We start from the raw sequence: 113,406 nt of genomic DNA, 5'->3' as shown, positions 1-113,406 counted from the left end.
ACTGGGCGGTGCGCCCTATCCGGTGCGGGTGGCGGGCCGGATCGTTACCTGGCCGAATGTGCCGGTGCCCCCTTTGACGACCGTGATTGCAACCGTTTCGGCCCGCGTGCTGACCGGGGCAGAGCCGGGCGAACACGTGAACACCGTAACCATCCGCAACCCGGCGACGAACGGCCTTCTGGCCGCGCCCGCGACCGCCACGGTGCGCATCCTGCCCGAGCCGGTCTTTGATTGCGGCGACGTGATCGGCAAGGTCTTCGACGACAGGAACCGCGACGGCTACCAGAACGCTCCGGGGCCGAGGCCGATCACCAATGACGACTATATCGCGGCGGGCAAGTACGGCGGCAAGTATGGGGTGGCGCCGGCTGCCGCGGAAACCTACGGCGAGCCGGGCATTCCCGGCGCGCGGCTGGCGGGCGTCGATGGCACGATCATCACCACCGACGAGTATGGCCGCTTCCATGTGCCCTGCGCGATGTTGCCCGTCGACCGTGGGTCGAACTTCATCCTGAAGCTCGACACCCGTTCGTTGCCCGCGGGCTACCGGCTGACGACGGAGAACCCGCGCGTTGTCCGGCTCACGCGCGGCAAGATGACCGAGATGAACTTCGGGGTGGCGATCACCAGGGTGGTGCGGCTCGATCTCAACGACCGTGCCTTCGTCGCCGATGCCGCCGGCAAGGCGGCGCTGTCGCCCGCGCTGGTCAAGGGCATCGCGACACTGCTGCCGCGGATCGCCGGTGAGGCCGCAAACCTCAGGCTCGTCTACCACCTGCCGAAATACGCGGAGACAGAAGATGCGGAACGGGCGCGCGGGCTGATGCGGCTGGTCGAATCGCACATCCGCGAGACGTGGCGTGACGTGGGACGTGTGAAGCTGACGATCGAGAAGACGATCGTCAGGACTGGTGATTAAGGGGTATGAAGATGACCAACCGCATACTGCGCGCCAATCGAATGAACCGCGCGCTCGCCTTCGGCTCCACCGCCCTCGTCTTGGCGCTGATCGCACAGCAGGGCTTTGCGCAGACCATCCGTTGCGACGAAGTTCTTGTGCCGCAGCCCGAGAATTGTCGGCGCGCCAACGCCGATATCGTCGTGGACATGCCGCTCGGCGAGAATGCGGAAGCGATCGACACGGCGCCGGGGGCCGGCTTCGGCGATCTGGGGTTCTCGATCTCGATCGACGGCGACACCGTGGCGGGCGCGCCCGCACCGGCCGAGCCGCAGCGCGAAGCCGATCTTGCTGCGGCTGCCGCCGAGGTGGACGTGCGCTATGACGGGCTCGACCTCAGGCGGACGCTGAACGTCTCCACCAGTGACCTGCGCGCCGCTTATCGGGCGGGCGAGCAGGTCACGTTCAGGTCTTCGGCGAACTATCCGGCCTTCATCGCGCGGGCCGAACTCAGGATCATCGACCGCGCCGCGCGCGGGCGTCCGGTGATCGCGGTTCTGCCCGCCAAGGCCAATGGCGAGCTTGCCTGGACGATGCCGGAGGAGGGCTCTGGGGATCTCGCTTACGTGCTCCGCGTCTATGACAGCGCGGGGCGCTATGACGAGACCGCACCGCTCGAACTCACCCGCACCGACCGGGCCTTTGACACCCATGACACGACCGGTCAGGTGATCGCGGCGGGCGAGGGCGAGGATCGCTCGCGCATCCGCAACATCCCGCTTCGCGGCGGGCGCATCGTCGCTGCGGGAACCGGCGCCGTGCCAGGGGGCACCGTCCGCGTGATGGGCGAGGATGTCCCCGCCGACGGGTCCGGCGCCTTCGTGGTCAGCCGCATCGTTCCGGCGGGCGATCATGTCGTCGAGGTGGACCTTAACGGCCGCCGCATCCTGCGCGACGTCACCGTGCCCGACAGCGAATGGTTCTATGTTGGCATCGCCGACATCACCGCGGGGCACAGGTTGCGCGACGATCTGGCCAGTGCCGACCCGGACTATGAGAAGAATTACCTCGAAGGCCGTCTGGCGGGCTACGCCAAGGGCAAGACCCAACGCGGCTACACGATCACCGGCTCGGTCGATACCGGCGAGGGCGACCTGAAGGACGTGTTTCGCCGCCTTAACGACAAGGATCCGCGCAAGGTTCTTCAGCGTCTGGATGAGAACGACTACTACCCGACATATGGCGACGATTCCTCTGCCTTCGACGACGCGCCGACCTCGGGCCGTGTCTACCTCAAGATCGAACGTGAAGGCTCGAGCCTGACCTGGGGTGATTTCAAGGCGGATGTGACCGGCGCCGAGCTTTTGCGCAACACCCGCGCGCTCTACGGCGCGGAACTTCGCTACAACTCGCCCTCCGTGACCGAACATGGTGAAGTTCGTACCCGTGCCACGCTTTACGCGGCGCAGCCCGACACGCTGCCGCAGCGCGATATCCTGCGCGGCACCGGCGGCTCGGTCTATTTTCTCAGTCGTCAGGACATCAACGGCGGGTCCGAGACCGTCACCGTGGACGTTGTCGATCCCATCACCGGCCGCGTCGTCAGCCGCACCACGCTGACCGAGGGCGTCGACTACGACATCGACTACATCCAGGGCGTGATCGTCCTCAGCAAGCCACTCCAGTCCTCGGCTTCCGGCGGCGGGATCATCGGCTCCGGCACCGGATCGCTCGACGTTAACCTTGTGGTCAGCTACGAATATACGCCCACACTCGGCAATCTCGATGGTATGGCCTATGGCGGACGTGCCGAGGGCTGGGTCACTGAGCGGCTGCGTCTGGGCGTCACCGCCATGAGCGAGACGACCGGCACCGCCGATCAGAAGTTGGCCGGCGCCGACCTGCGCTACGAGATCGGCGAACGGAGCTACGTCGAAGCCGAGATCGCGCATAGCGATGGCCCCGGCTTTGGCCGGTCGCTGTCCTCCGATGGCGGCCTGACCATCACGCCCTCCGGCGTCGTCGGCGCGACGGGCGCGACCGCTTTCCGCTTCGACAGCCGTTTCGAACTGACCGATCTTGGCCTGAAGCGCCAAGGCTTCGTCGGCGTCTATGCTGAGCGAAAGGGCGCGGGTTTCTCGACCCTGACCGAAGACATCACCAACGACCAGAACCTTGTCGGCATGAATTCCGAGATCGGCCTGACCGAGCGCCTGACCTTCGGCCTCGACGCCGAGGACTTCCGCGAGGACGGCGGCGACAAGCGGACCAAAGGCGAGGTGCGCCTGGCCTACCGGATCGACGAAAGGTGGAAAGTCACCGGCGCCATCGCCCATCTCGACAAGGTGACGCTCAGCGATCCAACCGAGACCGGCAAGCGCACCGACGCGGCGGTGCGGCTCGATTACCGCTACAGCGACGATCTGGCGCTCTATGGGCTCGGACAGGTGACGCTGGCCGAATCAGGCGGGCTCGGCGATAATCACCGCCTCGGCTTCGGCTTCGATGCCCAACTGTCCGAAAAGCTGTCCGCCCAGGGCGAGATCTCCGGCGGCAGCAAGGGCCGTGGCACATTGGTCCGGCTCAGCTACACGCCGACGGCGGACAACGAGGTCTATGTCGGCTATACCCTTGATCCGACGCGGACCGGCGCGGGGTATTCGCTCGTCGGGCGCGATGACGGCGTCATCGTCGTTGGCGGCCGCTATCGCTACTCCGAAGCCGTCTCCACCTATGGCGAAAACAACTGGGATCTGTTCGGCGAGCGGCGTTCGCTGACCCGGACCTATGGTGTGACCTACACGCCGAATGCGCGCTGGACGCTTTCCGGCTCCATCGAGTCCGGTCAGGTCCGCGACAGCATTAATGGCGATTTCGACCGCGATGCCGTTTCTTTCGGGCTGGCCTATACCACAGAGGGAACGTCAGGCCGCGCGCGGCTCGAATACCGGATTGAGAACGGGATCGGGACGGCGCAGGATCGCAAGACCTGGGCAGCGACCGGCGGCTACGAATACAAAATCAACCCGGATTGGCGGTTCCTCGCCAATCTCGATGCGCTGATCTCCAAGGCCGATAGCGGCAGCTTTCTCGACGGTGAGTACGTCGAGGCGAGCCTCGGCTACGCCTACCGTCCGGTGCTCAACGACCGGCTGAACCTCTTAGCGCGATACACCTATCTGCGCGACCTGCCGGGAGCGGATCAGGTTTCGGTCAACGGGACGGTGAATGGAGACGTGCAGGTCAGTCACATCTTTTCGATCGACGGCAATTTCGATCTGTCGCCGAAGCTGACGCTCGGCGGTAAGTACGGTTTTCGTCAAAGTCGCGTAGCACCGCGCGGCACCAGCGTGTTCAACAATCAGACCGCGCATCTGGGCATCGTTCGCCTCGACTGGCACGTGGTGCACAAGTGGGATGTGATGGGCGAGGCTCGGATGCTTTACACCGAACAGTCGGATATCACTGAAACAGGCGCGCTTCTGGCCCTCTACCGCCATGTCGGCAACAACGCCAAGGTCGGCGTCGGCTATGAATGTGGCCGTGTCTCAGACAACCCCGCGGCTATCGACTATGTTGGCAAGGGCGTTTTCCTGAACCTGATCGCGAAATTCTGAAGATTGACCGGCATGATCAGCGGGCCGGGACGCTTTACCGCGAACGAGATCGCCACCAGACCTACTAAATAAGGCGATTATATACTTGACAAAGCAATCGCCGATTCTTAGATAAGGTTCAAGGAGTTAAAGCCATGAACCTGACTGACCCCATCTTTACCGACAAGGACGCCGCCAGAGAGTATCTGGAAGCCTCTCGCTGGGCTGACGGGGTTTACTGCCCGCATTGTGGTGGCACGGACAAGTGCAAGAAGCTGGAAGGCAAATCGCACCGCCCCGGCCTCTACCAATGTGGAGATTGCCGTCAGCAGTTCACCGTTACTGTTGGCACCGTGTTTGAGCGTTCTAAGGTGCCGCTCAACAAGTGGCTTCTTGCCACGTTCCTTATGGCTTCGTCCAAGAAGGGCATTTCTGCCCATCAGCTTCACCGCACCATCGGCGTTACCTATAAAACCGCTTGGTTCATGTTCCATCGCATTCGTGAAGCCATGCGCGACGATACGACTGGCGGTTTCGGCAACGGTGGTGGCGTGGTCGAAGTTGACGAGACGTTTATTGGTCGCGAACCGGGCAAGCCGGTCAAGCGCGGCGCCGGTCACAAGATGAAAGTGCTTACCCTCGTGGACCGCACGACCGGCAAGGCGAAATCCATAGTCGTGGATGACCTCAAGATCAAGACGCTACTGCCGATCCTCAAGGAGAACATCGCCGCAGAAGCCACAGTCTATACCGATGAAGCGATGCAGTACGACTACCTCAATCGCCACTTCGCGACTCATGACAAAGTGAACCATGGCGCTGATGAGTACGTTCGCGGTGACGTGTCCACGAACACCGTGGAAGGTTATTTCTCCATCTTCAAACGCGGCATGAAAGGCGTCTATCAGCATTGCGGTAAACAGCACCTGCACCGCTACGCCGCTGAGTTTGCATTCCGTTATTCCAACCGTATCGCGAACAACGTTGACGACAATATGCGCGCCAACGCCATCCTCAAAGGAGCTGAGGGCAAGCGCCTGACCTATCGGCGGACTGACTCAGTCGTCGCCTGAGTTCCGCGACTTAGTCGCCCGCTTGCTGGACGACTGGTCATCTTCCGATTGACTCTCAGATGGGCCGGAGTCCTCCTTGTGAGGCTTCGGTTTCATCTTAAGAAGGTTCTTTACTGTGGCTTCGAACGACGACAATTCTGACATTCACCTAGCTCCGGTTGACAATCTGGCGCTTCTGCGTGGCAGAGCAATCAGCGCCTACGCCAGAGTTGATTGGCACCTATTCATGCTTCTCCAAGCGCTAACCGATGTCCCTCACTTAGTCGCTGCCGAGATATACTACAACATCGTCAACACAAGGTCACGAGTAGCCATCTTCACCAATATTCTGTCGACCACTTTCATTGAACTAAAGCCATTTTGGTCTGGCGTGCTTTCTGAGTATGGAAAACTCACTACAACGCGCAATAGCATTATTCATTGGGTAAGTAGGGGGTCTGATGATCGGCTGATGCCGCCAAATTTCCTTTCCCACAAAGAGACCACGCCCTCAATAGGTCCAGACGATCTCATATCGTTCTGCGCAAAGGCAGACCAAATATCAGAGGCAACGTGGATGTTTACTCGAATAATGCTGCCCGACGAAGGCGATGATATCATTTCCGAGATTTGCGAAACATGGCTTGGAATATTTCAGCTACCGTTTGTCTATCCTTTTCCTGATAGTCATCCACTGCACCCGAGCCATAGAGGGCGTTCAAACCCGCTAAGATCATCGGCTCGGTGACTTCAATCTCCGTACCGGCCTGTCGCTTCTCATCTATCATGACGATCTCGCTTTGTTAAGTATATAATCGCCCTAAATAAGACTATGAAAACAACAGCATCATCATGAAAAATCTCAACGGGACGACTCATGCGAACAAGGCTGTTGCGACGCTGCGTTTTTCCGACCGCCATCAAGTTCGGTATGAAGAAAAGTGAGCACTTCTCATTTCTGTTGAGACGCTTTGGTTACCACGTTCGTTTCGCTCTGATCGCGTCCGAAATGGACTACTTTGTCGCATATTTGGCATCCGCAGCGAACGTTAAGTTTCCGTCCCCTTACAGGAGCTTTCAGTCGAGAAGTGCCCGCACCGGTCATTTGTGTCGCCTGAGCAACCGACCGCGTCGTCCCGCAAAGTGTTAGTTCACATGCCCAAACATTTCGCGCCCGCAGCGAATGACTGGACTGGCGACGCTGCGCTGCGGCAACGCCATGTTCGTCGAATGTCTCCTGAGGGCCGATCTCTCGCGACTGCGTGTTTGGCTTTCCCAAAGAACTCCAGCTGGCTCCTCAGTTGGTGCAGACGGCCTTCTCAAGGCGAGCCCAAATGCCCGAAAACTCACAGCCGGATCGGACGAGGCTCAGTGGACACAAGGGTACCACTCGCCCAAAGGTAGAAAATTCACGCCTATGCCCTGATATCAACAGGCAGAGCGCCGAGCGCTTTTTCGGACAAGCCGAACTTCCCTGAAAGCGCTGCTTTGGCGCCATTGCCCTGTACGTGACAGATCGAACCGAACCCACCCTTTTTCGCACTCATCAGGTCGCCAAGAACCTCCTGAGAGCCAAGCGCGTCGATCTGAAGGTTGCGCGCATACCAGACCCGTCGCAGGGGCAGCAACTGCAGCGCGCAGTTTGCAACCCAACAGCCAAATCCGATCGAGATCACGGCGCAGGGTCGTCCTGCCTTGTTCATGGCGCTGTTCAGAACCTGGATCGCCGCCGCTTGAAGGAGGTTCACTTCCAGAATACGGATGGCCTTATCGGGCGACCAGTGCTGCTGGTCGATCCCAACGTATTGCACGACGAGGCCATTGAGTCCGAGATGACCTCGCCACGCAGGAAGCTCCTCGACCAGTGCCGCGAGCGAGCTCCCAGCGCCGGCGACAACGAAGCCGACCCCGTTTGCCACATGATCATGGACGGCTGCACTCAATGTCGAGGTAAAACACTTGCCGTCGGGGTCGATCAGCAACAGCTCGCCATTCCGGCCCGCGTCCTCGGCGGGCACATCCGGCCCTGCACCCTCTGCCGCTGCGACAGAACCCATGCTATCGATGGCATCGAGCGTTGCCGCGAAATTGGGTGCGTTGTATAGCGCGGTCTTGACGTCCTCCGGATGCGCATCGAAGGCCGCCTGCAACTCGATACTTGCTTTCGCGAGCCCGATGGAAATCTCCCTTCCCTGCCGAGACAGACCTGAGGAATAGTCCTTGTCGGTTTCCACCACGTGAATATACTCCTTGGGAAGTCGGTTACTGTTTCTAAAACGTTACGCCTTTTTCGCTCGAACTCCACGATCCTTTTGGTGCCTCTGTGTCGGGGAAGGTCTTCAGATGGATATTCCTGGTTATCTGTTCATTCAGCAGGCGATGCGGGCGTCAAGGCAGCGCGGATCTCCCATCGTAGTCGAACAGTTCGAGGTCGGAGAATTGATAGCCGGCGACAACCGCCGCGAGAGCATCTACAAGATCACCAATACAAAAACCAAGGAAACGGCTCGCGTCGCGAACTCCCCCGACCTTCTAACCGAGGGGGTGGCGCTCGCCATGTTCAACGACCTCGGGATTGAGCCGCATCCGATGGTTCTCGAGCCCGCGCGCTCGATCAGGGTTGACGAATTTCTCGCGCATGCAAGGGCCAATGGCGTAAACTCTGAGTACGAGCCCGGCAGGACACGTTACCGTCTGACCAAGGGGCGTTTCCTCGCGAAGCGCACCGCATATGTTGCCGCGCCGGGATCCGCGCAGGATGCCGAGTTCGACGCACGGGCGTCATTCATTCTGAGGAGCGCATGCGATGACCTCGACATCCCCTACCCGGAGGTACTCGATCCGGCTGACCGGAAGAGCTACACCGATCTCGATGCCTTGATTGTCGCTCTGGGCAATCCCAATAGGAAGATCGTCGAGGATGTGGATTCGCTGACCGGCGATATCCGGTGGGCCGATACCTTAGAGGATTCTGACTCCGAAGGCGGGGCCAACGAGCCGGTCGTCGTCCGCGCCGCGAACTGGGTGGGTAGGGCCGTGAAGCCCTCCGAGGCCGTGCGCGTGCTCAATGACTTTCGCGCTCAGCAGGATCTGGATGTGGCGCCGAACCCGCGACGCCGGATTGTATTTGGGATGCAGAGGCAGCCTCGGCCGGTCGTCGACGGTATAGCTGCCGCGCTACGGAGGATGCCTGAACGCGACGGTGCTTCAGATATGGACGAGGCAGACACCGTTCAAATCGAGTCGATCTGGGACACGATCGCAGAGTTCGACACAGAGCGTGGCGACGGCGAAAGCCAATCCGCAGAAGAGTTTCGCAAGGCCTATGATGCCGAGCATCCTGACGGCGAAGACGATAATCGCGACTCTCGTGACCACGACAACAACGAGCCGACTTCCGACAAGAGCCACGAACACACCACGGGCGACGGGCCGGGGCACTAGGCGCGCCACCCGAACAGAAAGGCCGCCGACCTCCACCCCGAGGCCGCGCTGCACTCGGGGAGGGACGTATGAGAGTTTCCACGAACCTGGCGGCCATCTTCACCGCGAGCCTTACGTTTTCGACAACCGCCGGGTCAGAAGACCTCGACTTGGCGGGCATCTGGCGCGACGAGACTGCTCAGGTCGCCGACAAGAAGCTGCCCGTCCAAGTCGATCTGCCCGACGGGGATAGCAGCCCGCACGGCACTTATGTGTCACTGCCCTATATCGCGATCCTGCGTGCGAAAAGCGGTGCGCTGCACTTCTACACCGATGTCGGCGCGATGCAGGCTGAGGTGCAGCCGGTAGCAGGGACACCGGGCAGCTACAACCTCGCCGATCTGACTCCGGGGGCAAATGGTAAGGTGCTGGGTGTTCTCAAGGCTTCGACGGAGGGATGCGCTCCGCGGCCTGCGTGCTTTCAGCTCGAGCCGCCTCCGGGCGCCGATGCCGCGGCCTTTCCCTTGCCGAGCGGCGACCTGAAGTTCTACGTCCCGATCGACCCCTACGATCCGTCAAAGGACCCCAAACAGGACCAGACCTACGGCAGCAACTTCGCGCCGGTCTCGGGCAATTTCGACTATGTGACCTTCTGCTACAACATCAACGGTCTCGATCCATACAACATTCAGAAGAACACCGGTTGCCGGAATGTTTTGTTCCAAGTGCCCGACACGAATTCCTATTCATACCAGAAGGTCGGATATGCGAGCGGCGGCAATGCCGACATCCCATTCGGCTGGACCTACAAATCCGACGACCAGACGATCGGTTCCAGCAAGGCACGCACAATCGACACCGGCCGCGACATGGCAAATTCAGACTCGCTCGACATAGGCGTAAATGCGAGCGTCAGCCTCTTCGGCTTCAATGCGAAGACCAGTGTTAACGTCGGCACTTCGCACAAGATACAGGAGCTCTCGGAGACGAAATCTGTCGTCGCGGAAATGACGGAGGTCAAGTCAAAGTTCGCGCTGGTCCTGAACCGTTATTACACGACGCTCAGTCCGGATTTCGTGACTACGATCCGCAATCTCAAGGGCAAACCGGCGGCGGACAAGGCCTATGAGGTCGTGATCTCGGAATGGGGAACGCACTACCCTAATGCGGTGACCTTCGGGGCGCGCGGTTCGCGAAAACTGACCTTGAACGAAGAGGCGATCAACTCCCTCCGCGACAGCCAGACGAACATCTCGGCCGGGCTTTCGGTAGACTATGAAGGCAGCGGTGGCGGAGTCGATGTCAAATCCGCCCAGGAGGCTATGTCGAGCATCAAGAAGATTGTCACCACCGAGAACCGTGATTTCAGGTGCTACGGCGGCGGCGACTGTTCGGAGGACGGCGTGCCCTCGGGCGCGGATATCGTGCCGATCTTCCTCGATCTCCGGCCACTCTCAGACCTTCTCGCTCCGCCTTTCTTCTCGGACGAGGAGATCCTTGGCCAGATCCGGATCAACCTAGCACGAGCGATCCTGAAAGCGGCCTATGTCGAGCGGAACGATTTGAACGCGCCCACGCTGAGTGCGGTGCAGGCAGTCAACCCCACCGGAACGCCCCTAGGGGCGCCACAGCTTCTCTGCGGCGACTTGGCAGTCACCACCCGCCCCACCGGCAATCCGTCGCCTCTAATGTCCACCTACTGCTGCGTTCCACAGGCTGTCGCCGAGCCGGTGGTGGCGGCAATGTCGCTGAAGGGTACGACCGATCCGTTGACGCGCCCGGCGGGACTTTTCCGTCGCCCGATCAGCATCGACCCCGCCCAGCCGGTGAACTTGCCGACAGCGGCAGATCCGGCCCCCTTCATTTCGAGCGTGACGGTCGATTACCTGTTTTTGCATCAGCGCGACGACACCGATACGACCGGAGTCTACACACCCGATCTGAATAGCTACTGCCAAACGACCTACGGCGACGGATGGTCGGGGACTGTGACCGGGCAGATTGCGAGTTGCATCAGCGGCTCCGCGACCAATCAAATCAACGTTCAGCAGGTCTGCGCCGCCCAACATGGTGGTTCCTCATATGCGGCCTGGAGCGATGTCGAGGGCGCCTGGCTCTGCGGCTTTGGAAGCCAGCTCCCGGTAGATGTCACGACCTGGTGCAAGGCGCAATTTGGTCCGACATCGGTCGGCAGCGGGCAGGTGTGGCCGGACCTCGACGTGCCTCGATACATCTGGAGTTGCACGCCTGGGGGGCAGGTCGACGCAGGGCGAATCTGCACCGACATGGCCGGACGCTCATACAAGCCCACATTCGTGAATGAGGCGGACAGCAACGGTAACCTCATTTGCCAAGGGGTCTTCGCTGAGGTTCGGACTGCCGTTCCAGTCGATGGAACGGTGCTGACCTATCCCGACCTGAAGCCCTATGATGCGACCAGCGCGGCCGTCGGCAGTCCGCCGGCCAATGTGATCGTGCCGCTCAACTGGACGGGTGACTCGGCTGTAGCGTGCGGTGGCGTGAGCCTCGATCTTGTCATTGCGTTGCAGAAGGTGGGCGCGGATGCGCTTCTGACGTCTCCGTGAGAACAGTGTGCATTCTGCGAAAAGCGTGGTGTCGAGCGCCTGCAGCGTTAGGGGCTTTGTTTCGCTAATCCTTGCATCCAGGCGCGCACGATTCAATTGGGTCTCGCCGTCCGCAAAGCGGACCTAGAACGGTCGCGCGATGCTGCGCAGGACATGAACATCTGCATTGGGGCCGCGGCCGAGATACCGTAGAAGGTCGGCTATGGGCCGATCTTGTCGCTACGAGAGGCCCTGCTCCATCCGGATGCCGCGCTGCATCCGAGGTCCGCAGAGAGCCTATCTTGACCGATGCTGCGCCGGGTCTGAACGGTCGCGATGTGCGTGAAGCGGACAACCGAGTTTCGGAGCCTGGCCACCAACGACTGCGACGGAACCCGGTTCAGGCAACCCTCAGCGCGGCCACATCGTTCACCCAGTTCTCCAAAATCTCTGGATCATTTTGGAGATATTCGGCAGCTGATCCGGCGAAATCCTCGAACGTCGCCTGGTTCAGATCTCTTAGGCCGCATATGACAGGGATATCTTGCAGCAAAGCCTCGGCGATCAGCGCGCGGAAGCCACGTCCCGCGGCCTCGTGTTTTCCGAACTTGTTGACGATGAGCAGATCGGCCCCACGGGCAAACTCCCGTTCCACTGCCGCGACCGCCGTTTCCAGCGCACTGGCGTCCAGCCTGCATCCGCGTGCGCCGGGACCGAGTTTCTGGTTGATCCGGATCACGGGACCGTCGGGCAGAATCCGGACATCCATGTCGCAACGGCGACCGGTTGTTCCGTGGTGCGATTGCTGAAGGGTTCCGACGACCCGCCAACCTGCCGCCGTCAAACATCGGCAGAGGTCGGAAAACGTCTGTTCGGTACCTCCCGTGGCGGCGCAGGTGACGACGCCCAATGCCATTGACCAGCTCCCCACTCAAAATTGCCGCCACCGAAGGAACCGGCGGCGGCAACGACTGCGCTCAAACGATCGGGCGCGGTTTCAACGACATTTCCAGATAGTTGTTCTTGTAGGCGCTTTCGCCGACCTTCCGCAGCACGCCGCGGCCCAGCTTGTAGCGGTAGTTGCCCGACACCGGATCGGGCACCGCATGGCAGACCGAATTCGCCATCGAGCCGGGATAGTTGAAGGCCGCCTTGGCCACGCCCGGCCGCATCTCGTCCGAGACGATGGCAACGGCGACGAACTGACCGGTGGTGGTCTTGATATGGCCATGCTCCATCAGCTTGGTGAAGCTGAGGTCGCCATCCTTGACCCCGATCGGTTCGCCCTGCTGGACATAGACGGTGTCGTTGAAGCCTTCGACCAGGTCGCCCGACTCGATCCCCTGCGGGGCCGCGTCGTCAGGGTGGATCACGATATGCGGCCAGGGCCAGCGTTTGGCCAGATAGGGCTTGCGCAGGTCGTCGAAGCCCGATTGCCAGGTCTCGTTCACGCGGCCGTTGGTGATCCAGATCTCGCCCTTTTCGGGGCGGGGCTTGATCGCGTCGTAGAAATCGATCCAGCTATCGGTGGCCCAGGGCGTCTTCAGCATGTTGGCCTTGCCGGTATGGGTGCCGAAGGCATAAAGCCATTTCTGGTCATAGGTGTCGCCCTCGACCTCACCCCACTCGTTCTCGGCGTCGTGCAGCCGCTTGGTGCCGACCATCTGGCCGTCGATCAGGCGCACCGGCGTCTGGATGCCGGTGGTTCCAAGCTCGCGCAGCTTCTCATGCGCCTTCTTGCCTTCCTTCTTCGCCTCTTGCGCCAGCACATGGTAGCTGAGGACGCCGCCGCGGGAAAAGCGCGACGCCTCCTCGAAGATGTCATTGGATTCCTGCCAGTCGAAACCCGAAAAACCCATCTTGTTGGCGAACTGCCCCACTGCCCACCAGTCGGGCTTCGCCTCTCCCGGTGCGTCGTTGAACTTGGCGTAGAGCCGAAGCCGCCGTTCGGCGTTACAGCGGGCGAAATCGACCTCGCCCCAGCCCGCCGCCGGCAGGACGATATCGGCATATTGGGTGTTCAGCGGATCGACCGGGTAGATGTCGCTGTCGACCAGCATCATGCCGCCGCTGTCGACGCGGGCCTTGAAGACTTCGATCAGGTGATCGCGGTCGACGGACCGGGGCTGGTTCGGATTGCGCACCGTCAGATCGGCGACGCGGCTGGCAAGCTCCTGGCTGGCCAACATCGCGGCGAACCAGGTGCAGCCGATCGTCCAGAAGAACCGCACCTTGCCATCCATCACCCAGCGGTCGACGTTCAGCGCCTTCTTGCGGCGGCCGGGATGCTTTTCAGGTGAAAGGAAGCCCTTGCCGCCGCCCGGCTTCATGCCGCCGCGCTGGTGGCCGCCACCCCGGCTGATGACCTGTCCGGGCCGGTTGCCGGCGCCGCAGATCAGACCCAGGGAGGCCAGAGACGCCGTGTTCATGTAGTTGTTGGACCAGTAATTGCCCTTTTCCAGCATGAACGAGGTCTTGGTCCGCGATCCATCCTCACGCGGCTTCGCGATCATCTCGGCCGCCCGCTGGATGTCGGCGGGGTCGAGCCCGGTGATCTTCGCCGCCTCTTCCAGCACCGCCACGGGTTCCTCGGCGATGAATTTCTGGAAATCCTCCCAGTCCGATTGCCAGCGGCCCCATGTCGTGCGCCATTGCCAGCGGGTGTTGCGGGTGCCACGGCCGAAGCCGCTTTCGATCTCCCACTTGTTGTTCACCCATTTGTCGATGAATTCCTGATCCTGCCAACCATTGTCGATGATGATCTTGGCGAGCGCCAGATGCAGGACGGTATCGGTGCCGGGGATGATCGGCAGCCACAGGCCGCCGTTTCGCAGCCCGTATTCCACGCCCATCGTCTTGTGCGGCGTGACGAAGATCATCTTCTTGTCGGGATTTTCGCCATACATCATCCATTCCGTGAAGAGCACGGTCTTGGTCTCGTACGGATCGACGCCCGACAGGAAGGCGACATCGCAGGATCCCCAATCATCGTAGGAGGCGGCGAAAGAGTTGATGCCGGCATCGTCGAGCCCCGCCGCATCCTCGGCGTTTTGGGGCTTGTCATGGGGCGCGTAGACCGGCGTGCCGATTGCACGGTCCACAAGCTTGCGGATCGCGTAGGTATTCTCGAAATACTCGTAGCTGTAGGTCTTCATGCCCCAGGCATGTTCCCCGTAATTCTTGAGCACGTATTTCGACACTTCGGCCATGACGTCGGTGGCCAGATCCCAGCTGACCGGCGTCAGGACGCCGCCGATGCGGATCGTGGGGTATTTCAGACGGTCGCGGGTCGGCGTGTCGGGGTTGTATATCTTCTGCGCCAGCGTGCCGCCGCGTACCGAGTGGTTGCCGTCGCGATTGACGACCTCTGCATCGGGATCGGCAATGATAACGAAGTGATGCTGGCGCCCCTCGTGCATGCCGATATTGTGCTGCGACTCAGCGATCCATGGCACGCCGCCACTGGGAAAGTCGACGCCGAAGACGTTCTGGTCGGCCTGGGTGCCGCCCTCGGTCCCGACGGGCCAACGGTAGACCTTGTAGGAACAGGCGACGATGCAGTAGCTGCACGCGGTCGTCAGCACCTCGGCATCGGGCGGCGGCAGCGGAACGGAATCGCGGTTCTGGATTGTGGTGGTCATCTCTGTTCTCCTTGCCTCACGCGCCGGAAGGGTTCTGGCTGTAGCCGTAGAACAGCCCCATGACACCGGTGGCCACGATGTCGTCGCCTTCGATTTCCAGCACGATCTGCGGCAGGCTGGCCGATGAATGGCCGGACACGATCATCCCGTGGCGCGACAGATCGAAGGTCGACAGGTGCAGGGGGCATGGCCCCAGAACCGAGTGCTGCGGTTTGAACTCGCTCTCGCCCATATAGCCGCCCAAGTGCGGACAGATGGTGTTGAAGGCGACGATGTTGCGCCCCTCTCCCACGCCGCCGCCGGCCTCTTCGTTCAGCATCATGACGAGGTTCTCGATATCGTCGGTCGGATAGGTAAAGGAAAGCGCCGTGCCCGGTTCCAGGTCGGACACCTTGCCGATCACCTTGCGCGCATAGGAGGATGAGACGAGCTCCTGCGCCTCGGCGCCGCTGCCATAGGTCGCCAGCACCGTGACCGAGGCGCCGCCGAGGATCAGGAAGTTCCTGCGGCTTATCGACTGACAGGCGCGCTTTTGGCCCACGCCCTTGGCTGTGATTGCCTTGTTCATTTCGGAAACTCCGCCCAGGTTGCGGTTTCGGGAAGCTCGGGTTCTTCCAGGATCAGCGGCTCGTCCATCGACAGCGCTTCGAGGAAGGCGACGAGGTCCGCCTGTTCCTCGGTGCTCAGGCCAAGAGGTTGCAGACCGGCGGTCTGCCCATCGCCGCCGCCGCCATCGTAGAACGCGACCACATCGGCCAGCGTTGCGAGGCTGCCGTTGTGCATGTATGGGTCTGTCCAGCGCAATTCGCGCAACGACGGCGTGCGGAACTTGTGCTTGTCGTCCGGGCGCTTGGTCTGGTGATAAAGGCCCAGATCATCATCGCCGGTGCGGTAATCCTCTTCCGATCCGCCCTTCTGGTACAATTCCCAACGCAGCGTGATCTGATAAAGCGGGTCTTCGCTGAATTCGGCCGCCGCCGGAACACCGGTATTGTAGAACTTCTGATCCGAAGCCAGCGCGCCGTTGTGGCACGAAATGCAGCCAGCCTTGCCGTTGAAAATATCCATGCCGCGTTTGGCATTCTCGGTCATCGCGGCACCGTCGCCCGCAAGGAAGCGATCGAACGGAACCTTGCCGGGATCGGTGACGATCGTGCGTTCATAGGCGGCGATCGCGTCCCATGCCTGTGCGGAATGCGGCCATTCGGTGCCGAACACCTCTTTGAACGCGACGACATAGTCGGGAACGAAGCGCAGCCGCATTTCCATCATCGAGCCGTCGCCATTGCCGGCCACGGCACCGCCCGCGGCGCCCTTGGCCTGCGCTTCCAGAGAGGTCTTGGAGCCTTCCCAGAACAGCTTGTTGTAATAGGCCGAATTGAGGATCGTCTGGCTGTTGCGCCAATGCTGCGTGCCGGGATAGCCAAAGCTGATCGGCCCGCCGGTGCCCCAGCCCAGATCGGGCAGGTGGCAGGCCGAACACGGCATCGCGCCGTTGCCCGACAGCCGCCCGTCCCAAAAGAGCTTCTCGCCCAGGGCGATCTTTTCCGGCGTCATCGGATTGTCGACGGGGTCCGGCACCGGCCCCAGCGTCGCCAGCGGCGGCGCGTCCTGGGCCGTGGCCGCGGTACCGATCAGCGCCGCAAGCGCAGCCGAGCCGATGAGTTGCGTTGTTTTCCGTGTCATACCGGGCACCTCCTCAGTTCTCGCCGACGACGCGCATGGCGTAGTCGGGCAGTTCGGGAACGGTGACATCGGGCGCATCACCCGTCAGGCTTTCGAGAAAGGCCACGAGGTCGGCCTCTTCCTCGGCGCTGAGGCCGAGCGGCGCGACCTGCTCATTCCCGGCATTGTAGAAGGCGACCACCTCTGGCAGCGTCGCGAAGACACCTGAGTGCATGTAGGGCGCGGTCTGGCCTACATCCCAAAGCCCCGGCGTCGCGAACTTGCCGCGGTCGTCGTCGTCCTTGGTCACGGCGTAATGCCCGGCATCCTCGCGCAGGTTCATGTAATTGGGCGTGCCGAGCGTGGCGAAGAAGCGCAGCATCACGATCTGGCGTTCGGCATCCTCTTGCAGATCGGGATGGTCGGGTACGCCGGTCGCATGCGCGCCGCCATCCGACAGCGTCGGTCCGTTGTGACAGGAAATGCAGCCCGCCTTGCCCTCGAACAGTTCCATCCCGCGCGTCGCCGCCTCGGAGAGTGCCGCGGTATCGCCGTTCAGATAGGCATCGAAGGGCGCGCCCGTGGTGCGGATGGTCTTCAGGTATTCGCCGAGAGCACTGTAGATCTTGCCGCCATAGGGATCGCCGCCGAAGCCTTCCTCGAACAGGGCCGCATATTCCGGCACCTGCTTCAGCCGCTCCTGCGCGAGACGGCTATCCATGTTCATGGTGTGGCTTTCGGTCAGCATGTCGCGGCTGACCGTGCTCATATCGGCGCCGTCGAGCCGGCCACCCCACATCAGGACATTGCTGTAGGAAGTGTTGAAAAGCGATTTCGCATTGCGGAAGTACACGCCGCCTGCATAGCCGTCCGACAGGGCCAGCCCGTCGCCCCAACCCTGTTCGGGATCGTGGCAGGTCGAACAGGAACTGCCGGTGTCGCCGGACAGGCGGTCATCGAAGAACAGCATGCCGCCCAGCTTTGCGCGGACCTCGTTGACTTCCTTCGGTTCGGGCAGCGGTGCAAAGCCGGGGTCTTGGCCAGAGGCCGGACCCGTGACGAGAACCAGCAACAAAGCCGCCGTTCCCGCCAGCCCATGTTGAATGACCGATTGGCTGTTTCGCATTGCAGTGCCCCTCCCTGCGGCATCGGGTCAAGACCTGCCGGCAAAGCCCGAATGCGGTGCAGATACCCGCACCCCCCCCGGAACCGGCAGATGCCGGAAGACTAACGCGCTGCCTTCCGTCAGATGTTGCCAATCGGGTTACAGTTTGCTGTTTCTTGTGACGAATTGTGACGGAGCGGGCTAGGCTACGCGCCGGCGGACCCAGCGGAACCGGCATCATCGAGCATCGCTCGCACCCGCTGCGCCAGCACCATCGGCTCGACGGGCTTGTCGAGGACTCCCGGACTTGGCCCGCGCAATTCCAGATTACTCCGGCGGTAGGCTGAACAGATCAGGATCGGGCAATCGGGACGCTGCGCCCTGATCTCGGCCGCCAGTTCATCACCGGGCAGTTCCGGCATCACGAGGTCGAGAATGACCAGATCGTATCGGCCGGGGTTTTCACGGAAACGATCTAGCCCGACAGTCGCGCGACTGAAGGCGTCCACCTGGTATCCGAGCCGCATCAGAAGCCGCCGGAACATCGAGGCGATCTCGGCCTCGTCATCTATGATCAGCAGCCGCTCGCGCCCGCGCGGCAACTTCACCGGCTCTGCCGCATCGGCCAGCGCCAGATGATCGGCGCCGGGCAACCACAACGTGAAACGCGCGCCATTGCCCGGCCTGCTGTCGGCAGTGATGAGTCCGCCGGTTTCCTGCACCAGCCGCTGCACAACCGTCAGCCCAAGCCCGGTCCCCTTGCCGATCGGCTTCGTCGTGAAAAACGGATCGAAAACACTGTCCAACGTCGCCGACGACATGCCTGGTCCGTCATCTTCCACGACCAGCCGAACCCAGCCTTCGCGGCGTGATGCAAGCCCGTCCGGCGTCTTTCTGGGCCGAGCGACGGATATGGTGATCCGACCGGACGCGCCGCCAATGGCTTCCGCGGCATTGCCGCAGAGGTTCATCAGGATCTGGTGCAGATGGGTGGGATCGGCCAGCACCGGCATCGGCTCTGCCGGGTCCGGGGTCTCAATCGCAACGGTCTGCGGAATCGCGGCCCGCAGCAGGCGGGCGACCTCGGCGATCACGGCGCAAATATCGGTCGGAACCGCTATCCCCGGCTCGCGGCGCGCGAATGTCAGAAGCTGCCCGACAAGACTTTGGGCGCGCCGCGCGGCGATGTCGATCTGCTCGACCTCGACCGCCAGGTCGCTGTCCTCGGCCGCGTCGAGCGATGCCAGATGCGCAGCCCCCACGATGGTCGTCAGGATGTTGTTGAAATCATGCGCGATGCCACCGGCCAGAAGCCCCACGGCCTCCATCTTCTGTGCCCGCGCCACCTGTTCCTGAGCGCGGCGCTTTTCGGTGATGTCCTCGCCGATGCCGATGAAGTTCCGCACCTCGCCGTCGGGTCCCATGAGCGGCAGGATCGTGGTTTCCGCCCAGTAGCTGCCGCCGGATTTGCGCTTGTTGCGGAAAACGCCATGCCAGGCGTCGCCGCGCATCAGCCGCGCGCGGATATCGTCATAGGTCGCTTTCGGTGTATCGCCGGACTGAAGCAGCTTCGGCGTTCGCCCGGCAAGCTCGCTTCGGTTCCAGCCGGTGATATCCTCGAATTTCTGATTGGCATATTGGATACGCCCGTCAGTATCGGTGATCAGGATCGTCGCGGGGCTCTGCTCGACGGTCTCGGCCAATAGCTTTTCGGATTGTTCCAGCCGCCGCCGATGAACCAGTTCATCCGACAGGCTATCCATCGCCACCCACATGTCGCGCAGCAAGAGCGCCATCAGAAATCCAAGCGACAGCGCCACGACGACCAGAGCGAACATCGACACGAACCCGAAATCGATCAGCGTCTGCCCTTTGGACACGGCCGATATCATCCGTTCGGTACTCTGCGCCCGGTTCTCGCGCCAGATCTGCTCCAAAGCCGTGAAAGCAAGAAGCGCGCCGCTGTCATCCACCCGCACCAGCGCGTCGGTGCGTTCGGCGGGCCAGCCCTCGCGTGCCGCCGTGGTGGCGATGGGCAGTTTCGCCTCGTATTCCGCGATCGTGGCAGCAATCGTCTGAAGCGCGTCACGCTCCTCTTCCGGCAGAGGCTCGGCGAGGTATTCGTCCAGCACCGCATCGAACTGGGCCAATTGGACCTCGACACGCTCGCGATAGACGTCTTCGCCGCGCAGGACATAATTCTTGAAGTTATGGATGATGCCGCCGTAGCCCAGATAGCCGCGGATCGAGCTGATCCAGACGCCTTTCTTCGCGGCATCATCGGCATATCCGGTCCAGCTTGCGGCGATTTCCTTGAACTGTGCCCGCGTCTGCACGCCAAGAAAAAGGCCGGTCACGACCGTTGAGATCAGCAAAACCGCCGCCGCGAGGCCGATCACTCTGCTGCGTTTCATGGGCTGCATCGTCACCTCCGGTCAAGTGAACCTGTTGCAGAGCCGACGTATTTGCGCAACATCGAGAAGGACCGAACGAAGGGTGAAGGTCAATGGCCGAGCGAATTCTGGTTGTCGATGACGACCGACAGCTGACATCATTTCTGGAAAGGTTCCTTCAAAAGCAGGGCTATCAGGTTTCGACCGCGGCCACGGCAACCCAGATGGGCCTCGCGATGGAGCATCAGGAGTTCGACCTGATCGTTCTGGATATCGGCCTGCCTGATGGTGACGGTTTCGAGGTCACCCGCGAAATCCGGAAATCGTCGGAACTACCCATCGTCGTCCTGACGGCGCGCGACGAGGTGTTTGACCGGGTCATCGGGCTGGAGCTGGGAGCCGACGATTACCTCACCAAACCATTCGAGCCGCGCGAATTGCTGGCTCGTATCAAGTCCGTCCTACGCCGAAGCCGCGCGCCCGAGCCAGCGGCGACGGCCGCTACGAACCTGCGATTTCGTGATTTTTCCGGTTTTCGCATGGACCTGGTGGCGCGCACCCTCTGTCGTAGCTCCGACGACACGCCGATCGGCGTGACCTCGACTGAATACGCCCTGCTGCTGGCGTTGACCGACCATCCTGGCAAAGTTCTGACCCGATCCGCGATACTCGATGCGCTTTACGGCAATTCGACCGCAGTGACCGACCGGGCGATCGACGCCCATATCGTCCGCCTCCGCCGCAAGCTCGACGAAGGTGATCACGAGAGGTCGTTGATCCGGACGGTACATGGCGTGGGCTATACGCTCGCTGCCGATGTCGTGACAGCAAGGTAACCCTTTCTCACTGCTGGGTTTGGAAACGGGAACGGCGCGCCGGGCGGACATTGGCGGCGGAAAGCGCCAAAGCAACATCATGCTGCTTTTGGCCTCTCCCGATCAAGGGATCAGAGCGGACGGGTCGCAAGCGTGAGCAGACAGACAGGGTTCACGATGTATCATGATGCGCCAGCACCGGACATTCACGCTGCTCAGGCAAATGGCGGCTAAGTCCGCATTCCCGCCGTCGGCTCCGTTCGCGGCGATCCTATGAGCGGATCAGGGCGCTGCCCGGTCCAGCACCTCCACCGCCAGGACGGTCGGCAGGTGGCGGGCGATCTCGTTCCAGGTCTCGCCCTCGTCGAGGCTCGCGAAGACCGAGCCGCTGTTCGTGCCGAAATAGACCCCAGCCGGGTCGCGCGCATCCCCGGCCATGGCCTGCCGCAGCACGGTGAAGAAGCACGCCTCCTGCGGCAGCCCCTCGCGATGCGCCTGCCAGCTTTGTCCGCCGTCGCGCGACCGCCAGACCGCCGCCGCGGCCCCCGGCGGATAGCGCCCCGCGCTGTCGCCGTTGAGCGGCAGCGTCCAGATCGTATCGGGATCGCGCGGATGCACACGGATTGGAAAGCCGAAGGTCGAAGGCAGCCCGTCCGTGATGTCATCCCAGCTGCGGCCGCCATCGGAGGAGCGCCAGACACCGTGGTGGTTCTGCTGGTAAAGCAGGTCCGCCGTGCCGGACGCGCGTACCATGTTGTGGACGCAATGCCCGATCTCGCCGTCCCGTGGCGCGGCGGGGTGGTCGTGGTGCCCGCACGCCTCGGCGTTCGAGAGGCGATTGCGCCGGTCCCAGCTCTTGCCGCCATCTTCCGTCGCGAAGACCCCGGCTGCCGAGATGCCGACCCAGAGCTTCCCGCGATCCCCGGGCGCGGAGACGATGCTGTGCAGCACGAGGCCGGCAGCGCCCGGGTTCCATGTCTCGGCCGACGGGTGATCGGTCAGGCCATCGACCTTCGCCCATGACTTCCCGGCATCGCGGCTCGCCAACAGGGTCGCGGGCTTGGTTCCTGCGTAGAGCGTGCCGTGCGACACGCCGAGCGACCAGATCTGAGAAAAGTCGGCGCCGAACGGCAGGGCTCCGTCCGTCCAGCCGATCATCTTCGCGAAGTCGGGGTCGTTTGCGGCCCAGTCGTCCATCTGGCCCCGCGTCAGCCGCGTGACTTCCCAGCGCTCGCCGCCGTCGTCGGACCTCCAGACACCCGCGCCGTGCCAGTCGCCGCCGCCACCGGCCCAGATCGTTCCGGTCTCGGCGTCACCGACCATGTGGTTGATCGGCCAGCCGTCGCAATGGGGACCCCTAACGGTCCAGCCGGACCGGTCGCCGACACCATTGATGATAAAAGCTCCCTTGTTCGTTCCGACGAGGATCTGGATAGGTCGAGAAGACATCGCGCTGGCCTCCGCCTGATGCTGCGCGAACCAGCTTACGACGTTTTGGGTCGAACGAATATCAGGAGCCTGCCCGATCGACAGGTGTGCGCGGGAAACGCCGCGGACCACCTTGCGGGACGATTCAGGCTCGGCCCTGCGTGGCCGCCGTGTGAGGTGTGCGGCTGAGTCCCTGCCAGTTGACCGCTACGGACTCGATCCGGACCAGCACGGCTGTCGGAAGGGTCGCCGTGACGCCCGCCTACCGCAAAGCATCCGGAATAGGGCAGACCGGGATCGGCTCCATCTTGTGGCGGTTCGCGGCATTCAAGCGCTCGTAGAGCGCGAGGACCTCGGCCTGCCTTGCGCCGAGCGCAGACCGGTCGCCGTCGAAGCCCATCGCCCATTCAAGCTCTGGGTAGCTGGCGCCGATCTGATCCTCGTCGGTGCGGTCGTCGCCCCACAGCCCGTCGGTGGGCGCCGCCGACAGGATCGCAGGGTTAACGCCGAGCGCGCGGCCGACCTCGTAGACTTCGGTCTTCGAGAGGTCCGCGATCGGGCTGAGATCGACGCCGCCGTCGCCGTACTTGGTGAAAAAGCCGATGCCGAAATCCTCGACCTTGTTGCCGGTCCCCAGAACGAGCCGGCCATGTAGCCCCGCGAGGTAGTAGAGCACCGTCATGCGCAGCCGCGCGCGAGTGTTCACCAGCGCCATCTCGCGCGCGCCCGCGTCCGGACCGTCCGGCAAGGCCCCGATGAGCCGGTCGAAGACGCCGGTCAGTTCGACCTCGCGGCTCTCTGCATTCGCGTAGGTCTCTTTCAGGAAGGAAATATGGTCGCGCGCCCGGCTGACCTGATCGCGGCCCTGGTGGATCGGCATTTCTGCCACGAGAAGCGGCAGGCGGGTCCGCGCGGCCAGCGTGGAGGAGACGGCGGAATCGATGCCGCCGGAAACGCCGACGACGAAGCCGTTCGTGCCCGCCTTCTCGCTGTAGTCCCGGAGCCAGCCGGTGATGTGTTCGATGACCGCCTCTGTTTTCATGACGAACCGCCCCGATGCGCAGATAGATACCGGCGCGCCAGCCTAGCAAGTCGACCCGGAGCCGCCTAGCCTGCGCGGGCCGGCGACTCCGGCTTCCGCGCAATGAAGTCGATCAGCGCCGAACGCCCCGAATGGCCCGTGCCCTCGCTGACCTCGGCGTCGAAATCCTCCGCCCGCAGCATCTCGTAACCCGCGAAAGCCTGATGCAGCAGATCGAGCGTATACATGTTCTCCCTGTAAGGCGGCCCGCCCGTCCCGTACTCTACCTGCCTCGGCGCGTAGCCGTGCAGGAGGAGGAGCCCGCCGGGCCTCAGCGCCCCGTCGATCCGCCGGAAGAGCACCGCCCGCTCCTCGGGCCCCACGAACTGGATGAAGATGCCCGCGACCACGTCATGGGCGGCCGACCAGTCCCAGCCCTCCAGATCGTCGATGTGGAAATCGACCGCCACGCCCCGCGCCCCGGCTAGCCGCCGCGCCTTCGCGACCGCGTTCGGCGCCGGGTCGAAGGCGGTGACCCTCAGCCCCTGCCCCGCCAGCCAGACCGAGTTCCGCCCTTCACCGTCGGCGATGCACAGGACGCTCTCGCCGGCCTTCAGCCAGGGCGCCGCGCGCAAAAGGAAATTGGCCGGTTCCGTTCCGAACAGGTATTCCTCGCCCTGATAGCGTTCGTTCCACATCCCGCCACTCCTTGATGCATCATGCCCGCGCCACCCCATATTTCGCGCGCGGCGGCCCGATGGCAAGGCCAAGCCCGCTTGCCCCGCCCGCGCCCGCATGGTCTAATCCGGCCTCAATCAAGACCGAAAAGAGCAGTGCCATGGCCGACGATCTCCTCACCGCCCGGGCGGATGCCTACGACGCCCATTCCATCGAAGTGCTCGAAGGGCTGGAACCGGTGCGCAAGCGCCCCGGCATGTATATCGGCGGCACCGACGAACGGGCGCTGCATCACCTCGTCGCCGAGGTCCTCGACAACTCGATGGACGAGGCCGTCGCGGGCCACGCGAACCGGATCGAGGTCGAACTGCACGACGACTACGCGGTGACGATCCGCGACAATGGCCGCGGCATCCCGATCGACCCGCACCCCAAGTTTCCCGACAAATCGGCATTGGAGGTCATCCTCTGCACCCTCCATGCCGGCGGCAAGTTCTCCGGCAAGGCATATGAGACCTCGGGCGGCCTCCACGGCGTCGGCGCCTCCGTCGTCAACGCGCTCTCCGATTCCATGGTCGTCGAAGTCGCGCGGGGCAAGGAGCTTTACGAGCAGCGCTTCTCGCGCGGCATCCCCCTCGGCCCGGTGAAAAAGATCGGCCCCGCCCCGAACCGGCGCGGCACCACCGTCACCTTCCACGCCGACGAGGAGATCTTCGGCCACCACCGCTTCAAGCCGGCGCGGCTGATGAAGATGGTCCGCTCCAAGGCCTATCTCTTCTCGGGCGTCGAGATCCGCTGGAAAACCGCCATCGACGACGGCGAGACGCCGACCGAGGCCACGTTCCACTTCCCCGGCGGGCTGGCAGACTACCTCAATGAACAGATGAACGGCTCCACGACATATGCCGACCGCCCCTTCGCCGGCAAGGTCAGCTTTCAGGAGAAGTTCCGCGAACCGGGCTCCGTCGAATGGGCGATCAACTGGACCCCCTCGCGCGACGGCTTCCTCCAATCCTACTGCAACACCGTGCCCACCCCCGAGGGCGGCACGCATGAGGCCGGGTTCTGGGCCGCGATCCTGAAGGGCATCCGCGCGTATGGCGAACTCGTCAACAACAAGAAGGCCGCGCAGATCACCCGCGACGACCTCATGGGCGGGGCCTGCGCGCTCGTCTCCTGCTTCATCCGCGACCCCGCCTTCGTCGGGCAAACGAAGGACCGGCTCTCGACCGAGGCGGCGGCGAAGATGACCGAGGGCGCGGTGCGCGACCATTTCGACAACTGGCTCGCCGCCGACACCAAATCCGCCGGTGCCATACTCGACTTCCTCGTTCTCCGCGCCGAGGAGCGCCTGCGGCGGCGGCAGGAGAAGGAGACGGCGCGCAAATCCGCCACCAAGAAGCTGCGCCTGCCCGGCAAGCTCGTCGACTGCTCGGCCACCAGCCGCGAGGGAACGGAGCTGTTCATCGTCGAGGGCGACAGCGCGGGCGGCTCCGCCAAGATGGCCCGCGACCGCAGGACCCAGGCCCTCCTGCCGCTGAGGGGCAAGATCCTGAACGTCCTTGGCGCCGCCTCCTCGAAGCTCGGCTCGAACCAGGAGATCAGCGACCTGACCCAGGCTCTCGGCTGCGGCCTCGGCACGCGGTTCAACATCGACGACCTGCGCTACGACAAGGTCATCATCATGACCGACGCCGACGTGGACGGGGCGCATATCGCGTCCTTGTTGATGACTTTCTTCTTCACCCAGATGCGACCCCTGATCGACAAGGGCCATCTCTACCTCGCCTGCCCGCCCCTCTACCGCCTGACCCAAGGTGCCAAACGCATCTATGTGGCGGATGACGCCGAGAAGGAACGGATGATGGAGAAGGGCCTCGGCGGCCCCAAAGGAAAGAGTGGCGGCAAGATCGACGTCCAGCGCTTCAAGGGGCTTGGCGAGATGGACGCCAAGGACCTGAAGGACACGACCATGAACCCCGCGACCCGGAAACTGATCCGCGTCTCGATCCACGACGAGGTGCCGGGCGAGACCGGCGACCTCGTCGAGCGACTGATGGGCAAGAAGCCGGAGCTTCGGTTCCAGTATATCAGCGAGAACGCGCGGTTCGTGGAGGAGTTGGATGTTTAAAGCGAGCAACAGGCTGTGAGTGCAAATATATCCATCACTTGCCCATACTGCGGCACCGAGGGTGTCGCGTTTTCTCTAAAGCGGGACTTTCAGAGTCAAACAAATGGGAAGATTTGGATGGCCATCGGGTCGTGTGGAGTGTGCAGGGAAGTTGCATTGTTTCGATTAATGGACAGAAGTGGTGCCGATCCGCGCAGAAGTCCAATAACGCTTTCCGAGAACAAGCCACTAACCGATAACTTTGTTTTAATAGATATTTCCCCGGAACCGCGCGGGCCGGAAATCCCGGAATCTATTCCAACGAATGTTCATAGAACCCTCGAAGAAGCAGAACAGTGCTTTCATCGAGGTATCTACGGCGCTGCAGGATCTGCATACCGAAAAGCAATGGAGCGTGCCCTGAAGCACGTCAATCCGGATGCGACGGGAATGCTAAATAAGCGCATCCGCGATATCGAAAAAGCAGGTTTGATACCAAGCTCACTGATTCAACTTCTTGATGAAGTTCGATTGTTTGGCAACGAAGCCACCCACGAAGACGATTGGGATCCAGAAAAAGATGACATCATCGCTGCGCGTGAATTTGCGAGTCTTTTTTTGACATACATGTTTTCTCTGCCCGCCAAAATAGATAGTGCTAAGAAAAGGCGCCAAATCCGAGAAAGCGGACAAGCGCAAGCTTGATGTTAGCAAGCCGTAGGGTGCGCGCCAGCGAGCTGTAGGGTGGGGTTTTAACCCGGCGTCTTTGCTCCAATCCCAACGCCTAACCTTTGCCCCGCCCGATTTGTCCCGCGACAAATCGGGCCGCGCCTGCCTGCCCCCGGCAGGCGCGTTCCCGCGCCCGCCAGGCAGGCGCGTCCCGATTTACCACCGCCGGTCCCGGCCGATCCCCCCTTGGCCTGCGGCTTGCGGCTCCGGCCAATCGGACCGGGGAAAGGTCCAGCGGACCTTTCCCTTCCGGTCCTCTCGGGCACACCAGTTGCGCCTTGCGCCCGGCCGCGGAGCGGATCGCGAGCGATCCGGGGGCTGGGAATTCCGAACGCACACTTTCACAGGGCGGGGTTCACCCCGCCGCCCGGCAACGCCCGCCCGTGCCGACGCTACGTCTTCAACAGCGTCGCGCCGGTCTCGGTCCTGAGGATCTTGCGGTCCTTCAGCGTGTGCACGCCCATCACCGCCTCGCGGGTGCCGTCGGGGAAGTCCATCACCGAATGCTCGACCAGGATCTCTGCGTTCTCGTAGATCAGCCGCTGGTCGCGGACCTCGACCGCGTCGTCCGCCATCATGCGCCGGATCAACTCCGCCATCGCGGCCCTGTCCATCGTCTCGCCGCTCTGGTGGCGGACGAACCGGTAATCGTCGTGCAGAAGGCCGATATAGGCCTCCGCGTCGCGGTCCTGAAGCGCCTTATCCATTGCCTGGTAGAGTCCCATCGCGTCCTCCCTCGCTGAGCCAGGGTCCGAGGATGAACCTCTCCGGCCGCTGCCGCAAGACGCGGCCGAAGGCTTCGGCCGGGGCAATTTCCGCTTATATCTCCCCAGGCCCTCACATGCCCCTTGCAGCCTCCCGCGGCTGCGCTAGATTTCCCCTCGCAGGAGCGGCGCTCCGGCAGCGATACCGGGCCGCCCGCGCCACCTGCTGCCCATCGGGATCATCGCCCTGACCCTCGACGGTCAGGCTCCCTTGACACCCCCCTGGAGCAACGGACCGTCCGGCATAAGCCGGGCGGAACTCACGCCAAAGGGAATCTCCATGTCCAAGGAAAAGAGCCGCGGCAACCGCGAGGCCAAGAAGCCGAAGAAGGAGAAGGCCAAGACCCCGGCCGCCGCCACGAATCCCGGCAAGACCGACGCCGCGATCGCGGGCAAGAAGCCCAAGTGACGGAAGGCGCGGGCGGCGCGCCGGTCCGGACGCCGCCCCGCCGGCCTCACTTCAGATAGTCGAAAAGCACGTCCCCATGCCGGCGGTTGACCGTGCCGGGCGTGATGAGCCCTGCCTTGCCCGCCGCCTCGTATAGCGCCATCGCGCCTTCGCCGCCACGCTCCGCCGCCGCTGCGTCGGCATAGATCGCGACATTGGCCGCCGTTCCCTCGCCGAGGTCGACCAGAACCGAGGTCTTCGGCCCGAGCGCCTTCACCCTGTCGGCGATCGACTTGCAGAACGCCTCGATCTCGCCGCGCTTGCCGTCGGGATAGTCAAAGGTCGTGATTGTAATGTGCATTCCCAGTCCCTCCATTGAAGTAAGCGGCCACGCTACACGAAACCCCCCGGCCGCGATACCGCGGCGGCGGGTCGGCGAGGAAGTACTCCCGTCAGCCCGGATGCTGTACGCTCGCCATACGGATGCTGTACGGATGGCGGAGGGGCAAATCGCCCAAGGCCTGAACGCGAGAGTCTGCGGCCCATGCAATTCATCAACGACAACCAGTTGCCGCTCATCCTCATCTGCTTCCTCATCGGCAGCATCTTCACCGCCTTCCTCTTCCGCAGCCACGCCTCGCAGAGAGCCTGGAAATACGCCGACGTGCTCTGGGTCGTCCTCGGCGGGCTCGGCGCGCTGACGGCGGTGGTTGCGGGGGTCTACACCGCCGACTCCTCGCAGCTCGAGCGCCAGATCGACATCGCTTACGCCGCGACGCGCGAATTCGACCGCGACGCTGCCCGTTTCCGGCTCGCTCATTGCGAAGTCGACCACCCCGCCGCCGCCTTCCGCGCCCCGATCCGCGACCTCTGCGACAAGGTGGAGTTCCTCTCCGCCTCGACCGCCGGCAACAGCGAGCTTCCCCTCTTCATCGCGGTGACCGAGCGCGCCGCCCCGCTGCAGGGCCTGCACCTTTTCTTCGGCGCGCCCGACTCCGGCGCAGACATGATGGAGAAGGAAATGGCGACCTTCGACGAGGCCGAATTCCTTGCCTTCGCCGCCGAAGATGAGGCGACCCGCGCCGCCGTGGCGCTGCTGCGCCAGGCGCCGAGCGTCGCCGGAGTCGCCGCCGAGTATCAGGTGATTGCGCGGTCCTACGAGGAGCTCATCGACGAGGTCATGCATCTGCGGGACGAATGGGAGTTCCTGCAGGAGAGTTCCGAGATCCTGACCCTGCAGGTGCTCGCCCTCTGCCTCGTCGCGTTCGCCGCGCCGTTCCGGCTTGGCAAGTCCATCGTCGAGCTGAGATAGGCGCTATCGCTGAAGGCGTGTCAGGTACTCGGCCAGCGCTACGAGATTGGCCGGCGTGGGCGTCGTGTTGCCCGGCTCGGTCTCGATGAGGACGAGCGGGCCTTCCTGAAGGGCAATGCCGAGTTCGGGCATGACCGAGGACCGGTCGCCCCGGCGCGTGTAGCCATCGATGGTGGACATTACCGCGACCATCGGGAACGTGCCGCCGTTCCGGGCTGCGATTCCGGTAAGGTCGGCGGGCCGCTTGCCGAGCCCCTCCGCCGCCGGACCGTCGCCGCGGCCTCCCGGCCCGTGGCAGGAGGTGCAGTATTCGGCATAAAGCGCCCGGCCGGATACCTGCCGCTCCGGAGCGCAGGCCGCCAGCGCCGCCAGCGCCGCCGCGATCGTGGTCATGGTCCGGATCATCTTCGCCTCCTGCCCGTTTCGCATCACTTTGCCCCGCCCTTCACCCGCATGGGCCTCAAGGCGCCTCTTGGATCGCGGCGAGATAATCCACGACAGCGAGCACCCGGGCGGAGGTGATCACCGGCGTGCCGTCGCGCGCGTCGTTCACCGCGCTGTCGCCGGTGAAGAGCGCCCCGAAGACCGGCATCGGACCGCCATGCGCCCTGAGCCCCGTGCGCCCGTCGACGATGTGAACGATCCTCAGCCACGGAAACTCGCCGCCATTGCGGGTGCTGATCCGCGTCAGGTCGGGCATGTCGACGTTCAAAAGGTCGGCCATCGGGCCGCCCCCTTTCGCCTCGGCACCGTGACAAGCGGCACAGGAGCCGAGAAACGTGTCATGCCCCAGCGCCGTGGCGTCCTGGCCGAGCGCAGGACCGGCGGCGAAGCAAATCATCAGGGCAAGGGCGCGCATGCGGGCTCTCCGTTCTTGATGCGGACAGTCTCGCGCGGGGCCGTCGGGCGCACCTTGATCCTGATCAGATAGCGCCTGCGAATTTGAGCACGGACTGCCAGAGCTGCTCCGGCACATCGGCGGCGTCGCGCCCCACAAGCCGCGCGCCGGGAAGCCGCGCGCCCTCGTCCGCGGCGATGACCTCGGCCAGGCGGGTGAAACGGGCGCCAAATTCGGGAGACAGCGCGGGGTCGATCAGCAGATAGAACTGCCCAAGATCGTGCGGCGGCCCTTCGGGCGCCTTCAGGGGCCGAACGTCGATGGAATTGACGCCCCCCGTCATTCCCGCCGCCAGAAGCTCAGCCATCAGGCCGAAGCCCCAGCCCTTGTGCCCGCCCGCCGAGACGAGAGCGCCGGCAAGGGCCGCCTCGGGGTCGGTGGTCGGGTTTCCTTCGGCATCGACGGCCCAGCCGAGCGGGATCGGCTGGCCCGCCGCCTTGGCCATCGTGATCTTTCCAAGCGCCACGGCGGAGGTCGAGAAGTCGAACTGCATGGCGATTCCGCCCTGCCCGTCCGGGACCGAAAAGGCGATTGGGTTGGTGCCGACCACACGCCGCTTGCCGCCGGGTGCCGCGACGATGGGCGAGGCGTTCGTGAAGCCGAGGGCGATCATCCCCGCTTCGGCGATCTGCTCGGTGAAATAACCGAGCGAGGTGCAGGTATGGGCGTGGCCGACGGCAAGCGAGGCGGTGCCGCAGTCGCGCGCCGCCGCCAGCGCCTGAGGCAAGGCGCGCGCGAAGGCTGGCTGGGCGAAGCCCATCCTGGCGTCGACGCGGACTGAGCCGGGCCTTGGGCGGGTCACCAAAGGCTCAACGTCGCCTTTGACGCGGCCCGTGGCGAGCTGCTGGCAGTAGCTTTCAAGGTAGTAGAGCCCGCAGATCACGTTGCCCGTGGCCTCCGCCCGGCCGACGGCGCGCGCGACCTCAGCTGCGATCCAGCCCGAGGCGCCATAGCGTATGAGCGCCTCTTTGGAGCGCGCCTCGATTTCCGTGATGAGGATAAGCGGCATGGTTCGTTTCCTTCCGCGTTAGCTCAGCCGGCCATTCGCGAGCCGGACGACGCGGTCCAATCGCGCTGCAAGCTCGAGGTTGTGCGTGGCGATCAGCGCCGAAAGGCCCGTGTCGCGGACAAGCTCCATGAGCGTGCCGAAGACCTGCTCGGCCGTGGCCGGGTCGAGGTTGCCCGTGGGCTCGTCGGCCAGGAGGAGCTTCGGCGCGTTGGCGAGCGCGCGGCAGAACGCCACACGCTGCTGCTCGCCCCCTGAAAGCTCGGCCGGCCGGTGATCGGCGCGCGGCGCGATACCCACCGCGTCAAGAAGCTTTCGGGCCCGCGCCGCGGCTTCGGTCTGCGGCACGGCATTCGCAAGTTGCGGAAGCACGATGTTCTCGAGCGCGCTGAATTCCGGCAGGAGGTGATGGAACTGGTAGACAAAGCCCACATCCTCGCGTCGCACGGCGGTGCGCGCGCGGTCCGAAAGCCCGGTCATCTCGCGGCCAGATATCGCAACCGTGCCGGCGTCGGCGGAATCGAGAAGCCCCGCGATATGGAGGAGCGTGGACTTGCCCGCCCCCGACGGCGCGACGAGCGCGACAACCTCGCCCGGGGCGACGCTCAGATCGAGGCCGGTCAGCACCGTGACCTCGCCCGGCGTGCCGCGGAGATAGGATTTCTCGATCCTGCGCAAGTCCAGAACGGCTTCACTCATAACGCAGCGCCTCGACCGGGTTCATCCGCGCGGCGCGGCGGGCGGGGAAGATCGTCACTATGAACGAGAGCGTCAGCGACAAGGCCACCGCGCGGCCCACATCCCAGGCGCGAAGTTCCGCCGGAAGCCGATAGATGCCACGGATCGAGGGGTCCCATGCGCCGCCGCCGGTCATGTAGTTGATCGCCGACATGATCGGGTCGATGTTCCACGCGATGAGCGCACCGAGGAGCACGCCTGCGATTGTGCCGATGACGCCGGTGAAGGCGCCGCACAGGAAGAAGACGCGCAAGACGGAGCCCTCGGTCAGTCCCATCGTCCTCAGGATGCCGATGTCACGGCCCTTGTTCTTGACGAGCATCACGAGGCCCGAGGTGATGTTCAGCGCCGCGATCAGCACGATGAGCGTGAGGATCACGAACATCACGTCATCCTCGATGGCGAGCGCGTTCAGGAACGCCCCGGCCCGGTCCTTCCAGCTCCAGACAAAACGCCCCTCGCCTGCCGCTTCCGCCAGCGCCGGCACCAAGGCGTCGAGCGCCTCGGGATCGTCGAGATAGACCTCGATCTGGTCGGCTGCGCCCTCGCGGTTGAAATAGGCCTGCGCCTCGGCGAAGGGCATGTAGATTCGGGTCTTGTCGACGTCGGATCGGCCGGCCGAGAAGATGTAGACGACCTCGTAGACGTTGACGCGCGGGCTGACGCCGAACGCGGTCTTGACGCCGTTCGGCTGGATCAGCTTGACCCTGTCGCCGGGCCCCACGCCCAGTTCGCGGGCGATCTCGGCCCCGATGGCGATGCCCTCGTCGAAGCGCGCGATGTCGCCGAGCGCCTGTGGCGCACCCGCGAAGGTCGGGAGCTGGGCAAGCACATCCCCCGTGACACCGAAGACCTCACCCACATTCGAGCGGTCGCCGAATGTCGCCATCGCGAAGCCCGAGACGCGCGGATTGGCGCGCGCGACGCCGGGAATGGCGGCAATACGCTCGGTCAGCGCCGCGTAGTCGGTAAGTGCCGTCGTCCGGACGCCATTCTCGCCGACATAGGCGTAGTTGCCGATCTCGACATGCGAATTCGCGCCGAGGATCGTTCCCACGAATTCGGTGCGGAACCCTGCCCGGACGGCCATCGTCGCGACGAGCGCCATCACGCCGAGCGCGATGCCGACGAGGCTGATCCATGTCATGACGCTGACGCCACCCTCTGCGCGGCGCGCGCGCAGGTAGCGCCAGGCGATCAGGAATTCGAACCGGGAAAACGGCGCGGTGGCCAAATTCTGCTCCTGTCCTTGTTCGCGGCGAGACATGCGCCGAATGCCCGGCCGGGTCAAGGCGCGGAGCGCCGCCGATGCGCGCCGCGCTCACCCTATCGTGATGACCCCGACGGTTGTCGCGGCGGGACTGCCTTCGCATCATCGGCACCCATCAGCAGAGGAGGACGACATGAAACGGACGACCCTCGCGATCTGTGCAACCCTTGCGCTCTCGACCTCGGCGCTCGCCCAAGAAGCGACGCGCGAAATTCAGAATGTCACGGGCGACGTCTACCGATTCCAGAACAACTTTCATTTCGCGCTCGTCGTGCCGACCACCGAAGGCACCGTCGTGGTTGACCCCATCAATGCCGATGCGTCGGGCTGGCTGAAGGACAACTTGAACCAGATCACTGACCAGCCAGTCACGCATCTCATCTATTCGCATTCCCATGGTGATCACGCCTCGGGCGGCGCAGTCTTCGAGGGGGCCCATGTGATCGCGCACGAGAACGCGCCGGCCGAGATCGACGGCGTCGCCCCCACCGAACGCATCGGCGATACGCATTCCTTCGACCTCGGCGGCAAGACGTTCGAGCTGACCCATCTCGGCCCCGGCCATGGCGAGGACATGATCGCTGTCGTCGTGCGCCCCGAAAACGTCGCGTTCATCGTCGATGTGGCCGCGCCCGAACGCCTGCCGTGGCAGAATTTCGGCGGCGCAAATATCGACGACTGGGCCAAACAGATCGAAATGGCCGAGAGCCTCGATTTCGAGGTCTTCGCGCCCGGCCACGGCCGCGTGGGCACGCATGAAGAGGTCGGCGCGACCCGGGAGTATATCGAGGCGCTGCGCGAAGCTGTGCTCTCGGGGCTGAAGGATGGCAAGAGCATCGACGAGCTGAAAGCCGAGGTCAAGATGGACGACTATGCCGGCTGGAGCCAGTACGACGACTGGAGGCCCATGAATGTCGAAGGCATGGCCGACTATCTGACGAAGGCCGGGCTCGTGAACTGACGCTATTCGTAGCGGCGGCGGCGGAACGGCGCGAACAGAAGCGACAACATCGCGCCGATCGCCAGCCATCCTCCCACGAACCCCGCCCCGGCGGTCGTGACGCCCGCCGCGGTCACTGGCATCGCCGGCTTGAAGTCGCCCCAGGTCGCCTCCAGTAGCTCGGTGTCGGCGAAGCGGTGCGGCAGAAGCACCCGCTCGACCGGCCCCGTCTCGCGCAGGAGCGTGAGGTCGGAAGACAGCTGGGTGAAGCGCGCGAAGGCGCGGCGCATGTCCTCCTGCCGGTAGCCGAGAAACTCGGTGCCCGCCATCGAGGCGAGCGCCTCCTCGCGGCTGAGTCCCGCCTTGTCGGCCGAGGCGTCGAAATCCGCGGTCACCTGCGCCAGCGCGTCGACTTTCCCTGCGAGTCGCTGAAGATACTGCTGAGAGAACTCGGGAAATTGCGACAGTCCGACGGCACCCGCCATCCCGCCCGCAAGGCTCAGCATCTTCAGCACGCTAGCGCCCTCTCTCTCCGACACGCCGAAACTCTGCCCGAGCCGCGCATCGCACCGCAAGCGGTTCCATCACGCAATGCGAAACGTCTCGCGCGCTGTGGCGCGGCGATGCCACAGTCGGCGCGGCCAAGCCGTCAGGCGCCTGCATAGATCTCCTCGATGCGCGCGACCGCAGCTTCGGGCGTCATCTCCTCGCTCTCGCCGGTGCGGCGAGAGGTCAGTTCGACCTTGCCGGAGGCGAGCCCCCGCGGACCCACCGTTATGCGCCAAGGCAGGCCGATCATGTCCATCGTCGCGAATTTCGCTCCCGCCCGCTCATCGCGGTCGTCATAGAGCGGCTCGAGCCCCTTCGCCGTGAGCGCCCCGTAGATCTCGCCGCAGGCGCCGTCGGTCGCCGCATCGCCCTGCTTGAGATTGACGATGCCGCAATGGAAGGGCGTGACGCCCTCGGGCCAGATGATGCCCTTGTCGTCGTGCGATGCCTCGATGATCGCGCCGGCGAGACGGCTGACCCCGATCCCGTGCGAACCCATGTGGACCGGCGCACGCTCGCCCTTGTCGTTGACGACCGTGGCGCCCATGGGTTCGGAATACTTGGTGCCGAAATAGAAGATCTGGCCGACCTCGATGCCGCGCGCGCGGCGCTGCCGCTCTGCCGGGACGCGTTCGTTGAACCGCGCCTCGTCATGGGTTTCGTCGGTGCGGGCATAGAGCGCGGTGAACTCCTCCATCACGGACCGGCACTCTTCGTGGCTGTCATAGTCGATTTCGCGGCTTCCGAGGTGGATATCGGTGACCTTGCTGTCGTAGAAGACCTCGCTCTCGCCGGTGTCGGCGAGGACGAGGAATTCGTGCGTGTCGTCGCCGCCGATCGGGCCGGAATCCGCCCGCATCGGGATCGCCTGAAGCCCCATCCGCTCATAGGTCCTGAGATAGCTCACCAAATGGCGGTTGTAGGCGTGCAGCGCGTCTTCCTTGGTCAGATCGAAGTTGTAGCCGTCCTTCATGTAGAATTCGCGGCCGCGCATGACGCCGAAACGCGGGCGGATCTCGTCGCGGAACTTCCATTGGACGTGGTAGAGCGTCAGCGGCAGGTCCTTGTAAGAGCCGATATGAGCGCGGAAGATGTCGGTGATCATCTCCTCGTTCGTGGGGCCGTAGAGTAGGTCGCGCTTGTGCCGGTCGGTGATGCGCAGCATCTCCTCGCCATAGTCCTCGTAGCGCCCGGATTCGCGCCAGAGATCGGCGGGCTGCAGGGTCGGCATCAGAAGCGGGATGTGGCCCGCGCGGATTTGCTCCTCGTGCACGATCTCTTCGATCCGCTTCAGCACCCTGAAACCGAGCGGGAGCCACGAATAAATGCCCGCCGCCTGCTGCTTGATCATGCCCGCGCGCAGCATGTAGCGATGGCTCACGATCTGAGCCTCGGCGGGGTTTTCCTTGAGCACAGGAAGGAAATAACGGGAAAGGCGCATCACTGTCTCGCACGATTGGCTCGTTCGCACCCGCTTATGCGAAACGCCCTGAGAGGGCAAGGGAGCGCCCCTGCCCCCGGCGCGCCGATCCAGTTGCGGCCCGTTCCGGGCCATTCCTGTTGCCTCGCCAACGCGCGTGCCGCGCGGTGGCTCAGGGCGGCCTCCGGCGGAGGCAGATCCGAGCGCCCTGCGGCAGCGGGGCGCGAGATATCTCTTGGCGCCCCTTGGGGCGCCTCGATTTGATTGTGCTCAGCCGGCCAGAAGCGCGCGGGCGGCCTCCCGGGCGGCGTCGGTCACGTTCTCGCCAGAGAGCATGCGCGCCAGTTCGTCCACCCGCGCGTCGGGTGCAAGCGGCGTGACGATCGAGGTCGTCAACTCCGCCCCGATGCGCTTCTCCACCCGCCAGTGATGGGCGCCTCGCGCGGCGACCTGCGGCGAATGCGTGACGACGAGGATCTGCGCGGACTGCGCGAGCCGTGCGAGCCGTCGGCCCACCGCGTCGGCGGTCGCGCCGCCCACGCCACGGTCGATCTCATCGAAGATCATCGTCACCGCCTCGCCGCCACGCGCCAGCACGACCTTGAGCGCGAGGAGGAAGCGCGACAATTCGCCCCCCGAGGCGATGCGGTTCAGAGGCCCCGGCGGCGCGCCGGGATTGGTCGCGACGGTGAAGGCCACCTGGTCGCGGCCCTCGGGGCCCTCCTCGCCTTCCGATAGGTCTGTGACGAAATGGGCCCGGTCCATCTTCAGAGGCACAAGCTCGGCTGAAACCGCAGCGTCGAGCGCCTTCGCCGCCGTCCGACGCTCCGCGCCGATCGCAGCGGCCACCATGTCGTAGTTGGTGGACGCCGCATCCGCCGCCTCCGCGAGCGCGCGGATATTCTCCGCCCCGCCATCGAGCGCGGCCAGCCGCGACCTGAGCTCGTCCGCCAGGCTGCCGAGGTCGTCCGCCAATACGGCGTGCTTGCGGGCTAGCCCCCTGATCGCGAAAAGCCGTTCCTCGACCGCCTCCATCTCGCGCGGATCGAAGCTCAGCGCCTCGAGGCAGGTCCCGACGCCCTGCGCCGCCTCTCCAAGTTCGGTGATCGCGCGCCCGAGCGCCGCGATCGGCTCGTCGAGCCGGCCTTCCGCCTTCTCCGCCGCGCCATCGAGCCAGCGCGCGGCGTCGGACATCAGCCCCTCGGCGCCCTCGGTCCCGAGCGCCTGCGCCGCGCGGGCGATGTCTTCCCGGATCCGCTGGCCCGCCTGCATCATCCGGCGGCGTTGATCGAGCGCCGCGTCCTCGCCGGCTTTGGGGTCCAGCCGGTCGAGCTCGTCCACCGCATGGCGCAGGAAATCCTCCTCGGTCTGCATCTCCGCAAGCTGAGTCTCGGCCTCGGCGAGCGCTTTCCGGGCAGCCGCGCGCGCCCTCCAGGCGCGCCGCGCCGGCGCGAGGTCGACCCCGGCGAAGGCATCCAGGAGCTGGCGGTGGCCGCGGGGATTGAGAAGGCCGCGATCGTCATGCTGGCCGTGAAGCTCCACGAGGGTATCCGACAGCGCGCGCAGAACCTCGCCCGAGGTCCGGCGGTCGTTTACCCAGGCGGTCTTGCGGCCGTCCGCCGCGTTCACCCGGCGCAGGATCAGCTCATCCCCGGTCTCGAGCCCGGCTTCGGCCAGGACCGCTCGCGCCGCATGCCCTTCGGGCAGGTCGAAGACAGCGGTTACCTCGCCCTGCGGGGCGCCCGGACGGACCAACTCCGCCCGCCCGCGCCAGCCCATGACGAAGCCAAGGCAATCGAGAAGGATCGACTTGCCAGCCCCGGTCTCGCCGGTCAGCACATTCAGCCCCGGCCGAAAGTCGAGATCGAGCCGGTCGATGATCAGCATGTCGCGGATTACAAGCGACCGAAGCATCCCTGCCCCCCGTAGGGTGCGCTTCAGCGCACCGTCACAGCCATTCGCCCCGGATGACCTGGCGATAGACCTTGGCGAGCCAGCTGTCGCCCTTCACCTCGGGTCTGAGCCCCCGCCCGGTCAGGAGCGCGAAGCTGTCCTGATACCATTCGGTCGACTGGAAGTTGTGGCCGAGGATCGCGCCCGCCGTCTGCGCCTCGTCCGTCAGACCCAGCGACAGGTAGCCTTCGACCAGCCGGTGCAAAGCCTCGGGCACGTGGGTCGTGGTCTGGAAGTTCTCCACCACGACGCGGAAGCGGTTGATCGCGGCCGAGAAATGCCGGCGCTTCAGATAGTAGCGCCCGATCTCCATCTCCTTCGCCGCGAGATGATCGAAGGCGAGGTCAAACTTCAGGATCGCCGAGCGCGCATAGTCGCTGTCGGGATATTCCTCAATCACCGCGCGGAGCGCCTGAAGCGCCTGGAAGGTCAGGCCCTGGTCGCGGCCGACCTCGTCGATCTGGTCGTAGTAGCTGAGCGCGAGGAGGTATTTGGCATAGGCCGCGTCCTCCTCGGCGGGATAGGTGTCGATATAGCGCTGCGCGGTGGCGCGGCTGTTCTCGTAGTCGCGGTCCTTGTGATAGGCGAACGCCTGCATGATCAGCGCCCGCTTGGCCCACTCGGAATAGGGATAGAGCCGCTCGACCTCGGCGAAATAGGTCACCGCGTCCTCGCCCCTGCGCGAGGTCTCCAGCTGGTATTCGCCGAGCTTGTATATCTGTTCCGCGTCGAGCTGCTCGAAATCGGGTTCGCGGCTTCCACCGCAGGCGGCCACGAGCGCGGCAAGTGTCAGGCCGCCCAACAGATTGGCCGCTATTCTGACCCGACCCATAACCCGCCTATCCCGTTCTGCCTTCACGTTTCTCGCGCCGCAAGGCGACCTCTCCGCGGGTCGTACCGCGTCGTGTCCGCTTCGTCTAGCACAGAAAAAACCGCTGCGCAAAACGCCAATCGCGCAGGTCCGCCGCGGTCAGGCGACCGCCGGAATATCGGCACGGCTGATCGAGGCGCCGGGAAGGAGGCGGCGCTGCTCGGGGCTGCATTCGACGATGCGGAAGTTCCGCGGATCGGCGAAGAGCGAACGGAGCAGTTGGTTGGTCATTGCATGACCCGCCCGAACGCCCGTGTAGCGCCCAAGGATAGGCGCGCCGGCGAGCGCGAGGTCCCCGAGCGCGTCGAGCATCTTGTGGCGCACCGGCTCGTCGGAATGGCGGAGCCCGCCGGGGCTGAGCACCCGATCGCCATCAAAGACCACTGCGTTTTCACCCGGCGTGCCGCCGAGCGCGAGGCCATTGGCGCGCATCGCCTCCACGTCGGCCTGGCGGCAGAAGGTACGGCTGTCGGACAGTTCGCGCAGGAAGGCGCCGTTGGCCATGACGAGACGCTTCTCCTGGCGCCCGATCGCGGCATCGGCGAAATCGATGCTGAAACCGATCTCGAGCGCGGGCGCGGGTTCGAGCCGTGCTAGCGCGGCGCCATTGCGTACTTCGACCGGCTGAAGGATTTCAAACAGCCTGAGCGCCGCCCGATGTTCCCGGATGCCGCGCGCGAGGAAGGCAGAGGCGAACGGCGCGGCAGAGCCGTCGAGGATGGGCACTTCCGGCCCGTCGATCTCGATCAGCGCGTTGTGGATGCCGCAGCCCGCGAGCGCGGCCATCAGATGTTCGATCGTCGACACCGAGGTTCCGGCGGCGTTGGAAATGACCGTGCAGAGCGTCGCGTTCGACACGGCGGACCAATGCGCCTGCACCATTGGGTCGGCGCCAACCACGTCGGTGCGGCGGAACCAGATACCGTATTCGGCCGAGGCAGGGTGCACGGTCATTCGGACGCGACGGCCCGAATGAAGGCCGCGGCCCGTGAAAGTCACCGAAGATCGCAACGTCGTCTGCACCGTCTACCTCACACCGCCGGAAGGGCGGAACGTCCGGTGGCATTCAGGTAGTCGTCGCCGCGGGGAAGCTCAACTCACTCTTTGCAACCGAATGTAACAATTCGAAGAAACGTCGGCGGGGGGTTGCCAGTCACATGAGAGAGAGGCCTCAACATATTGATCAAAAAAAGAAAAGAGGTCGACCTGCGTCGACCCCCTCAGTGCGATTTGTGACCGGATTTCAGTTCGCCTGACGCCGCAGGAAAGCCGGGATCTCGATCCGTTCCTGATCGGGATCGACCTCGACGTCCTCGTCATAGGCCGCGCTCACCCTGGGCTGCTGGCGGAGCGGCGGTGCTGCCCTCTCGGGATGCTCGGCGGCGTGGCCGGCCATGCGGTTCAGAAGCGTGTTGATGCCGAAACGCGGCTTCTCGGCCGCCCGCTGCGGCGCCTGTGCGGCAGGGCGCGGTTGCTGTTCAGCGGCAGCGCGTTGTTGCGGTGCCTGCTGGCCCGGTTGGCGGTTGACCACGGCCTGAAGCCGGGCGAGCGCCTCGGGCGTCGGCGTGCCGGGCGAGCGCGGACGGGGCGCGACGAAAGCCTGCGGGTCGTCGTCGACATGCAGGTTCTGCGCCTGCGCCGGCTGGGCGGATTCGGGCCGGTAGGCAGGCGGCGGCAGATCGCCGCCGGCACTCTCAGCGTCGAACAGAGTGCGCTCCTCTTCGCGCTCTTCGGCGCGCGCCTCGCGGGCGGCTGCCGGTGTCGCTGCAGCGGCGGGGGTTGCGACCGGTGCATTGGCCGCCGCAATCGCGGGGGCCGCGGCGTCATCGTCCTCCTTGTGCTCGATCGACACAGCGGTCTGGAGCGGTTCGGCGAGACGGCGGCGCGGTGCGGGCACCTCGACCTGCGACATCGACGCGTCGATCCCCGTGGCCACGACAGAGACGCGCATCACGCCTTCCATGCTGTCGTCGAGCGTGGAGCCCACGATGATGTTGGCGTCGGCATCCACCTCTTCGCGGATGCGGTTTGCGGCTTCGTCCAGCTCGAAGAGCGTCAAGTCCGTGCCACCGGTGATGTTGATGAGCACGCCCTTGGCACCCTTCAAGCTGATTTCGTCGAGAAGCGGGTTGGCGATGGCTTTCTCGGCGGCCTGGATCGCGCGATCCTCGCCCGAGGCTTCGCCGGTGCCCATCATTGCTTTGCCCATCTCGTCCATTACAGCGCGGACATCGGCGAAGTCGAGGTTGATGAGGCCCGGCCGGACCATCAGGTCGGTCACGCCCTTGACGCCCTGGTACAGCACGTCGTCGGCCAGCGCGAAGGCCTCGGTGAATGTCGTCTTCTCGTTGGCCAGACGGAACAGGTTCTGGTTCGGAATGATGATCAGCGTATCGACCACCTTCTGCAACGCCTCGATACCGTCATCGGCCTGGCGCATGCGCTTGGCGCCCTCGAACTGGAAAGGCTTGGTGACGACGCCGACGGTCAGCACGCCGAGCTCGCGCGCAGCCTGCGCGATGATCGGCGCCGCCCCGGTGCCGGTGCCCCCACCCATACCGGCCGTAATGAAACACATGTGCGCGCCCGCGAGGTGATCGACGATCTCCTCGATCGTCTCCTCGGCAGCGGCGGCGCCGACCGACGGACGCGCGCCCGCGCCGAGCCCCTCGGTCACTTTCACGCCCATCTGGATGCGGGCGTTCGAGTGGCTTTGCGCCAGCGCCTGGGCGTCGGTATTCGCGACGACGAACTCCACACCTTCCAGCTGCTGCTCGATCATGTTGTTGACGGCGTTGCCGCCGGCACCACCCACGCCGAACACGGTGATGCGCGGCTTGAGGTCTTCGCGTTCGTTGATCATCAGATTCAATGTCATTTTCTTGTCCGCCTGTATGTCCCTGGCCTGTCCCCGGCCGCCTTGTCCCGCATTGACGCGATTTTAGTGAGTGAATCCCGATAGGTCACGAAAAAAACGCCCTTTCGCTACAAAATGTGGGGTTCTCGTTTGGCAGTTAAGCGGCATTTCGCCTACCTCTCAAGATAATGCGGTTACCAGTTGTCTTTAAACCATTTCACGGCTCTGCGCAGCGAGCGCGCAGGGTATCTTTCGGTTGGAATCTCGAAGTCCCACCACTCGTCTTGCGGGTGTGCCGCGAACAGGCAGAGGCCCACGGTTGAGGAAAACGCGGCCCCGGTCGCCGCCTGAGGCAGCCCCTGAACGCGCAGAGGACGGCCGAGTCGCACGTTTTGGCCGAGGATTCGCGCGGCCAGCATGTCAAGTCCGGGGATCTGGCTCGCCCCGCCCGTGAGCACGATCTGCTGCGAAGGCAGCTGATCGAATCCGGCCGCATCGAGAATGACCCGGACCTCTTCGAGAATTTCCTCGACACGCGGTCGCATGATCCCGATCAGCTCGGTGCGGCTGACCTTCCTGCGGTCCTTTTCCCAGTCGCCGCAATCGGCGCCGATCTCGATCATTTCGCGGTCGTCCATGCCGGTCGCCTGCACGCCGCCATGGATCGTCTTGATCCGTTCCGCCGTCGCCAGCGGCACCTGCAGCCCCTTGGAGATGTCCGATGTGACGTGGTCGCCGCCAAGCCGCACGCTCTCGGCGAAGATCATGTGCTTCTTGATGAAGATCGACAGCCCCGTCGCGCCGCCGCCCATGTCAATGCAGGCCGCGCCAAGTTCCTGTTCGTCTTCCACAAGACTTGCCAGCCCCGAGACGTAAGCCGAGGAAGCGAGGCCGGCGATCTCCAGATCGCAGCGCCGAATGCAGTAAAGGAGGTTCTGCACCGCGCCCGTGTCGATTGTCAGCAGGTGCATGTCGGCCGCGAGCTTGTTGCCCACATGGCCGCGCGGATCGCCAAGGCCAGAGCGGTGGTCGATCGCGAAGTTCACCGGATGGGCGTGCAGCACCTCGCGCCCCTGCCCGAAGTCCGGAACGTCGCAGGCGGACAGCACGCGGGCCACGTCCTGCTCGCTGACCTGGCCGTCCATGATCTGGATTTCGCCCGCCAGCCCGTAGCTTCGCGGCTGCGCGCCCGAGAAGCAGGCGATGACGTGGTCGACCCGGGTCTGGGCCATCTTCTGCGCGGCCTGAACGGCGGTGCGGATCGCGCGCTCGGTCTCCTGCATCGCATCGACCTCGCCGAAGCGCACGCCGCGCGACCGCGTCGTCGCCGCGCCGATCACCCGGAACTGCGACTGACCGGCAAGCGATCCGAGCCCATCCTCGCGGACATCGTCCGCATTTTCGAACCTGAGGACGAGGCAGGCAATCTTGGACGATCCGACATCGAGCACCGCGATCACCCCGCGCTGCATGGCGGCGCGGCGCATGTTCCGCATGGCGCGTTGGGACTGGTAGAGATCGGTCATTGGCCTGACACCTTCGATTCCATATCCACGGTTGTTTCCTCTTCGACCTCGGCCAGCCGGACTGTGGGCCGGTCGGGGTTACGCATGTCGATCGACGTCAGATCGCGTCCGAGCACATCCTGCGCGGTATTGAGCGCGATCACTGCCTGAAGCGCGGTCACGGGGTCGATCTCGGGCAGGAGGATGCGCTGATCGCGATCGAGCACCACGTCCCAACGCCGGTCGCCGAGCCGGACGAGGCCGCGGATGCGGTCCCCGACGGGTTGCGCGGCGGCCAGAATCTCCAACGCTTCCGGCACATGGTCGTCCGCCCCCTCGCCCGCGATGACCGGCAGGTCGGGCCGCGCCGCACGGTCGAGAAGCGTGGCCACCCGGTGGCCTTTCGCATCGAGCATCTCGAGGCCTCGCGCGCCGCGCCAAAGGATCGCGGGCTCGCGCTCGGTCACCGTGACCTGGAGGATGCCGCCCTTGCGGATCCTCAGTTCGGCCGAGGCCACCGCATCGATCTGGGCAATCGTGGCGCGCATCGCTTCGAGGTCGAGCCGGAAGGACGACTCGGGCAGGTCAACGGGCACCATCGACCGGATCGCATTGGCGACCGGATCGGACGCGCCGTCGATCGCCATCAGGCTGACCATGAACTCCGGCCGTTCCTCGATGTTCTGCCGCGTGTCGGCGATCTTCGTGCCGATGGCGGCGCGGCGGTCCTCGTCTGCCAGGTAGCCGCCAGCGACCGACAGCGCGAGGACGAATGGTACACCGGCCCGCATGGCCAGCCGGAAGGCCGGGGTCAGCCACAGCCGCTCGATCCGGTAGGCGAGCCGCGACGGCGCCGGATCGCGGCGGTGCTCCGCGCCGATATAGCGCCGCTCGGGGGCCCTCAGCGGTCGCATGAGGCGTCCTCCACGATCCAGGCGCAGAGATCGGCAAAGCTCATCCCCTCCGCCGCGGCGTGTTCGGGGCTGAGCGAGGTCGGCGTCATGCCGGGTTGTGTGTTGATTTCCAGGATAAAGAGACCCGACAGCCCGCGCGCTTCGTCCCAACGGAAATCGCTGCGCGACAGCCCCCGGCAGCCGAGCGCCCGGTGCGCGCGTAAAGCGTAATCGCGGCAGGCGTCTGTGATCTCGCCTGGCAGTTCGGCGGGGCAGACATGCCGCGATCCGCCCGGGGCGTATTTTGCATGGTAGTCGTACCAGCCGTTCGAAATGATCTCGGTCACGCCCAGCGCCCGGTCGCCGAGGACCGAAACCGTCAGCTCGCGCCCCGGCACGTAGGTCTCGACCATCGCGATTTCGGGCATCTCGGGCCCGAGATGCGGCGGCGAATTGGCGTCCTTGCTGACGATATAGACGCCGACCGAGGAGCCTTCGGCATTCGGCTTCACGACATAGGGCGGCGTCATGACATGGCGCGCCATGACCTCTTCCTTGGGCGCGAGCAGGCTCTCGACGACCGGCAGGCCGGCGGCGCGGAATAGGTCCTTCGCCCGCGTCTTGTCCATCGCGAGCGCGGAGGCGAGCACGCCCGAATGCGTGTAGGGCAGCCCGAGCCATTCCAGCATGCCCTGGACGCAGCCGTCCTCGCCCCATCGGCCGTGGAGTGCATTGAAGCAGACATCCGGTTTGGCGGCAGCCAGGCGAGCGGGCAGGTCGCGGCCCGCATCGACCTCGACCACCTCGTATCCCGCCTCCCGCAGGGCGTTGGCGCATTCGCGCCCGCTCGACAGCGACACCTCCCGCTCTGCGGAAGGGCCACCCATCAGTACCGCCACTTTGGGGGCTGTCCTGCTCGACTTGCCCGCCAATGATGCCTCGTTCCGGTCCTTTTCTCGAACCGCTATCGTTGTTCTACGCGTCTGCCTCGGGCGCAGTTTCGCCCACGCGCATGATTTCCCACTCTAGCGTCAAACCGCTGATTTGGAAAACCCTTTTTCGGACCTCCTCGCCGAGCCCTTCAAGGTCGGCCGCACTGGCTCCGCCAGTGTTGATCAGGAAGTTCGGATGCTTCTCGCTCATCTGTGCGCCGCCCCGCCGCGCGCCCCTGAGGCCGGCCTCGTCGATGAGCTTCCAGGCCTTGAGGTCATGGACGTCGTCCGCGCGCCCGGTCGAAGAGAATCCGGCCGGATTGCGGAAGGTCGAGCCCGCCGAGCGGTCCCTGACGGGTTGCGAGGCATCGCGCTTCGCGATCTGCTCGTCCATCTTCGCCTGAAGCGCGGCGGGGTCGCCCCTGGCCCCCTCGAAGACCGCCTCGATCACGACGGCATCCGCGGGAAGCGCCGAGGAGCGGTAGGCGAAGCCCATCTCGCCCCGCCCAAACACCCGGACCGTACCGTCGCGCAACACCGCGGTCGCCTGAACGAAGTGATCGGCGGTGTAGGAACCATAGCAGCCCGCGTTCATCCGCACCGCTCCTCCGACAGCACCGGGGATCGTGCGCAGGAAGGTCAGATCGACGCCCGCCTCCGCCGCCTTCCGCGCGACATGGGCGTCGAGCGCCGCCGCCCCGGCGGTGACCCGTCCGCCCTCGACCGCGATGCCGTTGAAGCCGCGCCCGAGCCGGATCACGACGCCCCTTATGCCGCCATCCCGCACGATGAGGTTCGACCCCACACCCATCGGGAAGACCGGCACGGCGGGATCAAGCCCGGCGAGAAAATCGCAGAGGTCCTGAACGTCCGCCGGCTGAAAGAGCCACTCCGCCGGCCCGCCGACGCGCAGCCAGGTCAGATCGGACAGCGGCCGGTTGGGGGTGAGTTGTCCCCGGACGGAGGGAAGGGCGATCGTCATGGGCGAGACGGTTAGTGCCTGGACGGCGGGGCCGCAAGCCCCGACCGCCTCAGCCTGCGCCCACGCAGACTAGGACTCGATTCCGAGCCTCCCAAATAACACCGCCCGCCTTCGGTCAGTCGCGCCCTGCTATCGCGAAGGAGCCAAGGCGCACAGATCTAATTCGACGTGGAAAGATACTCCTTCGCGGCCTTGATAACCTCTGCAGCGTTTTTGGGAGCGAAAACCATCGAGCCCGCAATCATGCCGCCCAGGGCGGGCAGTCCGAAATACCCCGCCAGTGCTCCGCTCCCTAGAATGAGCCCAACCTTCGTAGCTCCCGTGGCGGTGCCCCAAACGCCTTCCACGACCTCATCGACCTTGGCGCGCGGCAGCTCGCACAGTTTTCGGCCATAGAGCCGAAGCAGCTTTTCCGCTTCAACGGCGTTTGCGGTGGGCACCGGACCAGTCGCGGGCACCGTCGCGCGCAGCCGTGTGATTGCGGAGTGCAACACGAGCAGAACGCCGATCCGCCTTTTCGCTTCGGCGAGATCGAAGTCGTCGGTGTAGTTGCGTCGCTGCTCATGCTCGACTTCGAGAGCGATCAGGCCCTCGATTGCATCGAAGGTCGGGGGCAGCGCATCGCGATGTTCCTCGATTGCGGTTCGGACCTTTTTCGCTACAGCGGTCTTTGGCGGTGACATCGTCCGGACGGCGTCCTCGACGGCGCGGTCGGGGTCGGCCTTTTCTTGTTGCACTGCCTTGATCAGTCGCCCGATTTCCGCATTCACCGCCCCTGCTCCCTGCGCCCAGACCTGATCGTCAATCAGCGCTATCCGTTTAAGAAGCGCCCAATCCGGTTCCCGCCCCGCGAGCAGGTCTTCATACCAGCGGATCCAGAAATCCCAATCGCTTCCTCGAGAGCTCCATGCATTTCGAGCCTTTGCCCAAAGTTCGCTAATAGGTGCCGAAAGCGTCAGGCTTGGCAATCGATTGGACTTAACCAACTCGAACTCGGACAGTAGATCGTTGATCCCCTCGGGACCGTACGGGTCGTGCAAGGGGGCGATTATATACAGCGCATGGATTGCGTATGATCGCGCGTGCTCCAAGGCGTCCACACTGGATTTGCTGCGAAGCACGCTATTTGAATCGTCCCTAGTGAAATGCGCATCAGGCTGCCGGTAGAGAATTGCACATATCAAGCCATGCAGAGACGCCGCAAGCGCCGCGGCACTCGTGGAGGTGAAAGTGTCTTCCAGACCGATCCATTCCTCCTCCGCTCGATCGACGAATGAAATGACACGCTCAGTTGACAGCTCCGCGGGCCGGTTGGCCACTATCTGGAGAAGCAAGACCGAGCGAATCGCGGCCAAGGCGGCGCGCGGTGCGTCTCTGTCAAAGTGACTATGTTTCTGCATATCCCAGACGGCGAGTTCCGCGACCGGCAGAACCCTTGCCGCTATGCGAAAAGCCACTCTGGCGACGTCCGCAGGCGGGACGGTCTCCAGCCAACGCAACAAACTCTCTCGATCCAGAATCTCAGTCGTCACGATCCCTCACCCCGTCTCCCCACCCCTCAAAAATGGAAACCAGTCCGCGCGCAGCCGCTCACCCGGTTTCATGCCGTGGCCCGGAAAGGGCGGCGAGGTGGGGCCCGGCCGCTCGGCATAGCGGGCGTCGTCGCCGACGAGCCGGAGCGAGAAGGCGCGCCGGCGCGCCGTCGTCGTGTTGCCGCGCGCGCCGTGGAGCGTGCGGAAGTCGAAGGCGACCGCGTCGCCCGGCTCCATCTCCCATTCGAGGACGCGCATGCCCTCGGCATCGGGGTCCGGCACCGGCATGTAGGCGTCGGGGTCGGGGTAGAAGGTCTCCTCCGAAAGCCAGCGCGTCGGCAGCACCTCCTTCTCCCAGAGATGCGAGCCGGCGACGCAGCGCAGGCTCGCCTCGCGGACCGGATCGACGGGCGACCAGAAGCTGACCGTCTGGCGGCCCTCGACGAAATAGTAGGGCCCGTCCTGGTGCCAGGGCGTCGGCTTCGACGTGCCCGGCTCCTTCACCAGGACATGGTCGTGGAAGAGCTGGACGGTTTCCGACTGCATGAGCCGGGCGGCGGTCCCTGCGGCGTCGGACCCCATGATCACCTCCCGGAATTCCGGTATCCGCGTCCAGTTGCAGTAATCGTCGAAGAACCGCCCGCCTTCGCCGGGCTTGAGGTTCTCGGCCGCGTAGGGCCCGGGTTCGGACATGTTCCGTTCGATTCCGGCGCGGATCACGTCGACCCAATCGCTCCAGAGCCCCTTGACCAGGACCGTGCCATCGCGGGCGAATGCCGCGACCATGTCCGGCGTCACTTTGGCTGCCATCTTCTCCCCCTGCGGCCCTCATCCGGCGCCAAGGTCCTTCGGCCCGGGCGCGCCGTCAACCAGGTCCGATCCGGAACGCGTGGATAATATGCTACGCGCCAATATGTCTAGACATATTCCCGACACCGACATACAAGCGAATTCAGCCCGTTCCCCGTCAGAAACAGTCATGCGCCAGGCCAATGCCCTTTTCACGAATTGCCGCGCCGCCACGATGGCAGGCGAGGCGCCCTACGGTCTGATCGAAGACGCCGCAATCGCGGTGACGCCGGACGGCATCCTCTGGACCGGCCCTTCCCCAGACATTCCTGCCGCCACCGCCGCCTTTCCGCGACACGACCTTGGCGGACGGCTGGTGACGCCCGCGCTCATCGACTGCCACACCCACCTTGTCCACGGCGGCAACCGCGCGAACGAGTTCGAGATGCGGCTGCACGGCGCAAGCTACGAAGAGGTTGCCCGGGCGGGCGGCGGTATCGTCTCCACCGTCCGCGCCACGCGGGACGCGACCGAGGACGAACTGATCGCCTCGGCCCTGCCCCGGGTCGACGCCCTGATCGCCGAAGGAGTCTCCGTCATCGAGATCAAGTCCGGCTACGGGCTCGATATCGACACCGAGCTCAGGATGCTACGCGCCGCACGGCGGCTGCCGGCGCTGCGCCCCGTCGAGGTGCGAACGACCTTCCTCGGCGCCCATGCCGTGCCGCCGGACTACAAGGATCGCGCCGACGCGTATCTCGACGAAGTGTGCATCCCCGCGCTGAAGGCCGCGCATGAGGAAGGGCTGGTCGACGCGGTCGACGGTTTTTCGGAAGGTATCGCGTTTTCGCCAGCACAGATCGCTCGCGTCTTCGACGTGGCGAAGGCGCTCGGCCTGCCGGTCAAGCTTCATGCCGAGCAGCTGTCGAATCTCGGCGGCGCGGCGATTGCTGCCGGCTACGGGGCGCTGTCGGCCGATCATCTCGAATATCTCGACGAGGATGGCGTCCGCGCGATGGCGGAGGCGAAATCCGTCGCCGTGATCCTGCCCGGCGCGTTCTACACCTTGCGCGAAACCCAGGCGCCGCCCATTGCGCTCTTCCGCAAGCATAACGTCCCCATGGCGGTCGCCACCGATCTCAACCCCGGCTCCTCGCCCATGAACTCGCTGCTTCTGGCGATGAACATGGCCTGCACGCTTTTCCGCATGACGCCCGAAGAGGCGCTTTCCGGGGTCACGTGCAATGCCGCCCGCGCCCTCGGCCTTTCGGATCGGGGCACCATCGCGCCGGGCCAGCGCGCCGATCTCGCCATTTGGGATGTCGAGCACCCTGCCGAACTGGCCTACCGTTTCGGCTTCAACCCGCTTCACCAGCGCATCATCGGCGGCTGGACCTGATCGCGCAGGGGCGGGGCCGGTACGCCCTTGCCTTGCCCGCCCCCGGCTGGTCTAGTCCGGCGCAATCGAAATCAAGCCGACCCGGCCGCATTTGCTTCTCTACCGTATCTTCGCAGCGATCGCTTTCGCGCTCTACGGCCTCCGCCTGAGGCTCGGGGCGGCGTCGCCCGCCGCCGCCTCCGAGCGTCGGGGCCGTGGCCCGACGCCTGCCGCAGCGCCGCGTCTCTGGCTGCACGGCGCGTCGAACGGCGAACTGACTTCCGCACGCGGCGTTGTCGAGACGCTCCTCGCGCGCGCGCCCGATCTTAGCATCATCGTGACCGCGAACAGCGCAACCGGCGGGACGCTCGTCCGAAGCTGGGGTCGCGGGCGCATCGACACCGCCTTCGCCCCGTTCGACACCCGGGGCGCGGTCGCGGCGTTCCTCGACCGCTGGCAGCCCAAAGCGCTGGTGATCGTGGAGAACGAACTCTGGCCCGAGCGCTTCGTTTCCTGCGCGGAGCGCGGCATCCCTGTCTTTGTGATCGGAGCCCGCATGTCCCGGAGAAGCGCCCGCCATTGGGGCCGACTGCCCGGCCTTCGGGCGCGCATCTTCTCCGCGATCCGGTTCCTGTCGGCGCAGGACGCCGCATCCGAGGCACGCTTCCGCGACCTCGGCCTGCCGGGGGACAGGCTCGGCCCGATCGTCAATCTCAAGTCGGCCGTCACCACCCGCGGCGCCGCGGAACCCTTGCCCTTTCCCCGCGACACGACGCTTCTTGCCGCGTCCACCCACGAGGGCGAGGAGGAACAGGTGCTCGCGGCGTTCCGGCAAGCAAGAGACGCGCGACCCGACCTGCGCCTCCTCCTCGCCCCGCGCCATCCGCGTCGGCGCGACGAGATCGAGGCGGCGATCCGGAAGACGGGCCTGTCTTTTGCCACCCGGTCGCGCGGTGACGCAGTGACAGCCGGAACCGACATCTACCTTGCCGACACGATGGGCGAGATGGACCTCTGGTACGGCGCCGCAGGTATGACCTTCGTCGGCGGCTCGCTTGTCGACAGGGGCGGGCACACGCCCTTCGAACCCGCCGCGCATGCATCGGCCATCCTGCACGGGCCCCATGTGGCGAACTCCGCCACGGCCTATCGGGCGCTCGCGCAGGCGGGCGCGGCAATCGAGGTGACGACGCCCGATGCGCTCGCCGAGGCGATTGTCGCCCTCGCCGATGTCGATCGGCAGGCAGACATGACCGTCAGGGCCCACACCGCACTTGCGGAACTGTCGGGCGGTGACGGGCTCGACGTCTTCTACGCCGCGCTCGCCGATGCGACCGGCCTGCCGCTGCAGAACGCCTGACACCGAGGAGGTCCGATGCAATTCACTCTCGACGAACTGGAGGAGGCCGCTGAACTCGTCCGGCGCCACATGGAGCCCACGCCGCAATATGCCTGGCCGCAGCTCGCCGCCCGGACTGGCGCCGAGGTCTGGGTGAAACACGAGAACCACGGGCCCATCGGCGCGTTTAAGGCGCGGGGCGCAATCACGCTGATCGACTGGCTCAGGCGCACGCAGCCCGACTGCCCCGGCATCATTACTGCCACGCGCGGCAATCACGGCCAGGCGCAGGCCCGCGCTGCGACCCGCGCGGGGTTACGCGCCGTCGTCTACGTGCCGCACGGCAATTCGGTCGAGAAGAACGCGGCGATGCGGGCCTTCGGCGCCGACTTGCGCGAATTCGGCGAGGATTTCGACACAGCGAAGGACGAGGCGATGCGGCTCGCGAAGGAAGAGGGCCTGTTCCCCGTGCCACCGTTTCATAGGGAGCTTGTCCGGGGCGTCGCGACCTACGCGCTCGAATTCTTCCGCGCCGCGCCGCCGCTCGACGCGGTCTATGTGCCCATTGGCTGCGGTTCGGGCATCTGCGGCGTCATCGCCGCGCGCGACGCGCTCGGCCTGTCGACCGAGGTGGTGGGCGTCGTGTCGACCGAGGCCGCCTGCGCGAAGCTTTCGGTCGAGGCCGGGCGGCCCGTCGAGACGAACAGCGCACGCACCTTCGCCGACGGCATGGCTGTGCGTGTACCGGTCAAGGAGGCGCTCGACATCTACGGGCCGTGCGCCGCCCGCATCCTTGCGGTCAGCGAGGACGAGGTCGCCGAAGCGATGCGCATCTATTTCGCGGACACACACAACACTGCCGAAGGCGCTGGCGCGGCCCCGCTTGCAGCCCTCCTACAGGAGCGCGAGGCGATGCGAGGCCGCCGCGCAGGCGTCGTCCTGACCGGCGGCAACATTGACACCGACCGCTTCGCCGCCGTGCTGTCGGGGCGGACGCCGGCACCCTGACGCTGGAAAACGGGCCCTTCGCATGCTAGATTCATTCCATTCCCGGATACACGGGAAGGGGGCGAGCAGGCATTAACAAGGATCGGAGCGATTCCGGCTCCGCACGGCAGATGAAGAAACACAACAAGAACGAGGTCGCCTCAACGAAGGCGATGACGCAATACGGGGCCATTTGCTATCGCGTGACCAAGAAACGAGGCTGCGAGGTTCTCCTCGTCACGAGCCGCGACACGGGCCGGTGGGTAATTCCGAAGGGCTGGCCGATGGCGGGCAAATCGGGCGTCGAATGCGCGCTGCGCGAGGCGTTCGAGGAAGCCGGCGTCGAGGGCCATGACGTGGCGGACCCCATCGGGCTTTTCTCCTACGACAAGGGGATGGACGATGGCACAATCCAGCCCTGTGTGGTGACCGTCTACCCGGTCGAGGTCGACCGGCTCCACAGCAGCTTCCCCGAACGCGATCAGCGCAAACGGCGCTGGTTCGCGCCGAAGAAGGCGGCGCGCAAGGTTGACGAGCCGGAGTTACAGGCGCTTCTAGACCGTTTCGATCCCGCGAAACTGATTGGCGGTGATCGCTGAAGCGCTTGATTTCGCCGCGAAATCACCCAAATAGAACGGGACTGCCGAAAGGACCCGAATGATCCGCTACGCGCTGATATGCGACAAGAATCACGACTTCGAAAGCTGGTTTCAATCAGCCGAAGCCTTCGACCGGCTGCACGCAACCGGGATGGTGGCCTGTGCGGTCTGTGGTTCGGCGATGGTCGAAAAGACACTGATGGCCCCGACGGTCAGGTCCGCGCGCAAGGCGGCCGCCAAGGACGCCCCGTCGCTGTCCAAACCGTCCACGGGTGTCGAAGAGATGCTGGCCGCGATGCGCCGGCACATCGAGGAAACATCCGACTATGTCGGCCTGAACTTCGCTACCGAGGCGCGCGCGATCCATGAGGGTCTGGCGCCGGAACGCTCGATCTACGGCGAAGCGCGCACCGACGAGGCGAAGAAGCTCGTCGAAGATGGCGTTCCAGTCGCGCCCCTGCCCTTCCTGCCCGCGCGCAAGGCCAACTGAACCCGCGCCCTTACCGGCTGTCGTTGACAGGGCGTTGGGCGAGGATCAGGCTCTGCGGGCCCCGCGCCGCAGAGGATGACTTCGAAATGCCGATCCGTGACGAGTTTCAACGCCTCCTCGACAGGATGGTCGCGGCTTATCGGGCCGGGGACGCCGCCGGCTGCGCAGACTGCTTCACCGAGGACGCTACGATCTTCTCTCCCTATGCGCCCGCTGCGTCCGGACGGGCGGCGATTGATGCGCTGCACCGCGACTGGACGGGCGACGGCGGCGATACGAAGACATTGCGCGTCATCGATGCGGATGCGTCCGGCGATCTCGGCTGGTGCCTGGCCGCCTATAGCGAGGGCGACAAGAATGCGGACGGCACGTCGCTGAACATACTCGCGCGCTCGTCCGACGGGCGGTGGCTTATCCGCTATTGCTCGCTCAACAGCGACGCTCCACCCCTCGTCTGACGTCGGCGCCGATTGCCAACGTGCGCCCCTTGCCCTTCCGCCCCCCGCCGCATAAGAAGCGCGCGACTTGACTTGGGCGCGCAAGGGGGGCCGCAATGCCGCTTCTCGTGATGAAATTCGGCGGGACCTCCGTCGCCGATCTCGACCGCATCACGAGCGCCGCCGAGAAGGTCAAACGCGAGGTCGACCGCGGCTATGACGTGATCGTCATCGTCTCGGCCATGTCCGGCAAGACCAATGAGCTCGTGAGCTGGGTCGAAGAGACCTCGCATCTCTACGACGCGCGTGAATACGACGCGGTCGTCGCGAGTGGCGAGAACGTGACCGCCGGCCTCATGGCGCTCCGGCTTCAGGAAATGGACGTCCCCGCCCGGTCCTGGCAGGGCTGGCAAGTGCCGATCAACACGACCTCGGTCCATTCCGCCGCGCGCTTCGTCTCGATCCCGCGCGAGAACATCGATGCCAAGTTCGCCGAGGGCTTCAAGGTCGCGGTTGTCGCGGGCTTTCAGGGCCTTTCGGATGAGAGCCGGATCACAACGCTCGGCCGTGGTGGCTCGGACACGACGGCGGTCGCATTCGCCGCCGCCTTCGGGGCGGAGCGCTGCGACATCTACACCGATGTCGACGGTATCTACACGACGGATCCGCGCATTTGTGGAAAAGCCCGAAGACTCGACCGGATCGCCTTCGAGGAGATGCTGGAGCTTGCCTCGCTCGGCGCGAAGGTCCTGCAAACCCGCTCCGTCGAACTCGCAATGCGCTACAATGTGCGCCTGCGCGTTCTGTCGAGCTTCGAGGAAACCGACGAAAATTCCGGCACACTGGTCTGCGACGAGGAGGACATCATGGAATCGAAAGCCGTCTCGGGCATCGCCTATAGCCGCGACGAAGCCAAGATCACGCTTGTGACGGTCGAGGACCGGCCGGGCATCGCCGCCGCGATCTTCGGGCCCTTGTCGGATGCCGGCGTGAACGTGGACATGATCGTCCAGAACATTTCGGAAAAGAACTACGAAGGCCACTCGGTCGCTGTTACCGACATGACCTTTTCCTGTCCGACGAACCAGGTGGCGCGCGCGAAGAAAGCACTGGAAGACGCCCGAGCCGCTGACAAGATTGACTACGACGACCTGGTCGTTGACACCGAGTCCGCGAAAGTCTCGGTCGTGGGGATCGGGATGCGGTCCCAGTCCGGCGTCGCAGCGCGGATGTTTCAGGCGCTTGCAAACGAAAACATCAACATCAAGGTCATCGCCACGTCCGAGATCAAGGTATCGGTGCTGATCGACCGGAAATATATGGAACTCGCCGTGCAGGCACTCCATGATGCTTTCGACTTGGACAAGGCGGCCTGACGACGGGGCGCCGTTGGGGGCGGCACTGACGGGGGGCCATGCCTGAACGGACCGAAAGTGAAAGCCGCAAGCTGCTCCGGCGCTTGCGTGACAGCCTCGCCGATGCCGGCGCCGGGCAGGAGCGGCTCGACCGTATCACGCATCTGATTGCGGATTCGATGCGGTGCGAGGTGTGCTCGATCTACCTCTTCCGCGATGACGAGACGCTCGAACTATGCGCGACCGAGGGCCTCAAGGAAGCGGCGGTCCACATGACGCGGATGCGCCTTGGCGAAGGCCTCGTGGGCCGGGTCGCCAAGACCTCCACCCCGATCAACACCGCGGACGCCCCCAGCGAAAAAGGATTCCGCTACATGCCCGAAACGGGCGAGGAGATCTATTCGTCTTTCCTCGGCGTGCCGATCCAGCGTCTGGGCGAAAAGCTCGGGGTGCTTGTTGTGCAGTCGAAACAGGCGCGACAGTTCTCCGACGATGAGGTCTATGCGCTCGAAGTCGTGGCCATGGTGCTGGCCGAGATGACCGAACTCGGCGCCTTCGTGGGCGAGGGCGAAGCGCTGGCGGCGCTCCACCAGCAGCCGGTGATGATCCGGGGCGGTACCGGGCAGGAAGGCGCAGCCGAAGGCCATGTCTGGCTGCACGAACCTCGGGTCGTGATCACGAACCCCGTCGCGGACGACCCGAAGAAGGAACTGACCCGGCTGAACGAGGCGGTCGACAAGCTGCGCATCTCGGTCGATGCGATGCTGACCATGACCGACGGTCAGGACAAGGAGCAGAAGCAGATCCTCGAAGCCTACCGCATGTTCGCCAATTCCCGAGGCTGGATGCGGCGGATGGAGGACGACATCGCCCGCGGCCTCTCCGCGGAAGCGGCGGTGGAAAAGGAACAGTCTGCTGCCCGCGCGCGGCTCGAAACGGTGCCCGATCCCTACTTGCGCGACCGCTTGCATGATCTCGACGACCTGTCGAACCGGCTGCTCCGCATCCTGACCGGCCAGGGCTCCGATACCGGCGCCGAGATGCCGGAAAATCCGATCCTCGTCGCTCGCAATATCGGCCCCGCCGAGCTTCTCGACTATGGCCGGAAGCTCAAGGGCGTCGTATTGGAGGAAGGTGCCGTCGGCTCCCACGCCGCCATCGTCGCCCGGGCTCTCGCGATCCCGCTCGTCATCCATGCCGAGCGGATCACGACCGAGGCGCTGAACGGCGACGCGATCCTCGTTGACGGCGATCAGGGCATCGTCCACCTGCGGCCCGAGGAGTCGGTCGCTGCCGCGTTCCGCGACAAGATCGCGATGCAGGCCAAGGCCCAGGAGCGCTACGCATCCATTCGCGACAAGCCCGCAGTCGCGAAATGCGGCACCACGGTCTCGCTGCACATGAACGCCGGGCTCATGGCCGACCTGCCCTCGCTCGTGGGCTCGGGGGCGGAAGGCGTGGGTCTGTTCCGAACCGAGTTGCAGTTCCTGATCCGCACGCGCGTGCCCCAGCGCAAGGAGCTTGCCGAGATCTATTCCGGCGTCCTCAACGCCGCGAAGGGCAAGCGTGTTGTGTTTCGCACGCTCGACATCGGCTCGGACAAGGTGCTGCCCTACATGAAGCGGGTGGATGAGCCGAACCCGGCCATGGGATGGCGCGCCATCCGCGTCGCGCTCGACCGGCCGGGCATCATGCGGATGCAGCTTCAGGCGCTTCTGCGCGGTGCCAAGGGGCGACCGTTGTCGGTCATGTTCCCCTTCATCGCCGAGTTCGAGGAGTTTCAGCGCGGCCGCCAGATGCTCCTCGACGAGGTCAGGCGCGAACGCCGGCTTGGCCACGAACTGCCGGCCGATCTCGAGATCGGCGCGATGCTGGAGACCCCGGCGCTCGCCTACGCGCCGCGCGAGTTCTTTGAACTCACCGATTTCATCTCGATCGGCGGCAACGACCTCAAGCAGTTCTTCTTCGCCGCCGACCGCGAGAACGAACAGGTCCGCCGTCGCTACGACGTCTTGAACACGAGCTTCCTGCGCTTCATCAACCAGATCGTGCAGCGCTGCAAAGATGCGGGCACGGAGCTTTCATTCTGTGGCGAGGATGCCGGCCGCCCGGTCGAGGCGATCTGCCTTGCGGCGCTCGGCATCCGGACGCTCTCGATGCGTCCGGCCTCGATCGGTCCGGTCAAGCACGTCATCCGCCGGGTGGATCTGGCCGAGCTTGCCTCGGTCCTCAAAGCCGAATGCGAAACGGGCGCGACGAATGTCCGCGCCCGCGTGATGGACTGGCTGTCACGGCAGGACATCTGACCCGGACGTCAGCTCTCGCGTCGCGATCCGATCCGCACAATTTCGGCGCGGAACTGCGCCTCGACCCGCGCCGCGCCGTGATGCTCGGCGAGGCGCTTCAGGCCAAAGCGGATGTGGGCCATGTCCGTGTAGTAGGACAGGTAAGCGAGGTTGACCCCCGCCCCTGCGGCCGCGCCGAAAACCGGCACCGCCTGCCCGGCAAGCTTGCGGCCCAAGACGGCGGCGAGCGTGGGCGCGACCTGCTGAACAAGCGCCTGCACGGTCGCGCCATTCACGGCGAGCCGCGTGCTGAGAAAACTGGTGTCAACGCCGTCGTCGTCTTCGAGCGGCCCGCCCGAGCCGAAAATCTCAAGGCAGGTCATCCGGGTGTCGTCGGAGGCCGGGTCGAAGCCGTAGTCGCCGGCAACCTTCTGCATCGCGCCGAAGAAAACCGTAATGGTCGCCGGCAGCTCCAAAAGCGCGGTTCCAAGTCCGCCGAAGCCGCCCAGCGCGCCCCCTGTTGCCACGCCTACGCGGTGGCCCCAGCCGCCAGTATCGGGCAGCGCCGGATGGGCGCTGACCTGACCGGCAAGCCGGTATGATTTCTGCAGAATCTCCGCCGTTCCCGTTTCAAGCAGGCGGCGCACGCTTTGTGGCAGCGCCGCCAGGCGCGTCTCTATCTTGCCGCCAATCGCGCTCATTGCCCGCATCACCGGGCCGTTCGCACGCTTGAGCCTGAGCGCCAGGGCCGAGATCTCGACCAGCGCGTCAGGCGGCAGAGTAGCGGTAGTCACTACATGGCTGCCGCTCCGGGCAGTCCGGGGCAAATTGGGACTCTCACTCATGCAATCTAGATAAGCGCGGGCGGGCCCTGCTTCAATCATGCACCTCCTGAGGCATGCGGGTGACCGGCCCGGTCACCCCGTCCCACGCGCCCGGATGAAGCGCATGCCCCAACACGCGGTCAGGGTTGGTCGGCGGCGGCATTTCAATACTGTCGCGCCTCGAAAATCCGAAACGGCGGTAGTAGGGCTCATCGCCGACAAGCAGCACCCGCTCCCAGCCGAGCCGCGCCGCCTCGGCGAGGCTCTCGTGGATGAGAAGTGCGCCCAACCCCTCGCCCTGCCGTGTCGGATGGACCGCCACGGGACCGAGCAAGAGAGTCTTCCGCCCGCCTACGAGCACGGGCCAGTAGCGGATCACGGCGGCGAGAATCCCATCTGAATCGCGCAATGTCAGGCACAGTTCGGTGACCTTGGCCACCCCGTCGCGCAGGCGGTAGGACGACAGCGCCGTCCGCCCCGGCGCGAAGCAGAGGTCGTAGAGCGCCTCGACCTCCCACCAATCCGCCTCGGATTCCTCTTCCAGCCTGTACACGCCCGCCCGGCCCCGATTTCTGCTGGAAACCGCCCCTAACATGCGGGCAGGATCGGTTCAAACCGAATGAGAGGGCCCATGTTCTATAGACCCGAAGACGGCCACGGCCTGCCCCACAACCCGTTCAACGCTATCATCACACCGCGGCCGATCGGCTGGATCTCATCGCGCGGGGCCAAAGGTGACAATCTCGCCCCCTATTCCTTCTTCAACGGCATCGCCTACACGCCGCCGCAGGTCATGTTTGCCTCGACGGGCCGCAAGGACAGCCTGAACAACATCGAGGAAAGCCGCGTCTTTGCCGTCAACATCGTCGAGTACGCGGCGCGCGAGAAGATGAATCTGACGTCGGGCACCTATCCGCCGGGCACCGACGAGTTCACACTGGCGGGCGTCGAGCGGGTTGAGTGCGAGACGATCCCCTGTCCCCGGGTGAAGGATGCCCCGGCCAATCTCGAATGCCGGGTCGAGCAGATCGTGAAGCTGCTCGGCGAGAACAACTACCTGATCGTCGGCGAAGTAACGGGCATCCACCTCCGCGACGACTGCCTCGTCGACGGCCGCTTCGACGTGCTGAAATTCAACCCGCTCGCCCGCGGCGGCTACCGGGACTACTCGGTCGTGACCGAGATCTTCGAGATGCTCAGGCCGGGGCAGAAGTGAGGGGGCGCCCGTGACGCGATGTACCTGTGCTGCCTTTTGGTGGAAATGACAGCTTGGAGCCCAAACTGCGCGATGCCGCGTTTTGTACGAATGTCTGTTTGACACCGACTACGTTTTTATCTGCACAAGCTTTTGTCGAGTTTTTCTATTTGGTCCGTCAGGTCGGGAACAAGGACTTCATTGGTTTTTTCCAATGAGGCGTCAACCGCATCGGGTGCGTAGGCTTCGCGGGTGAAGACCTCGTTCATTGGAACGGTCCTGGTGCTGCGCACTTGCAGCGGGCCGATCACGTAGACAGGCCCATCCTCGCGGGAGGTATCCAAGAAATCGCGACACGACCCCATCGCCGGTTCGACAGAGACATCATAATCATAAGGCCCGAGAACCAGGGGCAGGTCGCGTTCGAGGTTTGCCACCTTGTTACATACAAGGCCCGATCTGGGCGTGGCGACATAATCAGTATCAGCGCTTGTCGAGAAGCGGACCTGTGCTGCGTTCAGGCCGAAATAGCTGAAGCGGCTGTACCCGCTTCCCTTAAGTGTCTTGGGTGCGGTCTTCCATTTGCGCGCGCAGGCGAGTTCTGACCAGACCTTGATGCGTTTGCCCTCGACTTCTACCCAGAAGGCGAGTTGATGGATTTCTACGTTTCCATCGGAAAGCTCGGCTTCATTCGCCTTCCGGCCCCGTTCGGTGTTGATGGAATGTGCCCAGGGCTGGATGACGCTGAGGTTGAGAACGAAGAAGGCGATGAGCAGTGCCGGGATCGCCGCGATGATTAGGGCTGCGATTAGAAGCTTTCTAATAGTCATCGTGCCGCAAAGTTTCTTGGTCAAATTCGCTCAACAGTATGTGCGCCATTCTATGCTCAGCTATACATACGCTCCCGGCCAGTTCAATCGAAGATCGAATATGCCAAGCCGCCGTTCGAATTGCTTCTCGGAACGGCAGGTTCGTCACGTGCATCGGCGACTTTGCCGCCCGGCCGGGCTCGGTCGCTGATTTCTGCGGCTCGCGTCGCGGCGCCGGCAGGGTTCGGATAGCGGCCGCGGCGCACGCCGCGCGTGTCGGGACGCCGTCGGGACGGATGCCATACGCCTGCGGGACGGGCTCCGCCCCGCCCGCAAGGGGCTTTTCCCCGGCGGCGAGGCTGACTATATGGCTCGGACGGGATTTCGTTCGAGGGGGCGGATATGGGCGAGACGAAGCACACCAAGGTTCTGATCATCGGCTCGGGTCCGGCGGGATACACCGCCGCCGTCTATGCCGCCCGCGCGATGACCAACCCGATCCTCGTCCAGGGCATCCAGCCCGGCGGCCAACTTACCATCACCACCGAGGTTGAGAACTGGCCGGGCGATACCGAGGTGCAGGGCCCGGACCTGATGGTGCGGATGGAGGAACATGCCAAGGCCGTGGGCACGGAGGTCATCGCCGACCACATCTCCGCGCTCGACCTGTCGAGACGCCCCTTCACCGCGAAGGGCGATACAGGCACGACCTACACCGCTGACGCAGTGATCCTCGCGACCGGAGCACAAGCCAAGTGGCTCGGCCTGCCGTCGGAGGAGAAGTTCAAGGGCTTCGGCGTCTCGGCCTGCGCGACCTGCGACGGGTTCTTCTATCGCGGCAAGGAGGTCTTGGTGATCGGCGGCGGCAACACCGCCGTGGAGGAGGCGCTGTTCCTGACCAATTTCGCGACCAAGGTGACGCTGGTGCACCGCCGGGATGAGCTTCGGGCCGAGAAGATCCTGCAGCACCGGCTGTTCAATCACCCGAAGATCGAGGTGATCTGGGACCATGTCGTCGAGGAGATTCTGGGCACCGAACAGCCGCTTGGCGTGACCGGCGCGCGGCTCCTTAACGTCAAGACCGGCGAGGTGCGCGAGATCGACTGCGACGGGTTCTTCGTCGCGATCGGCCATGCTCCGGCCTCGGAGCTGGTCAAGGACCAGCTGGAACTGCATCACGGCAACTATGTGAAGGTGAAGGCCGGCACGACCCAGACCTCGATCCCCGGCGTGTTCGCGGCGGGCGACCTGACCGACCATGTCTACCGCCAGGCGGTGACCTCTGCGGGCATGGGCTGCATGGCCGCGCTCGACGCCGAGAAGTTCCTTGCCGAACAGGAAGCCGAGAAAGAGGTCGAGGCGGCGGAATGACCATAGCCTCGGGCTGTCGCCTCTAGCTTCTGGCCGACGCGAAGCGGAGCGCAGCGAGGAAGCCGATCGCGGCGAACGGCAGGCTGCCGAGAAAGATCGTCCGCGCGACATGAGCCGCAGCCTCCGCCGATGCCGAGGCGTCGAAGCCCGCGCTGTTCGCGAAGATCCCCACGACCGAGGCGCCGAGCGCGTAGCCGAGCCGCGATATCGTCGGCACTGAGGCTGTCAGCCGCTCGACCTCGCCCTCTGGCGCGAGCCGCTTCGCCCGCCGCAGGACGAAGGTCCAGGCCATGCCGAAGCCGAACCCCTCGCAGGCCGCGAAGACTGCGATCAGCGCGACTGGCCCTGCCGGAACCGCATAGGCCGATCCGGCGACGCTGAGAAATATCAGGGCCATTCCCGTGACGATCATCACCGGGTCGAGACGTTCCGGCGCGCCCGACACGATCACGGCCGCGACTGTCCAGGCGATGGAGATCGCCGCCACGACGTAGCCCGCAACGATTACAGGAGTGCCGTGAATGAGCGCCATGAGAAGCGGCCCGTAGGCGGCGAGCCCCATGGTCCCGAGACTCATGGCAAGCAGCATCAAGAGCGCCGCCCCCGTGCCATGGCGGGGATCGAACGCCCGTTGCGGCCAGAGCCGATCCGCCCCGCTCGCCGCGTCGAGCCGCACGAACAGGACGAGCGCAGCAACACCCGCGGAGAGTGACAGCGCCATCAATGTCGGCGTCTCCACAATCCCGGCGAAGGCGACGGCGAGCACTGAGAGACACAGGAGAGCAAGCCGCCTGTACGGCAGCGTTGCGTCCGCCGTGGAGATTGGCAGGGCTGGGTCGCGTTCCCGTAAAACCCAAATGAAGACGGCGAGCAGCACCGCCTGGGCGGCGAAGAAACCGAACCCCGCGCGCCACGATCCGTAGGTGGCGAACAGGCCCCCGACGAGCGGCCCCAGGAAGGCCGACGCGCCCCAAAGAAGCGACATCGCCGCCATCACGCGCGGCATGAGCCGGTCTGGAAAGAAGCGCGGTACCGCGACGAAGGCCAGCGAGACGAGCCCGCCGCCGCCCAGTCCCTGTGCGACACGCCCGATCAGGAGAACCTCCATGACCGGTGCGATGACGCTGAGGGCGCAGCCGAACGCGAAGACCAGCGCCGCCGCGATCATCGGCAGTCGAACGCCGGCGCGGAGTGCAACCAGCCCCGCTCGCCGCCCCGGCGACGATCGACCCGGTCTCGTAGAGCGCAAAGTTCCAAGCGACCAGCGGTTCGCCACCGATCTCGGCCACGATCGCGGGCATCATCGTCGCGATGACCAGGCTGTCGGCAGCGTGCAGCCAGACACCGAGACAGACGAGGATCAAGGGGCCCGCATGGTTCCGACTCAGGATGTCGCGCCAGGACGTCGTTTCGATCTTGGTCGTCAGGGTCATCGCCCGCGCCCTTCTCCTCCTTTTCCTGCCTCATTGGTAATTGCTCAAGTAAGGTTGAGGTCAAGCGCGTTTTTCCGGCACCCGATCGCGGTTAGCCCGGCGCGGCGCGCTGCCGCCAGAGCCCACGCCTTTCGAGCACCTGCTTCAGCAAAGTGGGGCGGTCCGTCATCAACCCATCGACGCCGATATCGATTAGCGCCTCCATGCCGACTTCGTCGTCGACGGTCCAGACATGGACCTGGATACCGCGCGCACGCGCCGCACGCACGAAGCGGCGGGTGACGACGGGGATGCTCTTGAAATGCGTCGGCACCTGCACCGCGGGGAAGGCACCGCGCGTAAGCGGCACGCCCCAGCCGGCAAGCCACAGCCTGAACACGCCCGCATGCGCGGGCGACCATGCGAGTTTCGGCCCGAGCGCGCGCCGCAGCCGCGCCGTCCGTTCAGGCTCGAAAGAGCCGACGCATATGCGGGCCACAGCATCAGCGCGCCGGATCGCTTCGGCCATCGGCCCCACCGCAGCATCCGATTTCGCCTCCAGATTCACGAAGAGCCCGGGAAAGGCGTCGAGAAACGCATCGAGCCGCGGAATCTCCGCTCCACCCCTCGTCCGGTGCCGCGACAGCTCTGCCCAGCTCAGCGCGTCGATCCGGTCGGGCCGGCCTGCCATACGCTCCAGCGTGTCGTCGTGGAAGATGACAGCGACACCGTCCCGCGTCGCCTGCACGTCTGTCTCGACATGGCTGTAGCCGAGCCCGACCGCATGGGAGAAGGCGGGCATCGTGTTTTCCTCGACCTCGAGCGCACCGCCGCGATGCGCGAAGGCGATCGGAAGCGGATGATCCAGAAACGGGCTTCGCGATGCGTTGGCCATGTGCGCCCCCTCGGCACCCTTCAGCGGCGTTGCAGCTTCATCGGCTCGCTACGCGCGAGCTTCAGGAAATGCGCCATGTAGGGCCGTTGTGCATCCGTCTCGCGAATCGCGGCGTACATGCGCTTCGTCAGGCCCTTGGCGGTTACCGGACGGGTGACGTAGTCCGACTGGTACTTCACGTCGCGCAGCACCCAGTCGGGAAGGACCGACACGCCGCGATCGGCGGCGACGAGCATGAGGATCACTGCTGTGAGTTCCACCTGACGAACCGCCTGCGGCTCCACCTTGGCGGGCGTGAGCAGCTCCGCGAAGATATCGAGCCGCGTCCGCTCCATGGGATAGGTGATCAGCACCTGGTCGCGGAAATCCTCGGCCTCCACGAAGGTCTTCTCGGCCAAAGGGTTCTGGCGCGCCGCCACGAAAGTGGGCGCATAGTCGAAGAGCGGCTGAAAGACGATTCCGGGAAGAACTTCGGGATCGGAGGAGACGACGAGGTCGACTTCCTCCCGCGTGAGCGCGGAAAGCGCTTCGAATGCGAGGCCGGGGCGAATGTCCACATCGACCTCGGGCCAAGCTTGGCGGAATCCTTCGAGCACCGGGAAGAGCCAGTCGAAACACGCGTGACATTCGATCGCGATGTGCAGGCGCCCCGTGCGCCCGGCCTTGAGCGCGCGGAACTCGTCCATGAGCGCCGCAATCTCGGGCAGGACACGTTCGGCCGCGCGCAGCATCCGCATCCCGGCTGCCGTCAATTTCATCGGCTTGGCGCGTCGCACGAAAAGCTGCGCCCCCACCTGGTCCTCGAGCGCCTTAACCTGGTGTGACAGCGCCGATTGAGTGAGATTCATCGCCTCGGCGGCCCGCGCCAGTCCGCCTGCGTCGTGGATGGCCTTGACAGTTCTAAGATGCCGAAGTTCCAGATGCATATCGGTGGCTACTTGCGACGTTTCTCATGTTCATCTTGAAGATTATGAATTTGTCTCACGTAGCTTCGTGTGAGACAAGAGGTATAACGCATTCTAGGAGCGCTCCATGCCCGCACCCCGCATTTCCTTCGAGTTCTTTCCGCCCCATACGCTGGATGCTTCCTTCCGCCTGTGGGAGACGGTCCAAACGCTGGCCCCCCTGAAACCGGACTATGTGTCGGTGACGTACGGCGCGGGCGGCGCTACACGCGATCTCACGCATGATGCGGTGACCACGATCGGCCAGCACTACGGGCTGAACGTTGCGGCGCACCTCACTTGCGTCGAGGCGACGCGTGAAGAGACGCTCGCCATCGCGGATTCCTATGCCGAGGCCGGCGTGCGCCAGATCGTCGCCCTGCGCGGTGACGCACCCAAGGGCGAGGTGAGCTTCACCCCCCACCCTGACGGATTCGCCAACTCAATCGAGCTTGTCGACGCGCTTGCCGCAACTGGCAATTTCGACATCACGGTCGGTGCCTATCCGGAACCGCATCCGGAATCAGCCGACACGCAGGCCGATGTCGACTGGCTGAAGCGCAAGATCGATGCCGGCGCCTCAAAGGCCGTGACCCAGTTCTTCTTCGAGGCCGAAACGTTCCTGCGGTTCCGCGACGAATGCGACAAGGCGGGGATCACCGCGCCCATCGTGCCCGGCATCCTGCCGATCATCTCGTGGGAAGGCGCGAAGCGCTTCGCCGCGCGGTGCAATGCCAAAGTGCCGCCGAATCTCGAGCAGGCGTTCTTGCGTGCCAATCGTGACGGCCGCGAAGAATTGCTCGCGCTGACCCAGTGCACGGTCCTGTGCGACCGGCTGATCACGGAAGGTGTCGAGGAGCTGCATTTCTACACGCTGAACCGACCGCACATGACCCGCGATGTGTGCTTCGCGCTCGGGATAAACCCCGAAGTCTCCCTGCAAAACGTCGCCTAACACGTTTTGCTGCCCGGTCCCGGAACGCTCACATTCGGGTACGGGCCTCAGGTTGCGCTATAGGGGTGGGGTCAGGCAATATCCCAGTCACCGTCAGCCCGCACTTCGCCGATCGCCAGCCAATCGGCGCGAACGCGTGCGACGCGGGTGTCGCCCCATGTTCGGAAAACGATTACGAAGCCTTCGGGATTGACCATCTCGGCAGAGATGTCGGCGCGTTGGTTACTCTTCTGGTCGATGTCCCACATCGAGATCGAAACGTGGACCATCGGCTCGGAATGGAAGGTTTCGGAAAATTCGACGATCCGGCGCAGTTCTCGCGGGCCTTCGCCGGTCCACATCGCACCACCATCCTGATAGTCCGAGAAGAGCACGAGCGAACCGCGTTCGACTCCCATCGCATGACCGCTCAATCGACGCATCGACACCTCCTGCGCCGAACTTCTAACGTCGCCCGTCCTGATGGTGAAGGCGCTATCTCCCGCGCCCACGACACGGCCCCTCACCAAAAGCGAAAGCGGCCCCTTTTCCGGGGGCCGCTTTCGTCGTCAGCGCCGTGCAGACGCAATCAGTTCGGCGAAATTCCAATATGATCGCCCATGGCCACCATGTCTGCCAGAAGTTTGGCGGCGTCATCGACCAGATGATGCTCGCCAGCTTCCCTCGCCTTGCGCAGGGTTTCCTCGGCGCGCTCGACGAAGCCGCGCACGATCTCCAGCGTCATCTCGCTGACATGCAGCGCCTCTTCGGCGAGAAGGGTCGTGCCGCTGCCCGTGATCTGAGCAAAGCCGCCGGTCACGGCATAGTCGTCGTTCGACCCGTCTTCCTTGACGATCCGGAGAATGCCGGGACGCAGCGTCGTGATCAGCGGCGCGTGGCCGGGCATCGCCGTCAGGTCGCCTTCGGCGCCCGGAATGCGGACCTCGCGCGCCTGAACGGAGGCGAGCCGCCGTTCAGGGCTGACGAGGTCGAACTGCATCGTATCGGCCATCTCGCCCCCTTACGCCGCTTCCGCGGCCAGTCGCTGCGCCTTGGCTTTCACTTCCTCGATGTCGCCGACCATGTAAAAGGCGGCTTCGGGGAGATGATCGAATTCGCCCGCGACGACAGCCTTGAAGGATGCAATGGTCTTGTCGAGCGGCACCTGAACACCGTCCGACCCTGTGAAGACCTTTGCCACGTCGAAGGGCTGCGACAGGAAGCGCTGGATCTTTCGGGCGCGAGCCACGGTGAGTTTGTCCTCTTCCGACAACTCGTCCATGCCAAGGATGGCGATGATGTCCTGAAGCGCCTTGTAACGCTGAAGGATCGCCTGCACGTCCCGGGCCACCTGGTAGTGCTCTTCGCCCACGACGGCCGGGTCGAGGATCCGCGACGTCGAATCGAGCGGGTCAACGGCGGGATAGATGCCAAGCTCCGAGATCGCGCGCGAAAGCACGGTTGTGGCGTCAAGGTGGGCGAACGAGGTTGCCGGCGCGGGGTCGGTGAGGTCGTCGGCCGGAACGTAGATCGCCTGCACTGAGGTGATCGAGCCCGCCTTGGTCGAGGTAATGCGCTCCTGCATCGCGCCCATGTCGGTGGCAAGCGTCGGCTGATAGCCAACGGCCGAAGGAATCCGGCCGAGAAGTGCCGACACTTCCGAGCCCGCCTGGGTGAAACGGAAGATGTTGTCGACGAAAAAGAGAACGTCCGTGCCCGACTGGTCGCGGAACTGTTCTGCCAGCGTCAGACCCGAGAGGGCGACGCGCATACGCGCGCCCGGCGGCTCGTTCATCTGACCGTAAACGAGCGCCACTTTGGACTTCTCCAGATCGTCGAGCACGATGACGCCCGACTCGATCATCTCGTGGTACAGGTCGTTGCCCTCGCGGGTCCGTTCGCCGACGCCGGCGAAGACTGAGAAGCCCGAATGCACCTTGGCGATGTTGTTGATCAGTTCCATGATGAGAACCGTCTTGCCCACGCCGGCGCCGCCAAAGAGGCCGATCTTGCCGCCCTTCGAATAAGGCGCCAGAAGGTCGATGACCTTGATGCCGGTGACGAGGATCTCCGACGATGTCGCCTGTTCGTTGAACTCCGGCGCGGGCTGGTGAATGGCGCGTGATTCCTTGGCTTTCACTGGGCCCTTTTCGTCCACTGGCTCACCGATGACGTTGAGGATGCGGCCAAGCGTGGGGTTACCGACCGGCACCGAGATCGGGCCGCCAAGGTCGGTAACCGATTCACCGCGCACGAGGCCCTCGGTCGCGTCCATCGCGACGGTCCGAACGGTGTTCTCACCGAGGTGCTGGGCAACCTCGAGGACGAGGCGCTTGCCGTTGTTGGTCGTTTCGAGCGCGTTGAGGATCGCCGGAAGGTGATCTTCGAATTGCACATCCACGACGGCGCCGATGACCTGCGTCACCCGGCCGACTGCGGCAGCTGCTTTCGGTGCTTTTGCCATCTCGTTTCTCCGGTTTCGTCAGAGCGCCTCGGCGCCCGAAATGATTTCGATGAGTTCCTTGGTGATCGCCGCCTGACGCGAGCGGTTGTAGACGATCGTCAGCTTGTCGATCATCTCGCCCGCGTTGCGCGTGGCGTTGTCCATGGCGGACATCCGCGCGCCCTGCTCGGAGGCGCCGTTTTCCAGGAGCGCCGTGAAGATCTGCGTTGCCAGGCCGCGTGGCAGCAGCTCGGCCAGGATCTCTTCCTCCGAGGGCTCGTAGTCGTAGAACGTTCCTTCCGCATCCTCGGCGTCGAACGTCGCAGGGATAACCTGCTGTTCGGTCGGAATTTGGGCAATAACCGACTGGAAGCGATTGAAGAAGATCGTGGCGACGTCGAACTCGCCGGCATCGTAACGCTTGATCAGATCGCGCGTGATCGACTGCGCATTCTCGTAGCCGATACGTTTGACTTCGGACAGGTCGACATGTCCGACGAAGTACGCGGAGTAATCGCGTTTCAGCTGCTCGCGGCCCTTCTTGCCGACCGTCAGGATTTTGACCGTCTTGCCGGCTTTCAGCAGCGCCTCGATCCTGACCTTGGCAAGCCGAACGATCGTCGAGTTGAATCCGCCGCAGAGACCACGTTCGGCGGTCATCACCACCACAAGATGGGTCTGATCCGAACCGGTCCCGCCTAGAAGTCGCGGGGCGGTGCTGGAATCGCCGACCGCTGCCGCGAGACCAGTCATGACAGCGGTCATGCGCTCGGCATAGGGCCGAGCCGCCTCGGCGGCATCCTGGGCACGGCGGAGCTTGGCCGCCGCGACCATTTGCATGGCCTTCGTGATCTTCCGCGTCGACTTGACGCTTTCGATCCTGTTCTTAAGGTCCTTAAGGCTGGGCATATCCCTGTCCCTCCCTTCGCTCAGGCGAAGGTCTTGGCGAACTCGTCGATCACGGCGCGGATCCTGTCCTCGGCCTCACCCTTGATCTTGGGGTCCTCCTTGGTGATCCAGTCCAGCAGGTCCTTGGCATTCGTTCGCAGGTGCTTCAGCAGGTCGCGCTCGAACCGACCGACATCCCGAACGGGGAGCTTGTCGAGATAACCCTTCGTGCCCGCGAAGATGACGCAGACAATCTCCGCGTTGGTCAGCGGCGAGTATTGCTGCTGCTTCATCAACTCGGTCAGGCGGGCGCCGCGGTTCAGGAGCTTCTGCGTCGCGGCGTCGAGGTCGGAGCCGAACTGGGCGAAAGCCGCCATTTCGCGGTACTGCGCGAGTTCGAGCTTCACAGGGCCGGCGACCGACTTCATCGCATTGGTCTGGGCCGAGGAACCGACGCGGCTGACTGACAGACCGGTGTTCACCGCCGGACGGATGCCCTGGTAGAAGAGTTCCGTCTCGAGGAAAATCTGGCCGTCGGTGATCGAGATCACGTTGGTCGGAATGTAGGCCGACACGTCGCCCGCTTGCGTCTCGATGACCGGCAGCGCGGTCAGCGAGCCCGCGCCGTGGTCGGCGTTCAGCTTGGCCGAGCGCTCCAGAAGCCGCGAGTGCAGGTAGAAGACGTCGCCCGGATAGGCTTCGCGCCCGGGCGGACGGCGGAGCAGAAGCGACATCTGCCGATAGGAGACGGCTTGCTTCGACAGGTCATCGTAGATGATCAGCGCGTGGCGGCCGTTGTCGCGGAAAAACTCGGCGATCGCGGTCGCGGAATAGGGCGCGAGGAACTGCATCGGCGCGGGGTCCGACGCGGTCGCGGCGACGACGATCGAATAGGCCATCGCGCCTGTTTCCTCGAGCTTCTTCACGAGTTGGGCGACGGTCGAGCGTTTCTGGCCGATCGCGACATAGACACAGTAGAGCTTCTTGGACTCGTCGTCGCCGGCGGCCTCGTTGTAGCTCTTCTGGTTCAGGATCGTGTCGAGCGCGAGTGCGGTCTTGCCGGTCTGACGGTCGCCGATGATAAGCTCGCGCTGGCCGCGGCCGATCGGGATCATCGAGTCGACGGCCTTGAGGCCGGTCGCCATCGGTTCGTGCACCGAGCGGCGCGGGATGATGCCGGGCGCTTTGACGTCGGCAACGCGGCGCTCTTTCGCGTTGAGCGCGCCCTTGCCGTCGATCGGGTTGCCGAGGCCGTCGACGACACGGCCGAGAAGCTCGTCACCGACGGGCACGTCAACGATGGATTTCGTACGCTTGACGGTGTCGCCTTCCTTGATCGAACGGTCGTCGCCAAAGATAACGATACCGACGTTGTCGATCTCGAGGTTCAGCGCCATCCCGCGGATGCCGCCGGGGAATTCGACCATCTCACCCGCCTGGACATTGTCGAGGCCGTGCACGCGCGCGATACCGTCGCCGACGGAGAGCACGCGGCCGACTTCGGCCACTTCCGCTTCCTGACCGAAGTTCTTGATCTGCTCCTTAAGGATCGCAGAGATCTCGGCTGCCTGGATTCCCATTATCCGACCTCTTTCATAGCATTCTTGAGGGAAGCGAGCTTCGAGCGGATCGAGGTGTCGATCATCTTCGAGCCCACTTTGACGATAAGGCCGCCGATGAGGCTTTCATCGACGGTGGTATTGAGTTTCACGGTCTTGCCGACCGTTTTCTTGAGCGATGCCGCGAGCTTATCGGCCTGCGCATTCGTCAGTTCGCTTGCTGCCGTGACATCAGCGGTCACCTCGCCTTTTTCATCGGCGATCATGTCGCGCAGGGTCGCGAGAAGCTGCGGCAGCACGAAAAGCCTGCGGTTCGCCGCCATGAGGCCGAGCGTCTTCGCAACCATTTCCGAAAGGTTCATTTTCTGCGCGAGAGCGCCCACAGCATTGGCCTGCTCGTCGCGCGAATAGACGGGAGATGATATGAGCGCCCTGAAATCGGCGCTCGACTCGAGCGCCGCGCCCAGCGCTTCGGCGTCCCGCTCTAGCGCGTCGAGTCCGTTGGCCTCTTTGGCGAGTTCAAATACGGCCGTCGCGTAGCGCCCGGCGATCCCTGCGGAAATCGAAGCTGGTTCGGACACGTCCACCCTTCCGATCGTTCTGTCCCATCGCCTCTTTTTTTTGTGGTCAGGTCAGAGGCAGCCTGTGGCGTACGACGGCGCGCACGTTCGAGGTCGGCGCGGGTGTAGCAGAGGCGGCAAGGGCTCGCAACAGCCTTGGCAAACTATTTCGAAGGTCGAATTATCGCGTGTTTTCAGAGGTTTCTATTCTGTGTGGCAATCTGCGCTTTTGCGGCAACGCCAAGTTTCGACATTAACATGCGACATCGGTCGGAGAATCCGCGACATCCGCGCCGATAAGGCTGGAGAAACGGGCGACTGATTCATCGCTCCGGCTTGTCGGCTCAGGCAGGCTCGGCCGACGGTTTGGGCAATGCGTCCAGCACCTGGAGTGGGCTTTTTACCGACACCGCGAGGCCCGGGCGCTGAGGAGCTTGGACCTGCTTTGAGACCTCGAGCAGCAGCACGCCTCCTGCCAGAACGGTCGACACGCGGTGGCCCAGCTTCTCCCACGCATTGGCCGTGCGCAGCCAGAAGCGGCGGCCCGAAGGCGGAATGAAGAGCGCCGACTGGTGGCGCTCGGCGGCGAAGCTGTGACGTCGCAGCTGTGCGTCGAGCTGACGCATCGAATAGGGCCGGCCGTAGCCGAATGGCGTCGCGTCGCTGCGCGACCACAAGCCTGAACGGTTGGGCACAACGAAAAGCGCCCTCCCTCCAGGCCCGAGAACGCGCCAGCATTCATTCAAGAGCGCGGTCGGGTTTTCGGACGTCTCGAGACCGTGCATGAGGACCAGCCGATCGACGATCCCGGTTTCAAGCGGCCATTGGGTCTCTTCGCAAAGTACCGATACGTTCGCCATGCCAGCGGGCCAGTGCATTACGCCCTGAGGCGCCGGCATCAGGCCGATCACGCGCCGCGCGTCGGCCAGATAGGGTCTGAGGAGCGGCACTGCGAAGCCGAAGCCCGCCACTGTCCGGCCCTTGGCAGGCGGCCACAACGCCACGACCTGATCCCGGATCGCCTTCTGCGCCACGCGCCCAAGCTGCGTGCGATAGTAGAAGTTTCGCAGGTCGAGAACGTCGAGATGCATTGCACTGTGCGTTTCCATCGGCAAAAGTCAGGCAGAGCATACGGTAAGTCGCGCGAAACGCCATGGCCCTGGAAATCGTCACCGTCCCCTGTCTGTCCGACAACTACGCGTTTCTCGCGCATGACGCGGCCACCGGGGCCACGGCTGTGGTCGACGTGCCCGAAGCGGCGCCGATCCTGAACGCGCTGCGCGAGCGCGGCTGGAAGGCCAGCCACATCCTGATCACGCACCACCACGCAGACCATGTCGACGGCGTCCCTGCACTCGCCGCCGCGACCGGCGCGCGAGTCATCGGCGCGGCGGCGGACGCGCGGCGGCTTCCGCGCCTCGACGAAGCGGTGAAAGAAGGCGACGCGGTCCGCATCGGCATGGCCGCGGGCCGTGTTCTCGACGTCTCGGGCCACACGGTAGGTCACGTCGCGTTCCATTTTCCGGATTCGAAGGCAGTGTTCACTGCAGACAGCCTCATGGCGCTCGGCTGCGGGCGGGTGTTCGAGGGCACGCCCGAGCAGATGTGGCGGAGTCTGTCGAAGCTCGCCGCGCTGCCACCCGACACACAGGTCTACTCCGGTCATGAATACACCCAGGCGAACGCCCGTTTCGCGCTGACCATTGAACCGGAGAACGACGCGCTTATATCGAGAGCCGAGGCGGTGAGCGCTGCACGTGCTGCGGGTCGTGCGACGGTGCCGTCAGTGCTGTCGGAAGAGCTGGCAACCAATCCCTTCCTGCGCGCCAGGCTTCCCGAAGTGAAGGCGGCGATCGACATGAAGGGCGCGAGCGACGCCGAAGCTTTCGCCCAGATCCGCGCCCGCAAGGATCGTTTCTGACAATCACGTTTACTGTCGGAAATCTGACAATCGGGTCACGAACGGACGCATTCCGATCACATTTCGTGTCCATTGCCTCGCAAACACCGTATTCGGCGAGAAAACACTTGAAGCTGCCGGAATTCCACCGAACTTTAATAGTATGAGGCGAATGTGGATGCGGGCCATGGCCTGAGCTGCCGGAAGGAAAGGAGCACGAACGTGCCGTCATTCTCGAACACGCTGGAACAGGCAATCCACTCGGCGCTGGCGCTTGCCAATGCGCGCCGCCACGAGCTTGCGACGCTTGAGCACCTGCTTCTCGCCCTCATCGATGAACCGGACGCGGCGAAAGTGATGCGCGCCTGCTCCGTCGATATCGAGGAACTGCGCAAGACGCTCGTCGAGTTCGTCGACGACGACCTGTCGACGCTGGTGACGGACGTCGACGGATCGGAAGCCGTTCCGACCGCCGCATTCCAGCGCGTCATCCAACGCGCAGCGATCCATGTGCAATCATCCGGCAGGACCGAGGTCACGGGCGCCAACGTGCTCGTCGCGATCTTCGCAGAACGGGAATCGAACGCGGCCTACTTCCTCCAAGAGCAAGACATGACGCGGTATGACGCGGTCAATTTTATCGCCCATGGCGTCGCCAAAGACCCGTCCTTCGGAGAAGCCCGCCCCGTCACCGGCGCGCAGGAGCAGGAAGAGAGCGCGGCGGCTCAGAGCGACGCCGACGCCAAGGAATCCGCGCTCGCAAAATACTGCGTCGACCTGAACGCCAAATCGCAGCGCGGAGACGTGGATCCGCTGATCGGGCGCGAGTCCGAAATCGAGCGCTGCATCCAAGTGCTCTGCCGCAGGCGGAAGAACAACCCGCTTCTCGTGGGCGATCCCGGTGTCGGCAAAACCGCCATCGCCGAGGGGCTGGCGCTGAAGATCACGCGCGGCGAGACGCCCGACGTGCTTAAGACCGCCACGATCTATTCGCTCGACATGGGCGCGCTTCTGGCGGGCACACGCTATCGTGGCGATTTCGAAGAACGGCTGAAGGCCGTCGTGAAGGAGCTCGAGGATCACCCGGACGCGATCCTCTTCATCGACGAGATCCATACGGTGATCGGCGCCGGCGCAACTTCGGGCGGCGCGATGGACGCCTCCAATCTCCTGAAACCAGCACTGCAGGGCGGCAGACTGCGCTGCATGGGCTCCACGACCTACAAGGAATTTCGCCAGCATTTCGAGAAAGACCGCGCGCTCAGCCGCCGGTTTCAGAAGATCGACGTGAACGAACCGACGGTCGACGACACGATCAAGATCCTCATGGGGCTGAAGCCGTACTTCGAAAAGCACCACGACTTGCGTTACACGCAGGACGCGATCAAGACCGCCGTCGAGCTGTCGGCGCGCTACATCCATGACCGGAAGCTGCCCGACAAGGCGATTGACGTGATCGACGAGGCCGGCGCGGCCCAGCATCTCGTGGCGGAATCGAAGCGCCGCAAGACGATCGGACCGAAGGAAATCGAGACCGTCGTGGCCAAGATTGCCCGCATCCCGCCGAAGAACGTCTCGAAGGACGATGCCGAAGTGCTGAAGGATCTCGAGAAGACGCTCAAGCGCGTGGTCTTCGGTCAGGAAAAGGCGATCGTGGCCCTTTCCTCGGCCATCAAGCTTGCGCGCGCCGGGCTGCGCGAACCCGAAAAACCCATCGGAAACTACCTGTTCGCCGGGCCCACGGGCGTCGGCAAGACCGAGGTTGCGAAGCAACTTGCCGACTCACTCGGCGTGGAACTGCTGCGTTTCGACATGTCGGAATACATGGAGAAGCACGCGGTCAGCCGCCTGATCGGCGCGCCTCCGGGCTATGTCGGCTTCGACCAGGGCGGGCTTTTGACCGATGGCGTCGACCAGCACCCACATTGCGTTCTGCTTCTTGACGAGATCGAGAAGGCGCACCCCGATGTCTACAACATCCTGTTGCAGGTCATGGATCACGGCAAGCTCACCGACCACAACGGTCGCCAGGTCGATTTCCGCAACGTCATCTTGATCATGACGTCGAACGCAGGCGCGTCGGAACTCGCAAAGTCCGCGATCGGCTTCGGCCGGGCGCGCCGCGAGGGCGAGGACACTGCCGCGATCGAGCGGACATTCACGCCGGAATTCCGCAATCGACTGGATGCGGTCATCTCCTTCGCACCGCTATCGCGCGAGGTGATCCTGCAGGTCGTGGACAAGTTTGTCCTTCAGCTCGAAGCACAGCTCATCGACCGCAACGTCCATATCGAACTCAGCCCCGAGGCCGGCGACTGGCTCGCCGAGAAAGGTTATGACGACAGGATGGGCGCCCGGCCGCTCGCCCGCGTGATCCAGGAGCATATCAAAAAGCCGCTTGCGGAAGAGCTGCTCTTCGGCCGGCTCACCAAAGGCGGTGTCGTGCATGTCAAGGTCAAGGACGACGCACTCGTTCTAAAGATTGAGGAGCCGCAGAAACCGCGGATCGCTGGCGGGTCGAAACCGCCCCTCTTGACGGCCGACTGAGTATCGCGACTTGAACGTAGGCGGCGCCCAAAGGGGCGCCGCTTGGCGTTTGCATCCATTTCAGGGAACTTGCATGCCCGTCGCGGGCGTGTCTTGGCTGAATAGGTTGATCCAGCCGTCGGGGACCCGTCGCCAGACGGAGCTTACGAACATCTCCTCCCGCTCATGCGACAACGTACGGGTGAATCGCGCGTGGTAGGCGAGAAGGACATGTTCGTCGCCAAAGCGCATCAGCCGCAAGTCGGTCAGTTCGTAGCTACGCACTTTCGGCCCGTCGGCGAGCTGCGCGACATGACCCGCCTTGTCGGAGAATCCGTCCGGATAGACGCCGAGAAATCCGTCATGGAGCGCGGCATCATCGGCTGTGGCATCGCCTGCAACGAGCGCATCCCAGACGTGCCGCTCGCACGCAAGGATCTCTCTCATGAGGTCATCCATCGCCGCGACACCGCCAGTGTTTCGGTTCCGCGCTCAACGCTCGGTCAGCTTCAGTTCGATCCGGCGGTTCTGCGCCAGAGCCTCGGGGCTGCTGCCTTCCACCACCGGGTGATACTCACCAAACCCCGTCGCGGCGAGGCGTTCGGGCGGGAAGCCCAACTCGTCCTGCATGTAGCGCACTACCGACAGGGCGCGTCCCTGGCTGAGCTCCCAGTTGTCGCGGAAGCGGCCGGAACCGAACAGCGGCACCGTATCGGTATGGCCGTCGACGCGGATGATCCAGTCGACCTCCGGCGGGATGGCGGCCGCAACTTCCTGAAGCGTCGCCACGACACCGGCGATCTGGCTGCGACCCTCGGGCAAGAGTTCGGCCGAGGCAGGCTGGAACAGCACCTCGGAGGAAAATACGAAGCGGTCGCCCACGACGCGCACACCCTCCCGCCCCGCAAGGACCTCAGAAAGGCGGGCGAAGAACTCCGACCGGTAGCGGGAAAGCTCCTTGGCCTCTTCTTCGAGCCGCCGCCGTTCCGCCTCCTCAAGTTCGGCCCGGCGGCGCTGCTCGGCGGCGACCTGGGCAAGAGCCGAGTTCAGCCGGCTTCCCAGCGCCTCGATCTGAACCTTCGCGTCCGCGTCGCGCGTCTCGGACGCGTCGAGCAGTTCCTGCAGAGAACCGAGCTGGCTGCGCAGCGCCAGGACCTGTTCGTTCAGGAGCGCCACCTTGCGCGCCGCCTCCGCGGATGCGGCTTTTTCCTGCGACAGCGCGGCGTTGGCAGCTGCCAGGAGCGCCTCTTGCCGCTCGGCTTCGGAAAGACGCGTCTCGACCTCGCTCTCGGCGGCGCGGCGCGCGGCCAGCGCGGTGGCCAGTTCCTGCGTCAGGCGGTCCCGGTCGGCCGCGTTGGCCTCGGCCTTCTCTACCGCCGCGCGGGCAGCTTCCAGTTCCGCCTCAGTCGCCGATTGCGCAAGTAGCGCGGCGGCGAGCCGGCTGTCCAGATCCTGGCTGGCGGTGCGCGCCGCGGCGAGCAGCGTCAGCGTCTCTTCCGCTTCGCGTCGTTTGTCCTCCAGCGCAAGCGTCATCGCAGTCAACTCGTCCTCGGCGCCCTTGAGCCGCTCGCGCAGCGCCTGCGCCGCGGCCGCTTCGGCCAGCCGCGCGGCCTCGGCCTCTGAAAGCGCGTCGGTCGTCTCGGAAAGCGCTGCCGCCGCTGCCTCTCCGCGCGCCCTGAGATCGGCGATCAGCGCCTGAAGCGCTTCGCGCCGGGCCGCGGCCAATCGGGCAGCTTCTTCCTGCGCATCGATTTCCTCGCGCGCTTGCGCGACGGCGAGATTGAGCGCCTCCTGCGCCGACAGCAGTTCCTCTCTTTCCTGGCTGAGCGACGCCGCCTCCCCGCGGGCAGCGTCGCGTTCGGCCAGCAAGGACGCGACCTGCGCCTCGAACTCGGTGATCCGCGCCTCGGCTGCCTCGGCCCGCTCGCTTTCGCCCTCGAGCCGCGAGGTCAGCGTGGTGATCAGCGCCGATTGACGATCCGCCTCGGATCGAGCCGCCGCCAGTCTCTCACCGAGTCCGGTCACTTCGGCGCCGAGTTCGGCCGACCGCGCGCGTTCAAGCCCAAGCGCATCGGCAAGCCCCGCGACCTGGTCCGCCAGAGCGGCAAGCTCGTCGTCCTGGGTATCGATCGTCTCTCGCAAGGTGAACTGGACGATCATGAAGATCGTCAGCACGAACGTCAGCACCATCAGAAGGGCCGTCATCGCATCGACGAAACCCGGCCAGATATTGCTGGAAAACCGTCCCGCACCCCTGCCCGACGAAAGCGCCATCGACTAGCCCCTCCGCGCCGGATCGCTTCGCGAAAGTGCACGTACCGCTCGCGTCAGCTCACCCAGATCGCCCCTGAGATCGGCCATGCTTTCCTGCCGCCCGGCCGCGACCTCTTCCAGAAGTTTCAGAAGCTGAACGTCGATCGAACGCAGTCGCATCCGGCTCTCCGCATCACCGCCATCGATTGGAACATCGCTGGCGTTCTTTTCCAGCACGGACAGTATCCGCTCCTGTCCGTCCGCGACGCGCGCGAGCGCTCCGCTGGCCCCCGCATCGGCTTCGAGCCGCCGCGTCAGCCCTTCCACAGCGCCGGCGAGCACCCCGAGCCGATCGTTCACCGTCGCCCGACCCGCCTCGGAACGCTGAAGGATCGTCTGAAGCGTCTCGACCTGCTCGGCCATGTGGTCGAGAACGCCCGCGACCGCATCCTGATCGAGCGCGCCTTCCCCCTCGCCGCCAGCGAAGGAAAGCCGCGTGAAGGAAGTCATCCACTCCTCGAGCTCGCGGTAGAACCGGTTCTGACCATGCCCGGCAAAGAGTTCGAGCAGCCCCACGACAAGCGACCCGGCAAGGCCGAGTAGCGAGGACGAGAACGCCGTGCCCATACCCCCTAGCTGCCGCTCCAGCCCCGTCATCAGCTTGTCGAACACCTGAAGGCCGCTTTCGCCGTCACTGGGCGCCAGGGCGCGGATCGTGTCGACGACGGCCGGAACTGTAATGGCGAGCCCGTAGAACGTGCCGAGCAGCCCGAGGAAGATCAAAAGGCTCGTGAGGTACCGCGTGATGTCTCGCGCCTCGTCGATACGGGTCGAGACGGATTCGAGGATCGATCGCGCCGACGACGACGATATCTGCTGTGCGCGCGGTCCGCGCGACCTGAGAAGTGACGCGAGCGGCGCAAGAAGCCGGGGCGGGATCGTCATCTCGTGGCCCGGACGATGGGCCGCGAACCCCTCGATCCAGCTTACGGATCGCATGAGCTGACCAACCTGAAAGAAGCAGGTCAGCACGCCCAGCAGGAAGACGGCGAGGATCACGCCATTCAGCCAGGGATTGGCGATGAAGATCGAGACGATCGGTGCGTAGGCGACATAGGCCCCCGCCCCAACCAGCGCCAAGACGAGCAGCATCAGCGTCACCTGGCGGACGGGCTGGGTGAAGATCGGCTCGGCCTCGCGCATGGCTTTGTCCATCGGGATCGCCATCCTGTCGTTACTTAATCGGGACAATAGGGGGCGTGGCGGCGGCTCACAAGCGCTAACGGGGCGGCCATCAGCCCACGCAGCGCAGCGCCCGAACGCGCTCGGCGAGCCAGTCGAGATCGGGGTCGGCGATGCCAAGTTCGTGCAGGTGGCTCGCGGTGTTCCACAGGTAATCTGCGTTGGGGCCCCGGCCGCCCACAGCGGTCGCGATGATCTGCGCCTGCTCCTCGAGCGGCAAGTCGCCGCAATACTGGACGTGATGTGGATCGATCACATAGGTGACCGCACCGACTTCGCGCCCGTCGGTCAGGGCAAGCGACTGCTCGGTCTCGAGATAGGCCGAGGAAATGAGTTCGCGCTCGCGCAGTGTTTCAAGGATGATGTCGGCCCTCTCCGACGCGACACGGAAGGCCACGCCATTGCAGGCCGCCCCCTCGGCCGCGTCTAGTGCCAGAACGAGACCCGGCTCTTCGGACGTGCCCCGGTGGTGGATGGAGCGCATGCAGAATGACCGGTGCCAGCCTGACAGCCGCGCGAGCGCTCGCTCCTCGAAAGCGAAGCCCGGCTCCCACATCAGCGAACCATAGCCAAAGACCCACATCTCATTCCGCCTCTTCCGCTGGTTTCCAACCCTCCGGCCCTATAAACAGCATCGCACGGCAACAGGAAAGGCCTCCCCATGCGCGCACTTCTCTGGCTGGTAGCGGTCGGCGCCCTTCTCTTCGGCGGCTACTGGTTTGTCGGTTCGCGCACTTTGCGCTCTGGCGTCGAAACCACGCTTGATGCGCTCGAATTCGAAGGGCTCGCGCGCCACGGCGAGCTGAGCCTGACCGGCTTTCCCGCGCGCTTCGACCTGACCGTGACCGAACCGGAATGGATTGGTCGCGACAGTGTGTTCGGCTGGCGCGCGCCGTGGATCAGGATCCATGCGCTTTCCTACCGCCCGCATCACGTGATCGCCGTCCTGCCCGAGGAACAGACCCTGCGGATCGGACGCGAGGAACTGACGCTCGCCACGCGTGACCTCAGCGCCAGCGCAGTGTTCGGGCTATCACCGGCGCTGCCGCTCGAGCGCGCGCAGACGGTGGGCGTGGCGCCCGTCCTGACTTCTCCGCGCGGCTGGGGCCTGTCGGGCACGGAACTGCGGCTTGCCATCCGCCGGGGCGAGGGCGATCTGGAGCACGAGGTCGGCGCCGAGTTGATCGCGCCTGAGTTGACTGGCGCACCTGTGCGGCTTCTCGGGGCGGGACTGCCCGCCAACGGCGAGCGGTTGCGGCTCGATGCCGTGTTCGGCCTCGACGAGCCGCTCGACCGCCACATCCTGAGCCGGGGCATCCGGATCCGTAGTGCGGACATTCGCGCGCTCGATCTCGACTGGGGAACCTTGGAGCTTCGCGGCACCGGCCAGATCGAACTCGACGCCCGCGGCACCCCCGAGGGTCGGATCGCGCTCAGCGTGCGTGATTGGCGCGCCGCGCTCGACGCCGCCATCGGGCTTGGCCTCGTCCGCGACGAAATCCGGCCTACACTGACGCGGGCGCTTGAAATTCTGGCGCTGACGAGTGGTCAGCCGGACGATCTTTCGCTGCCGCTCACTTTCCACAACGGATTCATGAGCCTCGGACCCGTCCCGCTCGGCCCGGCGCCGCACTTCTAGCACTCGGCGAGGCGACCGTCAGCGGCAATAGGCCCCCCGCCTGCGCGCCGTGTCCAGATGGAAGTGATCGTCGTGGTAGCGGTCCGATCCTGGGCCAAGCACCGTTTTGAACGGGCCGCAGGCGGCGCTTCGCATTGTCGAGAGCGCCTTGCCGTGCTTCTTGGAGCCCCAGCCGTTCTCAACCGTGACGACGCTGCCGTCGCCGAGAAGAACCGCCGAGATGTCGATGGCCCGCCCGCGCCCGTGCTCCGACACCTTCGCCCCTTTCACGTTATTGCGCGTCCTACAGGAATAGCTGGCGGCGACCCGAAGCGCGTGAACACCGCCGCGCTTTCGGTGGAATGCAGGTTTCACGCCACTCTCGATCCACGTCTTCAACGCCCGCGCGGTCCGGCAATCGACCGAGGCAGGTGTCGTGAGCGCAACACCGGCGACCGATATCACCATGACGCCGTCTGACAGCCCGCAGCCATCGAGTTTCGCCGGGATCGGCTGGATCGCATTGCCAACGATCTCGGGATCGCCGCAAAGCGCGACGCGGCCGCCTTTGGAATTGCCTGCTATCACCGCGCGCCGTCTTTCGGACGCGACGCGGAACAGCTTCTCGGGCCGTTCGGCCGGGCGCAGCGACGCGGCGATGGCGACGCGACCGGTTGAGCGTGCAGTCGCCTCGACGCGGTGCGCCGTGACCATAAGGTCCGGTCGGATCAGCGGTCGGGGTGAGCGGGCGGGCGCTTCGGCCACCGCCGCCTGCGCCATGACGCCAAGCGCGGCGAGGATAAAAGCCGCCACGCGGAGAGGCCGCCGCGCGCTCATGCGCCGTCCACCTTAGCGCGACCGAAATCTGGTGCCGCCGTATCCTGCCCTGCCTCGATGATGCTTCGGCGGATCGCTCGGGTTCGGGTGAAGTAGTCGAAGAGCTCATCCCCGTCACCCATGCGGATCGCACGCTGCAGCGCGAAGAGCTCTTCGGTGAAGCGGCCGAGGATGTCGAGCGTCGCCTCCTTGTTCGTGAGGAACACGTCGCGCCACATCGTCGGGTCCGACGCGGCAATCCGCGTGAAGTCGCGGAAACCGGCAGCGGAGTACTTGATGATCTCGCTTTCCGTCACGCGGCGCAGATGATCGGCCACACCCACCATCGTGTAGGCGATGAGGTGCGGTGTGTGGCTGGTGACGGCAAGGACGATATCGTGGTGGGCCGCGTCCATCTCCTCGACATTAGCGCCCATCCCCTCCCAGTAGTCGCGCAGGCGCGCGATGGCTTCGGGCGCGGCGCCGTTCGGGATGAGCAGGCAGAAGCGGTTGCGAAAAAGCGTGGCGAAACCTGAACGTGGACCCGAATGCTCCGTTCCCGCGAGCGGGTGGCCGGGGATAAAGTGGACCCCTTCGGGGATGTTGGGGGCGACCGCCTCGATCACCGCCTGCTTGACCGAGCCGACATCGGTGACGGTTGCGCCAGGTTTCAGATGCGGGCCGATCTCGGTGGCGACACCTTCCATCGCTCCGACGGGCACGGCGAGGACCACGAGGTCGGCATCGCGGACCGCTTCGGCGGCGCTCGCGAAGACTTCGTCGCAGAAACCAAGTTCCAGCGCGGAAGTGCGGGTTAACTCGGTCTTCGCGTGGCCGGTGACTGTCGTGGCAAGCCCCCATTTCTTCATGGCATGGCCCATCGAAGAGGCGATGAGGCCAAGCCCGATGAGGGCGACGCGTTCGTAGATCGGTGCCGTCATGACTGTCCCTTGAACTGGCCAATGGCATGGGCAACCCGCCGGCAGGCGGACTCGTCGCCGATCGTGATGCGCAGGCAGTTGGGCAGTCCGTAGCCCGCGACGCGGCGCACGATCAGGCCCTCGCGTTGCAGAAAGGTATCGCAGGCTGTCGCTTCGGCCTCGTCGGCGAAGCGGGCAAGGATGAAGTTTGCCGTGGAACAGTCTGAAGGAATGCCCTTTTCAGCCAGCGCTTCACCCAGCCAGGCGCGCAACCGGGCGTTTTCGTCGCGGCACCAGCCGACATGGGCCCGATCGCGCATTGCGGCCTCTGCGGCGGCGAGCTGTGCGACAGACAGATTGAAGGGTCCACGGATCCGGTTGAGCACATCAATGATTGGCTTCGGCCCGTATCCCCAGCCGATCCGGAGCCCGCCGAGCCCGTAGATCTTCGAAAACGTCCGCGTCATGAAGACGTTGGGCCGTACCGTGGCAAGTCCCGCGCCGCCGTCGTAGCCTTCGACATATTCGGCATAGGCGCCGTCGAGGACGAGGATCGCATGTTCCGGAAGGCCATCGGCGAGCCGGACGAGTTCCCCCTTGCCGATCATCGTGCCGGTTGGGTTGTTGGGGTTGGCGATGAAGACAAGCTTGGTTGACGGGCCACACGCGGCAAGGATCGAGTCCACATCGGTGGTGCGGTCACGTTCCCGGACCGACACGGGCGTCGCCCCGGCCGCAAGTGCGGAGATCCGGTACATCAGGAAACCATGTTCGGTAAAGACCACCTCGTCACTCGGGCCCGCGTAGGCCTGACACAGCAAGTGGATGATCTCATCCGAACCAACGCCGCAGATGACGCGCGAATGATCGAGACCGTGCACCTCGCCGATCGCCTCGCGCAAAGAGGAGTGATCGGTCGGCGGATAGCGGTGCAGGCTTTCGGCGGCGCGCTTGAACGCCTCTTTCGCGGCTGCGGACGGCCCGAACGGGTTCTCGTTCGACGACAGCTTCACGGCATCGGTGATGCCCGCCACATGTGCGGCGCCGCCCTGATAGAGCGCGATATCCATGATCCCGGGCATGGGGCGGATCGGATCGGTCATGGCGGCACCTCCGGAAACTCGCCGCTTATTAGCGGCGTGCCCCGATTATTGCCAGCGTGAACTCGGTCAGTCCGCTGTGCTGCGCCGGGTCAGGACGACGAGAAGCAGGATCAGCGCGCCCACGGTGGTGAATGTCGAGCCCGGGAAGAACGAGCTTGGATGCACGCCGCTCAGTGCAACGAAGATATCGGTCGGCTTCACGAAAACCGCGGCGGCGAGGACGGCGGCGGCGAGCCGTGGCCCCTGCGGGCCGATCACAGCGAGGACGCCGATGCCGAACAGCACGAAGTCGTACATGTGAAGCGGCGCGAAGGCGAGCAAGACAAGTATCTCTGCAACGACCAGGTCGGACGCCACGCGCCCCGCGTCCGCGCCTTCGCGCGGCCAGGCCGCGCGGACGCGCAATGCCACTGCTACCCCAACCGCCAGCGTGATGCCCATCGCCGGGATGTTGCCGATGTCGATCTGGCCAAATATCCAGACGAGATGCCTGATGCCGGTCATCGCCACCGCCATGTTGGCGAGCGTCACCCCGTCGTAGTCGCCGAGTGTGCCGAGCCAGTCGAGGACGACTGCCCCCTTCACCATCATCGGCGGCACGATCAAGAGAACGGAAACCAGCGCCGCCGTCAGGAGAATTCTGAATCCGGCTCGCCCGCTCATGATGAGACCGATCGCGACGGCGGCGCCGACCTGCGGCTTCATGAACACGAGGACGAGTCCCGCCACGGCAAGTCCGCGCCAGCTGCGCGCGAGGCCCGCAACCAGCATCGCTGTGCCGAGATAGACGAAGAGCGCGCTCTGACCGACATAGACCGCGAGATGTGTTGCCTCCAGCGCGGCGACCAGCATGAGGTGCAGGCAGAACAGAGCAAGCCGGGCGAGTCTTGGCCGCAAGGCCGCGCCTGGAATCATGGAGGCGGGTAGGCCCAAGGCGAGAACCGCGCTCGCGGCCAGGAGTGCGGCCAACTCGAAGACGAGCCAGATGTGCCACGCCGTGTTCAAGCTAAAGGGACTAAGACCGATCGCCGGCATCCAGAGATTAGGCGGATAGGGCCAAATTTCAGGGATATGGCCTTCTGTAATCAGTCGAGCGCCCGCTTCGGCGAAGATCGGGCCGTAAGGTGACACGCCATCGGCCCAAAGCTTCCCGGCGAGCCAGAAATAGCGGAAGTCGTAGCCAGGATCGCCCGCGCGCTCGATCGCCATTACGGCGACGAGCGCCAAGGACACAACCGAAAGCCAGGTCAGGACCAGCACTGCGAGCTGCTCCATGCGGTTGCCTCCGGCGGGCGCCGCGATCGCGAAAGACTGTCTGCTGGCCGGCACGTCTGTGTCCCCCCTGCATTCCTGGTCGGGCGGGAACATGGGTATGCATTTTGTCGATTTTATGGAGGCGTCCGCGCGCGTCGCGGAGCCGCCACGGCGCCGGGAACACGAAAGGGCCGCCGCGATTGCCCGCAGCGGCCCCGAATTGTTCCGTTCCGGCGGAAGCGTCGCGATCAGTTCTTCGCGTAGTATTCGACGACGAGATTGGGTTCCATCTGGACCGCATAGGGCACGTCGCCGAGCGCCGGCGTGCGCACGAAGGTGGCGGTCATCTTGGAATGGTCGGCCTCGATATAGTCGGGCACGTCACGCTCCGGCAGGCCAACGGCTTCGAGCACGATGGCGAGCTGACGCGACTTGTCGCGGATGGCGACCACGTCGCCTTCCTTCACGCGATAGGACGGAATGTTCACGCGCTGGCCGTTCACGGTCACATGACCGTGGTTCACGAACTGGCGGGCGGCAAACACCGTCGGCACGAACTTCGCGCGGTAAACGACGGCGTCGAGACGACGCTCCAAGAGACCGATCAGGTTCTCGCCCGTATCGCCCTTGACGCGCTCGGCCTCGGAATAGATGCGGCGGAACTGTTTTTCGGTCAGGTCGCCGTAGTGCCCCTTGAGCTTCTGCTTGGCGCGGAGCTGGGTGCCGAAGTCGCTGAGCTTGCCCTTGCGACGCTGGCCATGCTGGCCGGGGCCGTATTCGCGGCGGTTGACCGGGGATTTCGGACGGCCCCAGATGTTCTCGCCCATCCGGCGGTCGAGCTTGTACTTGGCAGAGGTGCGTTTGGTCACCGCTGATCTCCTTCTCATTACGCCGCCCTAGGGCGGCTATGAAGGGCGTTGTCCTCTTCCCTTGCGGGCGACAGGCTTCCCCTCGCGGGGGCCACCAACACCAAATGAATGACCCGGGCGCTTCGTCCCGGGACGGGCGGCTTATACAGCGCAGGCGCCGGGAGTCAATGCCCCTGCCCCGCCTCATATCGGCCCGTCAGAGGTCCTTGATCCGGTCCGCCCTGAGCGGACAGGCGAGGTAGACCCCGAACTCCTTTCCGATATCGGCGCTGACGCGGGCATGAACCCGCCCCTGCCGGTCGAGGAAACGCTGCTCGTCCTCGACCGGGAAGATGCCTTCGTGCCAGATGCCGGGATGGATGTAGAGCCCGCGCGTGCCGTCACACCAGAACGCCACGACCTTGTCGGGCGCCAGGTTGTCGCCGGGAAGCGCCGCGGGGATGATGAAAGGGCTGGCGTCGAGCGGATAGAAGAGCTGCCCGCCGTCGGGGTGATAGTTCATGTGCCACAAGAGGACCTGATCGCGTGGCACCGATTGCGCTTCCGCCGATGCGCGCTGCGGATCGGTCGACCAACCGAGCACGTAGTGTCCCTTCACCGCATCGTTGACGCCGTAAAGCACATCGCCCTTCCACGTCCCGGCGAACGTCCCCTCGACCCAGCCGCCCTCGTCGCCCGTGCCCTCGTCGATGGGCCGCCAACCCTGCGCTGGCCAGCGGACGATTTCGATCTCGAACGTGTCCGGGTCGTCCACCAGGCAACCATACCCCTTCATGGTCTCCTCTGTGGCGCGGATGAGCGGCACCTCGTGCCAGGGCAGCGAGGGTTTCGATGCGGCGTCGAAGATGTATTCCGGCCGGTTCATGGCGTGCCCCTGCAATGCCTGTCCACGATCCGCTGCACCATCGGCGCGAAATGCGCGAAGGGCGGCGTCTTCATATCCGCGCGCTTGCCCGCGTCGTCGAGGTAGCGAACCTGGACGATCTGCTTCAGGTTCGGGTTCTTCTCGAACGCCGTAACTTCGTCGGCGCTCATCGGCCCGCCCTGCAGATTCAGCGAATGGACCGAGGCTTCGGACAGCCGGTCGAAATAGTCCGGCTTGGTCGCGCAGAGATAACGCTTGGCCGCGACATGGTAGCGGACGCAGTCGGTGATGACCGAGGGAAAGAAGGCGGCCAGCACCTCCGCGCCCGCCTCCTCGTGATGGCGGTCCTCTGTGTCGTCCATGCTGAACGTCCCGAATTCCGAAGTGAAATGGCCGACATCGTGCAGCAGCGCACCGACGATAATCTCGTCGGTCATCCCGTTTTGCTCGGCCATGGCCGCGCCTTGCAGCATGTGCTCGGCCATCGTCACCGGCTCGCCCAGATATTCCTCGCCGCCCCTGCGCTCGAAGATGTCCTCAAGGAAAGCCACAATGTTGTCCGGCGTGAGCGTCGAGAAGTCCGGCATCGTCATTCGGCGGCCTCCCTTGACCCGCCGCCAAGGGCAGCCAACTTCGACAAGATGCCGTCCTTGTCCGCATAACATCCCTGAAGCCAACGCGTGCCCATTCCGGAATAGGCCTTGCGGGCATGAAGCACGCGTGTGTTGTCCACCACGAAGCATTCTCCGGGATTGAGGCGGAACGTCACCTCCATAGCCGGGTCGTCGATGATTTCGCCGAAGCGCCGGTACGCGGCGTAGTAGGTCTCCATCGCATCGAACGGCACATCGGTTATCGCGGCGGTCGAGCGGTTGTTGAACCTGACCGCAACCAACTCTCCGTCCGGCGCAAGCTCGATCATTGGCCGGCGCGATCGGAGGACGACACCATCGGAGCCCGCATACTCAAACCGGGCGCAATGGCGCGTCAGCACATCAAACCACTCGGGACTTTCCTCGCGAAGCCGCTCGGCCGCCCGATAGCCGTCGACCACCATGTTCTCGCCCCCAGCCGCCGAGCTTTCGAGGCAGTAGAGCACCTGCACCGTCGGCACCGGATCGCGATAGGGGTTGTCGGTATGCGCCTGAAGGCCGAGGCCGGTATAGGCGAGGTTCGTCGGGTTGACCTCGGTGCGGACCTCGAAGTGACGGCCGTAATTCGTCTCTCGGACATAGCCGAACAGTTCGACGACCTCGAAGAGCGCGCCGTCCTTCGCGGGCCCGCTCACGAGTTTGCCGAACCCGTAGCGCGCGACCTGATCGAGCCAATCGCGCAGGGCGGCCGAATCGGACCTCACGACACCAAAATCCGACGCGGGAACGCGGTTTACGAAACCGCTGTCCCATGTCTCGATCTCAGGCGCTGTCCATCCCGCGACGCGCGGGGCGACGCGGTCGTAGGCATGCGCGATAAGCCAGGGGATGTCATACTCGATCACCTTGTGCTCCGGCACGAAGGTCAGGCGCAGCACCTGCCCCGAGACCTGAGCCGAGGTGATAGTCGTTTCGGCCGGGATATCGCGCAATGCGATCAGCCTCTGGCCGTTTCCCGGTGCGCGCGTCTCGGGGTCCCACGCATTGTCGCGCAGCCAGACTGCATGGAACCGCCGGGCCGCGTTTCCACCGGGCGAGAGGGCGAGCGTGCGCCCGCTTGGATCGAGTGTCACCTCGTACATTCGGTAGCCCTTTCTTGGCAGCGAATGGCGTTTCTGATCTCACTTTCTCCAATGTCGCGCACAAACACAATTCATCATCTATTGACCTGAGATACGGTTCCGCTTGCGCCGCCCAGCGGATTCGACGCCCTGCCGCTGAAATGGATGCGCGTCTTCGAGGCTACCGGATTTACCGGGGGCTTCGCCGCCCGGCCGCGCGAATCGGGGTTGTTTCCAGCCGCGTTCAGTCGGCACTTCGACAGTCTGGAAGCCGGCATCGGAACGCGGCTTTTCACCCGGCACGTTCGCAGCGTTTTGCTGACGGTCAATGGCGACGCGTGGTTGCATTGCGTGACGAATGCGCTTGGTGTGCTGCGCCAGAGTTCGAACGAGATGTAAGGCGTCCATCACCGCAAGATCGTGATCTTGGGATAACGGCGGGCGCCGACGCAGTCTCGATTCGGCGGCGGGACGTGCTGACGAAGCATTCTGCGACTGCGGCCTGACGTGTTTCAAGGTTGCGGAAGACAGGTGCAATTGCATCGAAAACGGTGGCAATATGGAACGTGATTTAATCATCCTGTCCAAATGGGAAGCAAATCATGGACCGCCTCGCCTGCGACCGCATGTTCATCGCGGTCATGGAAACCGGTAGCTTCACCGCCGCAGCCGAGCGGCACGGGACGAGTTCGGGCCAGGCCTCGAAGCTGGTGTCGCGGCTCGAGAGCGAACTCGCAGTGCGGCTCCTGAACCGAACCACCCGCGCGGTGTCACCCACCGAGATTGGGAAGGCCTATTTCGAGCAGATCCGTCACCTGATCGACGAGTTCGATAATCTCGATCAGAGCGTCCGCGATGCCGCCCAGACACCGCGCGGTCGGGTACGCCTGACGGCGCCCCTGACCTTCGGCACTGTGCAACTCGCCAGCGCGCTCAACGATTTCGCACGCCGCTATCCCGAGATCTCGCTCGACGTCTCCTTTTCCGACCGGATTGCGAACCTCGTCGACGAAGGTTTCGACGCTGCGATCAGGGTAGGCCCACCGGGAGATATGTCACTTATCGCGCGCAAGCTCTGCGAGGCGCACGCGGCTGTCGTCGCCACGCCGGACTATCTGCGCGAGAGGGGGACGCCGGTCAGGCCAGAGGATTTGGCAAACCACGACTGCATCATCGATACCAACTTTCGGGGCCGAAACAACTGGCCGTTCACGTCCGCGGGCCAACAGATCTCTGTCGCGGTCAAGGGGCGGCTGCACTACTCGAATGCCGAAGCCTGCCTCAGCGCCGCCGAAGCCGGGCTCGGCGTTGCGCAATTGCCTGACTTTGTCGCGGCGAAGAGCATCGTTGAAGGGCGCACGGTACGGCTGTTGCGCGTCTATGAGCCTCCCCCGTTCTGGATCTATGCGCTCTATCCGCCGGGTCGGCATCTCGCGGCGAAGGTCCGCGTTCTCGTGGATTTCATGGCCAAGCGGTTCAAGAAGGGCGGAGGATGGGGAATTCCGGACACATGATTGCTTCCCATTTGGATGCGATCTACTTCCTCTGAATGGGATTTTTATTCAATCGGAATGGCTTCATGTTCCACGCATCCGCCATTTCGGCGCGAACAAGATGCAAAGGAAAGACCCATGACCACGTATGACACAGTAACGACCCAACGCCTCGCCGCCAGCAATGCCGACTACGCCGCGCTGGTCCTGCGCGTCACTATGGGCATCTACTTTCTCGCCCACGTGTGGCTGAAGATCGCCGTTTACACGCCGGCCGGCACCGCTGGGTACTTCGACTCGATCGGCCTGCCAGGTTTTCTCGCCTACCTGACGATCGCGGCCGAGCTTTTCGGCGGCCTCGCCCTCATCGCGGGTGTTTTCACCCGTTGGGTGTCACTCGCGCTTGTCCCGGTGCTTGTCGGCGCGGCCTGGTTCGGCCATGGTTCGGCGGGCTTCTTCTTCTCGAACCCTAACGGCGGCTGGGAATTCCCTGCCTTCTGGGCCGTCACACTGATTGGTCAGGCGCTGCTCGGTGACGGCGCCTACGCCCTTCACAAGGCGCGGGCCCGCTAATCCAGCCCGCGTCACCAAACCGAGCGAGGCTCCAGATGCACACCAGCACCGCCCCCGTCGAGATCGGCCGTGTCGCGCTGACCGTCAACGACATCGCGACCGTCGCAGCGTTCTACGAGACGCTTCTAGGCCTCGACGCGCTGTCCTCGGACGGCGAACTCCGAACCCTCGGCGCGGGCGGGCGAACGCTCCTGGAGCTTCGCTCTGACCCCGCCGCGCGGCGCGCTTCCCCGCGCGAGGCGGGTCTGTTCCACACCGCCTTCCTCCTGCCCGCTCGCTCCGATCTCGCCGCTTGGCTGCACCATGCCTCGGCTGAAGGTTTGCCGGTCACCGGCGCATCCGACCACGGCGTCAGCGAGGCGATCTACCTCACCGACCCCGAGGGCAACGGAATCGAGATCTACCGCGACCGCCCGCGCGACGAGTGGCCGCGCAAGGGCCGCGAGATTGCGATGGTGACCGAGCCGCTCGACGTCCAGAGCCTGGCCGCCGCCGCCACGGCTTCGTGGCACGGAGCGCCGGAAGGAACCGTGGTCGGCCATGTCCATCTGCAAGTCGGCTCCCTGCCCGAGGCAGAGGCTTTCTATACTGGCACGCTCGGCCTGAACCTCACGCAGCACTACGCCGGTGCCGCCTTTTACGGCTCAGGCGGCTATCACCACCATCTGGCCACCAATATCTGGAACAGTCGCGGTGCCGGACCACGCAGCGACCCTGCTACCGGTCTTGCCGAGGTGGAACTTCTGGCGGCACCGGAAGCCCACGATTCAATCGTCAACCGTAATGCGGGAAGGTTGCAGGTGGCCGATCCATGGGGCATCCAGTTCGCGCTGACGCGCAAGGATGGGTAGAGTTCTCTCAGGGCTTTCACACAGCTCAGACTGCCGCTTTGCGCTATCCCGTTTCCGACGTTCGTGAGCGGCGCGGCAAGGTCAGACCGTTGATGCCCGCAAGTCGCTACTGGCCTCTCCACTCTTCGGATTCGCAAATGTCCGCGGTCCGCACTTTGCGATATAGCTGCTCGCTGATCTCTTGAGGGTTGCCCTCGATCTGGGGGCACGCCACGTCTGTGCCGCCAGACACGTTCCGGCCTCCACCTCAGATCCGCGCGATTTGCTGAAGCAAGCCTGCCAGGGCGTCAATGGCATATCCTAGATCCTGCGGTGATGCGAATTCTTGCGGCGAGTGGCTCACCCCTCCGCGGCACCGCACGAAGAGCATCGCGATTGGGCAAAGATCCGCCATGGCCGAAGCGTCGTGGGTGGCACCCGAAGGAAGCCGTATCGGGTCTTCGCCGAGATTTGACACTGCTTGGGCGAGTAGCGAGGCGAGGCGGGCGTCACAGGGCTGCGCCGGCTGCGCGTAGGTGCGCTCGGCGCGTATTTGCAGCCCGATATCAGACGCCACCTTTTCTGCGCAGGCGTGGATGTGCAGTCCGGCATCGGACCTGATCCCGTCGCTCGGCGAGCGTAGCTCAACCGTCATTCGGACCTCGCGCGGCACGGCGTTCACGCCATTCGGCGAGACATGAAGCTCGCCAACGGTCGCCCGCAGATCCTTGGTCGCGCTGGCGAGACGGTGGGTTTCCGTCACGAGCGCCGCAGCGCCGACGAGCGCATCCCGTCGCGATGCCATGGGCAGGGTACCGGCGTGGCCGGCCTCCCCGACAAGGGCAATCTGATGCCGTTCTATCCCGCAGATCGCGGTGACGATACCGAGCGGCGCGCCACATTCCTCGAGCACCGGGCCCTGCTCGATATGGGTTTCGAGGAAACCGATCGCATCCTCGTTCTGCCTTCTGGTGTCGGCGATCCGCTCCGGGTCGAGACCGAAAGCTTCGATAGCCGCGCGCAGGGTCACGCCATCCTTGTCCTCCATAGCGAGAACCGCGGGATCGAAGGTACCGGCAATGGCGCGCGGTCCGATCAGGGCGGTTGGCCACCGAACACCTTCCTCGTCGGCGAAAGCCAGTATTTCGACTGAGACCGGCGGCAGCGCTTCCGCCTCTTTCAGACGGCGCATCGCCAAGACTGGCAGGACGACACCCATGATCCCGTCATAGGCGCCGCCCTCACGTACGCTGTCCTGGTGCGATCCGAGGTAGAAGGTCCCGGACCCCCTCCGCCCTTCATGACGTCCTACAAGCGTGCCGGCATCGTCGAGACGGGCGCGCAGCCCCGCCTCTTCCATCCATTCCTGCAAGAGCGCAATGGCCGCACGGTGTTCGCACGTGAATGGGAGCCGTGTAACGCCCGGGCCCGCCTCGGAAATCTGTGCGATCTCATCCAGCCGGTCAGCGGCCAACCGCCCCCAGTCAGTCAAGGATCCGTTCCGGATCGTTGAGTGTAGGCACTTGCAGGCTCCATTCGTGGTAGTCGCCACTCGTGGCCTTCTCGTAAAGGCGTGCGAGATCGGATAGCGGCGCCTGGCTGTAGTCGATGCGCAGGCTAAGAGGCGCGCGGTCCGAGGAAAGCACAAGCAACGCGGCCGACATCAACCCGCGGCAATCTCCACCGGCTGCTTCACCGGCCTTCAGCGCCGCGAGAAGCCGCCGGGCGATCGTGCCGTCTGCGCCGAGATAACCTGCCGCAACGGCGTCGAGAACGGTTTCTGCGGTCAGTAGGTTGCCCGCAACCACACCCCCGTCGAACATCCTTGCGCCCATTGCGGGAGTGTTTTCGGCACCGGTGAAGGCGGCTGCCTGGCCATCTGGCGCCAGCGCGGCCAGTTGCCGGTGATCGCGGCCTCCGTCCGGCCTCACCACGGTGTCTACCGCCTCTTGCGTTGTGCGGCCGGCCATCATCGCGGCCAGCACGGCTTCTCCCCAAAGCGTGCTCGGTGCTGCGCCTTGGCTCGCGGATAGTCCGGCGCGCGGATCGCCCCGGAGAACCCAGCCGCCGACACACAGACTTCCGGTCGCAGCAGCTCCGCCGAGTTCCCCGGTTTCGGGATCGCGCGCAAGAATCGAAAAGGTCATGATCGGTCCCGGTTCATATTCTTGCTTATTTATCATGAAAAATTGACCAATGCAATTTATCATGATAAATATGACGTAGTGCCAATATGGGAGGAGGCTCAATGAAACTGTTGAACTGGACGCGCCGCGGGCTCCTAGCCGCGGCCGGAATCGCGCTGGGTCTCGGCGTGGCGCTGCCACCCGCAAGCGCGCAGACGCCGCCCGGCGTCCTGATCGTCGGTCAGATTGCAGAGCCGAAATCGCTCGACCCGGCAGCCGTGACCGCCGTGAACGACTTTCGCATTCTCGTGAATCTATATGAGGGTCTGGTCCGCTATAAGTCCGGCACGTTGGAGGTCGAGCCGGGCCTCGCTACTGACTGGACGATCAGCGAGGACGGGACCGAATACACCTTCAGCCTGCGGGAAGGCGTCACGTTCCACGATGGCACGCCCTTAAACGCCGAGGCGGTCAAGTTCAACTTCGACCGGATGCTCGACGAATCGCATCCCTTCCACGATACCGGCCCCTTCCCGCTCGCTTTCTTCTTCGGCGCGGTCGAGAAGACCGAGGCGGTCGATGATCTGACGGTGAAGTTCACGCTGAACGCACCCTACGCGCCGTTCCTGTCGAACCTCGCCTATCCGACCGGCCTGATCGTCTCGCCCGCCGCCGTGGAAGCGCATGGCGCCGAATTCGGGCGCAATCCGTCCGGCACGGGGCCGTTCATATTCGCCGAATGGCGCTCAAACGAGGCCGTCGTCATCGAGCGCAACCCGGACTACTGGGGTGATCCCGCGGGGACCGAGGCGGTCGTCTTCCGGCCGATCACCGACGCCAATACCCGCGTGGCCGAGATGCTCGCGGGCGGCATCGACATGATGGTCGAGGTGCCGCCGACCGCGCTGTCGCAGTTCGAGGGCGATGCGTTCAACATCGTCGAACAGGCTGGCCCGCACTTGTGGTTCCTGATCCTGAACGCCAAAGAAGGTCCGTTCGCCGACCAGCGCGTGCGCCAGGCCGCGAACTACGCGATCAACAAGGAGGCGATCGTCAACGACGTGCTGGAAGGCACGGCCGATGTGGCCGCCGGCCCAACGCCGCCGGCTTTCGCCTGGGCCTATAACAGCGAGCTCGACCCCTACCCCTACGATCCGGAAAAGGCCAAGGCGCTTCTGGCCGAGGCTGGCGCGGAAGGCGCGTCGCTGACCTTCTACGTGACCGAAGGCGGTTCGGGGATGCTGGACCCTGTGCCGATGGGCACGGCGATCCAGGCCGATCTGGCGGCGGTGGGGCTCGACGTGAAGATCGAGACCTATGAGTGGAACACCTTCCTCGGCGAAGTGAACCCGGGCCTCGAAGGCAAGGCCGACATGGCGGAGATGGCCTGGATGACGAACGATCCCGACACCCTGCCCTACCTTGCGCTCAGGACCGAGGCCTGGCCGGACAAGGGCGGCTTCAACTCGGGATACTATTCGAACCCGCAGGTCGACGAGCTTCTGGAGGCCGCGCGGACCGCGACCGACCAGGAGGAGCGCGCGCGGCTCTACCGCGAGATGCAGGCGATCGTGCAGGAGGATGCACCCTGGGTCTTTATCGCCAACTGGAAGCAGAATGCGGTCACGAATGACCGGGTCGAGAACTTCCAGCTTGAGCCGTCCTTCCTGCTGCATCTGCAGGAGGTCGTGAAGAACTGACGGTTTCGGCCCGCTCACGCGGGCCGACCCGCCGGGTTGCGCCGCCCCGCCCGGGACCCCCCGGAGGATTTCTCAAACGGAAGAAGGACGTGGACGGGTCCGGGCGGAACGCGGATCGTCTTTGCTGGGATTGGCCAAATGGGCATCTACATACTGAAACGGTTGGTCTCTGCCGTCCCAGTGCTTCTGGGGATCACGATCATCGTCTTCTTGATCATGGCGATGATCCCGGGCGATCCGGCGACCGCGATTCTCGGAAGTTACGCTACGCCGGAAAATGTCGAGAAGTTGAACCGCGACCTGGGGCTCGATAAACCGCTGGTTCAGCGCTACTTCATCTGGCTCGGCAACATGCTCTCGGGCGATTTCGGGCGATCCTTCTCGCTCAACCGGCCGGTTCTGGACGAGGTTCTGGAGCGCTTCAATGCGACCCTCGTTCTCGCCGGCGTGTCCTTCGTCCTCTGCTCGATCCTCGGCATTCTCGCCGGCGTCGTCTCCGCATCGCGGCAGTATGGGGTAGCGGACAAGGCGATCACCTTCACGGTGCTCATCGGTATCTCGGTGCCGTCATTCTTCCTCGGCATGATGATGATCCTCCTCTTCGCCGTGAACCTGCGCTGGCTTCCGGTCTCGGGTATGTACGCAATCTATGGCGGCGGCGATCTGCCAGACCTGCTTCACCACCTGATGATGCCCGCGCTCGCGCTGTCCGCCGTGGCGACAGGCGTCATCGCGCGCCTCGCGCGCTCCGCCATGCTCGAGGTGCTCAGGCAGGACTACATACGCACGGCGCGGGCCAAAGGCGTGCCTGAACGGCGCGTCATAATGGGCCACGCGCTCCGCGCCGCGATGGTCTCGATCATTCCGATCCTCGGAATTCAGGCGGGCTTCGTCCTCTCCGGCGCGGTCTATATCGAGATCGTCTTCCAGTGGCCCGGCGTCGGCCGGATGCTCGTCGACGCGATCCTGAAGCGCGATATCCTGCTGGTCCAGGGCGGCGTCGTCTTCGTCGCGGCATGCTACGTGATCTTCAACATCATGGTCGATGTCGCGCAAAGTATCCTCGATCCGAGGATCAAGACATGAGCGGGTTCCTGAAGCTTCTCTTCCGGAACCGGCTCGCCACGATGGGGGCCGTTGTCCTGTCGTTCATCCTCGTCGTCGTGATCATCACGCCGTTCCTGCCGCTGCAGGAGCCAAACGTCACCTCGACACCGGACCGATTCATCCTGCCGTTCAGCGAAGGACACGCTCTCGGCACCGATCACCTCGGCCGTGACCTGCTGTCGCGCCTTCTGCACGGCACGCGGCTGTCGCTCGCCATCGGCATTGCAGCTGCATTGATCGCGGCCACGATCGGTTCTGCCATAGGCATCATCGCAGGTTATTTCGGCGGCCGCACAGACAATCTGATCATGCGCGGCGTCGACATGCTTATGGCCTTTCCCTATATCCTGCTCGCGCTGGCCATCGTCGCGGCGCTGGGTCCAGGGTTGATGAATGCGCTCATCGCCGTCGCCGCCGTCAACATCCCGTTCTTCGCCCGCAACATCCGTGGCATCACCGTCGGCCTCGCCGGACGAGAGTTCATCGACGCGGCGCGGCTGTCGGGCATGAGCGATACCCGCATCATCCTGACCGAGCTACTGCCCAATGTCATGCCGGTGATCATCGTCGCAATGTCGACCACGGTCGGCTGGATGATCCTCGAAACCGCCGGGCTTTCATTCCTTGGCCTCGGTTCCCAGCCGCCGCAGGCCGATCTCGGCTCGATGCTCGGCGAAGCGCGTTCGGCACTCATCACTTCGCCGCATACCTCGATCGTGCCCGGCGTCATGATCTTCCTCATCGTCATGAGCATCAATCTGCTCGGGGACGGCGTGCGCGATGCGCTCGACCCGCGGCTACGGTCCGGCGCGCTGAGCCGACCGCGTGCGACAACGCTTGTGGATCGTGAGGGCGACATCCCCGCCCCTTCCGATGATCTCTTGGCGATCCAGGGCCTGAAGACCGAGTTCCGCGTCGGCGAGCGCGTCTACAAGGCCGTCGGCGGCGTCAGCCTAGCCGTGAAGCCCGGCGAGTGCCTCGGCGTGATCGGCGAGTCGGGATCAGGCAAATCCGTCACCGCGCTATCGGTGATGGGCCTCGTCGCCTCACCCCCCGGCGTCATCACCGGCGGCGCGGTGCGCTTCGAGGGCGAGGACCTGATCGGCGCGCCCTATGAGACGCTGCGCCAAAAGCGCGGCGACCGCGTCGCCTATATCTTCCAGGATCCGCTTTCGACGCTGCACCCGCTCTACCGCGTGGGCGACCAGCTCATTGAGGCGATCCGGTCGCATCACGAGATCGGCAAGGCCGAGGCCCGCGCCCGGGCGATCGAGCTCTTCAAGGCGGTGCGCATCCCGAACGCCCAAAGCCGCATCAGTAACTTTCCGCATGAGATGTCGGGCGGGATGCGGCAGCGGGTCGGCATCGCAATGGCGCTCGCCAACGATCCCGACGTCATCATCGCGGACGAACCGACAACGGCGCTTGACGTCACGGTTCAGGCCCAGATCCTCGCGCTTCTTGACGATCTCAGGCGCGACCGGGGTCTCGCGATCATCTTCATCACCCATGATTTCGGCGTTGTCGCCCAACTCTGCGACCGGGTCGCCGTGATGTATGCGGGCCGTATCGTCGAGGAAGGACCGACTGAAACCGTGCTCGCGGCGCCGGCCCACCCCTACACCAAGCGGCTGATCGCCTGCGTACCGGAGCTTGGCCAGGGGCGGCGGAGGCTTGCCGCGATCCCCGGCCTGCCACCGGCCGTCGATAAGCTGCCAGAGGGTTGCGCCTTTGCGCCCCGGTGCGACAAGGCGACGGATCGCTGCCGCGCGGGCGAGGTCGCCCTGACCGGCGCCGGAAGCCGCGCCGTCCGCTGCCACTTCCCGGAGGAGGCGATCCATGCACGCGCTGCGGGTTGAAAATCTGTCGAAGACCTTTCCGCGGGCACGAACACTTTTCGGCCCGGAGAGGCCGGGCGTCCGCGCGGTCAGGCCGATGTCCTTCGATGTCGCAACCGGCGAGACACTGGGCGTCGTCGGCGAGTCGGGCTGTGGCAAGTCCACATTCGCCAGGATGCTCGTTGGCCTGCTCGCGCCGACCACCGGCCATATCCAGATCGAGGGCAGGGCGCTCGACAATGCCGACCCCGCCCAATTCGGGCGCATGATCCAATATGTTTTCCAGGACCCGATCAGCAGCCTCAACCCGCGCAAGACGATCCGTCAGGTGTTGGAGGCCCCACTGAAGCGCCTGCACGGGATGGACCGGCCGGCGCGCGACGCCCGCATCCGCGAAATTTTCGATGCGGTGAACTTGCGCGAAGAGTTCCTGGACCGCTACCCGCACGAGTTTTCGGGCGGTCAGGCGCAGCGGATCGGAATCGCCCGGGCACTCGCCGCGAACCCAAGGATCATCATCCTTGACGAACCCGTTTCGGCGCTCGACGTCTCGGTCCAGGCGCAGGTCCTGAACCTCCTTGCCGATCTCAAGACCCAGTTCAACCTGACCTATCTGTTCATCAGCCACGACCTGGCGGTCGTGGAGGCCGTGAGTGATCGCGTTGTCGTCCTCTACTTCGGCTCGGTCGTTGAAATCGGCCGGGCCGAGAACATCTTCAAAAGCCCGAAGCACCCCTATACGAAACTGCTGGCCGACAGCGCGCCGGTTGTCGGCCGGCCCCTGACGGCGCCCGAACAAAAGGACAGCGAGTTGCCCGATCCCCTGAACCCGCCGCCGGGATGCGCCTTCGCCGGGCGCTGTCCGAGGGTAACGGATCGTTGCCGGACAATCGAACCGCGACTTGAACAGATGGGAGAAGACCAGTTTGCCGCCTGCCACCACCCGATCGAAGGATGAGCCGCGACTGAGCCGCCCGGTTCAGGTCGCCGAGGCCATAAAGACCTGGGTGGTCGAACACGGCTTGCAGGCCGGTGACCGCCTGCCGAGCGAACCGGAACTGATCGAACGCTTCGGCATGGCCAAGGGCACGATCCGCGAGGCCATGCGGATACTCGAAGCACAGGGCCTGATTTCCACCCGTACCGGTCCCGGGGGCGGCAGTTTCGTGCATGAAGTGTCGAAAGAGCGCGCGCGTGCTTTGTTAGGCAACTACTTCTATTTCAAGAACCTGACCATCGCCGACATCTACCAGTTGCGCCGGATTCTCGAACCGGAGATGGCCGCCTCGCTTGCCGGACGACTGAGCGATGCGGCGCTCAGTGAGTTAGAAGCCAACATCGCGACGTATTCGGAGCCTTCCAGCACGCTGGAGGAGGAACGTGACTATCATATCCGATCGCTCAGATTCCACGGTCTGCTAGCGTCGCATGCTGGCAACGCCATGCTCGCCTTCCTCATCGACTTCATTGTCAGCATGCTGGCGGACCTCACGGTTTATCGCCACCTCTACTCGCCGCCGAATATCGAGCTTTGGGAACGCGGACGCGATCATCAAGAGCGGCTTGTGCAGGCGCTCCGCGAGGGCGACGCGGATGCCGCTCGCACTATCATGCAATCGCACATGCAGATCGCGCAGAAACTCATGGAAGGTCAGGAGGCCCAGATGATGCGCCGTTTCATCACCGAATGACGGTAGTGGTTCGCAGACCAACGCTCCAGCGTCTGAAATGCGCCTCGATCCGTTTCGTGAATTGCGCTCCGGTCCTCGCCCAATTGCTCTCACGCATTCGCGAAAGTCAGCTGCATTTTGAATGGCCGCAGTTCGGGCATGTCAGGCAGCCCTCGATCATCTGCATGCCAAATTGGCCGCAGGACGGGCATGCCGGACCGCGAGGGGCCTCGCCCACCGCCATCACTTGCGACTTCGGATCGGACTTGAGGCCAAGCCCTTCGCCTTCCAGGAATCCTATGGCGATCATGTGGCGTTCGATCACGCCGCCAATCGCGGCGAGAATGGAGGGGATGTATCGCCCCTGCATCCAGGCCCCACCGCGCGGGTCGAAGACCGCCTTGAGCTCCTCGACCACGAAGGACACGTCACCACCACGCCGGAATACCGCGGAGATCATGCGCGTCAGCGCCACAGTCCAGGCGAAATGCTCCATGTTCTTCGAGTTGATGAAGACCTCGAAGGGCCGCCGCACGCCGCCCTGCACGATGTCGTTGATCGTGATGTAGATCGCGTGTTCGCTGTCGGGCCATTTGAGCTTGTACGTCGCGCCCTCTAAGGCCTGCGGACGGTCGAGCGGCTCGGACAGATAGACGACCTCGGCACCGGTATCGGCTTCCGGCGCCCTGTCTTCCTTCGCGGACACCGACAGTACGCTTCCCGTCACTGCGTTCGGCCGGTAGGTCGTGCACCCTTTGCAGCCCTGATCCCAGGCCGCCATGTAGACGTCCTTGAAGGCCTCGAAGCTAATCTCCTCTGGGCAGTTGATCGTCTTCGATATCGACGAATCCACCCATTTCTGCGCGGCGGCCTGCATGCGGACATGGTCCAAGGGCGGCAGGGTCTGGGCGTTCACGAAATGCTCTGGCGGCGGCTTGTCGCCGAAGCGTTCGCGCCAGAGCTGGACGGCGTAGTCGACGACCTCTTCCTCGGTCCGCGAGCCGTCCTTCTGCAGGACCTTGCGCTTGTAGGAATAGGCGAAGACCGGTTCGATGCCGGATGAGACATTGCCGGCATAGAGGCTGATCGTGCCGGTGGGCGCGACGGAGGTCAGAAGCGCGTTGCGGATGCCGTGTTCGGCGACGGCCTCCCGCACATTCTCGTCCATGTTCGCCATGTTGCCTGAGGCGAGGAACTTCTCAGCGTCGAAGAGCGGAAAAGCTCCCTTCTCCTTGGCGAGCTCGACCGAGGCCAGATAGGCAGAACGCGCGATCGCGTGCATCCACTCCTCGGTCTGCTCCGCGGCCTCTTCCGATCCGTAGCGCAGGCCCACCATCAGGAGCGCGTCCGCAAGGCCGGTGACGCCCAGCCCGATACGCCGCTTCGCCTGCGCCTCTTGCGCTTGCTCGGGCAACGGGAAGCGCGAGGCATCGACGGTGTTGTCCATCATCCGGACGGCGGTGCGAGTGAGATCGTCGAGCGCCGTCTTGCAGAGATGGGCGCGCTTCTCGAACGGATGCCAGACCAGCCGTGCGAGGTTGATTGAGCCGAGAAGACAGGCGCCATAGGGCGGCAGCGGCTGCTCGCCGCAGGGATTGGTCGCGGCGATGGTCTCGGCGTAGTTGAGGTTGTTCATCGCGTTGATGCGGTCGATGAAGATAACGCCGGGCTCGGCATAATCGTAGGTCGCCCGCATGATCCGGTTCCAGAGATCGCGCGCCTGAACTGTCTTGTAGACTTTGCCACCAAATGTCAGTTCCCAGGCCTTGTCGCCCTTGACCGCCTCCATGAACGGATCGGTGACGAGGACCGAGAGGTTGAACATCCGAAGGCGCGCCGCGTTCTGCTTGGCCCCGATGAAGTCTTCGATATCGGGGTGATCGCAGCGCATCGTCGCCATCATCGCGCCCCGGCGCGACCCGGCGGACATGATCGTGCGACACATCGCGTCCCACACGTCCATGAAGCTCAAAGGTCCTGACGCGTCCGCCGCAACGCCCTTCACCTCGGCCCCACGCGGGCGGATGGTGGAGAAGTCATAGCCGATGCCGCCGCCCTGCTGCATGGTCAGCGCGGCCTCCTTCAGCGCGTCGAAGATGCCGCCCATGTTGTCGGGGATCGTGCCCATGACGAAGCAGTTGAAAAGCGTGACCGAGCGCCCGGTACCCGCGCCCGCTGTGATGCGCCCGGCGGGGAGGAAACGGAAATCCTCGAGCGCGTTATAGAACCGGTCCTCCCACTCGGCGGGGTTCTCCTCGACCGCCGCGGTCGCGCGTGCGACGCGGCGCCAGGTGTCTTCGACGGTTCCGTCGATGGGCGTGCCATCCGCTTCCTTGAAGCGATATTTCATGTCCCAGATCTGCTCGGCGATCGGGGCGGTGAAACGGGTCATTCGGGCGGGGTCCTTGGTCTTCGGAAAGGGCACTCACGATACGCCTCCAACGTCGCCCGGTCAACTTGATCTCGCGGGTGGGGCGTCTAGAATAGCAAGGTCTTGGGGGTGGAATGACCGGATTCGTGAATCTCCTGAAGCTTTGCGTGGGCGCGGACAGCGTCGACAACCTGCTGGACTGGCACCGCACCCACCCCTCGCCCTTCGCGACCGGAGAGCGGCGCCACATTACGCGCATGTGGCCGAAGCGCGAGGCCGAGATCCTCGCGGGCGGGTCGCTCTACTGGGTCGTGAAGGGGATGATCCTCTGCCGCCAGCGCATCGTCCGGCTGGACGACATCGAAGGGGCCGACGGTATCCGGCGCTGCGGCATCATCATGGATCGGGAGGTGATCCGGACCGAGGCCGCACCGCGCCGACCGTTCCAGGGCTGGCGGTATCTCGAGGCGAAGGACGCACCACGGGATCTGCCGAAGGTCCGCGCCAAGGACAGCGCCCTGCCCGAGGAGATGGCGTTGGCGCTCGCCAAGATCGGGCTTCGGTGAGCACCGACGAAGCTGGGGGGCGCTGCCCTCTGGCGGTCTCCCCCGGGAGTAGTCTCAAACAGAAGACAGAAGAAGGTCAGAGCGCGGCCGGATCCACGTCGAGGCGAGGGGCGAGATCGGCAAGGATGTCGGCGGCGCCGTTGCCCCAATCGGCCCTGCGCGAGGCGTAGAGCGTTGCCTGGCTTTGGTGGACGAGGCCGTCTGCGAGGGTCTTGAGGTGATTGGCGCGGAGCGTCTCGCCGGTGGAGGTGATGTCGGCGATCGCCTCGGCGGTGAGGTTCTTCACGGTGCCCTCGGTCGCGCCCTGGCTGTCGACGAGCTGGTAGTCGGCGACGCCGTTCGCCCGAAGGAACTCGCGCACGAGCCGGTGGTACTTCGTGGCGACGCGCAGCCGGAAGCCGTGGGCGCGGCGGAAGGCCGCGGCCGCGGCGTCGAGGTCGTCGAGAGTGTCGACGTCAGGCCAGCACGCCGGCACTGCGAGGACGAGATCGGCCTGGCCGAAGCCCATTGGCGTCAGCTCGGCCACCTGCCGGTCCCAGTCGGCAAGTCTGTCGTGGACGAGGTCGGACCCCGTGACCCCGAGATGGATGCGGCCCGTCGCCAGTTCGCGGGGAATCTCTCCTGCGGACAATAGAACCAGCTCGAGCCCGTCGGCGTCATCGACACTGCCCGCATAGTCGCGGTCCGACCCGGCACGGCGGAGCGTCACGCCGCGCGCGCCGAACCAGTCGAACGTCTGCTCCATCAGCCGGCCCTTGGAAGGGACGCCGAGCTTCAGCATCGTGCCGCCTCCTTGAGTTCTGCCACAAGGCCCGGCCGGACCACGCCGCCGACGGCGGGGATCGAGCGGCCCTGGCCGAGAACCGCCGTCAGCGCGTCGTAGCGACCGCCCGAGGCGACCGGCGGCAGGTGCGGGTCGGCGGCGTGGAAGGAAAAGACGAAGCCGTCGTAGTATTCGAGCGTGGTGCGGCCGTGGCTCGCCTCGAAATCGAGCGCGTCGACATCGACGCCCTTGGCAGACAATGCACCAAGCCGCGCCTCCATCCGGTCGACGGCGGGCACGATCGTCGGCACGTCGCGCGCCATTTCCCGCAGGTGGCCGAGCGCGGCGGGGCTTTTCGCGGTCAGGTTCAGAAGGTCGTCGAGCCGCGCGACCTCCTCCGCCGCGATGGGCTGGGCGGCGGCATCCTCCTGAAGGGCCGCGAGCCGTCCTGCGATTTCCGCCTCGGTCCTCAGGCCGATCGCGGGCGCCGTGGCCGGCGCTTCACCTGCAGCGACGGTGGCTAGCAATCGGGCGCGAGTTTCTGGTACTCCCACGCGGCCTCCGAAACGATCGAGAAGCTGCGTGAAACGGCGAGGGCGCCAGATGTGCCGAAGCAGCGCTGCCTTGCGGGTTTCGAGCGTCTTCAGGCCCCGGACGGCGGCCGTGAGGATTCCGATATCGCCGGTAGCCGCCCTGAGCTTCAAGGGAGCGAGGAGTTCGGCGAAGAGCGCAAAGACCTCCGCGTCCGCGGCGGCCGGGTTGTCGCGGGTGAAGACCTCGTAACCGGCTTGGAAATATTCAGATTTTCTTTCGCTCAGATGCTCCTGCTTGCGAAAGACCTCGCCCGCATAACAGTAGCGCGCAGGCTCGGCGCCATCTTCCATGTGCATCTGAACAACCGGGACGGTGAAGTCGGGGCGCAGCATCATCTCGCCGCGCAGGGGATCGGCGGTCACGTAGGCGCGGGCGCGAATATCCTCGCCGTAGAGGTCGAGAAGCACCTCGGCCGGTTGCAGGATGTCGGCCTCGACTGGCACCGCGCCCGCCTTGCGGAAGGCGGCCATGAGGCGGTCGGCCTCGGCCCTGGCCTCCGGCTTGCCGATCATTCAGCCCTGCCCCAGAAGCCTGCGCACCTCGGCCACGAGGTCGGCGCGGGCAACTTCCGATTGCGCGGGCTGGCTCTTCCATTCTTCGTGGGTCGCCTCGGCCGCGATCTTGGCGCCGAGGAAGAGATCCTTGAGTTGCACGACGCCTCGGCTCGCCTCGTCCGAGCCTTGGATCACGGCGACGGGGGAGTTCCGTTTATCTGCGTATTTCAATTGGTTGCCGAAATTCTTGGGGTTGCCGAGATAGACCTCGGCGCGGATGCCCGCCTGGCGAAGTTCGCCTGCCATCTGCTGATAATCGGCCATCCGGTCGCGGTCCATGACGGTCACGACGACAGGGCCGCGCGTGTCGGCCTGCATCCGCCCCTTGGCGTGGAGCGCGGCAAGCAGACGGTCGACGCCGATCGAGATGCCGGTCGCGGGCACCGCCTGGCCCGTGAAGCGCTTGACGAGGTCGTCGTAGCGCCCACCGCCGGCGACCGAGCCGAACTGGCGGGGGCGGCCCTTGTCGTCGGTGATCTCGAATGTCAGTTCGGCCTCGAAGACCGGGCCGGTATAGTAGCCGAGGCCGCGGACGACGGAGGGGTCGATGACGATGCGGTCGGGGCCGTAGCCTTGCGCTTTGAGCAGGTCTGATATTTCCCCAAGTTCCTGAAGCCCTTGGAAGCCAACTTCGGTCGGCCCAACGAGGCGCATTAGGTGATCAAGTACCGCCCAGTTCCAAGCCTGACCGGCATGCTCAGTCCGCTCATGCGGATTGTCCAGCGTAAGACCCATGCCGCCCGGCATCCGGTTGTCCGGGTTTGGTGGCCCATCGCGCAACTCGTCCTCAACAATTTGGGCGGCATTGACAAAGCCCATCACCTTCTCGGCCTGTTCGCCCGAAAGCCCTGCCCCTTCGGTAAAGTCGCCGCTCTCGTCCTTGCGGCCTTTTCCGAGAAGCGCGCGCACGCCTTCCTCGCCCAGCCGGTCAAGCTTGTCGATGGCGCGCATGACGATGCCGCGTTCGTGCGCGAATTTTTCCGGATCGGCGGGGTCCAGGACACCCGCGACCTCCATTACACCATTCAATACTTTACGATTGTTTACCCGAACGACGTAGTCGCCGCGCGGAATGCCGACCTCCTCCAAGGCATCCGCGAGCATGGCGCAGATCTCCGCGTCCGACGCCACCGAAGCCGACCCCACCGTATCCGCATCGCATTGATAGAACTGGCGAAACCGCCCCGGGCCGGGCTTCTCGTTGCGCCAGACCGGGCCCATCGCATAGCGGCGGTAGGGTGTGGGCAGGTCGTTGCGGAACTGCGCCGCGACCCGCGCGAGGGGTGCCGTCAGGTCGTAGCGGAGCGCGAGCCAGCCCTCGGCCTCGTCCTCCCAGGCGAAGACGCCCTCGTTCGGGCGGTCGACGTCGGGCAGGTATTTTCCAAGCGCATCAAGGGTTTCGACGGCGGACGTCTCCAGGGGATCGAAGCCGTAGCGGTGGTAGACATTGGCGATCGTGTCGAGCATCGCCTTGCGTTCGGTCACCTCGGCGCCGAAATAGTCGCGAAAGCCCTTCGGCGTCTCCGCGCGCGGTCTTCTCGGTCCCTTGTCCTTGGCCATGGCCCGACCCTTCACAAACGTTCGGGCGCGGGTGTAACGGATGGGGGGGCGGTGAACAAGCGGCAGCGGCGGCCGGATCAGGGCGTAGGCAGACCGTCGGCAAATCGTCTGGCAAGCGTCTGGCATGCGTAAGGCGCCCCGGCGCGGAAAGGAGCGGCGATGGATGAGAGGCTGGAGAAGGCGGAGGAGGAGATCGCGCATCTGAGGCGCGCGGTCGACGACCTGTCCGAGGTGGTCGCGCGGCAGGTGCGCGAAATCGACACGCTGACCCGGCGCGTCACGGTTCTGATGGAGCGGGCGGCCGAGGCCGAGGTGGCTGCATCCGGCACGATCCCCTTGGCAGATCAGAAACCGCCGCACTGGTGACCGCGCGGTTCGGGCGGGCCGGGGCGAGTGCTGCGGGACATGACAAAGCCGCGTCGGCCTGAGACCATGGGAAAGTTCACGACCAAGCCGATTGAGACCCCAACCATTATTCGCCAACTCTTGCCGCTCTTTTTCGTCGCGGCCCCGCCCGCCGCCGCGGATGTCTTCACTTTCGAAACCCCGTCGGAGAACATCCAGTGCTCGGTCGGATTGGAGCAGGACTCATCCGACATCCACTGCATGATCGTCGAGCGCCACGGCCCGCCGGCCGCGCCGCGTCCGGCGGGCTGTGTCACGGACTGGGGGCACAGCTTCTACATGACCGACCACGGGCCGGTACAGATGCTTTGCGAACCGGTCAGCTACCTGCGTGAAGGATTCGACCGCGCGGAATACGGCGTCACCGGAACGTTCGGCGGTTTCGTCTGTCATTCCTCGACCGAGGGGCTGGAATGCCGAAACCTCGACGGGCACGGCTTTTTCCTGTCGCGCGCCGTCCAACGGGTGTTCTAGCAGACCCGGAGGCATCACCCGGATGCGATTCCGCATGCCCTTTCCCGGTCGCACGTAGCCTTGCCCTTCCCCGCAGCCCCTGACAGGTTTGCGGCCGGGCGATTTTCGTCGCCCGCCATTCCGAGACCTTCATGCGCCAGTTCCTCAGGACCCTGATCACGGCACCGCACTGGCCGACCGTCTGCCTGACCTACGCGTTGGGCACAGCGGGAGGCTTTGCGGCGGCGGCGCTGCATCTGCCCCTGCCCATGCTTTTGGGATCCCTTTTGGCGGTCGGAGCAGCCTCCGTCGCGGGGCTGAAGCCCTTGGGCCGGGTGCCGCAGGCGCCGCAGCAGCTTCGAATGCTGTTCATCCCGGTGATCGGGGTCGCCATCGGCGGCGCGGCGCGGCCCGAGATCCTGACCGAGGCGCCGGAATGGATCCCGTCGCTCATCGCGCTCTGCCTCTTCATCCCGGCGGTGCACTACGGCGGTTACCGGCTTCTGACCGCGATCGGCCGCGTGGACCGGCTGACCGCGTTCTACGGCACCGCCCCCGGCGGTCTGGTCGAGACCGTGCAGATGGGCGAGGAGGCGGGCGCCGATGTCCCGATGCTCGCCATGCTTCAGTTCCTCAGGCTGATCCTGACGATCATCCTCGTTCCGCTCGCCTTCACCCTGATGGAGGGCCACGCGGTGGGCTCGGCGGGTGGGGCGGCTGTGGCTGGTCATGCGATGGGCCTCCGGGACGCGGCGCTTCTCATTGCGGCGGCGGTGGTTGGTGCGGTTATCGGGGTTAGGCTGAAGCTGCCGGCGGGCCACGTGCTGGGCCCGATCCTCCTGTCCGGCGCAGCCCACGTCGCGGGACTGACCCAAGCAGTGCCGCCCGGCTGGCTGATCGCCGCGACGCAGGTCGTGATCGGCACCTCGCTCGGCGTGCGGTTCGCGGGCATGCCGAAGCGGCGCATCCTCGATGCAGCCCTGCTGGCGCTCGCGAACGCGGTGGTCACGATCGGGGGCGCGGTCGTGCTCTCGCTCTCGATCGCCGGGATCGTCGGCGAGCCGGCAAGGACGATTTTCCTCGCCTTCGCGCCGGGGGGCCTTGTCGAGATGGGGCTGATCGCGCTCAGCCTGAACATGTCGATCCTCTACGTGACGGCGCACCACCTGGTGCGGATCGTTCTGTCGGTGACCATCGCGCGCACGTTCGGTGCGCGGCTGAGGGAGTGACCAGGCGTACGCGGCCTAGCGGGCCGGAGCCGGGCTGCGACCCGCCAGTCTCGTCGGTGCTTCGTGCTCCGCCAGTCGAAGCTCTGACCGCCGCAGCGGTCAGTTGGTTTCTGCCGGGGCGACGCCGTTCTCCATTTGCTGCTGCATCTGTTCGGCCTCGGATTCGAGCCTCTGCTCGGCGGCGGTCTTGAAGGCAGGCGCGGCGTCGAGATCCGCGCGCGTAGCGCTGAGAACGAGGCGCATGCCGCCTTCGTCCGGCGACGCGAGCTGGATCCTGTCCATCTCGATCGCGACATCCTTCTCGCCCATGCCGAGGAACCCGCCGACGCCGACCACGACACCCTCCACGGTACCGTCGAGCTTGACGATGACGTCATTGATGTCGCCAACGGATTCGTCCGTCGCCGAATAGACCGTCAGCCCCATGAGATCGCTGGCCAGAATCGAATCCTCGCTCTGAAGCACGATCTGCCCCTCGATGGGTTCAGGCATCACCTCGGGCACGCCCTCCGCCGGTGCGGCCGCAGTGTTCGTCGCCGCCGGGGAGGTCTGCTCGGTCTGCGCCGGATCTGCAGCGGTGCCGTCCTGGTCCGTCGTGGCGGTCTGCGCGATCCCCATCAGGGGCGCATTCGCGAGAACGCAAACAAGTGCAATCCGTTCGATCATGTCACGCATCGATCGTCTCCTTTCTTGCCGTCGCCCTCGCTGCCGCGGACTGTCGCGGGAATTGCCTCCCAACGACTGACTTGAAAACGCACAGCCCGCCTTCGCGTTCCGGGCCATGACCGCCGTCAGGCGCGGCCGGCCAAATTCTGCCGACCCCGTATCATTTCGTTGGCATGCCTACCAACCGGTTGGTATGTTCACTTCGAGGAGGATCAAGATGACTGAGTCGCCCAGGAAACCCGATGGCCGTTCGAAGCTGCTCGACGCCGCCCTCAAGGTCATCCGGACCAAGGGTTATTCGGCGACCTCCGTCGATGACATCTGCTCTGAGGCCGGTGTCACCAAGGGTGCCTTCTTCCACCATTTTCGCAGCAAGGAGGATCTGGCGGTGGCCGCAGCTGCGCACTGGACCGAGATGACCGGCGGGTTTTTCGCCGGCGCGCCCTATCACGCCCCTGCCGATCCGGCCAAGAGGGTGCTAGCCTATGTCGCTTTCCGCAAGGCGATCATCCAGGGCGATCTGCCGGACTTCACCTGCCTCGTCGGCACCATGGTTCAGGAGGCCTACGGCTCGAACCCGGCGATCCGGGACGCCTGCTGGGACAGTATCTCGGGCCATGCCGCAACGCTCATTCCCGACATCGAGGCGGCGCTGCGCGAACGCGGGGCCGACGCCGACTGGACGGCCGAAAGCCTGGCGCTGCACACACAGGCGGTCATTCAGGGGGCGTTCATTCTCGCCAAGGCGAGCGGTGATCCTAGGCGCGCGGTCGAAAGCCTCGACCATCTCGGCCACTACATCGAAATGCTGTTCGAATGCTCTGCAGCATCCGGTGCCGGACACCCAACCGGTTAGCACGACCCGGCTCGGCGCGTTCGGCCGCAATCCCAAATCCGAGCCCCCCTTGAGGAGAGGACCAATGACGACGAAGACTGAAGCCGGACCCGAACATGTCCTGACGCTCGAGCGCGTGATCGACGCGCCGGTCGACAAGGTCTGGCGCTGCTGGACCGAGCCGGAGCTTTTGGAGAAATGGTTCTGCCCGAAACCTTGGTATGTCAGCGATGCCAAGATCGACCTGAAGCCCGGCGGCGAATTCTCCTCGGTCATGCACGGCCCAAATGGCGAGAAGTTCGACAACATGGGCGTCTTTCTGGAAATCGAGCCCCAGAGGCGGCTGGTGACCACGGACGCCTTCCGCCCCGGCTGGATACCGAACGGGCGCGCGTTCATGGCGGCCGAAATGCGCTTCGAGGACGCCGGCGGCGGCAAGACCCGCTACATCGCCCGCGCGATGCACTGGAACGAGGACACGCTCAAGGAACACGAGCAGATGGGGTTCCGCGAAGGCTGGGGAAAGGCGGCGGACCAGCTCGAGACACTGGCGAAGTCGCTTTAGCTAAGGAGACTTGTGATGAACGAACAACCCAAGGTACGCACCTGCCTGTGGTTCGACGACCAGGCGCTTCCGGCGGCGGAGTTCTATGTATCGCTTATGCCCGGTAGCCGGATCGACCGCGTGAGCCGCTATCCCGAAGGCCAGGACATGTACGAGCCGGGCAGAGTTTTGGTGGTAGAGTTCACGCTGGCCGGGACGCCTTATCAGGCGCTGAACGGCGGGCCGCACTTCACGCTCGACGAGGCAGCGTCAATATCGGTCAGCACCGAAGACCAGACGGAGACGGACCGACTGTGGGAAGCGCTGATCGCAGATGGCGGCGCCGAGAGCCAGTGTGGCTGGTTAAAGGACAGGTTCGGGCTGTCATGGCAGATCGTTCCGAAACGGTCGGTTGAACTGCTGTCCGGCCCCCAGGCCGCGAAGGTCTGGCCGGCACTGATGCAGATGAAGAAGATCGACATTGCCGGGCTGGAAGCTGCGGCGAAAGCGCCAGAAGGAGCGATGACATGAGCTACATTGATGGATTTGTGATCGCTGTGCCGACCGCCAACAAGGAGAAGTTCGTGGAGCACGCGAAGCTCGGCGACAGCGTGTTCATCGACCTTGGCGCGACGCGCGTGGTCGAGTGCTGGGGCGACGACGTGCCCGACGGCAAGGTCACCGATTTCCGCAAGGCCGTTCAGGCGAAGGAGGACGAGACGGTGGTCTTTTCCTGGATCGAGTGGCCCGACAAGGCAACGCGCGACAAGGCTTTTGCGAAGATGACCGATTGGATGAACAATCCGGAAAAGGCCGATCCGCGCATGAACCCCGAGAAGAACCCGATGCCGTTCGACGGCAAACGGCTGATCTACGGCGGGTTTGCGCCGCTCGTCGAGGTCTGATCGACTGGGCGTCGGACGCGGTTCGACGCTCACACCTCCTCGACATGCATGACGCCGGGCATGGCCTTGATCGCGCCTCGGATCTGCGGGCTGACAGGGAAGCTGTCGCCCGCGACGACCTCGACCTCTGCCCCTGTGCCGAAATCGGCGATGCAAAACGAGACCGGGCCGCGCGCGCGGGATGCGCCATCCTCGGCCATCCGGACGAGAAGGCCAGCGACCGAGGCGACGGCTGCCTCCGCGTCGACATGGATCCTCAACCCCGCCGCGACCGCGTCGGCGACGACATTCTCCATCGGCGCAACGGAGCGGGCGACCGGATCGAACTGGCCCTCGTTGAACCGCGCCTCGAGCGTCATCACGACCTGGCTCGTCTGGTCGAAGACGCGCCGGCAGGCGTCGAAATCCTCGGCGAAAAGCGCGATGCCCGCGACCTGCCCGGTCGGGTCGGAGATGTTCAGCCGGAAGTAGCGTGTGCCGCGCGCCGACTTGCGGTCCTTAAGCCCTGAGACAAGCACGCCGACGCGCGCCACCGCCGCGCCGTCGCGCTCGGCCTTGGCCTGCAACTCGGCGAGCGTCATCAGGTTCTTGCGCTTCATCGCCACCGCGTAATCGTCGAGGGGATGCCCGGAGAGGTAGAAGCCGATCGCTTGGTGCTCCTCGGCCAGCCGTTCGGTCGGCAGCCAGTCGTCGGGGTTCGGCAGGCGCGGTTCGGGCAGGTCGTCGCCCGCCTCGCCGAAGAGCGAGACCTGGGCCGAGGCGCGCGCCTCGTGGACCGAGGCCGACCACGCCATCAGAGGATCGAGCGACTCGAAGACGCGCCGCCGGTTCGGGTCGAGCTGATCGAAGGCCCCGGCGCGGGCAAGCATCTCCAGGGGCCGCTTGCCGATCCGCTTGAGGTCCACCCGGCGGGCGACGTCGAAGAGTGTGGCGAAGGGCTTCGTCCCCCGGGCCTCGACGATCAGCTTCATCGCTTCGACGCCGACATTCTTCAGCGCGCCGAGCGCATAGACGATCTCGCCGCCAGCGACCGAGAACGTCGACTGCGACCGGTTCACGCAGGGCGGCACGATCGTGATGCCGAGGCCCCGGCGTACTTCTTCGGCGTAAATCGCAAGCTTATCAGTCAGATGGAGGTCGCAGTTCATAACGCCAGCCATGAACTCCACCGGGTGGTTGGCTTTCAGCCAAGCAGTTTGGTAGCTGACCACGGCATAGGCGGCGGCATGCGATTTGTTGAAGCCGTAATTCGCGAATTTCTCCAGAAGGTCAAAGACTTCGCCGGCCTTCTTCTTGTCGACGCCGTTGGCGACGGAGCCGTCGATGAACTTCGGCCGCTCCTTGGCCATTTCCTCGGCGATCTTCTTGCCCATCGCGCGACGGAGAAGGTCGGCGCCGCCGAGCGTGTAGCCCGCCATGACCTGCGCGATCTCCATCACCTGTTCCTGGTAGACGATGATGCCCTGCGTCTCCGCGAGGATGTGGTCGATGGAAGGGTGAATGGATTCAAGCGCCTTCACCCCGTTCTTCACGTCGCAATAGGTCGGGATGTTCTCCATCGGGCCGGGCCGGTAGAGCGCCACGAGCGCGACGATGTCCTCGATGCAGGTCGGCTTCATGCGCCTCAGCGCGTCCATCATGCCAGAGCTTTCCACCTGGAAGACGGCGACGGTCTTCGCGGCGGCGTAGAGCTTGTAGGTGGGCTCGTCGTCCAAGGGGGTCGCGCCGATGTCGTTCTCGGCCCCTTCGGGGGGCTCGTAAAGCCTGCGGCCATCGGGCGCCTCGTGCAGCTGCCGCCCGCCCGCGCGGATCAGGTCCACGGCATTCTGAATGACGGTCAGCGTCTTCAACCCGAGGAAGTCGAACTTCACGAGGCCGGCCTGCTCGACCCACTTCATGTTGAACTGGGTCGCGGGCATGGTGGAGCGCGGGTCCTGATAGAGCGGCACCAGCTCGTCAAGCGGTCGGTCGCCGATCACGACGCCCGCTGCATGTGTGGAAGCGTTGCGCAGTAGCCCCTCGATTTTTTGGCCGTAGTCGAGAAGGCGCTGGACGACCTCCTCAGCGCGGGCGGCTTCGCGCAGGCGGGGTTCGTCGGCCAATGCCTTCTCGATGGAGACCGG

Annotated in this window: 106 protein-coding genes (2 of these 106 cut by a window edge); 42 read left to right on the top strand and 64 right to left on the bottom strand. The window is 64.7% G+C overall.

Annotated features, from left to right (window positions below; translation table 11 throughout):
- The 3 genes from DEA8626_RS02695 to DEA8626_RS02685 form a co-directional block, all read left to right on the top strand.
- A protein-coding gene (locus tag DEA8626_RS02695) for a CLIPPER-2 domain-containing protein (RefSeq protein ID WP_181366336.1) crosses the window boundary here: on the top strand, window positions 1–919 show its 3' end. The gene continues 6,155 nt to the left of window position 1, outside the view; 919 of the gene's 7,074 nt are visible here — the last part of the coding sequence; its start codon lies off the left edge, out of view; its stop codon occupies window positions 917–919.
- An 11-nt stretch (window positions 920–930) separates the two neighbouring features.
- The gene (locus DEA8626_RS02690; RefSeq protein ID WP_146188825.1) at window positions 931–4,515 is read left to right on the top strand and encodes a TonB-dependent receptor; all 3,585 of its coding nucleotides are present in this window, start codon (window positions 931–933) and stop codon (window positions 4,513–4,515) included.
- A gap of 134 nt (window positions 4,516–4,649) precedes the next feature.
- Window positions 4,650–5,567 (top strand): IS1595 family transposase, encoded by a 918-nt coding sequence (locus DEA8626_RS02685; protein ID WP_108851517.1) that lies wholly within the window; start codon window positions 4,650–4,652, stop codon window positions 5,565–5,567.
- Between the two features lie 596 nt (window positions 5,568–6,163).
- Here DEA8626_RS02685 and DEA8626_RS20960 read toward each other — a convergent pair.
- Window positions 6,164–6,334 (bottom strand): hypothetical protein, encoded by a 171-nt coding sequence (locus DEA8626_RS20960; RefSeq protein WP_181366335.1) that lies wholly within the window; start codon window positions 6,332–6,334, stop codon window positions 6,164–6,166.
- Between the two features lie 627 nt (window positions 6,335–6,961).
- A complete protein-coding gene (locus DEA8626_RS02680; RefSeq protein ID WP_108851516.1) occupies window positions 6,962–7,783 on the bottom strand; it encodes a hypothetical protein in 822 nt (273 codons plus the stop codon).
- A gap of 13 nt (window positions 7,784–7,796) precedes the next feature.
- Here DEA8626_RS02680 and DEA8626_RS02675 point away from each other — a divergent pair, with 13 nt between their 5' ends.
- Complete coding sequence (locus tag DEA8626_RS02675; protein ID WP_146188824.1) at window positions 7,797–8,990, top strand: hypothetical protein; 1,194 nt, start codon at window positions 7,797–7,799, stop codon at window positions 8,988–8,990.
- Window positions 8,991–9,058: 68 nt separating this feature from the next.
- Window positions 9,059–11,554 (top strand): MAC/perforin domain-containing protein, encoded by a 2,496-nt coding sequence (locus DEA8626_RS02670; protein WP_108851514.1) that lies wholly within the window; start codon window positions 9,059–9,061, stop codon window positions 11,552–11,554.
- A gap of 379 nt (window positions 11,555–11,933) precedes the next feature.
- On the opposite strand, the gene DEA8626_RS02665 is transcribed toward DEA8626_RS02670, so the two are convergent.
- From DEA8626_RS02665 to DEA8626_RS02640, 6 genes are all read right to left on the bottom strand, one after another.
- Window positions 11,934–12,449 carry a DUF2478 domain-containing protein gene (locus DEA8626_RS02665; RefSeq protein WP_108851513.1) on the bottom strand — a complete coding sequence of 172 codons (516 nt, stop codon included), beginning with the start codon at window positions 12,447–12,449 and terminating at the stop codon, window positions 11,934–11,936.
- A gap of 61 nt (window positions 12,450–12,510) precedes the next feature.
- Window positions 12,511–15,174, bottom strand: coding sequence for an arsenate reductase (azurin) large subunit (locus tag DEA8626_RS02660; RefSeq protein WP_108851512.1), 2,664 nt, complete (start codon window positions 15,172–15,174; stop codon window positions 12,511–12,513).
- A 16-nt stretch (window positions 15,175–15,190) separates the two neighbouring features.
- Window positions 15,191–15,742 (bottom strand): Rieske 2Fe-2S domain-containing protein, encoded by a 552-nt coding sequence (locus DEA8626_RS02655; protein WP_108851511.1) that lies wholly within the window; start codon window positions 15,740–15,742, stop codon window positions 15,191–15,193.
- Window positions 15,739–16,860, bottom strand: coding sequence for a cytochrome-c peroxidase (locus DEA8626_RS02650; RefSeq protein ID WP_108851510.1), 1,122 nt, complete (start codon window positions 16,858–16,860; stop codon window positions 15,739–15,741). The genes DEA8626_RS02655 and DEA8626_RS02650 overlap by 4 nt, the downstream gene beginning before the upstream one ends.
- A 13-nt stretch (window positions 16,861–16,873) precedes the next feature.
- Window positions 16,874–17,965, bottom strand: a complete 1,092-nt coding sequence (locus tag DEA8626_RS02645) for a cytochrome-c peroxidase (RefSeq protein WP_108851509.1) — start codon at window positions 17,963–17,965, stop codon at window positions 16,874–16,876.
- Between the two features lie 185 nt (window positions 17,966–18,150).
- Window positions 18,151–20,358, bottom strand: coding sequence for an ATP-binding response regulator (locus tag DEA8626_RS02640; protein ID WP_181366334.1), 2,208 nt, complete (start codon window positions 20,356–20,358; stop codon window positions 18,151–18,153).
- 92 nt (window positions 20,359–20,450) lie between these two features.
- On the opposite strand from DEA8626_RS02640, the gene DEA8626_RS02635 reads away from it, so the two are divergent.
- Window positions 20,451–21,173, top strand: a complete 723-nt coding sequence (locus DEA8626_RS02635) for a response regulator transcription factor (protein WP_108851507.1) — start codon at window positions 20,451–20,453, stop codon at window positions 21,171–21,173.
- Between the two features lie 261 nt (window positions 21,174–21,434).
- Here DEA8626_RS02635 and DEA8626_RS02630 read toward each other — a convergent pair whose 3' ends face one another.
- From DEA8626_RS02630 to DEA8626_RS21545, 4 genes are all read right to left on the bottom strand, one after another.
- The gene (locus DEA8626_RS02630) at window positions 21,435–22,601 is read right to left on the bottom strand and encodes a WD40/YVTN/BNR-like repeat-containing protein (RefSeq protein WP_108851506.1); all 1,167 of its coding nucleotides are present in this window, start codon (window positions 22,599–22,601) and stop codon (window positions 21,435–21,437) included.
- Window positions 22,602–22,842: 241 nt separating this feature from the next.
- Window positions 22,843–23,622, bottom strand: coding sequence for an NAD(+) synthase (gene nadE, locus DEA8626_RS02625; protein ID WP_108851505.1), 780 nt, complete (start codon window positions 23,620–23,622; stop codon window positions 22,843–22,845).
- A gap of 65 nt (window positions 23,623–23,687) precedes the next feature.
- Window positions 23,688–24,299 (bottom strand): SAM-dependent methyltransferase, encoded by a 612-nt coding sequence (locus tag DEA8626_RS02620; RefSeq protein ID WP_108851504.1) that lies wholly within the window; start codon window positions 24,297–24,299, stop codon window positions 23,688–23,690.
- 19 nt (window positions 24,300–24,318) lie between these two features.
- Window positions 24,319–24,441 carry a hypothetical protein gene (locus DEA8626_RS21545; RefSeq protein WP_281261483.1) on the bottom strand — a complete coding sequence of 41 codons (123 nt, stop codon included), beginning with the start codon at window positions 24,439–24,441 and terminating at the stop codon, window positions 24,319–24,321.
- On the opposite strand from DEA8626_RS21545, the gene parE reads away from it, so the two are divergent.
- Complete coding sequence (gene parE / locus DEA8626_RS02615) at window positions 24,440–26,410, top strand: DNA topoisomerase IV subunit B (RefSeq protein ID WP_108851503.1); 1,971 nt, start codon at window positions 24,440–24,442, stop codon at window positions 26,408–26,410. The two genes, DEA8626_RS21545 and parE, sit on opposite strands and share 2 nt — an antisense overlap.
- Window positions 26,411–26,527: 117 nt before the next feature.
- Complete coding sequence (locus tag DEA8626_RS02610) at window positions 26,528–27,094, top strand: DUF4145 domain-containing protein (RefSeq protein WP_108851502.1); 567 nt, start codon at window positions 26,528–26,530, stop codon at window positions 27,092–27,094.
- A gap of 416 nt (window positions 27,095–27,510) precedes the next feature.
- Here DEA8626_RS02610 and DEA8626_RS02605 read toward each other — a convergent pair whose 3' ends face one another.
- Window positions 27,511–27,843, bottom strand: a complete 333-nt coding sequence (locus DEA8626_RS02605) for a nuclear transport factor 2 family protein (protein WP_108851501.1) — start codon at window positions 27,841–27,843, stop codon at window positions 27,511–27,513.
- A 319-nt stretch (window positions 27,844–28,162) separates the two neighbouring features.
- Between DEA8626_RS02605 and DEA8626_RS21540 the strand changes: the two genes are divergently transcribed.
- Window positions 28,163–28,291, top strand: a complete 129-nt coding sequence (locus DEA8626_RS21540) for a hypothetical protein (protein ID WP_281261482.1) — start codon at window positions 28,163–28,165, stop codon at window positions 28,289–28,291.
- Window positions 28,292–28,337: 46 nt separating this feature from the next.
- Here DEA8626_RS21540 and DEA8626_RS02600 read toward each other — a convergent pair whose 3' ends face one another.
- On the bottom strand, window positions 28,338–28,631 hold the full coding sequence (locus tag DEA8626_RS02600; protein ID WP_108851500.1) for a hypothetical protein: 294 nt from the start codon (window positions 28,629–28,631) through the stop codon (window positions 28,338–28,340).
- A gap of 183 nt (window positions 28,632–28,814) precedes the next feature.
- Here DEA8626_RS02600 and DEA8626_RS02595 point away from each other — a divergent pair, with 183 nt between their 5' ends.
- A complete protein-coding gene (locus tag DEA8626_RS02595) occupies window positions 28,815–29,582 on the top strand; it encodes a hypothetical protein (protein ID WP_108851499.1) in 768 nt (255 codons plus the stop codon).
- Window positions 29,583–29,585: 3 nt separating this feature from the next.
- On the opposite strand, the gene DEA8626_RS02590 is transcribed toward DEA8626_RS02595, so the two are convergent.
- The 5 genes from DEA8626_RS02590 to DEA8626_RS02570 all read right to left on the bottom strand — a co-directional run bounded on the left by DEA8626_RS02590 (window position 29,586) and on the right by DEA8626_RS02570 (window position 33,491).
- The gene (locus DEA8626_RS02590; protein ID WP_108853289.1) at window positions 29,586–29,987 is read right to left on the bottom strand and encodes a c-type cytochrome; all 402 of its coding nucleotides are present in this window, start codon (window positions 29,985–29,987) and stop codon (window positions 29,586–29,588) included.
- Window positions 29,988–30,042: 55 nt separating this feature from the next.
- Window positions 30,043–30,441, bottom strand: a complete 399-nt coding sequence (locus tag DEA8626_RS02585) for a c-type cytochrome (RefSeq protein WP_108851498.1) — start codon at window positions 30,439–30,441, stop codon at window positions 30,043–30,045.
- Between the two features lie 64 nt (window positions 30,442–30,505).
- Window positions 30,506–31,489: an Ldh family oxidoreductase gene (locus tag DEA8626_RS02580; RefSeq protein ID WP_108851497.1), complete on the bottom strand. Its 984-nt coding sequence runs from the start codon at window positions 31,487–31,489 to the stop codon at window positions 30,506–30,508.
- An 18-nt stretch (window positions 31,490–31,507) separates the two neighbouring features.
- Window positions 31,508–32,185 carry an ABC transporter ATP-binding protein gene (locus tag DEA8626_RS02575; RefSeq protein WP_108851496.1) on the bottom strand — a complete coding sequence of 226 codons (678 nt, stop codon included), beginning with the start codon at window positions 32,183–32,185 and terminating at the stop codon, window positions 31,508–31,510.
- Window positions 32,178–33,491, bottom strand: coding sequence for a lipoprotein-releasing ABC transporter permease subunit (locus DEA8626_RS02570; RefSeq protein ID WP_438502425.1), 1,314 nt, complete (start codon window positions 33,489–33,491; stop codon window positions 32,178–32,180). The genes DEA8626_RS02575 and DEA8626_RS02570 overlap by 8 nt, the downstream gene beginning before the upstream one ends.
- 136 nt (window positions 33,492–33,627) lie before the next feature.
- Between DEA8626_RS02570 and DEA8626_RS02565 the strand changes: the two genes are divergently transcribed.
- Window positions 33,628–34,455, top strand: coding sequence for an MBL fold metallo-hydrolase (locus DEA8626_RS02565; RefSeq protein WP_181366333.1), 828 nt, complete (start codon window positions 33,628–33,630; stop codon window positions 34,453–34,455).
- A 2-nt stretch (window positions 34,456–34,457) separates the two neighbouring features.
- On the opposite strand, the gene DEA8626_RS02560 is transcribed toward DEA8626_RS02565, so the two are convergent.
- From DEA8626_RS02560 to DEA8626_RS02505, 12 genes are all read right to left on the bottom strand, one after another.
- A complete protein-coding gene (locus tag DEA8626_RS02560; protein ID WP_245890721.1) occupies window positions 34,458–34,973 on the bottom strand; it encodes a DUF2937 family protein in 516 nt (171 codons plus the stop codon).
- A gap of 110 nt (window positions 34,974–35,083) precedes the next feature.
- The gene (gene proS / locus DEA8626_RS02555) at window positions 35,084–36,424 is read right to left on the bottom strand and encodes a proline--tRNA ligase (protein WP_108851493.1); all 1,341 of its coding nucleotides are present in this window, start codon (window positions 36,422–36,424) and stop codon (window positions 35,084–35,086) included.
- Window positions 36,425–36,673: 249 nt separating this feature from the next.
- Complete coding sequence (recN, locus tag DEA8626_RS02550; RefSeq protein WP_108851492.1) at window positions 36,674–38,317, bottom strand: DNA repair protein RecN; 1,644 nt, start codon at window positions 38,315–38,317, stop codon at window positions 36,674–36,676.
- 34 nt (window positions 38,318–38,351) lie between these two features.
- Window positions 38,352–39,188 (bottom strand): outer membrane protein assembly factor BamD, encoded by an 837-nt coding sequence (locus DEA8626_RS02545; RefSeq protein WP_108851491.1) that lies wholly within the window; start codon window positions 39,186–39,188, stop codon window positions 38,352–38,354.
- A 138-nt stretch (window positions 39,189–39,326) separates the two neighbouring features.
- A complete protein-coding gene (gene lpxC, locus DEA8626_RS02540; RefSeq protein ID WP_108851490.1) occupies window positions 39,327–40,250 on the bottom strand; it encodes a UDP-3-O-acyl-N-acetylglucosamine deacetylase in 924 nt (307 codons plus the stop codon).
- A 220-nt stretch (window positions 40,251–40,470) separates the two neighbouring features.
- Entirely contained in the window at window positions 40,471–42,105 is a 1,635-nt protein-coding gene (gene ftsZ / locus DEA8626_RS02535) for a cell division protein FtsZ (protein WP_108851489.1), read from the bottom strand.
- A 173-nt stretch (window positions 42,106–42,278) separates the two neighbouring features.
- Window positions 42,279–43,610 carry a cell division protein FtsA gene (ftsA, locus tag DEA8626_RS02530; protein WP_108851488.1) on the bottom strand — a complete coding sequence of 444 codons (1,332 nt, stop codon included), beginning with the start codon at window positions 43,608–43,610 and terminating at the stop codon, window positions 42,279–42,281.
- Window positions 43,607–44,503 (bottom strand): cell division protein FtsQ/DivIB, encoded by an 897-nt coding sequence (locus tag DEA8626_RS02525; protein ID WP_108851487.1) that lies wholly within the window; start codon window positions 44,501–44,503, stop codon window positions 43,607–43,609. Before DEA8626_RS02525 ends, ftsA begins: the two co-directional genes overlap by 4 nt.
- Window positions 44,491–45,414 (bottom strand): D-alanine--D-alanine ligase, encoded by a 924-nt coding sequence (locus DEA8626_RS02520; RefSeq protein WP_108851486.1) that lies wholly within the window; start codon window positions 45,412–45,414, stop codon window positions 44,491–44,493. The genes DEA8626_RS02525 and DEA8626_RS02520 overlap by 13 nt, the downstream gene beginning before the upstream one ends.
- Window positions 45,415–45,457: 43 nt before the next feature.
- Window positions 45,458–46,396: a UDP-N-acetylmuramate dehydrogenase gene (gene murB / locus DEA8626_RS02515; RefSeq protein WP_108851485.1), complete on the bottom strand. Its 939-nt coding sequence runs from the start codon at window positions 46,394–46,396 to the stop codon at window positions 45,458–45,460.
- Between the two features lie 158 nt (window positions 46,397–46,554).
- Complete coding sequence (locus DEA8626_RS02510; RefSeq protein ID WP_108851484.1) at window positions 46,555–47,928, bottom strand: hypothetical protein; 1,374 nt, start codon at window positions 47,926–47,928, stop codon at window positions 46,555–46,557.
- Between the two features lie 6 nt (window positions 47,929–47,934).
- Complete coding sequence (locus DEA8626_RS02505) at window positions 47,935–48,738, bottom strand: phytanoyl-CoA dioxygenase family protein (RefSeq protein WP_108851483.1); 804 nt, start codon at window positions 48,736–48,738, stop codon at window positions 47,935–47,937.
- A 169-nt stretch (window positions 48,739–48,907) separates the two neighbouring features.
- Between DEA8626_RS02505 and hutI the strand changes: the two genes are divergently transcribed.
- The 8 genes from hutI (at window position 48,908) to ptsP (ending at window position 57,608) form a co-directional block, all read left to right on the top strand.
- Complete coding sequence (hutI, locus tag DEA8626_RS02500) at window positions 48,908–50,116, top strand: imidazolonepropionase (protein ID WP_108851482.1); 1,209 nt, start codon at window positions 48,908–48,910, stop codon at window positions 50,114–50,116.
- Between the two features lie 91 nt (window positions 50,117–50,207).
- Window positions 50,208–51,455, top strand: coding sequence for a 3-deoxy-D-manno-octulosonic acid transferase (locus DEA8626_RS02495; RefSeq protein WP_181366332.1), 1,248 nt, complete (start codon window positions 50,208–50,210; stop codon window positions 51,453–51,455).
- Window positions 51,456–51,470: 15 nt separating this feature from the next.
- Window positions 51,471–52,442, top strand: a complete 972-nt coding sequence (locus tag DEA8626_RS02490) for a threonine dehydratase (protein WP_108851480.1) — start codon at window positions 51,471–51,473, stop codon at window positions 52,440–52,442.
- Between the two features lie 110 nt (window positions 52,443–52,552).
- Window positions 52,553–53,020: an NUDIX hydrolase gene (locus DEA8626_RS02485; RefSeq protein ID WP_108851479.1), complete on the top strand. Its 468-nt coding sequence runs from the start codon at window positions 52,553–52,555 to the stop codon at window positions 53,018–53,020.
- Window positions 53,021–53,078: 58 nt separating this feature from the next.
- Window positions 53,079–53,510 (top strand): DUF1178 family protein, encoded by a 432-nt coding sequence (locus DEA8626_RS02480; protein WP_108851478.1) that lies wholly within the window; start codon window positions 53,079–53,081, stop codon window positions 53,508–53,510.
- An 86-nt stretch (window positions 53,511–53,596) separates the two neighbouring features.
- The gene (locus DEA8626_RS02475; RefSeq protein WP_108851477.1) at window positions 53,597–53,968 is read left to right on the top strand and encodes a YybH family protein; all 372 of its coding nucleotides are present in this window, start codon (window positions 53,597–53,599) and stop codon (window positions 53,966–53,968) included.
- A 95-nt stretch (window positions 53,969–54,063) separates the two neighbouring features.
- Complete coding sequence (locus DEA8626_RS02470; RefSeq protein WP_108851476.1) at window positions 54,064–55,323, top strand: aspartate kinase; 1,260 nt, start codon at window positions 54,064–54,066, stop codon at window positions 55,321–55,323.
- A 38-nt stretch (window positions 55,324–55,361) separates the two neighbouring features.
- A complete protein-coding gene (gene ptsP, locus DEA8626_RS02465) occupies window positions 55,362–57,608 on the top strand; it encodes a phosphoenolpyruvate--protein phosphotransferase (RefSeq protein ID WP_108851475.1) in 2,247 nt (748 codons plus the stop codon).
- 8 nt (window positions 57,609–57,616) lie between these two features.
- On the opposite strand, the gene DEA8626_RS02460 is transcribed toward ptsP, so the two are convergent.
- A complete protein-coding gene (locus DEA8626_RS02460) occupies window positions 57,617–58,381 on the bottom strand; it encodes an EcsC family protein (protein WP_245890719.1) in 765 nt (254 codons plus the stop codon).
- 82 nt (window positions 58,382–58,463) lie between these two features.
- Window positions 58,464–58,964, bottom strand: a complete 501-nt coding sequence (locus DEA8626_RS02455; protein ID WP_108851473.1) for a GNAT family N-acetyltransferase — start codon at window positions 58,962–58,964, stop codon at window positions 58,464–58,466.
- 78 nt (window positions 58,965–59,042) lie between these two features.
- Here DEA8626_RS02455 and DEA8626_RS02450 point away from each other — a divergent pair, with 78 nt between their 5' ends.
- The gene (locus DEA8626_RS02450; protein WP_108851472.1) at window positions 59,043–59,627 is read left to right on the top strand and encodes a flavin reductase family protein; all 585 of its coding nucleotides are present in this window, start codon (window positions 59,043–59,045) and stop codon (window positions 59,625–59,627) included.
- 116 nt (window positions 59,628–59,743) lie between these two features.
- Here the strand turns inward: DEA8626_RS02450 and DEA8626_RS02445 are convergent, their stop codons facing one another.
- Window positions 59,744–60,460, bottom strand: coding sequence for a hypothetical protein (locus DEA8626_RS02445; RefSeq protein WP_108851471.1), 717 nt, complete (start codon window positions 60,458–60,460; stop codon window positions 59,744–59,746).
- A 357-nt stretch (window positions 60,461–60,817) separates the two neighbouring features.
- On the opposite strand from DEA8626_RS02445, the gene trxB reads away from it, so the two are divergent.
- Window positions 60,818–61,786, top strand: coding sequence for a thioredoxin-disulfide reductase (gene trxB / locus DEA8626_RS02440; RefSeq protein WP_108851470.1), 969 nt, complete (start codon window positions 60,818–60,820; stop codon window positions 61,784–61,786).
- A gap of 22 nt (window positions 61,787–61,808) precedes the next feature.
- Here the strand turns inward: trxB and DEA8626_RS02435 are convergent, their stop codons facing one another.
- From DEA8626_RS02435 to DEA8626_RS02425, 3 genes are all read right to left on the bottom strand, one after another.
- A complete protein-coding gene (locus DEA8626_RS02435) occupies window positions 61,809–63,062 on the bottom strand; it encodes an MFS transporter (protein WP_281261481.1) in 1,254 nt (417 codons plus the stop codon).
- Between the two features lie 248 nt (window positions 63,063–63,310).
- Window positions 63,311–64,093 carry a glycerophosphodiester phosphodiesterase family protein gene (locus DEA8626_RS02430; protein ID WP_108851468.1) on the bottom strand — a complete coding sequence of 261 codons (783 nt, stop codon included), beginning with the start codon at window positions 64,091–64,093 and terminating at the stop codon, window positions 63,311–63,313.
- A 20-nt stretch (window positions 64,094–64,113) separates the two neighbouring features.
- Entirely contained in the window at window positions 64,114–65,019 is a 906-nt protein-coding gene (locus tag DEA8626_RS02425; RefSeq protein ID WP_108851467.1) for a LysR family transcriptional regulator, read from the bottom strand.
- A gap of 106 nt (window positions 65,020–65,125) precedes the next feature.
- Between DEA8626_RS02425 and metF the strand changes: the two genes are divergently transcribed.
- Entirely contained in the window at window positions 65,126–65,992 is an 867-nt protein-coding gene (gene metF, locus DEA8626_RS02420) for a methylenetetrahydrofolate reductase [NAD(P)H] (protein WP_108851466.1), read from the top strand.
- Window positions 65,993–66,063: 71 nt separating this feature from the next.
- Here metF and DEA8626_RS02415 read toward each other — a convergent pair whose 3' ends face one another.
- From DEA8626_RS02415 to DEA8626_RS02385, 7 genes are all read right to left on the bottom strand, one after another.
- The gene (locus DEA8626_RS02415; protein ID WP_108853287.1) at window positions 66,064–66,414 is read right to left on the bottom strand and encodes an H-type lectin domain-containing protein; all 351 of its coding nucleotides are present in this window, start codon (window positions 66,412–66,414) and stop codon (window positions 66,064–66,066) included.
- A 146-nt stretch (window positions 66,415–66,560) separates the two neighbouring features.
- Window positions 66,561–66,983 (bottom strand): F0F1 ATP synthase subunit epsilon, encoded by a 423-nt coding sequence (locus DEA8626_RS02410; protein WP_108851465.1) that lies wholly within the window; start codon window positions 66,981–66,983, stop codon window positions 66,561–66,563.
- A 9-nt stretch (window positions 66,984–66,992) separates the two neighbouring features.
- Complete coding sequence (atpD, locus tag DEA8626_RS02405; protein ID WP_108851464.1) at window positions 66,993–68,435, bottom strand: F0F1 ATP synthase subunit beta; 1,443 nt, start codon at window positions 68,433–68,435, stop codon at window positions 66,993–66,995.
- An 18-nt stretch (window positions 68,436–68,453) separates the two neighbouring features.
- Window positions 68,454–69,323, bottom strand: a complete 870-nt coding sequence (locus DEA8626_RS02400; protein WP_108851463.1) for a F0F1 ATP synthase subunit gamma — start codon at window positions 69,321–69,323, stop codon at window positions 68,454–68,456.
- A 20-nt stretch (window positions 69,324–69,343) separates the two neighbouring features.
- Window positions 69,344–70,882 carry a F0F1 ATP synthase subunit alpha gene (gene atpA / locus DEA8626_RS02395; RefSeq protein WP_108851462.1) on the bottom strand — a complete coding sequence of 513 codons (1,539 nt, stop codon included), beginning with the start codon at window positions 70,880–70,882 and terminating at the stop codon, window positions 69,344–69,346.
- The gene (locus tag DEA8626_RS02390) at window positions 70,882–71,442 is read right to left on the bottom strand and encodes a F0F1 ATP synthase subunit delta (RefSeq protein WP_108851461.1); all 561 of its coding nucleotides are present in this window, start codon (window positions 71,440–71,442) and stop codon (window positions 70,882–70,884) included. Before DEA8626_RS02390 ends, atpA begins: the two co-directional genes overlap by 1 nt.
- 323 nt (window positions 71,443–71,765) lie before the next feature.
- Complete coding sequence (locus tag DEA8626_RS02385; RefSeq protein WP_108851460.1) at window positions 71,766–72,512, bottom strand: class I SAM-dependent methyltransferase; 747 nt, start codon at window positions 72,510–72,512, stop codon at window positions 71,766–71,768.
- 62 nt (window positions 72,513–72,574) lie between these two features.
- Between DEA8626_RS02385 and gloB the strand changes: the two genes are divergently transcribed.
- Complete coding sequence (gloB, locus tag DEA8626_RS02380) at window positions 72,575–73,342, top strand: hydroxyacylglutathione hydrolase (RefSeq protein WP_108851459.1); 768 nt, start codon at window positions 72,575–72,577, stop codon at window positions 73,340–73,342.
- Between the two features lie 201 nt (window positions 73,343–73,543).
- Window positions 73,544–75,868 (top strand): ATP-dependent Clp protease ATP-binding subunit ClpA, encoded by a 2,325-nt coding sequence (clpA, locus tag DEA8626_RS02375; protein WP_108853286.1) that lies wholly within the window; start codon window positions 73,544–73,546, stop codon window positions 75,866–75,868.
- 60 nt (window positions 75,869–75,928) lie between these two features.
- Here the strand turns inward: clpA and DEA8626_RS02370 are convergent, their stop codons facing one another.
- The 4 genes from DEA8626_RS02370 to DEA8626_RS02355 all read right to left on the bottom strand — a co-directional run bounded on the left by DEA8626_RS02370 (window position 75,929) and on the right by DEA8626_RS02355 (window position 79,925).
- Window positions 75,929–76,294 carry a nuclear transport factor 2 family protein gene (locus DEA8626_RS02370; protein ID WP_245890717.1) on the bottom strand — a complete coding sequence of 122 codons (366 nt, stop codon included), beginning with the start codon at window positions 76,292–76,294 and terminating at the stop codon, window positions 75,929–75,931.
- Window positions 76,295–76,339: 45 nt separating this feature from the next.
- Complete coding sequence (locus DEA8626_RS02365; protein WP_108851457.1) at window positions 76,340–78,121, bottom strand: peptidoglycan -binding protein; 1,782 nt, start codon at window positions 78,119–78,121, stop codon at window positions 76,340–76,342.
- Between the two features lie 3 nt (window positions 78,122–78,124).
- A complete protein-coding gene (locus tag DEA8626_RS02360) occupies window positions 78,125–79,315 on the bottom strand; it encodes a biopolymer transporter ExbB (protein ID WP_108851456.1) in 1,191 nt (396 codons plus the stop codon).
- A gap of 79 nt (window positions 79,316–79,394) precedes the next feature.
- Window positions 79,395–79,925 carry a gamma-glutamylcyclotransferase gene (locus DEA8626_RS02355; RefSeq protein ID WP_108851455.1) on the bottom strand — a complete coding sequence of 177 codons (531 nt, stop codon included), beginning with the start codon at window positions 79,923–79,925 and terminating at the stop codon, window positions 79,395–79,397.
- Window positions 79,926–80,003: 78 nt separating this feature from the next.
- Between DEA8626_RS02355 and DEA8626_RS02350 the strand changes: the two genes are divergently transcribed.
- Window positions 80,004–80,981 carry a DUF2125 domain-containing protein gene (locus DEA8626_RS02350; protein WP_108851454.1) on the top strand — a complete coding sequence of 326 codons (978 nt, stop codon included), beginning with the start codon at window positions 80,004–80,006 and terminating at the stop codon, window positions 80,979–80,981.
- A gap of 18 nt (window positions 80,982–80,999) precedes the next feature.
- On the opposite strand, the gene DEA8626_RS02345 is transcribed toward DEA8626_RS02350, so the two are convergent.
- From DEA8626_RS02345 to tmpA, 8 genes are all read right to left on the bottom strand, one after another.
- A complete protein-coding gene (locus DEA8626_RS02345; protein WP_108851453.1) occupies window positions 81,000–81,797 on the bottom strand; it encodes an extensin-like domain-containing protein in 798 nt (265 codons plus the stop codon).
- Window positions 81,794–82,717, bottom strand: coding sequence for a prephenate/arogenate dehydrogenase family protein (locus DEA8626_RS02340; RefSeq protein ID WP_108851452.1), 924 nt, complete (start codon window positions 82,715–82,717; stop codon window positions 81,794–81,796). Before DEA8626_RS02340 ends, DEA8626_RS02345 begins: the two co-directional genes overlap by 4 nt.
- Entirely contained in the window at window positions 82,714–83,799 is a 1,086-nt protein-coding gene (hisC, locus tag DEA8626_RS02335) for a histidinol-phosphate transaminase (protein WP_108851451.1), read from the bottom strand. The genes DEA8626_RS02340 and hisC overlap by 4 nt, the downstream gene beginning before the upstream one ends.
- Before the next feature lie 66 nt (window positions 83,800–83,865).
- On the bottom strand, window positions 83,866–85,074 hold the full coding sequence (locus DEA8626_RS02330; RefSeq protein WP_181366331.1) for a glycosyltransferase 87 family protein: 1,209 nt from the start codon (window positions 85,072–85,074) through the stop codon (window positions 83,866–83,868).
- Between the two features lie 227 nt (window positions 85,075–85,301).
- On the bottom strand, window positions 85,302–85,922 hold the full coding sequence (gene rpsD, locus DEA8626_RS02325; protein WP_108851449.1) for a 30S ribosomal protein S4: 621 nt from the start codon (window positions 85,920–85,922) through the stop codon (window positions 85,302–85,304).
- Between the two features lie 196 nt (window positions 85,923–86,118).
- Entirely contained in the window at window positions 86,119–86,787 is a 669-nt protein-coding gene (locus DEA8626_RS02320; RefSeq protein WP_108851448.1) for an ureidoglycolate lyase, read from the bottom strand.
- Window positions 86,784–87,380 (bottom strand): (R)-1-hydroxy-2-trimethylaminoethylphosphonate oxygenase, encoded by a 597-nt coding sequence (gene tmpB / locus DEA8626_RS02315; protein ID WP_108851447.1) that lies wholly within the window; start codon window positions 87,378–87,380, stop codon window positions 86,784–86,786. The genes DEA8626_RS02320 and tmpB overlap by 4 nt, the downstream gene beginning before the upstream one ends.
- Window positions 87,377–88,522 (bottom strand): 2-trimethylaminoethylphosphonate dioxygenase, encoded by a 1,146-nt coding sequence (gene tmpA, locus DEA8626_RS02310; RefSeq protein WP_108851446.1) that lies wholly within the window; start codon window positions 88,520–88,522, stop codon window positions 87,377–87,379. The genes tmpB and tmpA overlap by 4 nt, the downstream gene beginning before the upstream one ends.
- A gap of 144 nt (window positions 88,523–88,666) precedes the next feature.
- Between tmpA and DEA8626_RS02305 the strand changes: the two genes are divergently transcribed.
- The 4 genes from DEA8626_RS02305 to DEA8626_RS02290 all read left to right on the top strand — a co-directional run bounded on the left by DEA8626_RS02305 (window position 88,667) and on the right by DEA8626_RS02290 (window position 91,418).
- Window positions 88,667–88,900 carry a helix-turn-helix domain-containing protein gene (locus tag DEA8626_RS02305; protein ID WP_108851445.1) on the top strand — a complete coding sequence of 78 codons (234 nt, stop codon included), beginning with the start codon at window positions 88,667–88,669 and terminating at the stop codon, window positions 88,898–88,900.
- A 203-nt stretch (window positions 88,901–89,103) separates the two neighbouring features.
- Window positions 89,104–90,015 (top strand): LysR family transcriptional regulator, encoded by a 912-nt coding sequence (locus DEA8626_RS02300; protein WP_108851444.1) that lies wholly within the window; start codon window positions 89,104–89,106, stop codon window positions 90,013–90,015.
- 117 nt (window positions 90,016–90,132) lie between these two features.
- Complete coding sequence (locus DEA8626_RS02295; protein WP_108851443.1) at window positions 90,133–90,567, top strand: DoxX family protein; 435 nt, start codon at window positions 90,133–90,135, stop codon at window positions 90,565–90,567.
- Between the two features lie 35 nt (window positions 90,568–90,602).
- Window positions 90,603–91,418, top strand: coding sequence for a VOC family protein (locus DEA8626_RS02290; protein ID WP_108851442.1), 816 nt, complete (start codon window positions 90,603–90,605; stop codon window positions 91,416–91,418).
- A 247-nt stretch (window positions 91,419–91,665) separates the two neighbouring features.
- Here the strand turns inward: DEA8626_RS02290 and DEA8626_RS02285 are convergent, their stop codons facing one another.
- Together DEA8626_RS02285 and DEA8626_RS02280 are read right to left on the bottom strand one after the other, a co-directional pair.
- On the bottom strand, window positions 91,666–92,889 hold the full coding sequence (locus tag DEA8626_RS02285; RefSeq protein ID WP_108851441.1) for a M20 family metallo-hydrolase: 1,224 nt from the start codon (window positions 92,887–92,889) through the stop codon (window positions 91,666–91,668).
- Window positions 92,882–93,544 (bottom strand): DUF1028 domain-containing protein, encoded by a 663-nt coding sequence (locus DEA8626_RS02280; protein ID WP_108853285.1) that lies wholly within the window; start codon window positions 93,542–93,544, stop codon window positions 92,882–92,884. The genes DEA8626_RS02285 and DEA8626_RS02280 overlap by 8 nt, the downstream gene beginning before the upstream one ends.
- 101 nt (window positions 93,545–93,645) lie before the next feature.
- Here DEA8626_RS02280 and DEA8626_RS02275 point away from each other — a divergent pair, with 101 nt between their 5' ends.
- The 5 genes from DEA8626_RS02275 (at window position 93,646) to DEA8626_RS02255 (ending at window position 99,859) form a co-directional block, all read left to right on the top strand.
- Window positions 93,646–95,223 (top strand): ABC transporter substrate-binding protein, encoded by a 1,578-nt coding sequence (locus DEA8626_RS02275; protein WP_108851440.1) that lies wholly within the window; start codon window positions 93,646–93,648, stop codon window positions 95,221–95,223.
- A 138-nt stretch (window positions 95,224–95,361) separates the two neighbouring features.
- Window positions 95,362–96,309, top strand: coding sequence for an ABC transporter permease (locus DEA8626_RS02270; RefSeq protein WP_108851439.1), 948 nt, complete (start codon window positions 95,362–95,364; stop codon window positions 96,307–96,309).
- Window positions 96,306–98,189: a dipeptide/oligopeptide/nickel ABC transporter permease/ATP-binding protein gene (locus DEA8626_RS02265; protein WP_108851438.1), complete on the top strand. Its 1,884-nt coding sequence runs from the start codon at window positions 96,306–96,308 to the stop codon at window positions 98,187–98,189. The genes DEA8626_RS02270 and DEA8626_RS02265 overlap by 4 nt, the downstream gene beginning before the upstream one ends.
- Complete coding sequence (locus DEA8626_RS02260; RefSeq protein WP_108851437.1) at window positions 98,170–99,126, top strand: ABC transporter ATP-binding protein; 957 nt, start codon at window positions 98,170–98,172, stop codon at window positions 99,124–99,126. The genes DEA8626_RS02265 and DEA8626_RS02260 overlap by 20 nt, the downstream gene beginning before the upstream one ends.
- Window positions 99,095–99,859, top strand: coding sequence for a FadR/GntR family transcriptional regulator (locus DEA8626_RS02255; RefSeq protein WP_108851436.1), 765 nt, complete (start codon window positions 99,095–99,097; stop codon window positions 99,857–99,859). The genes DEA8626_RS02260 and DEA8626_RS02255 overlap by 32 nt, the downstream gene beginning before the upstream one ends.
- A 106-nt stretch (window positions 99,860–99,965) precedes the next feature.
- Here DEA8626_RS02255 and DEA8626_RS02250 read toward each other — a convergent pair whose 3' ends face one another.
- Window positions 99,966–102,230, bottom strand: a complete 2,265-nt coding sequence (locus DEA8626_RS02250; protein ID WP_108851435.1) for an adenosylcobalamin-dependent ribonucleoside-diphosphate reductase — start codon at window positions 102,228–102,230, stop codon at window positions 99,966–99,968.
- A 113-nt stretch (window positions 102,231–102,343) separates the two neighbouring features.
- On the opposite strand from DEA8626_RS02250, the gene DEA8626_RS02245 reads away from it, so the two are divergent.
- Window positions 102,344–102,775 (top strand): DUF1489 family protein, encoded by a 432-nt coding sequence (locus tag DEA8626_RS02245; RefSeq protein ID WP_108851434.1) that lies wholly within the window; start codon window positions 102,344–102,346, stop codon window positions 102,773–102,775.
- 76 nt (window positions 102,776–102,851) lie between these two features.
- On the opposite strand, the gene hisG is transcribed toward DEA8626_RS02245, so the two are convergent.
- Genes hisG through hisS form a run of 3 tightly spaced genes read right to left on the bottom strand, consistent with a single transcriptional unit; the run spans window position 102,852 to window position 106,246 of the window.
- Window positions 102,852–103,556 (bottom strand): ATP phosphoribosyltransferase, encoded by a 705-nt coding sequence (hisG, locus tag DEA8626_RS02240; RefSeq protein WP_108851433.1) that lies wholly within the window; start codon window positions 103,554–103,556, stop codon window positions 102,852–102,854.
- Window positions 103,550–104,644, bottom strand: coding sequence for an ATP phosphoribosyltransferase regulatory subunit (locus tag DEA8626_RS02235; RefSeq protein ID WP_108851432.1), 1,095 nt, complete (start codon window positions 104,642–104,644; stop codon window positions 103,550–103,552). Before DEA8626_RS02235 ends, hisG begins: the two co-directional genes overlap by 7 nt.
- On the bottom strand, window positions 104,645–106,246 hold the full coding sequence (gene hisS / locus DEA8626_RS02230) for a histidine--tRNA ligase (protein ID WP_108851431.1): 1,602 nt from the start codon (window positions 106,244–106,246) through the stop codon (window positions 104,645–104,647).
- Window positions 106,247–106,405: 159 nt separating this feature from the next.
- On the opposite strand from hisS, the gene DEA8626_RS02225 reads away from it, so the two are divergent.
- The 3 genes from DEA8626_RS02225 to DEA8626_RS02215 all read left to right on the top strand — a co-directional run bounded on the left by DEA8626_RS02225 (window position 106,406) and on the right by DEA8626_RS02215 (window position 108,333).
- Window positions 106,406–106,612, top strand: a complete 207-nt coding sequence (locus DEA8626_RS02225; protein WP_108851430.1) for a SlyX family protein — start codon at window positions 106,406–106,408, stop codon at window positions 106,610–106,612.
- Window positions 106,613–106,651: 39 nt separating this feature from the next.
- On the top strand, window positions 106,652–107,125 hold the full coding sequence (locus tag DEA8626_RS02220) for a DUF6636 domain-containing protein (protein WP_245890714.1): 474 nt from the start codon (window positions 106,652–106,654) through the stop codon (window positions 107,123–107,125).
- 131 nt (window positions 107,126–107,256) lie between these two features.
- Complete coding sequence (locus DEA8626_RS02215) at window positions 107,257–108,333, top strand: AbrB family transcriptional regulator (protein ID WP_108851429.1); 1,077 nt, start codon at window positions 107,257–107,259, stop codon at window positions 108,331–108,333.
- Between the two features lie 99 nt (window positions 108,334–108,432).
- On the opposite strand, the gene DEA8626_RS02210 is transcribed toward DEA8626_RS02215, so the two are convergent.
- Window positions 108,433–109,008 carry a PRC-barrel domain-containing protein gene (locus DEA8626_RS02210; protein ID WP_181366330.1) on the bottom strand — a complete coding sequence of 192 codons (576 nt, stop codon included), beginning with the start codon at window positions 109,006–109,008 and terminating at the stop codon, window positions 108,433–108,435.
- 208 nt (window positions 109,009–109,216) lie between these two features.
- On the opposite strand from DEA8626_RS02210, the gene DEA8626_RS02205 reads away from it, so the two are divergent.
- The 4 genes from DEA8626_RS02205 (at window position 109,217) to DEA8626_RS02190 (ending at window position 111,283) form a co-directional block, all read left to right on the top strand.
- On the top strand, window positions 109,217–109,855 hold the full coding sequence (locus DEA8626_RS02205; protein WP_108851427.1) for a TetR/AcrR family transcriptional regulator: 639 nt from the start codon (window positions 109,217–109,219) through the stop codon (window positions 109,853–109,855).
- 64 nt (window positions 109,856–109,919) lie between these two features.
- Window positions 109,920–110,399 (top strand): SRPBCC family protein, encoded by a 480-nt coding sequence (locus tag DEA8626_RS02200; RefSeq protein ID WP_108851426.1) that lies wholly within the window; start codon window positions 109,920–109,922, stop codon window positions 110,397–110,399.
- Window positions 110,400–110,414: 15 nt separating this feature from the next.
- On the top strand, window positions 110,415–110,909 hold the full coding sequence (locus tag DEA8626_RS02195) for a VOC family protein (protein ID WP_108851425.1): 495 nt from the start codon (window positions 110,415–110,417) through the stop codon (window positions 110,907–110,909).
- Window positions 110,906–111,283: a DUF1428 domain-containing protein gene (locus DEA8626_RS02190; RefSeq protein WP_108851424.1), complete on the top strand. Its 378-nt coding sequence runs from the start codon at window positions 110,906–110,908 to the stop codon at window positions 111,281–111,283. Before DEA8626_RS02195 ends, DEA8626_RS02190 begins: the two co-directional genes overlap by 4 nt.
- A gap of 29 nt (window positions 111,284–111,312) precedes the next feature.
- Here DEA8626_RS02190 and dnaE read toward each other — a convergent pair whose 3' ends face one another.
- A protein-coding gene (gene dnaE, locus DEA8626_RS02185) for a DNA polymerase III subunit alpha (protein ID WP_108851423.1) crosses the window boundary here: on the bottom strand, window positions 111,313–113,406 show its 3' portion. The gene runs 1,416 nt beyond the window's last position; 2,094 of the gene's 3,510 nt are visible here — the last part of the coding sequence; the start codon falls outside the window, past its right edge; the stop codon is at window positions 111,313–111,315.

The organism is Defluviimonas aquaemixtae (assembly GCF_900302475.1).
GTDB classification, from domain to species: Bacteria; Pseudomonadota; Alphaproteobacteria; order Rhodobacterales; family Rhodobacteraceae; genus Albidovulum; species Albidovulum aquaemixtae.
Note: the sequence above shows the minus strand (reverse complement) of the source record. Positions and strands in the feature narration are given on the sequence as shown.

Coding starts and splice junctions, on each gene's coding strand:
- DEA8626_RS02690 (WP_146188825.1), top strand. CDS start 931: ATGACCAACCGCATACTGCGCGCCAATCGAATGAACCGCGCGCTCGCC.
- DEA8626_RS02685 (WP_108851517.1), top strand. CDS start 4,650: ATGAACCTGACTGACCCCATCTTTACCGACAAGGACGCCGCCAGAGAG.
- DEA8626_RS20960 (WP_181366335.1), bottom strand. CDS start 6,334: ATGATAGATGAGAAGCGACAGGCCGGTACGGAGATTGAAGTCACCGAG.
- DEA8626_RS02670 (WP_108851514.1), top strand. CDS start 9,059: ATGAGAGTTTCCACGAACCTGGCGGCCATCTTCACCGCGAGCCTTACG.
- DEA8626_RS02665 (WP_108851513.1), bottom strand. CDS start 12,449: ATGGCATTGGGCGTCGTCACCTGCGCCGCCACGGGAGGTACCGAACAG.
- DEA8626_RS02660 (WP_108851512.1), bottom strand. CDS start 15,174: ATGACCACCACAATCCAGAACCGCGATTCCGTTCCGCTGCCGCCGCCC.
- DEA8626_RS02655 (WP_108851511.1), bottom strand. CDS start 15,742: ATGAACAAGGCAATCACAGCCAAGGGCGTGGGCCAAAAGCGCGCCTGT.
- DEA8626_RS02650 (WP_108851510.1), bottom strand. CDS start 16,860: ATGACACGGAAAACAACGCAACTCATCGGCTCGGCTGCGCTTGCGGCG.
- DEA8626_RS02645 (WP_108851509.1), bottom strand. CDS start 17,965: ATGCGAAACAGCCAATCGGTCATTCAACATGGGCTGGCGGGAACGGCG.
- DEA8626_RS02640 (WP_181366334.1), bottom strand. CDS start 20,358: ATGAAACGCAGCAGAGTGATCGGCCTCGCGGCGGCGGTTTTGCTGATC.
- DEA8626_RS02635 (WP_108851507.1), top strand. CDS start 20,451: ATGGCCGAGCGAATTCTGGTTGTCGATGACGACCGACAGCTGACATCA.
- DEA8626_RS02630 (WP_108851506.1), bottom strand. CDS start 22,601: ATGTCTTCTCGACCTATCCAGATCCTCGTCGGAACGAACAAGGGAGCT.
- nadE (WP_108851505.1), bottom strand. CDS start 23,622: ATGAAAACAGAGGCGGTCATCGAACACATCACCGGCTGGCTCCGGGAC.
- DEA8626_RS02620 (WP_108851504.1), bottom strand. CDS start 24,299: ATGTGGAACGAACGCTATCAGGGCGAGGAATACCTGTTCGGAACGGAA.
- parE (WP_108851503.1), top strand. CDS start 24,440: ATGGCCGACGATCTCCTCACCGCCCGGGCGGATGCCTACGACGCCCAT.
- DEA8626_RS21545 (WP_281261483.1), bottom strand. CDS start 24,441: ATGGCACTGCTCTTTTCGGTCTTGATTGAGGCCGGATTAGACCATGCG.
- DEA8626_RS02610 (WP_108851502.1), top strand. CDS start 26,528: ATGGCCATCGGGTCGTGTGGAGTGTGCAGGGAAGTTGCATTGTTTCGA.
- DEA8626_RS02605 (WP_108851501.1), bottom strand. CDS start 27,843: ATGGGACTCTACCAGGCAATGGATAAGGCGCTTCAGGACCGCGACGCG.
- DEA8626_RS21540 (WP_281261482.1), top strand. CDS start 28,163: ATGTCCAAGGAAAAGAGCCGCGGCAACCGCGAGGCCAAGAAGCCGAAG.
- DEA8626_RS02600 (WP_108851500.1), bottom strand. CDS start 28,631: ATGCACATTACAATCACGACCTTTGACTATCCCGACGGCAAGCGCGGC.
- DEA8626_RS02595 (WP_108851499.1), top strand. CDS start 28,815: ATGCAATTCATCAACGACAACCAGTTGCCGCTCATCCTCATCTGCTTC.
- DEA8626_RS02590 (WP_108853289.1), bottom strand. CDS start 29,987: ATGATCCGGACCATGACCACGATCGCGGCGGCGCTGGCGGCGCTGGCG.
- DEA8626_RS02585 (WP_108851498.1), bottom strand. CDS start 30,441: ATGCGCGCCCTTGCCCTGATGATTTGCTTCGCCGCCGGTCCTGCGCTC.
- DEA8626_RS02580 (WP_108851497.1), bottom strand. CDS start 31,489: ATGCCGCTTATCCTCATCACGGAAATCGAGGCGCGCTCCAAAGAGGCG.
- DEA8626_RS02575 (WP_108851496.1), bottom strand. CDS start 32,185: ATGAGTGAAGCCGTTCTGGACTTGCGCAGGATCGAGAAATCCTATCTC.
- DEA8626_RS02570 (WP_438502425.1), bottom strand. CDS start 33,491: ATGTCTCGCCGCGAACAAGGACAGGAGCAGAATTTGGCCACCGCGCCG.
- DEA8626_RS02565 (WP_181366333.1), top strand. CDS start 33,628: ATGAAACGGACGACCCTCGCGATCTGTGCAACCCTTGCGCTCTCGACC.
- proS (WP_108851493.1), bottom strand. CDS start 36,424: ATGCGCCTTTCCCGTTATTTCCTTCCTGTGCTCAAGGAAAACCCCGCC.
- recN (WP_108851492.1), bottom strand. CDS start 38,317: ATGCTTCGGTCGCTTGTAATCCGCGACATGCTGATCATCGACCGGCTC.
- DEA8626_RS02545 (WP_108851491.1), bottom strand. CDS start 39,188: ATGGGTCGGGTCAGAATAGCGGCCAATCTGTTGGGCGGCCTGACACTT.
- ftsZ (WP_108851489.1), bottom strand. CDS start 42,105: ATGACATTGAATCTGATGATCAACGAACGCGAAGACCTCAAGCCGCGC.
- ftsA (WP_108851488.1), bottom strand. CDS start 43,610: ATGACCGATCTCTACCAGTCCCAACGCGCCATGCGGAACATGCGCCGC.
- DEA8626_RS02525 (WP_108851487.1), bottom strand. CDS start 44,503: ATGCGACCGCTGAGGGCCCCCGAGCGGCGCTATATCGGCGCGGAGCAC.
- murB (WP_108851485.1), bottom strand. CDS start 46,396: ATGACGATCGCCCTTCCCTCCGTCCGGGGACAACTCACCCCCAACCGG.
- DEA8626_RS02505 (WP_108851483.1), bottom strand. CDS start 48,738: ATGGCAGCCAAAGTGACGCCGGACATGGTCGCGGCATTCGCCCGCGAT.
- hutI (WP_108851482.1), top strand. CDS start 48,908: ATGCGCCAGGCCAATGCCCTTTTCACGAATTGCCGCGCCGCCACGATG.
- DEA8626_RS02490 (WP_108851480.1), top strand. CDS start 51,471: ATGCAATTCACTCTCGACGAACTGGAGGAGGCCGCTGAACTCGTCCGG.
- DEA8626_RS02485 (WP_108851479.1), top strand. CDS start 52,553: ATGAAGAAACACAACAAGAACGAGGTCGCCTCAACGAAGGCGATGACG.
- DEA8626_RS02480 (WP_108851478.1), top strand. CDS start 53,079: ATGATCCGCTACGCGCTGATATGCGACAAGAATCACGACTTCGAAAGC.
- DEA8626_RS02475 (WP_108851477.1), top strand. CDS start 53,597: ATGCCGATCCGTGACGAGTTTCAACGCCTCCTCGACAGGATGGTCGCG.
- DEA8626_RS02470 (WP_108851476.1), top strand. CDS start 54,064: ATGCCGCTTCTCGTGATGAAATTCGGCGGGACCTCCGTCGCCGATCTC.
- ptsP (WP_108851475.1), top strand. CDS start 55,362: ATGCCTGAACGGACCGAAAGTGAAAGCCGCAAGCTGCTCCGGCGCTTG.
- DEA8626_RS02450 (WP_108851472.1), top strand. CDS start 59,043: ATGTTCTATAGACCCGAAGACGGCCACGGCCTGCCCCACAACCCGTTC.
- trxB (WP_108851470.1), top strand. CDS start 60,818: ATGGGCGAGACGAAGCACACCAAGGTTCTGATCATCGGCTCGGGTCCG.
- DEA8626_RS02430 (WP_108851468.1), bottom strand. CDS start 64,093: ATGGCCAACGCATCGCGAAGCCCGTTTCTGGATCATCCGCTTCCGATC.
- DEA8626_RS02425 (WP_108851467.1), bottom strand. CDS start 65,019: ATGCATCTGGAACTTCGGCATCTTAGAACTGTCAAGGCCATCCACGAC.
- metF (WP_108851466.1), top strand. CDS start 65,126: ATGCCCGCACCCCGCATTTCCTTCGAGTTCTTTCCGCCCCATACGCTG.
- DEA8626_RS02415 (WP_108853287.1), bottom strand. CDS start 66,414: ATGCGTCGATTGAGCGGTCATGCGATGGGAGTCGAACGCGGTTCGCTC.
- DEA8626_RS02410 (WP_108851465.1), bottom strand. CDS start 66,983: ATGGCCGATACGATGCAGTTCGACCTCGTCAGCCCTGAACGGCGGCTC.
- atpD (WP_108851464.1), bottom strand. CDS start 68,435: ATGGCAAAAGCACCGAAAGCAGCTGCCGCAGTCGGCCGGGTGACGCAG.
- DEA8626_RS02400 (WP_108851463.1), bottom strand. CDS start 69,323: ATGCCCAGCCTTAAGGACCTTAAGAACAGGATCGAAAGCGTCAAGTCG.
- atpA (WP_108851462.1), bottom strand. CDS start 70,882: ATGGGAATCCAGGCAGCCGAGATCTCTGCGATCCTTAAGGAGCAGATC.
- DEA8626_RS02385 (WP_108851460.1), bottom strand. CDS start 72,512: ATGCATCTCGACGTTCTCGACCTGCGAAACTTCTACTATCGCACGCAG.
- gloB (WP_108851459.1), top strand. CDS start 72,575: ATGGCCCTGGAAATCGTCACCGTCCCCTGTCTGTCCGACAACTACGCG.
- DEA8626_RS02370 (WP_245890717.1), bottom strand. CDS start 76,294: ATGAGAGAGATCCTTGCGTGCGAGCGGCACGTCTGGGATGCGCTCGTT.
- DEA8626_RS02365 (WP_108851457.1), bottom strand. CDS start 78,121: ATGGCGCTTTCGTCGGGCAGGGGTGCGGGACGGTTTTCCAGCAATATC.
- DEA8626_RS02360 (WP_108851456.1), bottom strand. CDS start 79,315: ATGGACAAAGCCATGCGCGAGGCCGAGCCGATCTTCACCCAGCCCGTC.
- DEA8626_RS02355 (WP_108851455.1), bottom strand. CDS start 79,925: ATGTGGGTCTTTGGCTATGGTTCGCTGATGTGGGAGCCGGGCTTCGCT.
- DEA8626_RS02350 (WP_108851454.1), top strand. CDS start 80,004: ATGCGCGCACTTCTCTGGCTGGTAGCGGTCGGCGCCCTTCTCTTCGGC.
- DEA8626_RS02345 (WP_108851453.1), bottom strand. CDS start 81,797: ATGAGCGCGCGGCGGCCTCTCCGCGTGGCGGCTTTTATCCTCGCCGCG.
- DEA8626_RS02340 (WP_108851452.1), bottom strand. CDS start 82,717: ATGACGGCACCGATCTACGAACGCGTCGCCCTCATCGGGCTTGGCCTC.
- hisC (WP_108851451.1), bottom strand. CDS start 83,799: ATGACCGATCCGATCCGCCCCATGCCCGGGATCATGGATATCGCGCTC.
- DEA8626_RS02330 (WP_181366331.1), bottom strand. CDS start 85,074: ATGGAGCAGCTCGCAGTGCTGGTCCTGACCTGGCTTTCGGTTGTGTCC.
- DEA8626_RS02320 (WP_108851448.1), bottom strand. CDS start 86,787: ATGAACCGGCCGGAATACATCTTCGACGCCGCATCGAAACCCTCGCTG.
- tmpB (WP_108851447.1), bottom strand. CDS start 87,380: ATGACGATGCCGGACTTCTCGACGCTCACGCCGGACAACATTGTGGCT.
- tmpA (WP_108851446.1), bottom strand. CDS start 88,522: ATGTACGAGGTGACACTCGATCCAAGCGGGCGCACGCTCGCCCTCTCG.
- DEA8626_RS02305 (WP_108851445.1), top strand. CDS start 88,667: ATGCGCGTCTTCGAGGCTACCGGATTTACCGGGGGCTTCGCCGCCCGG.
- DEA8626_RS02300 (WP_108851444.1), top strand. CDS start 89,104: ATGGACCGCCTCGCCTGCGACCGCATGTTCATCGCGGTCATGGAAACC.
- DEA8626_RS02295 (WP_108851443.1), top strand. CDS start 90,133: ATGACCACGTATGACACAGTAACGACCCAACGCCTCGCCGCCAGCAAT.
- DEA8626_RS02290 (WP_108851442.1), top strand. CDS start 90,603: ATGCACACCAGCACCGCCCCCGTCGAGATCGGCCGTGTCGCGCTGACC.
- DEA8626_RS02280 (WP_108853285.1), bottom strand. CDS start 93,544: ATGACCTTTTCGATTCTTGCGCGCGATCCCGAAACCGGGGAACTCGGC.
- DEA8626_RS02275 (WP_108851440.1), top strand. CDS start 93,646: ATGAAACTGTTGAACTGGACGCGCCGCGGGCTCCTAGCCGCGGCCGGA.
- DEA8626_RS02270 (WP_108851439.1), top strand. CDS start 95,362: ATGGGCATCTACATACTGAAACGGTTGGTCTCTGCCGTCCCAGTGCTT.
- DEA8626_RS02265 (WP_108851438.1), top strand. CDS start 96,306: ATGAGCGGGTTCCTGAAGCTTCTCTTCCGGAACCGGCTCGCCACGATG.
- DEA8626_RS02260 (WP_108851437.1), top strand. CDS start 98,170: ATGCACGCGCTGCGGGTTGAAAATCTGTCGAAGACCTTTCCGCGGGCA.
- DEA8626_RS02250 (WP_108851435.1), bottom strand. CDS start 102,230: ATGACCCGTTTCACCGCCCCGATCGCCGAGCAGATCTGGGACATGAAA.
- DEA8626_RS02245 (WP_108851434.1), top strand. CDS start 102,344: ATGACCGGATTCGTGAATCTCCTGAAGCTTTGCGTGGGCGCGGACAGC.
- hisG (WP_108851433.1), bottom strand. CDS start 103,556: ATGCTGAAGCTCGGCGTCCCTTCCAAGGGCCGGCTGATGGAGCAGACG.
- DEA8626_RS02235 (WP_108851432.1), bottom strand. CDS start 104,644: ATGATCGGCAAGCCGGAGGCCAGGGCCGAGGCCGACCGCCTCATGGCC.
- hisS (WP_108851431.1), bottom strand. CDS start 106,246: ATGGCCAAGGACAAGGGACCGAGAAGACCGCGCGCGGAGACGCCGAAG.
- DEA8626_RS02225 (WP_108851430.1), top strand. CDS start 106,406: ATGGATGAGAGGCTGGAGAAGGCGGAGGAGGAGATCGCGCATCTGAGG.
- DEA8626_RS02220 (WP_245890714.1), top strand. CDS start 106,652: ATGACAAAGCCGCGTCGGCCTGAGACCATGGGAAAGTTCACGACCAAG.
- DEA8626_RS02215 (WP_108851429.1), top strand. CDS start 107,257: ATGCGCCAGTTCCTCAGGACCCTGATCACGGCACCGCACTGGCCGACC.
- DEA8626_RS02210 (WP_181366330.1), bottom strand. CDS start 109,008: ATGCGTGACATGATCGAACGGATTGCACTTGTTTGCGTTCTCGCGAAT.
- DEA8626_RS02205 (WP_108851427.1), top strand. CDS start 109,217: ATGACTGAGTCGCCCAGGAAACCCGATGGCCGTTCGAAGCTGCTCGAC.
- DEA8626_RS02200 (WP_108851426.1), top strand. CDS start 109,920: ATGACGACGAAGACTGAAGCCGGACCCGAACATGTCCTGACGCTCGAG.
- DEA8626_RS02195 (WP_108851425.1), top strand. CDS start 110,415: ATGAACGAACAACCCAAGGTACGCACCTGCCTGTGGTTCGACGACCAG.
- DEA8626_RS02190 (WP_108851424.1), top strand. CDS start 110,906: ATGAGCTACATTGATGGATTTGTGATCGCTGTGCCGACCGCCAACAAG.